72 protein-coding genes, 2 pseudogenes and 1 riboswitch (1 of these 75 cut by a window edge) are annotated in these 83,505 nt (G+C 67.6%); of the genes and pseudogenes, 28 read left to right on the plus strand and 46 right to left on the minus strand.

Translation table 11 applies throughout. The features are described 5' to 3' along the window. Together EDC22_RS14020 and EDC22_RS14025 are read right to left on the minus strand one after the other, a co-directional pair. Positions 1 to 133 carry the start of an ABC transporter ATP-binding protein gene (locus tag EDC22_RS14020; protein WP_132807305.1) on the minus strand. The gene continues 656 nt to the left of window position 1, outside the view, so 133 of the gene's 789 nt are visible here — the first part of the coding sequence; it begins with the start codon at positions 131 to 133; the stop codon falls past the left edge of the window. Positions 134 to 145: 12 nt separating this feature from the next. Further along, a complete protein-coding gene (locus EDC22_RS14025) occupies positions 146 to 1,282 on the minus strand; it encodes an ABC transporter permease (protein ID WP_132807306.1) in 1,137 nt (378 codons plus the stop codon). A 147-nt stretch (positions 1,283 to 1,429) separates the two neighbouring features. Here EDC22_RS14025 and dgcN point away from each other — a divergent pair, with 147 nt between their 5' ends. From dgcN to EDC22_RS14040, 3 genes are all read left to right on the plus strand, one after another. Continuing rightward, positions 1,430 to 2,443: an N-acetyltransferase DgcN gene (dgcN, locus tag EDC22_RS14030; protein ID WP_132807373.1), complete on the plus strand. Its 1,014-nt coding sequence runs from the start codon at positions 1,430 to 1,432 to the stop codon at positions 2,441 to 2,443. Next, positions 2,440 to 3,423 carry an N-acetyl-D-Glu racemase DgcA gene (gene dgcA, locus EDC22_RS14035; RefSeq protein WP_132807307.1) on the plus strand — a complete coding sequence of 328 codons (984 nt, stop codon included), beginning with the start codon at positions 2,440 to 2,442 and terminating at the stop codon, positions 3,421 to 3,423. Before dgcN ends, dgcA begins: the two co-directional genes overlap by 4 nt. Before the next feature lie 152 nt (positions 3,424 to 3,575). Next, the gene (locus EDC22_RS14040; protein WP_132807308.1) at positions 3,576 to 4,571 is read left to right on the plus strand and encodes a hypothetical protein; all 996 of its coding nucleotides are present in this window, start codon (positions 3,576 to 3,578) and stop codon (positions 4,569 to 4,571) included. Here EDC22_RS14040 and EDC22_RS14045 read toward each other — a convergent pair. From EDC22_RS14045 to EDC22_RS14055, 3 genes are all read right to left on the minus strand, one after another. After that, positions 4,564 to 5,583 (minus strand): threonine ammonia-lyase, encoded by a 1,020-nt coding sequence (locus tag EDC22_RS14045; RefSeq protein ID WP_132807309.1) that lies wholly within the window; start codon positions 5,581 to 5,583, stop codon positions 4,564 to 4,566. The genes EDC22_RS14040 and EDC22_RS14045 overlap by 8 nt on opposite strands. A 66-nt stretch (positions 5,584 to 5,649) precedes the next feature. After that, the gene (locus tag EDC22_RS14050) at positions 5,650 to 6,666 is read right to left on the minus strand and encodes a glycosyltransferase family 4 protein (RefSeq protein WP_132807310.1); all 1,017 of its coding nucleotides are present in this window, start codon (positions 6,664 to 6,666) and stop codon (positions 5,650 to 5,652) included. A gap of 10 nt (positions 6,667 to 6,676) precedes the next feature. Then, positions 6,677 to 7,441, minus strand: a complete 765-nt coding sequence (locus EDC22_RS14055; RefSeq protein WP_245499770.1) for a UDP-2,3-diacylglucosamine diphosphatase — start codon at positions 7,439 to 7,441, stop codon at positions 6,677 to 6,679. A gap of 246 nt (positions 7,442 to 7,687) precedes the next feature. On the opposite strand from EDC22_RS14055, the gene EDC22_RS14060 reads away from it, so the two are divergent. Further along, positions 7,688 to 8,467, plus strand: coding sequence for an SDR family oxidoreductase (locus EDC22_RS14060; protein WP_132807312.1), 780 nt, complete (start codon positions 7,688 to 7,690; stop codon positions 8,465 to 8,467). Positions 8,468 to 8,579: 112 nt separating this feature from the next. On the opposite strand, the gene EDC22_RS14065 is transcribed toward EDC22_RS14060, so the two are convergent. After that, a complete protein-coding gene (locus EDC22_RS14065) occupies positions 8,580 to 9,902 on the minus strand; it encodes an OmpP1/FadL family transporter (protein WP_165926910.1) in 1,323 nt (440 codons plus the stop codon). A gap of 284 nt (positions 9,903 to 10,186) precedes the next feature. On the opposite strand from EDC22_RS14065, the gene EDC22_RS14070 reads away from it, so the two are divergent. Next, on the plus strand, positions 10,187 to 11,029 hold the full coding sequence (locus EDC22_RS14070) for a fumarylacetoacetate hydrolase family protein (RefSeq protein WP_132807314.1): 843 nt from the start codon (positions 10,187 to 10,189) through the stop codon (positions 11,027 to 11,029). Positions 11,030 to 11,075: 46 nt separating this feature from the next. Here the strand turns inward: EDC22_RS14070 and EDC22_RS14075 are convergent, their stop codons facing one another. From EDC22_RS14075 to EDC22_RS14090, 4 genes are all read right to left on the minus strand, one after another. After that, entirely contained in the window at positions 11,076 to 12,047 is a 972-nt protein-coding gene (locus EDC22_RS14075) for a TRAP transporter substrate-binding protein (protein ID WP_245499766.1), read from the minus strand. Positions 12,048 to 12,163: 116 nt separating this feature from the next. Then, on the minus strand, positions 12,164 to 13,015 hold the full coding sequence (gene thiD / locus EDC22_RS14080; protein ID WP_132807316.1) for a bifunctional hydroxymethylpyrimidine kinase/phosphomethylpyrimidine kinase: 852 nt from the start codon (positions 13,013 to 13,015) through the stop codon (positions 12,164 to 12,166). Continuing rightward, positions 13,012 to 13,773 (minus strand): hydroxyethylthiazole kinase, encoded by a 762-nt coding sequence (thiM, locus tag EDC22_RS14085; protein WP_132807317.1) that lies wholly within the window; start codon positions 13,771 to 13,773, stop codon positions 13,012 to 13,014. The genes thiD and thiM overlap by 4 nt, the downstream gene beginning before the upstream one ends. 47 nt (positions 13,774 to 13,820) lie before the next feature. Next, positions 13,821 to 13,927: riboswitch (TPP riboswitch) on the minus strand. 31 nt (positions 13,928 to 13,958) lie between these two features. Further along, positions 13,959 to 14,249, minus strand: a complete 291-nt coding sequence (locus tag EDC22_RS14090; protein ID WP_132807318.1) for a hypothetical protein — start codon at positions 14,247 to 14,249, stop codon at positions 13,959 to 13,961. On the opposite strand from EDC22_RS14090, the gene EDC22_RS14095 reads away from it, so the two are divergent. From EDC22_RS14095 to EDC22_RS14105, 3 genes are all read left to right on the plus strand, one after another. Continuing rightward, positions 14,248 to 15,081 carry an alpha/beta hydrolase gene (locus tag EDC22_RS14095; protein ID WP_132807319.1) on the plus strand — a complete coding sequence of 278 codons (834 nt, stop codon included), beginning with the start codon at positions 14,248 to 14,250 and terminating at the stop codon, positions 15,079 to 15,081. The two genes, EDC22_RS14090 and EDC22_RS14095, sit on opposite strands and share 2 nt — an antisense overlap. A 137-nt stretch (positions 15,082 to 15,218) precedes the next feature. Next, on the plus strand, positions 15,219 to 16,013 hold the full coding sequence (locus EDC22_RS14100; RefSeq protein ID WP_132807320.1) for a hypothetical protein: 795 nt from the start codon (positions 15,219 to 15,221) through the stop codon (positions 16,011 to 16,013). Between the two features lie 175 nt (positions 16,014 to 16,188). After that, on the plus strand, positions 16,189 to 16,425 hold the full coding sequence (locus tag EDC22_RS14105; protein ID WP_132807321.1) for an Lrp/AsnC ligand binding domain-containing protein: 237 nt from the start codon (positions 16,189 to 16,191) through the stop codon (positions 16,423 to 16,425). Positions 16,426 to 16,449: 24 nt separating this feature from the next. Here EDC22_RS14105 and EDC22_RS14110 read toward each other — a convergent pair whose 3' ends face one another. Continuing rightward, positions 16,450 to 17,418, minus strand: a complete 969-nt coding sequence (locus EDC22_RS14110) for a DMT family transporter (RefSeq protein WP_245499767.1) — start codon at positions 17,416 to 17,418, stop codon at positions 16,450 to 16,452. Between the two features lie 82 nt (positions 17,419 to 17,500). Between EDC22_RS14110 and EDC22_RS17950 the strand changes: the two genes are divergently transcribed. The 4 genes and pseudogenes from EDC22_RS17950 to EDC22_RS14120 all read left to right on the plus strand — a co-directional run bounded on the left by EDC22_RS17950 (position 17,501) and on the right by EDC22_RS14120 (position 18,916). Next, positions 17,501 to 17,656: a DUF5993 family protein gene (locus tag EDC22_RS17950; protein WP_165926911.1), complete on the plus strand. Its 156-nt coding sequence runs from the start codon at positions 17,501 to 17,503 to the stop codon at positions 17,654 to 17,656. Positions 17,657 to 17,668: 12 nt separating this feature from the next. Beyond that, positions 17,669 to 17,839: pseudogene (locus EDC22_RS18265) on the plus strand (disulfide bond formation protein B); the annotation flags it as partial. Positions 17,840 to 17,888: 49 nt separating this feature from the next. Beyond that, positions 17,889 to 18,239 carry a hypothetical protein gene (locus EDC22_RS18270; RefSeq protein WP_342635148.1) on the plus strand — a complete coding sequence of 117 codons (351 nt, stop codon included), beginning with the start codon at positions 17,889 to 17,891 and terminating at the stop codon, positions 18,237 to 18,239. 92 nt (positions 18,240 to 18,331) lie between these two features. After that, positions 18,332 to 18,916 carry a hemerythrin domain-containing protein gene (locus tag EDC22_RS14120; protein WP_132807323.1) on the plus strand — a complete coding sequence of 195 codons (585 nt, stop codon included), beginning with the start codon at positions 18,332 to 18,334 and terminating at the stop codon, positions 18,914 to 18,916. A gap of 178 nt (positions 18,917 to 19,094) precedes the next feature. Here EDC22_RS14120 and EDC22_RS14125 read toward each other — a convergent pair whose 3' ends face one another. Both EDC22_RS14125 and tam read right to left on the minus strand, forming a co-directional pair. Next, positions 19,095 to 20,609, minus strand: a complete 1,515-nt coding sequence (locus EDC22_RS14125) for a malonate--CoA ligase (RefSeq protein ID WP_132807324.1) — start codon at positions 20,607 to 20,609, stop codon at positions 19,095 to 19,097. A gap of 65 nt (positions 20,610 to 20,674) precedes the next feature. Continuing rightward, positions 20,675 to 21,448 carry a trans-aconitate 2-methyltransferase gene (tam, locus tag EDC22_RS14130; RefSeq protein WP_132807325.1) on the minus strand — a complete coding sequence of 258 codons (774 nt, stop codon included), beginning with the start codon at positions 21,446 to 21,448 and terminating at the stop codon, positions 20,675 to 20,677. A gap of 131 nt (positions 21,449 to 21,579) precedes the next feature. Between tam and EDC22_RS14135 the strand changes: the two genes are divergently transcribed. Beyond that, entirely contained in the window at positions 21,580 to 24,225 is a 2,646-nt protein-coding gene (locus EDC22_RS14135; RefSeq protein WP_165926912.1) for a sensor domain-containing phosphodiesterase, read from the plus strand. 4 nt (positions 24,226 to 24,229) lie between these two features. Here the strand turns inward: EDC22_RS14135 and ettA are convergent, their stop codons facing one another. Then, positions 24,230 to 25,888, minus strand: a complete 1,659-nt coding sequence (ettA, locus tag EDC22_RS14140; RefSeq protein WP_132807327.1) for an energy-dependent translational throttle protein EttA — start codon at positions 25,886 to 25,888, stop codon at positions 24,230 to 24,232. Between the two features lie 181 nt (positions 25,889 to 26,069). On the opposite strand from ettA, the gene EDC22_RS14145 reads away from it, so the two are divergent. From EDC22_RS14145 to arsB, 4 genes are all read left to right on the plus strand, one after another. After that, positions 26,070 to 26,960 carry a nitrogen regulation protein NR(II) gene (locus EDC22_RS14145; RefSeq protein WP_165926913.1) on the plus strand — a complete coding sequence of 297 codons (891 nt, stop codon included), beginning with the start codon at positions 26,070 to 26,072 and terminating at the stop codon, positions 26,958 to 26,960. Positions 26,961 to 27,053: 93 nt separating this feature from the next. Then, positions 27,054 to 27,407, plus strand: coding sequence for an ArsR/SmtB family transcription factor (locus EDC22_RS14150; protein ID WP_132807329.1), 354 nt, complete (start codon positions 27,054 to 27,056; stop codon positions 27,405 to 27,407). Next, positions 27,401 to 27,928: an arsenate reductase ArsC gene (locus EDC22_RS14155; RefSeq protein WP_132807330.1), complete on the plus strand. Its 528-nt coding sequence runs from the start codon at positions 27,401 to 27,403 to the stop codon at positions 27,926 to 27,928. Before EDC22_RS14150 ends, EDC22_RS14155 begins: the two co-directional genes overlap by 7 nt. Positions 27,929 to 27,975: 47 nt before the next feature. After that, positions 27,976 to 29,043, plus strand: coding sequence for an ACR3 family arsenite efflux transporter (gene arsB / locus EDC22_RS14160; protein ID WP_132807331.1), 1,068 nt, complete (start codon positions 27,976 to 27,978; stop codon positions 29,041 to 29,043). A 7-nt stretch (positions 29,044 to 29,050) separates the two neighbouring features. Here arsB and EDC22_RS14165 read toward each other — a convergent pair whose 3' ends face one another. From EDC22_RS14165 to EDC22_RS14190, 6 genes are all read right to left on the minus strand, one after another. After that, positions 29,051 to 30,220 carry a DUF3095 domain-containing protein gene (locus tag EDC22_RS14165; protein WP_165926914.1) on the minus strand — a complete coding sequence of 390 codons (1,170 nt, stop codon included), beginning with the start codon at positions 30,218 to 30,220 and terminating at the stop codon, positions 29,051 to 29,053. A gap of 134 nt (positions 30,221 to 30,354) precedes the next feature. Next, positions 30,355 to 30,600: a DUF6455 family protein gene (locus tag EDC22_RS14170; protein WP_132807333.1), complete on the minus strand. Its 246-nt coding sequence runs from the start codon at positions 30,598 to 30,600 to the stop codon at positions 30,355 to 30,357. A 481-nt stretch (positions 30,601 to 31,081) separates the two neighbouring features. Then, positions 31,082 to 33,598: an ATP-dependent helicase HrpB gene (gene hrpB, locus EDC22_RS14175; RefSeq protein ID WP_132807334.1), complete on the minus strand. Its 2,517-nt coding sequence runs from the start codon at positions 33,596 to 33,598 to the stop codon at positions 31,082 to 31,084. 31 nt (positions 33,599 to 33,629) lie between these two features. Further along, positions 33,630 to 35,162: an adenylate/guanylate cyclase domain-containing protein gene (locus EDC22_RS14180; protein ID WP_165926915.1), complete on the minus strand. Its 1,533-nt coding sequence runs from the start codon at positions 35,160 to 35,162 to the stop codon at positions 33,630 to 33,632. A gap of 94 nt (positions 35,163 to 35,256) precedes the next feature. Continuing rightward, complete coding sequence (locus EDC22_RS14185; RefSeq protein WP_132807336.1) at positions 35,257 to 36,927, minus strand: thiamine pyrophosphate-dependent enzyme; 1,671 nt, start codon at positions 36,925 to 36,927, stop codon at positions 35,257 to 35,259. Positions 36,928 to 37,250: 323 nt separating this feature from the next. Next, positions 37,251 to 38,600 carry an NAD(P)/FAD-dependent oxidoreductase gene (locus tag EDC22_RS14190; RefSeq protein ID WP_132807337.1) on the minus strand — a complete coding sequence of 450 codons (1,350 nt, stop codon included), beginning with the start codon at positions 38,598 to 38,600 and terminating at the stop codon, positions 37,251 to 37,253. 145 nt (positions 38,601 to 38,745) lie between these two features. Between EDC22_RS14190 and EDC22_RS14195 the strand changes: the two genes are divergently transcribed. Continuing rightward, complete coding sequence (locus EDC22_RS14195; protein ID WP_132807338.1) at positions 38,746 to 39,315, plus strand: phosphonate degradation HD-domain oxygenase; 570 nt, start codon at positions 38,746 to 38,748, stop codon at positions 39,313 to 39,315. Here EDC22_RS14195 and EDC22_RS14200 read toward each other — a convergent pair. Further along, entirely contained in the window at positions 39,312 to 41,813 is a 2,502-nt protein-coding gene (locus EDC22_RS14200) for a cation:proton antiporter (protein WP_132807339.1), read from the minus strand. The genes EDC22_RS14195 and EDC22_RS14200 overlap by 4 nt on opposite strands. 432 nt (positions 41,814 to 42,245) lie before the next feature. On the opposite strand from EDC22_RS14200, the gene amaB reads away from it, so the two are divergent. Both amaB and EDC22_RS14210 read left to right on the plus strand, forming a co-directional pair. Next, a complete protein-coding gene (amaB, locus tag EDC22_RS14205; protein ID WP_132807340.1) occupies positions 42,246 to 43,742 on the plus strand; it encodes an L-piperidine-6-carboxylate dehydrogenase in 1,497 nt (498 codons plus the stop codon). Positions 43,743 to 43,863: 121 nt separating this feature from the next. Then, complete coding sequence (locus tag EDC22_RS14210) at positions 43,864 to 45,948, plus strand: ATP-dependent helicase (RefSeq protein WP_245499768.1); 2,085 nt, start codon at positions 43,864 to 43,866, stop codon at positions 45,946 to 45,948. A 150-nt stretch (positions 45,949 to 46,098) separates the two neighbouring features. On the opposite strand, the gene EDC22_RS14215 is transcribed toward EDC22_RS14210, so the two are convergent. The 4 genes from EDC22_RS14215 to EDC22_RS14230 form a co-directional block, all read right to left on the minus strand. After that, positions 46,099 to 47,280, minus strand: coding sequence for an acetyl-CoA C-acyltransferase family protein (locus EDC22_RS14215; protein WP_132807341.1), 1,182 nt, complete (start codon positions 47,278 to 47,280; stop codon positions 46,099 to 46,101). 37 nt (positions 47,281 to 47,317) lie between these two features. Further along, positions 47,318 to 48,208 carry a 3-hydroxyisobutyrate dehydrogenase gene (gene mmsB, locus EDC22_RS14220; RefSeq protein ID WP_132807342.1) on the minus strand — a complete coding sequence of 297 codons (891 nt, stop codon included), beginning with the start codon at positions 48,206 to 48,208 and terminating at the stop codon, positions 47,318 to 47,320. 160 nt (positions 48,209 to 48,368) lie between these two features. Then, a complete protein-coding gene (locus EDC22_RS14225; protein ID WP_132807343.1) occupies positions 48,369 to 49,508 on the minus strand; it encodes an isobutyryl-CoA dehydrogenase in 1,140 nt (379 codons plus the stop codon). Positions 49,509 to 49,720: 212 nt separating this feature from the next. Next, positions 49,721 to 51,217, minus strand: coding sequence for a CoA-acylating methylmalonate-semialdehyde dehydrogenase (locus tag EDC22_RS14230; RefSeq protein ID WP_132807344.1), 1,497 nt, complete (start codon positions 51,215 to 51,217; stop codon positions 49,721 to 49,723). A 95-nt stretch (positions 51,218 to 51,312) separates the two neighbouring features. On the opposite strand from EDC22_RS14230, the gene EDC22_RS14235 reads away from it, so the two are divergent. Next, the gene (locus tag EDC22_RS14235) at positions 51,313 to 52,218 is read left to right on the plus strand and encodes a LysR family transcriptional regulator (protein WP_207903788.1); all 906 of its coding nucleotides are present in this window, start codon (positions 51,313 to 51,315) and stop codon (positions 52,216 to 52,218) included. Positions 52,219 to 52,234: 16 nt separating this feature from the next. On the opposite strand, the gene EDC22_RS14240 is transcribed toward EDC22_RS14235, so the two are convergent. The 11 genes from EDC22_RS14240 to EDC22_RS14290 form a co-directional block, all read right to left on the minus strand. Continuing rightward, positions 52,235 to 53,011, minus strand: a complete 777-nt coding sequence (locus EDC22_RS14240; RefSeq protein WP_165926916.1) for a 2-keto-4-pentenoate hydratase — start codon at positions 53,009 to 53,011, stop codon at positions 52,235 to 52,237. A 100-nt stretch (positions 53,012 to 53,111) separates the two neighbouring features. After that, positions 53,112 to 54,134 (minus strand): NAD(P)H-quinone oxidoreductase, encoded by a 1,023-nt coding sequence (locus tag EDC22_RS14245; protein ID WP_132807346.1) that lies wholly within the window; start codon positions 54,132 to 54,134, stop codon positions 53,112 to 53,114. Continuing rightward, positions 54,131 to 54,958 carry an aspartate/glutamate racemase family protein gene (locus EDC22_RS14250; RefSeq protein ID WP_132807347.1) on the minus strand — a complete coding sequence of 276 codons (828 nt, stop codon included), beginning with the start codon at positions 54,956 to 54,958 and terminating at the stop codon, positions 54,131 to 54,133. The genes EDC22_RS14245 and EDC22_RS14250 overlap by 4 nt, the downstream gene beginning before the upstream one ends. A gap of 52 nt (positions 54,959 to 55,010) precedes the next feature. Beyond that, positions 55,011 to 55,814, minus strand: a complete 804-nt coding sequence (locus EDC22_RS14255) for an enoyl-CoA hydratase/isomerase family protein (RefSeq protein WP_132807348.1) — start codon at positions 55,812 to 55,814, stop codon at positions 55,011 to 55,013. After that, positions 55,811 to 56,866: a LacI family DNA-binding transcriptional regulator gene (locus tag EDC22_RS14260; RefSeq protein ID WP_132807349.1), complete on the minus strand. Its 1,056-nt coding sequence runs from the start codon at positions 56,864 to 56,866 to the stop codon at positions 55,811 to 55,813. Before EDC22_RS14260 ends, EDC22_RS14255 begins: the two co-directional genes overlap by 4 nt. A gap of 33 nt (positions 56,867 to 56,899) precedes the next feature. Continuing rightward, complete coding sequence (locus EDC22_RS14265) at positions 56,900 to 58,243, minus strand: TRAP transporter large permease (protein WP_132807350.1); 1,344 nt, start codon at positions 58,241 to 58,243, stop codon at positions 56,900 to 56,902. Between the two features lie 98 nt (positions 58,244 to 58,341). Further along, positions 58,342 to 59,409, minus strand: a complete 1,068-nt coding sequence (gene dctP, locus EDC22_RS14270) for a TRAP transporter substrate-binding protein DctP (protein WP_165926917.1) — start codon at positions 59,407 to 59,409, stop codon at positions 58,342 to 58,344. Positions 59,410 to 59,426: 17 nt separating this feature from the next. Then, positions 59,427 to 59,966 (minus strand): TRAP transporter small permease, encoded by a 540-nt coding sequence (locus tag EDC22_RS14275; protein WP_132807352.1) that lies wholly within the window; start codon positions 59,964 to 59,966, stop codon positions 59,427 to 59,429. Beyond that, the gene (locus EDC22_RS14280; RefSeq protein ID WP_132807353.1) at positions 59,963 to 61,747 is read right to left on the minus strand and encodes a hydantoinase B/oxoprolinase family protein; all 1,785 of its coding nucleotides are present in this window, start codon (positions 61,745 to 61,747) and stop codon (positions 59,963 to 59,965) included. Before EDC22_RS14280 ends, EDC22_RS14275 begins: the two co-directional genes overlap by 4 nt. Positions 61,748 to 61,752: 5 nt before the next feature. Beyond that, complete coding sequence (locus EDC22_RS14285; RefSeq protein ID WP_132807354.1) at positions 61,753 to 63,810, minus strand: hydantoinase/oxoprolinase family protein; 2,058 nt, start codon at positions 63,808 to 63,810, stop codon at positions 61,753 to 61,755. 147 nt (positions 63,811 to 63,957) lie between these two features. After that, complete coding sequence (locus EDC22_RS14290; protein ID WP_165926918.1) at positions 63,958 to 65,532, minus strand: class I adenylate-forming enzyme family protein; 1,575 nt, start codon at positions 65,530 to 65,532, stop codon at positions 63,958 to 63,960. A gap of 127 nt (positions 65,533 to 65,659) precedes the next feature. Here EDC22_RS14290 and EDC22_RS14295 point away from each other — a divergent pair, with 127 nt between their 5' ends. Genes EDC22_RS14295 through EDC22_RS14320 form a run of 6 tightly spaced genes read left to right on the plus strand, consistent with a single transcriptional unit; the run spans position 65,660 to position 72,093 of the window. Further along, positions 65,660 to 66,817: a CaiB/BaiF CoA transferase family protein gene (locus EDC22_RS14295; protein WP_132807356.1), complete on the plus strand. Its 1,158-nt coding sequence runs from the start codon at positions 65,660 to 65,662 to the stop codon at positions 66,815 to 66,817. Next, positions 66,801 to 67,595 (plus strand): enoyl-CoA hydratase-related protein, encoded by a 795-nt coding sequence (locus tag EDC22_RS14300; protein WP_207903789.1) that lies wholly within the window; start codon positions 66,801 to 66,803, stop codon positions 67,593 to 67,595. Before EDC22_RS14295 ends, EDC22_RS14300 begins: the two co-directional genes overlap by 17 nt. A 13-nt stretch (positions 67,596 to 67,608) precedes the next feature. Further along, positions 67,609 to 68,538, plus strand: coding sequence for a hydroxymethylglutaryl-CoA lyase (locus EDC22_RS14305; protein WP_132807357.1), 930 nt, complete (start codon positions 67,609 to 67,611; stop codon positions 68,536 to 68,538). Positions 68,539 to 68,576: 38 nt separating this feature from the next. Further along, positions 68,577 to 69,776 (plus strand): acyl-CoA dehydrogenase family protein, encoded by a 1,200-nt coding sequence (locus EDC22_RS14310; protein ID WP_132807358.1) that lies wholly within the window; start codon positions 68,577 to 68,579, stop codon positions 69,774 to 69,776. Positions 69,777 to 69,799: 23 nt separating this feature from the next. Further along, positions 69,800 to 71,176, plus strand: a complete 1,377-nt coding sequence (locus EDC22_RS14315; protein ID WP_132807359.1) for an MmgE/PrpD family protein — start codon at positions 69,800 to 69,802, stop codon at positions 71,174 to 71,176. Between the two features lie 41 nt (positions 71,177 to 71,217). Continuing rightward, positions 71,218 to 72,093: an MBL fold metallo-hydrolase gene (locus tag EDC22_RS14320; protein WP_132807360.1), complete on the plus strand. Its 876-nt coding sequence runs from the start codon at positions 71,218 to 71,220 to the stop codon at positions 72,091 to 72,093. Between the two features lie 37 nt (positions 72,094 to 72,130). Here EDC22_RS14320 and EDC22_RS14325 read toward each other — a convergent pair whose 3' ends face one another. The 10 genes from EDC22_RS14325 to EDC22_RS14370 form a co-directional block, all read right to left on the minus strand. Further along, positions 72,131 to 74,413, minus strand: a complete 2,283-nt coding sequence (locus tag EDC22_RS14325) for a nitric oxide reductase activation protein NorD (RefSeq protein WP_165926919.1) — start codon at positions 74,411 to 74,413, stop codon at positions 72,131 to 72,133. 19 nt (positions 74,414 to 74,432) lie between these two features. Beyond that, on the minus strand, positions 74,433 to 75,230 hold the full coding sequence (locus EDC22_RS14330) for a CbbQ/NirQ/NorQ/GpvN family protein (protein WP_132807362.1): 798 nt from the start codon (positions 75,228 to 75,230) through the stop codon (positions 74,433 to 74,435). A 136-nt stretch (positions 75,231 to 75,366) separates the two neighbouring features. Next, positions 75,367 to 76,407, minus strand: a complete 1,041-nt coding sequence (locus EDC22_RS14335) for an aliphatic amidase (protein WP_132807363.1) — start codon at positions 76,405 to 76,407, stop codon at positions 75,367 to 75,369. Positions 76,408 to 76,459: 52 nt separating this feature from the next. Beyond that, the gene (urtE, locus tag EDC22_RS14340; RefSeq protein WP_132807364.1) at positions 76,460 to 77,158 is read right to left on the minus strand and encodes an urea ABC transporter ATP-binding subunit UrtE; all 699 of its coding nucleotides are present in this window, start codon (positions 77,156 to 77,158) and stop codon (positions 76,460 to 76,462) included. Beyond that, positions 77,151 to 77,903, minus strand: coding sequence for an urea ABC transporter ATP-binding protein UrtD (urtD, locus tag EDC22_RS14345; RefSeq protein WP_132807365.1), 753 nt, complete (start codon positions 77,901 to 77,903; stop codon positions 77,151 to 77,153). Before urtD ends, urtE begins: the two co-directional genes overlap by 8 nt. Beyond that, complete coding sequence (urtC, locus tag EDC22_RS14350) at positions 77,900 to 79,051, minus strand: urea ABC transporter permease subunit UrtC (RefSeq protein ID WP_132807366.1); 1,152 nt, start codon at positions 79,049 to 79,051, stop codon at positions 77,900 to 77,902. The genes urtD and urtC overlap by 4 nt, the downstream gene beginning before the upstream one ends. Before the next feature lie 23 nt (positions 79,052 to 79,074). Continuing rightward, on the minus strand, positions 79,075 to 79,944 hold the full coding sequence (gene urtB / locus EDC22_RS14355) for an urea ABC transporter permease subunit UrtB (protein ID WP_132807367.1): 870 nt from the start codon (positions 79,942 to 79,944) through the stop codon (positions 79,075 to 79,077). Between the two features lie 71 nt (positions 79,945 to 80,015). Beyond that, positions 80,016 to 81,266 (minus strand): transporter substrate-binding domain-containing protein, encoded by a 1,251-nt coding sequence (locus EDC22_RS14360; protein ID WP_132807368.1) that lies wholly within the window; start codon positions 81,264 to 81,266, stop codon positions 80,016 to 80,018. 127 nt (positions 81,267 to 81,393) lie between these two features. Beyond that, the gene (locus EDC22_RS14365) at positions 81,394 to 81,972 is read right to left on the minus strand and encodes an ANTAR domain-containing response regulator (RefSeq protein ID WP_132807369.1); all 579 of its coding nucleotides are present in this window, start codon (positions 81,970 to 81,972) and stop codon (positions 81,394 to 81,396) included. 17 nt (positions 81,973 to 81,989) lie between these two features. Then, complete coding sequence (locus EDC22_RS14370; protein WP_132807370.1) at positions 81,990 to 83,135, minus strand: transporter substrate-binding domain-containing protein; 1,146 nt, start codon at positions 83,133 to 83,135, stop codon at positions 81,990 to 81,992. Between the two features lie 275 nt (positions 83,136 to 83,410). Between EDC22_RS14370 and EDC22_RS14375 the strand changes: the two are divergent. Beyond that, positions 83,411 to 83,505, plus strand: a pseudogene (locus EDC22_RS14375) (2-deoxy-D-gluconate 3-dehydrogenase); the annotation flags it as partial.

Consider the following 83,505-nt stretch of genomic DNA (forward strand, 5'->3'; position numbering starts at 1 on the left):
CGCCGACAACCCCCAGAATCTCGCCGCGATAGACGTCGAGGTCGAGATTCTCGAGGATGTTCGTCTCGCCGAAGCCGACGGTCAGACCGCGGGCGCGGATGATCGCCTCTTGCTCGTCGTGCCGGTCTGCCATCTCCCCGCCCCGTCAGTAGTCGATCGCCGCAAAGAACATCGCGAACAGTCCGTCCAGAACGATGACCATGAAGATCGACTTCACCACCGAGGAAGTCGTCTGGCGGCCAAGCGACTCGGCGCTTCCCTTGACCTGCAGCCCTTCGAGGCAGGCGATCATCCCGATGACGATGGCCATGAACGGCGCCTTGATCAGGCCGACCATGAACGTGTTCACGGCGACCGCGTTCTTCAGATAGGGCAGGAAACTGGCCGGCGGCATGTCGATATAGATCCACGCGACGATGCCGGCCCCCGTCAGGGCGGCGATGTCGGCGACGAAGGTCAGCAGCGGCAGCGCCAGGATCAGCGCGATCAACCGCGGCACGATCAGCACCTCGACGGGGTCGAGCGCGAGGGTGCGCAGCGCATCAACTTCCTCGCGCATCTTCATCGAGCCGATCTCGGCGGTGATGGCGCTGCCCGAACGTCCGGCGATCATGATCGCGGTGAGCAGCACGCCGATCTCGCGCAGCACCAGGATGCCGGTCAGGTCGATCGACAGCACCTCCGCTCCGAAGTAGCGGAGCTGGTAAGCACCCTGCTGCAGGATGATGCCGCCGATCAGGAAGCAGATCAGCGCGACGATCGGCACCGCCCTCAGGCACATTTGCTCGAGGTGGAAGGTGACCGAGGTAAGCCGCAGACGCCAGGGCCGCACCAGAAGGCCGAACATGATCGTCATCGCCTGGCCGAGCAGGCCGGTGATCTGAACGAGGTCCGAGCCCGCTTCGATGACCGCCTCGCCGGTATCGCTGACAAGGCGCTTGAGGATCGGCGGCTCCCGGCGCGGCGGAGGCGGCGGCTGGTCGGCCTTCTCCACCTCCTCGAACAGGATCTCGCGGGAGGGCCCGATGCCGGTATAGACGACGTCGATGCCGTGGGCAGCGAGCTCCTTGGCGGTGCGGTGCAGCAGCCATGCACCCGCAGTGTCCAGTCGCTCGATGCCGCTGAGATCGATCGCGGCGCGCCGTGTGCCGGCTGCCGGCGCGGCGAAACGGCGCAGTTCACCGTCGAGGCGCTCGGCTTCGGCAACGGTCCAGACCCCGCTCGCGGCCAGCCTCAGCGTCTCGCCTTCCCCAACGGCGGTAACCGCCGGACGCTGATCCATCGACCTTCCACCCCGTACGTGGCCGCCTCGCCCCGCTTGCACGGCGCCGGCGCGGCCCGATAATACGTCTCGTCCGTCGGGATCGCCGCCATGCCCGGCTGTGCCGGCGCAACCGCGATCCTGCCCTCTCCGAAAGGCCTTGATAGCATGGAAATCGCCCATCCATACCTGCTGTTCCTCGGCGATGTGCCGGACGATCTGGCGGCCAAGACCGCCTACGGCATCGTCGACTGGCGCCGGGACTGGTGTCTCGGTCAGCTGCGATTTCCAGGTTGCGGGGCCGACGCCGAGTTGCCCGACATGGGCGTCGGCGCTGCCGTGGCAGCCGGCGCTCGAACGATGATCGTCGGCGTCGTTAATCCCGGCGGCGTGCTGCCGGAGCACTGGGTCTCGACGATCGTCGAGGCGCTCGACGCGGGGATGGACGTGGCAAGCGGCCTGCACGTGCGCCTGAGCTCCGTGCCGGCCATCGCCGAAGCCGCTGCGAGGAACGGACGCAGGCTGTTCGACGTCCGTCATTCCACCGAGCGATTCACGACCGGCAAGGGCACCCGCCGACCCGGACGTCGCATCCTGACGGTGGGAACGGACTGCTCGGTGGGCAAGAAGTACACCGCGCTGGCGCTGGAGAAGGCGATGCGCGCGCGTGGCCTCGATGCGGACTTCCGTGCCACTGGCCAGACCGGCATCTTCATCTCGGGCCGAGGCGTATCGGTCGATGCCGTCGTCGCCGACTTCATCTCCGGCGCCGCCGAATGGCTGACCCCGGCCGCCGACCCTAACCACTGGGACGTCGTCGAGGGGCAGGGCTCGCTGTTCCACCCCTCCTTCGCGGGCGTGACGCTCGGCTTGCTGCATGGCGCCCAGCCGGACGCCTTCGTGGTCTGCCATGAGCCGACGCGGACCAGCATGCGCAACGTCTCGCACCCGCTGCCTAGCATTCGCGAGGTGATCGAGGCGACGGTCTACATGGGCAGGCTGACGAATCCCGATATCCGCTGCGTCGGGATCTCCATCAACACCGAGAAGCTCGGCGACGCCGAGGCGCGCGCGCTCTGCAAGGACACCGCGATCGAGTACGGCCTGCCGACGACGGACCCGATCCGCTTCGGCGTCGAGGGCATCGTCGAGCGGCTGATCAGGGAGTTTCCCGCAGTATGATCCGCTCGCTGGAGGTGTCGGTCGAGCGCTGGCCGATCGCCGGCGGCTTCACGATCTCCCGCGGCAGCAAGACCGAAGCCGTAGTCGTGGTGGCTTCGATCCGCGAGGCCGGCATCCTCGGACGCGGCGAATGCGTGCCCTATGCCCGCTACGGCGAGACCGTCGACGGCGTCCGCGAGGCGATTGCCGCCATGGCGGATGCGGTTGGCGACGGATTGTCGCGCGCCGACCTCGCGACGCGGATGCCCGCCGGGGCCGCACGCAATGCCATCGACTGCGCGCTGTGGGATCTCGAGGCGAAGCGCGCCGGCGAACGCGCCTGGCGGCTCGCCGGGCTTGCGCCACCGCGTCCGCTGGTCACCGCCTATACGCTGAGCCTGGGCACCCCCGAGGCAATGCACGAGGCTGCACGCAAGGCCGCGCACCGCCCCCTGCTCAAGGTCAAGCTCGGCGGCACTGGCGACGCGGAACGGATTGCCGCGGTGCGTGCGGGCGCGCCGCACGCCCGCCTGATCGTCGATGCCAACGAGGGCTGGTCGACGGCCGACATCGAGCCGCTGCTGGCCGCCTGCGCGGCCGCCGGCGTGGAACTGGTTGAGCAGCCGCTGCCGGCCGATGCCGATGGGGTCCTCGCCGATATCGCCCGGCCCGTCGCCGTCTGCGCCGACGAGAGCGCCCACGACCGTGCGAGTCTTGCGGGGCTGTCGGCGCGCTACGATGCGGTCAACATCAAGCTCGACAAGACCGGCGGGCTCACCGAGGCGCTCGCCATGGCCGACGCGGTGGCGGCAAGCGGACTGAAGCTCATGGTCGGCTGCATGCTTGCCACGTCGCTCGCCATGGCGCCGGCGATGCTGGTTGCCCAGCGCGCCGACTGGGTCGACCTCGACGGACCGCTGTTGCTGGCCAGGGACCGCGATCCCGGCCTGCACTATACCGGCAGCGAGGTCCACCCGCCCGAATCCATGCTGTGGGGATAGGCGCGCGGTCGATTGCGGGCCGCGACATTCGCGAGAATCGGGCTACTGTGTCGCCTTAACGATTCGTGGGGCAGACCCCGGGGGCAGACAGTGCGATATCGCTGCAAACCGGTATGTGGCACTTCGGGCAGCGCAGCAGGCGGGCCCGGTTGATGGCCGGATCGGACAACCTCCCGTCGCCCCCGGGCGGGGGCACCGATCCCGAGGCCTTCGGGCCGAGCGATCCGGACTACGACGCCATCCTGGCGGCGGTCATGGAGACCGCCCGTGGACGCTGGTTCCTGGTCGAATACGCCCGCCGCAACCGCAACGCCGACACCCGTTCGCTGCTCGCCGTCCTCGAGCGGATCGAATCGCTCGTCCGCAGCCGCAAGCTGCCCGATCTCGCGATCATCCGCGACGGCTTTGCGGAGATTGCCGAAGCGCTTGCCGAGGTTCGGCGGGAAATCGCCGCCGGCGGCGAGGATCGCGAGCGCCAGCGCGCCCAGGACGTCGACTTCGCGGCGGAGGCCGAGCGGACGCGAGCCGATCTCCAGACGGTGCTGAGGGCGAGCGAACGAATCCAGGAGATCGCCTGGGGTTTGCGCGAGCGCGAGGTTTCGCCCGACCTGTGCGATGCGCTCGACCGCTACGCTGTCGACATCCTGTCTTCCGCTCGCAGTGCGGCTGCCGGTGTGCGGGGCATGGCCTCGATGGCGCGGGCGCTGCGCCGGATCGAACGCCGCCTCGATGGCCTGGAAGGCACCCTGACGGAACCCGACCAGCCGGAGCCGACGACGAGCGTTGATCCGGCGATCCACAAGGCCGACCCGGCTGCAGGCCGCTTCCTCGAGGATCTCGAGCTCGTGGAGGGGCCCGACGTCCAATGGACCGACGTCGATTCGCCGGCATCCGCGCAGCTCCGTCCCATGTCGGCGCTGCCGTCGCACTACGGTGCTGCGTCGCCAAGCGGCATATCGGCCGCTCCGGAGCCGGCGCCTGCCACCGCGGTATCGGCCGCCCCCGGTCGGACCACCGGCGAAGCCGGTGAGTCGGCCGAACCGCAACCGGCGGCCTCGCAGCCTCACAGGCTCCCCGAGCCGCAACGGCGCCGGCCGAGCGATCTGACCGGGCTGACCTTCGACCAGCGGATGATCCTGTTCAGTTGACGGCCGGGGCTTCCGCTTCCCCGGCAAGCGCCACGGCACGGGCGAAGATGGTCGGATCGGCATTGCCGCCCGACAGCACCACGACCACGGTGCGGCCGGCCACGTCGACCTTGCCGCTCAGAAGGGCCGCCAGTGCCACGGCGCCTCCGGGTTCGACCACCAGCTTGAGGTCACGCCATGCGTAGGCGACTGCTGCCAGCGCCTCCGCATCGCTGACCGACACGCCGCCGGCGACGCGCGAGCGGTTCACCTCGAAGGTCAGCTCGCCGGGCCGCGGCGCCATCAGCGCGTCGCAAACCGATCCGGCCCGCGCTGCATTCTCCTCACGCCTTCCCGACAGGAACGAGCGGACATGGTCGTCGAAGCCATCCGGTTCGACCGTCATCACGCGCGCAGACGGCGCTAGCGCCTGAACCGCCAGCGCAATACCGGCGGTGAGACCACCCCCGCCACACGGAACCAGCACCAGGTCGGGATCGCCGGCGAGCTCCCGCGCCTGCTGCACCAGTTCGACCCCCGCAGTGCCCTGACCGGAGATGACACCCGGATCGTCATAAGGCGAGACGAACACGCCTCCCGTTTCCTCGACGACCTGCGCCGCGACCGCATCCCGGTCTCCGGTCGCCCTGTCATAGGGCACGATCCGCGCACCATAGGACCGCGTGCGATCGCGTTTCAGCGGCGGCGCATCCGACGGCATGACGATGGTGGCCGGCACACCGAAAAGCTGCGCCGCCGCCGCGATACCCTGGGCATGATTACCGGACGAACAGGTGACGATGCCGCGCCGGCGCTCGGCCTCATCGAGCGCGGCAATCGCATTGTAGGCGCCGCGGAACTTGAACGAACCGGTGCGCTGCAGGATCTCGGGCTTGATAAGCACGCGTGCGCCGGTCGCCGCATCGAGCGCCGGCGATGCGAGCAGCGGCGTCCTGATGCATACGCCGGCGAGCCGCGCCGCGGCCGCCTCAATGTCGTCGAAGGACGGGATACGCCGGTCTGGCGTCGCCATGATGAAGCTCCGCGCTGGAGGATCAGCCAACACTACAGGATCGGTCCGGGCAGCAAAATGGCGGCGTCAGGACACCGCGCAGCGATTCGACCGCAGGATGATGTCGACGAAGGTGCGGGCGCTGGTGTCCCAGTTGAACTCGAGCGCCCGCGCCCGGCAAACATCTGGCGGGATGTTGAGCGCCGCCAGCGCGGCAGCACGCAGATCCTCGTCCAGCACACCCGCACCCGAATGGCCTATGACGTCCATCGGCCCCGGCACCGGATAGGCCGCCACCGGCACGCCGCAGGCCAGGGCCTCGATCGAGACCAGGCCAAGTGTGTCGGTGCGGCTTGGAAAGACGAAGACGTCGGCGGCGCGGTAGAGCCGGACCAGATCCTCGCCCCGATGCACGCCGAGGAACCTGGCCTCCGGAAAGCGCCGCTGCAGCTCGGCGCGCTGGGGTCCGTCGCCAACGACGACCTTCGTGCCAGGCAGATCGAGGGCCAGGAACTCGTCCACGCTCTTCTCCACCGCGACCCGGCCGACATAGAGGAAGATGGGCCTCGGAAAGTCGAGCGCCGCCGCCTCGCCGGGCGTGAACGCCGCGGTATCGATGGCCCTCGGCCAGATCACCGGATTGGCGAAACCCCGTGACGCCAGTTCCGCCGCCAGAGTCGGCGTGGAAACCAGTGTCGCCTGCCCGGCATTGTGGAACCGCCGCAGCCAGGCGTAGGACAGCCGTGGCGGAACCGGCAGCCGCCGCGCCAGATACTCCGGAAAGCGGGTATGGAAGCTCGTGGTGAACCATCGCCCGTTGCGCAGGCACCAGCGCCGCGCCGCCATCCCGATCGGCCCTTCGGCCGGGATATGGATGAAGTCGGGCTTCAGTGCCTCGATGCGCCGCCCGACCTGGGCAGGGCCGGCCAGCGCAAGGCGGATCTCGCTGTAGGTCGGCAGCGGAACCGAGCTGAACTCGGCAGGGGAGACCACCTCGATCTCGAGACCGTACGCCGGCGTCTCGCGCCGCAGGCGGTCAAGCACGCTGACGACGCCGTTGATCTGCGGATGCCAGGCGTCCGTGGCCAGCACCAGCCGCTTCATGACGGCGTCATCACGCGGCGACCCGAGCCGTTTCGACGGGCGGGTCCTGCCGCTGGGCTCTGACGACCGGCCAGCGGATGATCTCAAGTGTCCCGTCCGGCCGCTCGCCGACCGCCGTGCAGCTCTCCACCCAGTCGCCGCAGTTCACATAGCGCACACCGTTCATCATCTGATCGGCCGGATGATGGATATGGCCGCAGACGACGCCGTCGACCCGTGCCCGCGCCGCCTCCGCGGCCAGCGCCTGCTCGAACTCGCTGATGAACGCAACGGCATTCTTGACCTTGAGCTTCAACCACGCCGAGAGCGACCAGTAGGGGAAACCGAGCTTGCGCCGGGCGACATTGAAGTAAGTGTTGACGAGCAGCGCGGTCGCATAGGCCCAGTCGCCAAGCAGCGCCAGCCATTTGGCATAACGGACCACCGCATCGAACTCGTCTCCGTGCAGGACGAGGAAGCGCTCGCCGGTCGCCGAGATGTGGATGGCCCGGCGCATCACCTCGATGCCGCCGAAATGCGTGCCGATGTAATCGCGCAGCAATTCGTCGTGATTCCCCGGGATGTAGATGATCCGGGCTCCCTTGCGACCCTTGCGCAGCAGCTTCTGGACGACGTCGTTGTGCTTTTGCGGCCAATACCAGGAACGCTTCAGCCGCCAGAAGTCGATGATATCGCCGACGAGATAGATGGTCTCGGCGTCCGTATGCTTGAGAAAATCGAGAAACAGTTCACTCTGACAGCCCTTGGTGCCAAGATGAACGTCGGACAGGAACAAGGTCCGGTAAACCGTACTGGCAGGATGTTGATGCACGGTTGCCCCCGTCCGCAGCCTCAGTGCAGACGCCAATAACGTGATTTGCTTGGCAGGATTATGACGCCTGTCATCCGAGTGCAACACTGTTGCCGCTGGGGCAGCCATGCGCACAGTGCAAGCGTGATGGACATTGCGCCCCTGCGGGCATTGGATTGATGGTGGGCGGCGCCAGCGCTGCGGCCTATGCCAGACACGAAGGAGCAGGGAATGGATCTGGGTATCCGGGGACGACGGGCGGTCGTCTGCGCATCGAGCCGAGGACTCGGCCGGGCCTGCGCGGAAGCTCTCGCGGCAGCCGGCTGCGAGGTGGTGATCAACGGCGTCGATGTGGAGCGGCTCGCCCGTACCGCCGACGAGATCGCCGCCGCGACCGGCGCCAGGGTGATCCCTGTGCCCGGGGATGTTTCACGAACCGATGTCCAGGATGCGCTCATTGCCGCCAACGGAAGTCCCGATATCCTGGTAAACAACAATGGCGGGCCGCCGTTCCGTGACTTCCGCGACATCGACCGCAGGGCGATGCTCGATGGCCTCATCATGAATATGGTCACGCCGATCGAGCTCATCCAGCGCGTCGTCGACCCGATGATGGAACGGGGCTTCGGGCGCATCGTCAACATCACGTCCTACTCGGTGCTGCAGGCAATTCCCGGACTGGACCTGTCGAGCGCCGCACGCGCCGGCCTCACCGGTTTCCTGTCCGGCGTCGCGCGTCAGGTCGCCAACCGGGGCGTGACCATCAACAGCCTGCTGCCGGGCAACTTCGATACCGATCGTATCAGGGCGATGCTGGCGTCGCGGCACAAGGCTACGGGCCGATCCGAGGAGGACATCGCGTCCGAACTGAAGGCGGCGATTCCGGCCGGCCGGTTCGGCGAACCGTCCGAGTTCGGCAGCACCTGCGCCTTCCTGTGCAGCGTGCATGCGGGCTACATCACCGCTCAGAACATCCTCATCGACGGCGGCAATGTCCGGGCCTCGTTCTGAGGCGAAGAACTCGACACCGGTGGACAGGTATCCGCCGACATGAGACGAGCCGGCCCTGACGGCCGGCCCATTTCGCTCGCACGCTCGAGACCTCCGCCCCTGTCTCCGACAGCTACGGCCTGTAGACCGGTGACACCGGCTCCATCGCATCCCGACCACCGAAGGAATACTTCAGACCGGCAGCGACGATATGCACACTTGCGTCCACGTCCGCGGCAAATGTCACCGGCGGCACATAGACGGGGTTTCCGGGCCCGATATTGATCCGCGTGTCGAAGGTGGTCAGGAAGGAGTAGCCAAGGTCAAGGCGCAAACGCTCCGACCAGTGGTACGACAGGCCTGCCGACAGCCACAGCCGGTCGTCGTCCGGCAGCCGGATCGAGCGAGTGACGTCATCGATCGGTGCGCGCTCCCACGCCGCCCCGGCGCGCAATGTCCAGCGATCGTCCCAGTCGTATTCGGCGCCGAGGGCGAAGAACCATCCGTCCCGGTACTCGAATGGCAGCAGCGACACAGGCAGTCCGTTCAGCGAGTTGACCACGGTGAAGGTCCCGAACCGGCTCCAGTTTGTCCATTCGACCGTGCCGAGCATCGAGAACCTGTCGGTGAATCGGTGGCGCAGGCCAAAGCTGACCATCTCCGGCAGGGTCGGATCGACCTCGATCGGCAGCCGCGCCACGAGCGGGATCGCCAGCATGCCCTCCAGGTCATGCTTGATGGCAGACCGGAAGCCGATGCCGATCTCGGTGTTGGGAGTGGGCGTGATCAGCAGGCCGGCGGTGAAGCCGAAGCCTATGTCATCGCCGTTCAGCACGGCGGACGGGGCGATCGGTGCGATGCCGACGGCCTGGCTGAGGATGACGTCGAAGTATTGGATCTGCAGCCCTGCCGCCACCGCGAAGGCGTCGTTGATCCGGTAGCCGACCACCGGATTGACATTCAGCGAGAAGACCTCGGACTCTCGGCCGTAGATCTGCGCGGCGTGACTGAACCGGGTCTCCGTCTTCAGGCCGTACTGCCCGTTGATGGTGGCGCCGAAATACCACCGGTCATCGAAGTTGTAGGCGACGGTCGTGGCCGGCACGACCGCGGTCTTGCCGATATCGCCCGGATCGCCACCGAAGAACAGCGGACTGCCCGGGCCGAGCAGGCTGGACGGGAACGCCGCCGTCGTGATCTCCGTGGACGGAACGATCAACGACAGCGAGCCTTCGACGTCCAGACCCTGCGCGCAGGTCACCACCGCGGAATTCCAGAACGTCCCAGCGACGGACGTGCCGCAGGTCGCCGCCCCTGCGAAGCTCATGCCCTGTCCGTAGGCGCTCTGCTCGCGTATCGCGAATGCGCCCGCATCGGCGGTGCCGACGAGCGCGTCGCAACCGATCGCCGCCGCAAAGATCCCGGCTGCCGCGGGCAGTCCGCGAAGTCTGCTCATTTCCTCCCCCTCCTCCATGAGGTCGGGTGCCGCAGTCGAGCTCTCTGGAGGAGCCCTTGTCTGTGGAAGTCCACGCTAGAGTTGTCTGCCTGAGGGATGCAATCCATGCTCCGTTGCGGCAGGTCTGGATTAGGAGCTGGCTAAGCAGGAATCTCATCCGGCGTTGCCGATCGGCAACGATGAGCCTGGCATGTTCCGCAGTTGCGCTTGCGGCCGACGGTTCGATGCACGATGATCCGCCGCGCTTCATCCAGACATGGCAACACACTCAGGAGGAACTGCCTATGAAGCTCGTTCGGTTCGGTCCGTCGGGCCGGGAAAAGCCGGGTATCGTCGCCGCCGACGGTTCGATCCGCGACCTTTCCGGAATGATCGCCGATCTGACGGGCGACGTTCTGTCGCCTGCCGGGCTCGATCGCCTGCGCGCCGTGGACACGTCAAGCCTGCCGACCGTTCCTGCCGGCACCCGGCTCGGCCCCTGCGTGCCGATGCCCTACAACTTCGTGGCCATCGGCCTCAACTACGCCGACCACGCCGCCGAAACCGGCGCGCCGATCCCGAAGGAGCCGATCATCTTCAACAAGGCGCCGACCTCGATCTCTGGGCCTGACGACGACATCGTGCTGATCCGCGATTCGGTGAAGACCGACTGGGAGGTCGAGCTCGCCTTCGTCATCGGCACCGAGGCCTTCGAGGTGCCGGCTGACAAGGCCCTCGACCACGTGGCCGGATACTGCCTGTGCAACGACGTGTCCGAGCGATTCTGGCAGACCGAGAGCACCGGCCAGTGGGTCAAGGGCAAGAGCGCCCCCACCTATGGTCCGCTGGGTCCGTGGCTTGTCACCCGTGACGAGATCGCCGATCCGCAGAAGCTCGCCATGAGCCTCGATGTCAACGGCAAGCGGATGCAGACCGGATCGACCGAGACCATGATCTTCGGCATCGTCGAGCTGATCAGCTATGTGACGCGCTTCATGAAGCTCCTGCCCGGCGACGTCGTCACCACCGGGACGCCGCCCGGGGTCGGGATGGGCATGAAGCCGCCGGTCTTCCTGAAGGCGGGCGATGTGGTGACCCTGACGATCGAGGGTCTCGGCACCCAGCGCCAGAAGGTCGTCGCGCGCTGAGGCAGCGGCCGGGCGCCGCCTGGCGGCGGCGCCCGCCACATGTCGATCAGCTCGTGCGGGCGTCCAGGAACGGCCCGATCGACCGGCCGGACCAGCCGCCCAAAGCAGACCGCGCCGCCTCGTAGGACTCCATCACCCGGCGCGCCTGGGCATCGCCGGCGACGAGCTCGGCCAGCACGTCGGATGCCGCAGCGCGCGCCGCCATGACGACATCGCGCGGGAACTCGGACAGCCTGACATCGGTCCCTGCGAGGCGCGCGATCGCAAGGCCGTTCATCCAGTCCGCCTCCGCCAATCCCGCCGCCGCCTCCATCGCGCAAGCCCCGGCGACGATCGCCCGCAGATCCGGGTCAAGCGCCTCGAGGGCCGGAATCGATACCAGCGCCTCACCGGTGCCATTCGGCTTGTTGAAGCTCGGCCATAGATAATGGGGTGCCACCCGGTCGAGACCGAGGGCAATGTCGGAGAACGGGCCAAGGAATTCCACGGCGTCGACGACACCCGACTGCAATGCCTGGAATATCTCGCCCGGAGGAATTGCCACCGCAGTCATCCCGAGCCGTCGGAACACCTCGGCGCCGAGTCCCGCGGACCGGATGCTCACGCCCTTGAGATCGTCCGGCGAGGCAACCGGCCGCTTGAACCAGCCACCCATCTGGAAGCCGGTGTTGCCCGCCATGAACGGCTTGATGCCGAACGGCGCGTAGAGCTCGTCCCACAGCGCCTGGCCGCCCCCGTGTTCCACCCAGGCGACGTGTTCGGGCGGAGTCAGGCCGAACGGCACGGTTGTGAAGAAGACCGCTGCGGGGATCTTGCCCTGCCAGAAGAACGAGGCGGTGTGGCCCATCTCGGCCACTCCTTGCGAGACCGCATCGAAGACCTCGAAGGCGGGCACCAGCTCGCCGGCGGCGAATACCTCCACCGTCAGCCTGCCACCGCTGAGCGCCCCGATCCGCTCGGCAAGCCGTCTGGCGCTGACGCCGGGCCCCGGCAGGTTGTGCGGCCACGAGGTTGCCATCCGCCATCGAACGAGCCCTTGGGAGACGGCGGGGGCCGCCAGAGACGCAGCACCGGCCGCCACGGCCCCGGCGATGACCGTTCGGCGGGAGAGCCCGCCACGTTGCGAGATTGTTTTCATGACCACACCGAATGGAAATGGTGGACCGGGCCGTGGCCATGGCCGACGCCCAGCGTATCGGCCGCGACCAGCGCGGCAGTGAGATAGTCCTTCGCGGCCCTGACCGCCGCCTCGAGCCCAAGTCCCTTCGCCAGCCCGGCAGCGATTGCCGCCGACAGCGTGCAGCCGGTGCCGTGGGTATTGCGGGTCGCCACGCGCGGTGCCTCGAACCGCAGGCAATCCCGGTCGGACACCAGGATATCGACCGAACGATCGCCTTCGGCGTGCCCCCCCTTCATCAGTACCGCCTTCGGTCCTAGCGCCAAGAGCCGCTCGCCTTGCCGGCGCATCGCCGCCTCGCTGTCTGCGACGTCCGCGTCAAGCAGTCGGGCCGCCTCGGGGAGGTTCGGGGTGATCACCAGCGCCAGCGGCAGCAGCGTGTCGCGCAGGACCGCCACCGCCTCCGGACGCAGCAGCGGATCACCGCTCTTGGCCACCATCACGGGATCGATGACGATGTTGGGCGCCCGATGCGCCGCCAGGCGTTCTGCGACCGTCTCGATCACCGCCGGCACGCTCAGCATCCCGACCTTCACCGCGTCGACGGACAGATCGTCGAAGACCGAATCGATCTGCTTCGCCACGAAATCCGGCGCGATGTCGAGCACCGCCTGGACGCCGGTGGTGTTCTGCGCGACGAGCGCTGTGATGACCGTTGCTCCGTAGACGCCCAGCGCCGAGAAGGTCTTCAGATCGGCCTGCATGCCTGCACCGGCGGTCGGATCGGTTCCGGCGATCGAGAGCGCCACGGGCGCGCGCCCGCCGCGAGCGGGGTCGGCGGTGAAGCTGTCTGGTCGCACCTGTTTCATGGGGAGGCAATCCTGTCACCGAAGTCCTGGGGGTCGAGCGCATAGAGTGCGTCGAGATAGGCCGGAACGAAGCTTCCGGGTCCTCGGGCCGTCGCTCCGGCGCGTTCGGCGGCTGCCTTGACGAAGGCGAGGCACGCCGCCGCCGCGAGGAAACGATCCGTCTCCACCGCCAGGAAACCGGCCATCAGCGCGGTGGCCGCGCATCCCGATGCTGTCACCAGCGCCATCAGCGGATGTCCGCCCGCCACCTCGACCTCGCGGGTTCCATCGGTCGCGAAATCCACCTCGCCGGTCCGCACCACCACCGCGCCGCTTTCGCGGGCCAACAGCCGTGCCGCCGCGTCGCCGCCGTCGCTGCCGCTCAACGCCGCGAGTTCCGCGCGATTGGCACGGATCACGGCTGGATGGCGCCGCGCCAGGTCACGGGCAAGCCCGAGCCTCGTCGGTGAGCGCTCGACGAACACGGGATCCAGTGCCCATGGCTTCCCGTCCGTTCGGGCGATACGGATCGCCACGTCGATCGCCTCGGCCCGCAGCGGGTCAAGCGTGCCGAGATTGACGAGCAGCGCCGACGCCCCGTGGATGAAGCCGGGCACCTCCGGCGGATTGACGGTCATCGACGGAATGCAGCCTGCTGCCAGAAGCACGTTCGCCGTGTAGGCTACCGCTGCGGCATTGGTGATGCAGTGCACGCGCGGACGCTCGGCCCGCAGCCGCGCGAGCAGCTCACCCGTCAGATCGCGCGCAGCGCCGCTCAACGGCCCGGGCCGCCGGCAGGATCAACCGCATCGCTTGGGGAAACTGTCCTGCTGTTCATCTCAACTCCCTCCGCCGGCATCATCCGGATCAGGTTCGACGGGTTGACCGCCCTGCGGCCTCTCAGTCCCGTTCGGGACACCCCAATGAGATCGTCTCGCACATCTATCCGACCTGCAGGCCGGTTTCAAGGGCTGTTCGGCAGGTTCCGGCTGCTGGACACCTGCACGGCGTCGGCATGACCTTGCGTGATCCGGCTCCAGTCGCGAGCCTGCACGGGTGGCAGCAATCGATGCTTCCAGCCGACGTCTGCCATCGCTTCCGGCATCGGACCGGCGGCGGCGATCGCAATCCGGAACCACCCGACTGGCAGGGCCTCCCCCAAGTCGCACCATTGCACCTTGGCGTACCGGCTCGGTTTGCCGTAGACCGGCACCCATGCCGGACCATCGCCACGAGGACGCACGGATGCAGCCATGACCGGGATCGACTACGAAGCCGAATACAACAACCGTGCGCGCGTCCCGGAGCATCCGGCCATCATCGAAGGCTGGGCGCGCGACGCAGCCGCGTTCCGCAACACCGCGAGCGCGGAACTGGATCTCGCCTACGGCCCACGCCAGCGCAATCGCGTCGACTTGTTCTTTCCCGCAGCGGACCGAAGGGTCGAACGCCTGGCGATCTTCATCCACGGCGGATACTGGCAGATGCTCGACAAGAGCTACTTCAGCCATCTCGCGCGCGGTCCCCTTGCCCACGGCATCGCCGTCGCCATGCCGACCTACACGCTGTGCCCCGAGGTCGGCATCGGCGAGATCATCGAGGAGATGCGCGCCCTCGTCCGCTTCCTGCATGACCGCTACCGCCTGCCGATGGCCGTCAGCGGCCATTCGGCCGGCGGTCACCTCGCCGCCGCACTGCTTGCAACCGACTGGACCGCACGCGGGCTGCCCGAAGCCGTGGTACCGGCCGCGCAACCGATCTCCGGACTGTTCGATCTGGTGCCGCTCGTCGCAACCACGCTCAACCGCGCGCTGAAGCTGGACTCCGTCGAGGCAGGTCGCGTCAGTCCGCTCAACTGGCCCTCGCCAGCCGGTCTCGCCCTGCACGCCTGGGTCGGCGGCGCGGAGAGCGACGAGTTCCTGCGTCAGAGTCGGGAAATCGTCGATGAATGGATCGAAGGGGGTGTCCGCGCCGAATATTTCGAGGCGACCGGAGCCAACCACTTCACCGTCATTGCCCCACTCGCCGAGCCCGACAGCGACATGACCCGCGATCTCGCCGCGCTGACGCCCGGCCGGGGCGGCTGAGGCGCGGACGCGGCGATCCGCGGCCGCCGACAGGCTGCGTCGTCGATGTAAGGCTTCGGGATGTAAGGCTTCGGGATGTAAGGCTTCGGCAAGCAAACTGCCGGAAGATGACCCATCATTCTCCGGGGACATCATCCATGCCGATTCGCCGCAATGCGCTCGCGCGGTTCGCCGTCGCGCTCCTGCTTGGTCTCGTCGTCACCGCCGCAGCCTCCGCGACCGCGCAGGCCGCTGCGCCCGACGTGCGGCCGTCGGTCTTCCTCCAGTGCCCGACCGCGCCCGGCGATCCAAACACCTATGCGCTGTGCGCCACGGCGCGATGCTGGGTGCTCGACGGCGTCGCCTACTGCAAGTGCGAGATCGAGAACGGCAGGAGCATCTCGCTGCCGTTCCACTATCGCGACCGAGGCCAGCGCCGGAACGTCTGCACGCTGTTGAAGGACGGTGTCGCCAACGGTTTCACGGTCAGCACCTATTCGACCCCGCGCCGGCTCGAACAGGACTACCGCCCGGCGGTGGAGAAGCTCGGTCCGCCGCTGGCGATCTACACCTGCGGCGGTCCGGTCGGAAACCAGCCCCAGGCCGGCTATTCGGCCCAGTGCGACGGCGGCATCTGCTTCAATTCGACGACCGGCAAGGAGTTCCCCGGCCTCGGCCCGATCGGCGAGGGCGAGATCGTGTGTTCCTGCCCGCCGGTGCCCGCGCCCAAGGTCGGCTTCCAGATGGCCGGCCCCTGGCACTGCCGGCCGGGTGCGCGCGACGTCGACGGCCGCTGCTGCGACAGGGAGTTTCACGACCGGTTCTGCAACGTCTCCAGCGTCTCGCAGACCGGTACGGAGATCATGGTCGGCGCCGTCACAGGCATCCCAGCGCTTCTGTCGAGGTTGCTCGACGGCAAGGCTCCGAAGATCAACCGCTGCGTTTTCCAGTAGCCAGGGCAGCGGACGGCGCCTGCGGGCGCCGCCGCACTGGCTGTCGGGCACAGGCGCCGGGATTTGCGGCAGCGCCGGGCTTGCCGGTGCTGCGCGCATCTGGTCACATCGAACCAGCCGCGGCGGGCCGGCAGCCTGCCCGCCGCTCCCCCCCAATGCTGTCGCGGAGGCGTGCATGATCCCCTTCTTCGTCCAGATCAAGTGCCACCTCGGCCGCGCCTACGAGGTGGCCGACCAGATCGCCAATGCCGAGATCGCCTCGGAGATCTATTCGACCGCGGGCGACTATGATCTTCTGGTCAAGTTCTACGTCGACAGCCAGACCGAGATCGGCCATTTCGTCAACGAGCAGGTGCACCGCTTCGAGGGTATCCGCGACACCTACACGATCATCACCTTCAAGGCGTTCTGAGATGCCGACTGGTCAGACCCGGGGTCAGACCGGCGGCGGGCTGGCCTGGCGCTGGCGGGCCCGTTCGATGCCGAGCTGGCGCTCGCGCCAGATCACGAACAGGCCGGCGGCGATGACGATCGACGCCCCGGCCAGGGTGATCGCCACGGGTCGGTCGCCGAACATCAGGTAGCCGAGAACGAGTGACCAGATCATCGCCGTGTAGTCGAACGGCGCGACGACCGAGGCCGGGGCGTAGCGGTAGCTCTGGGTCAGCAGGATCTGGCCGATTCCGCCGATCAGACCGATCGTGACCAGAAGCGCCGCCTCGCGCGGCGTCGGCACGGCCCAGCCGAACGGCAGGGTGCACAGCGCCAGCACCGTGCAGGTGACCGAGAAGTAGAACACGATCGAGCCCGTCGTCTCCGTTCCGGTGAGATGGCGGACCTGGATCATCGCCAGCGACGTCAGCGAGGCCGCCATCACCGCGACCAGCGCGCCGATCGCGCCCGCGTCGGCGGACGACCAGCCTTGACCCAGATAGGGCCACAGGATCATCACGATGCCGATGAAACCGACACCGACGGCGGACCAGCGGAAGATGCCGACCACCTCGCCCAGCAGCACCGTCGCCAGCGCCAGCGTTAGCAGCGGCGCGAGGAACTGGATCGCGGTGACGTCGGGCAGCGGCAGATAGGTGAGTGCGACCAGATAGGAGGCGAGAGCAAGCCCGCCGAAGCCGCCACGCAGCACATGTCCCCTGACGTTGCGGGTCCTGAGCGCTCGCGGAAACTCGCCGCGCCAGGTCAGCCAGACCGACAGCGGCAGCAACGCGAAGAAGCTGCGGGCGAACATCACCTCGCCGACCGGCACGGTCTCCGACAGGAGCTTCATCAGCGCCGCCATGACCATGAGCACGAGGGTCGAGGCGACCTTCAGGCCGATGCCGATGAGATGATGCAGTGACGCCTCCCTTACCTGTTCCGGACAAGCACGAAACGCAGCGATTGACAATTGTTGCTGGCGCATCCGTGATCTGCATTCGGCGTCCGGCGGATTCGCCGCCCCGGGGACGCCCGGTCCGGGAGACCACGCAATGATGGCGCTGCCCTTCCTCACCGCTTTCCTCGCCCTTCTCGGCGGGGCCTTCGCATCGCGGGCGATCGGGATCGCCCTGTGGGCCGTCACGCTCGTGCTGATCCTCGTGCTGTTTCGGCTGCACGCCACCGACCCCCTCGACATCGTGCTCTGAGGCCCGCTCCCGATGTCGCCGGAATTCGCGCGCAGCCTCAATGCCCTCGGACTGCTCGGCCTCTGCGTCGTCCTCGGTTACGCCTTCGCCGACCAGTTCCTGAAGCACGACCTGCCATGCCCGCTGTGCCTGCTGCAGCGGATGGGATTCGTCGCAGCCGGTGTCGGCATCGCCTTCAACCTCTGCTTCGGACCGCGCCCGGCCCATTACTCCATCGCCATCCTGTCGGCAGTTGTCGGGGGGCACCGCCGCGCTGCGCCAGATCGCGCTGCACGTCGTCCCGGGGACGGGCACCTACGGCGATACATTTCTGGGACTGCACTTCTACTCCTGGGCCTTCATCGTGTTCGGGCTGATCATTGCCGGCTCGGCGCTGATGCTGCTGTTCGAGCGTCAGTTTGAGGTCGCGCCCGGTCCGCGCCCCCGGCTGACCGGGCTCGCGCTCGTCTCGTTCTGGCTATTCGCGCTTCGGGCGCTCGGCAATGGACTCTCGACCTTGGCCGAGTGCGAACTCGGCCTGTGCCCGGACAATCCGACCGAGTACCAACTCTTCGCGCCAACTCCTGCCCCGGCATCCGATTGAGCGGGGTTGGCACGGACGCCCCGAAGCGCCATATCGCGCGGGAGTCCGCCCCACGCCTGGCCGCCATTGCACGCGGACGGAATCCGCATCACATGACCGACAACCACGAGGCCTCACTTGCACTCGACCGGCGTGCCGGCTGGCCAGCCGAGATGCGCCGGCTGCTCGACAAGTATCCGCGTCCCTGGACCGATCGGCCCGACCTCGGCCAGCTTTCGCGATTCTGGCTCGGCCGTCATGACATGTTCCGGGAGCTGAACACGGCAATGCTGCAGGCGTCGCAGGCGCTGAAGGCCGGCACCGTGCCCCCGGAAGCGTTCCGAACCTGGTTCCAGCCGCGCATCCGCTTCTTCCTCGGCGAACTGCACGGGCACCACATGATCGAGGATCAGCACTATTTTCCGGTGCTGATGCGAATCGAGGCCGACCTCGCCCGCGGCTTCACGGTACTGGAGGCCGACCACGAGGCGATCCACGAGGGCTTGGCAACGCTGCAGAGCGCCAGCAACGATCTGCTCAACGCGCTCGCCGGACCGCCCGACAGGCGCCGCTTCGCAGCAGACGCGATGTCCGAGCGGCTCGACGGCTTCCTGAAGTCGCTCGTGCGCCATCTCGACGACGAAGAGGATCTGATCATCCCGATCCTGCTCGACCGCGGCGAGAACCTGCTCGGGTAGCCCGCGGCAGGATCGCCTTCCGGCAATCGGCAGCGAGTCAGTCATCCCTGCCGCGGCGACGGCCGGGTGCCGGGATCGGCAGGGCAGGATGTCCGGCGTGGAGGCGCTCCGATCGGAGATGTTCGCCAAGGCCCATCCGGAACGACGCGCACGGGCTTTGGCTGCCGATGGCAGCCTCTCAGCCGTAGGTCCCTGCGTATGTGTCCCGCAGCACGTTCTTCTGCACCTTGCCCATGGCATTGCGCGGCAGTTCATCCACGAAGAACACCCGCTTCGGCAGCTTGTAGGCAGCGAGGCGCTGCTTCAGCGCGCCGATCACGGACGCCTCGTCGAGGCTGGCGCCCTTCTCCAGCACTACCACCGCCGTGACCCCCTCGCCGAAATCCTTGTGCGGCAGACCGATCACCGCCGATTCGACCACCCCCTCCATCGCGTCGATCTCGCCCTCGACCTCCTTCGGGTAGACGTTGAAGCCGCCGGAGATGATGAGGTCCTTGGCACGTCCGACGATGGTGACATAGCCATCCGCGTCGATGGTGGCGACGTCGCCGGTGATGAAGAAGCCGTCCGGGCGGAACTCGGCCGCCGTCTTCTCCGGCATCCGCCAGTATCCCTTGAAAACATTGGGGCCCTTCACCTCGATCACCCCGATTTCGCCACGCGGAAGCTCCCGGCCCGTTTCCGGATCGGCGATGCGGACGGAAATGCCGGGCAGTGGAAACCCGACCGTTCCCGCCCGCCGTTCGCCGTCATAGGGATTGGAGGTGTTCATGTTGGTCTCGGTCATGCCGTAGCGCTCGAGGATGCGGTGGCCGGTCCGCGCCTCGAAGGCGCGATGTGTCTCGGCGAGCAGCGGCGCCGAACCCGACACGAACAGCCGCATCGTCCGCGTCGCCTCGCGGTCGAGCTCCGGCATTTCGAGCAGCCGGGTATAGAAGGTCGGAACGCCCATCATGCTGGTCGCACGCGGCATCAGCGACAGGACCTCGCGGGCATCGAACTTCGGCAGGAAGATCATGGACGCGCCAGCCGCCAGGATCGTGTTCGTCGCAACGAACAGGCCGTGCGTATGGTAGACCGGCAGCGCGTGGATCAGCACGTCGTCACCGGTGAAGCGCCAGTAGTCGACCAGAACCTCGGCATTCGACCACAGGTTCTCATGGGTCAGCATCGCTCCCTTGGACCGTCCGGTCGTTCCGGACGTGTAAAGGATCGCGGCCAGATCGTCGGCAGCGCGCGGCACGTCGGCGAATGCCGCGGACTCGGCGGCCGCCCTGTCGGCAAGCGAGCCGCTGCCGTCCGCATCGAGCGTCTCGACAGCGCGTACGCCGGCCGCCTCCGGCAGGGCGGCAACCGCCTCGCGTACCGACGGCCGGCAGACGACGACGGACGGCTCGGCGTCGCCGATGAAATAGGCGAGTTCAGCGAGCGTGTAGGCGGTGTTGAGGGGCAGATAGACGGCTCCGGCCCGGACGCAGGCCAGGTAGAGAAACAGGGCTCGCGGCGATTTGTCGACCTGTACCGCCACCCGATCGCCCGGTTCCACCCCGAGTCCGACCAGCGCATTGGCAAGCTTCGCCGTCTCGCGCTCCAGATCGCCATAGGTCGTGACGGCTCCATCCGCCGTCTCGAGGAAGCGTGTCGCAGCTGCCGGAAAGCGGCCGGCGAGCCGGCGATAGAGCGCTGTCGTCATGTCGGGGATTCCGTCGATCGTCGTTGTCAGGTCTCTTCGGTGCGGCATCGCTCCGCGGTGTGTCGTCAGCAGCGAACGGCTACCACAAACAGGCGAGGAAAGCGCAACAGCACCTTGCCGTCACTGCGGGGCGGATAGGCGGTGGCGACGCGGCGGGTGTAGGCAGTCAGATAGTCCGCGCGGGCGGCGGCATCGAGCGGCTCCAGGAACGGTCGCAGGCCGGCTCCCTCCATCCAGGCCACCACTGCTTCGGCTCCGTCGAGGGGAATATTGTAGACGGTGTGCCAGATATCGACCATGGCCGAGAGGGGGGCCAGCGCGTCATAATACGCCTCGGGCGGCGGCAGCAGCTGCCGCGCCGCTGCCGCATCCCGCAGCAGGTCCCGCCAGGGGCCGTCCGCGGCCGTCTCGACCATCGCCCGATGGCTGGGCTCGGCAAGATTGTCCGGCATCTGCACGGCGAGCACGGCGCCCGGCCGCAGCGCCGCGAGCAGACGGACCATCACGCCGAGATGATTCGGCACCCAGTGCAGCACCGCATTGGCGAACAGCAGGTCCTCGGCGCCGCTCGGCATCCAGACCCCCACATCTTCCGCCAGGAAGGCGAGACCCGGCAGCCGCTTGCGCGCCGCGGCCAGCATGTCGGGCGAAGCGTCGAGGCCTGCGACCTCGGCGGAAGGCCAGCGGCCGACGAGCAGTTCCGTCGAATTGCCGGGTCCGCAGCCCAGATCGACCACCAACCGGGGCGCGACCAGCGGAACCCGCGCCAGCAGCTCGGCGGCGGCACGGCCGCGCTCGTCCTCGAAGCGGACATACTGGCTGGCGGACCAGGTAATCATGGGCACAGCGATACACTGCGCCCGCATTCTCCGCCAGCCTGCGCCTGACGGCAGCTCAGCATGCACTAACCAACCCCGTTATGCGGGCGTTAACGCGCATCCGGACAAGCTTGCCCGCAAAGGATGTCCCGATGGCAAAGGCGAAGCATACCGGAGCGGACGCGCCGCGGATGGAGGCAGACGAAGTCGCGCGGATGCGTCGGCTCGAGGAGTACGACATCATCGGGACATCGCCGGAACGCGAATACGACGATATCGCCCGCCTCGCCGCCGACGCCCTGAACGCCCCGATCGCCCTTCTCTGTCTGACCGAACGCGACCGGCACTGGTTCAAGGCGCATATCGGAACCGATCTGGTCGAGGTGCCGCGCAGCGAGAGCTTCTGCGACCATGCGATGCGCGACGATCGCGTCTTCGTGGTGCCGGATGCGTCTGCGGATCCGCGCTTCCGGGACTATCCCCTCGTCGCTGGCCCTCCAGGCCTGCGCTTCTACGCAGGAAAGACGATCGTCGCGGCGGATGGACACCAGATCGGCACGCTGTGCGTCTGCGACACCGAACCGCGCAGCGGCATCGACGCGCGTCAGAGGCGGGCGATCGAGAGTCTCGCGCGCCTCGCCGCAGACCGGCTGGAACTGCGCCGTCACCAGTTGCGGATGCAACTGGAGCGCCGTCGCGCCGCCGAGGCGGAGGCGGAGGCACGGCGCGCGCACGAACGGCTGCGCGATGCCATCGAGATGGTTCCCCAGGCGCTCGTCTTCCGCGACGCCGACGACCGGTACGTGCTGTGGAACCGGCGCTATGCCGAGCTCTACAGCGATATCGCCGACCTTCTGAAACCCGGGATCTCCTATGAGGAGATACTGCGCGCGAGCCTCGACCGCGGCAACCATGTCGAGGCGATCGACGACAAGGAGGCCTGGCTGGCCAACCGGCTGGTCAAGCGCAACGGGGTGGCGCCGATCCGCGAACAGAAGCTGCGGGACGGACGCTGGTTGCGGATCGAGGAGCGCCAGACGGCCGATGGCGGCGTCGTCGGCGTCCATATCGACATCACCGAGCTGAAGACGCGCGAGGCACATTTCCGCCTTCTCTTCGAGGGCAATCCGCTGCCGATGTTCGTCTTCGACCGCAGCTCGCTGGTCTTGCTGGCGGTGAACCAGGCGATGATCGATCAGCTGGGCTACGATCGCGATGCCCTGATCGGCATGAATGTCCTCGCATTGCACGCGCAGGACGAACGGGACACCGTCCGGACGGTGATAGGTTCCGACCGTCTGGAAATGTCACCGGTTGTGGTCCGCCGCTATATCACGGCAGGTGGCAGCATCATCCATGCCCTGCCCTATCGCCAGGTGATCGACTATCATGGCACCTCGGCGGTGCTGGTTGCGCTGGTGGACGTGACGGAACGGATCGCCGCCGAGGAGCGCGTCAGCTATCTGGCTCACCACGACACCCTGACCGGGCTGCCGAACCGTGCGGCTTTCGAAGCCCGCCTCGACCGGGCCGTTTCGGAGGCCCGCAGGACGAGGACCAATGTCGGCCTCTGCCTTATCGACATCGACCATTTCAAGGACATCAACGACACGCTCGGCCACGGCGCCGGCGATGCCGTGCTGCGGTTCGTCGCCGATCATCTGCGCCAGGCCGTGCGCACCAGCGATTTCATCGCCAGGCTCGGCGGTGACGAGTTCGCGGTGATCCTTCCCGACATCTCGGGCGATCGCGCCCTCGAGGTGGTCAGCAAGCGACTGCTCGGCCTCGACGCCGTGCGGTTGAAGGAGGTGGCGTTGCCCGCGGGATTGAGCGCAAGCATCGGCATCGCCCGATTTCCGGCAGACGCTTGGACCGCCGAGCAGCTCATCCAGAATGCCGACATTGCCCTGTACCGCTCGAAGACGTCCGGCCGGGCGCGGCTGACGGTCTTCGACAGCGAGCTGCGCCGGCGGATCCACGAGCGCATCAACCTGAAGAACCGGTTCCGGCAGGCAATTCGCGCCGGCGAGATCATGCCCTATTACCAGGCGATCATCGACCTCGACAGCGGTCGCGTCTGCGGGCTGGAAGCGCTCGCCCGCTGGCGGCATCCGGACCGCGGCGTGATCGCCGCCGCGGCCTTCGCCGACGTCTTCGAGGACGCCGAACTGTCGGCCGAACTCGGCCTCGCCATGCTCGAGCGCTCAACCGACGACATGCAGGACTGGGAGAGGCTCCGGCTTCCCTATTGCCGTATCGGGCTCAACGTCACGGCCGGTGATCTGCGACTGCCGGGATTCGTCGACGAGGTCCTCGCGACCCTCTCGGCAAAGCGACTCGATCCGACGCGGCTGCTGGTCGAGGTGACCGAGAACGTCGTCATTGACCGCGAGGACGGACTCGTCATAACCGCTTTGAACGAGCTTGCCCGGCACGGCCTGCGTATCGCGCTCGACGACTTCGGAACCGGTCACGCCTCGCTCACCCACCTCAAGAAGGTCGATGTGTTCAGCCTCAAGATCGACCAGTCCTTCGTGCGCAACCTTGTCGGCAACCGCGAGGACCGGGCGATCGTCAATGCCGTGATCGGGCTCGGGGCGAGCCTTGGCATCCGCACCGTCGCCGAGGGCATAGAGACGATCGAGCAGGCCGCGATGCTGCGCGCCGCAGGCTGCACCGCCGGCCAGGGTTACCTGTTCAGCCGGCCGATTCCGGCCGGCGAGGTGCCGCGTCTCGTCACCGCCTACGCGGACACGCCGTGGTCTCCGGCGGCGAATGCCGCGACGCGGGTTGCCTGACGGATCAGCTGCGCGTCAGTCGCTTGTACTTGATCCGCTTCGGCATCACCGCGTCCGATCCGAGGCGGCGCTTCTTGTCTTCCTCGTAGGCCTGGAAGTTGCCCTCGAACCATTCGACATGGCTGTCGCCCTCGAAGGCGAGGATGTGCGTGGCGAGCCGATCGAGAAACATGCGTTCGTGGCTGATCACCACCACGCAGCCGGCGAACTCCTCAAGCGCGTCCTCGAGCGCGCCCAGTGTCTCGGTGTCGAGATCGTTGGTGGGTTCGTCGAGCAGGAGCACGTTGGCGCCGGACTTGAGCACCTTGGCCAGATGCACCCGATTGCGCTGGCCGCCTGACAGCGAGCCGACCTTCTGCTGCTGGTCGCCGCCCTTGAAGTTGAAGGCCGCGGTGTAGGCGCGGGAGTTGACCTCGCGCTTGCCGAGCGTGATCACATCGTTGCCGCCGGAGATCTCCTCCCACACGGTCTTGTTGGGATCGAGTGCGTCGCGGCTCTGGTCGACATAGCCGAGCTGGACCGTCTCTCCCAGCCGGATGATGCCGGAATCCGGCGTCTCCTGCCCGGTGATCATCCGGAACAGCGTGGTCTTGCCGGCACCATTGGGGCCGATCACGCCGACGATGCCGCCAGGTGGCAACCTGAACGAGAGATCGTCGATCAGCAGCCGGTCGCCATAGCCCTTTGACAGATGTTCGACCTCGATCACGACATCGCCCAGGCGCGGTCCCGGCGGAATGACGATCTCGACATTGCCGGCGCGCATGCGCTCCTCGTTCTGGCGCAGAAGGTCGTCATAGGCCTGGATGCGGGCCTTGGACTTCGCCTGCCGCGCGCGCGGGCTCGCGGCGATCCATTCGCGCTCCCGCGCCAGCGCCCGTTCGCGCGCGGCATCCTCGCGGCCTTCCTGCTCGAGACGCTTGGCCTTCTTCTCGAGGTAGATCGAATAGTTGCCCTCGTAGGGAATGCCGCGCCCGCGATCGAGCTCGAGGATCCAGCCCGTCACGTTGTCAAGGAAGTAGCGGTCGTGGGTGACGATCAGGATCGCGCCGGGATACTCGCGCAGATGATTCTCCAGCCAGTGCACCGTCTCCGCATCGAGGTGGTTCGTCGGCTCGTCGAGCAGCAGCAGATCGGGCTGTTCGAGCAGCAGCCGGCACAGCGCCACGCGGCGCCTCTCGCCACCCGACAGCGCCGAAACGTCCGCGTCCGGCGGTGGGCAGCGCAACGCATCCATCGCCTGCTCGACCTGGCTGTCGAGGTCCCACAGATTGAGACGGTCGATCTCGTCCTGCAGCCTGCCGGCCTCTTCTGCCGTCTCGTCGGAATAGTTCATCATCAGGTCGTTGTAGCGATCGAGGATCGCCTGCTTGGCCGCCACGCCGTCCATGACGTTGCCGCGCACGTCCTTGGACGGATCAAGCTGCGGTTCCTGGGGCAGGTATCCGCAGCGCGCGCCATCGGCGAGCCAGGCCTCGCCCGTGAACTCCCTGTCGAGACCGGCCATGATCCTGAGCAGCGTCGACTTGCCGGAGCCGTTGGGGCCGAGCACGCCGATCTTGGCATCCGGATAGAAGCTCAGGTTGATGTTTTCCAGGACCTTCTTGCCACCCGTATAGGTCTTTGTCAGGCCCTGCATGTGATAGATGAACTGGCGCGCCATCGTCGGCCTCGAACCCGTTGTCACGACTGTCGGGGAATATCGGCTGCCCTTCTAGGGCATGGCCGGAGGGTACGCAACGGGGCGGGATCCGCCCCCATCTCCCACAACCGGCGGCGCCGGCCATTGGCAACCGAATGTCAATTTTTGCACAGAACACTTGGATCTGCGGATCAGAGCCTGGATGAGAAAGATCATGCCGCTCTTCGCCGAAGCGTATCACGAGTTTTCGGACGAACAGATTCATTCACCCAGCCTCAAACGGCTTCGCTCCATCTGGCAGACCTGCGCACGGGGCGGACTGCCACAGCTCGCCGACATGATGCAGCACGGCCTCGGCGATCTCGACGACCGCTATTCGCTGAAGGTGCCCGAAGGCAGCGGCCACTTCATCTACACCCATTACGGCCACACGCTGGCGCGCTTCTCCCGCCAGAACCTGCTCGGACTGACGACGCGCCGGCTTCCCGCCGACATCCGCAACTTCCTGGTGCGCGAATACAACAAGGTCATCCTGACCGGCCAGCCGGTGTTCCTGATCAGTTCCGGTTACGAGGACAGCCTCGACATCTGGGAATGGCTCATCGTGCCAGCACGCATGGAAGGTGGTCTGACGGTGCTGGTCGGCATGGGCGAGCCACGCAACATGCGCGACACCCTGTCCGACACGATCCTCGAGGCCTCGCCCGATGCCATCATCGCCATCCAGGCAATCCAGGACGATTTCGGCACGGTCTATGACGGCCGGATCATCGCGCTCAACGAGAGCGCCTGCCGGGCCATGGGCAAGACCCGCGGGCAGCTGATCCACCAGCCCCTGCTCGCAATCTTTCCGCAGCTGCAGGACAACGGCATCTGGGATCTCTGCCTCGAGGTCCTCGCAGCCCGAACGGCCATCCGTTTCGACATCGATGCCCAGCCGCTGAGCTTCGGACTGCAGAGGATGACGCTGTTCCCCATGACCGGCGGACTCGCCATCATGATGCAGGATATCTCCGACCTGTCCGGCGAGGCCGTGCCGCTCATCGGCTGCCGTCCATCCAACATCTCGCGCTTCGCGGCCGCCGCGGCCTGATCGCCGGCGCCGCCGGCATCCCCGTCCGCCCGATACGTCGCGGCGGACGCAAGGCGCGGCTTGACATTTCAACATTTCTTGTATCATTGAACCATGGACGATGACCTCGCCGTCACCCGCCTCGCCGCGCTCGGGCAGATCCACAGGCTTGCCCTGTTCCGGCGGCTCGTGCGCGCCGGCCCTTCCGGGCTGGCGGCGGGTGTGCTTGCAGCGGACTGCGCTCTCCAGCCCTCGGCTCTGAGCTTCCACATCGGCCATCTCGAGCGCTCCGGCCTCGTGACCAGCCGCCGCGAAGGGCGCCACGTCTACTATGCCGTCGCCGTCGAGGAGATGAGGCGGCTGCTCGTGCACCTCACCGCGGACTGTTGCGATGGCCATCCCGAGATCTGCGGCGGCCTTGCCGTTGCCATCGCCAACCCGCCAGCCTGCGAGACGGAATCATGCTGAAGGACTCCGCGCACTACAATGTGCTGTTCCTGTGCACCGGCAACTCGGCCCGCTCGATCATCGCCGAGGCGATCATGAACCGGCTCGGTGCGCCGCGCTTCAAGGCCTGGTCGGCGGGTAGTCAGCCGAAGGGCGAGGTGCATCCCTACACACTCGATCTGCTGCGCTCGCTCAATCACGACGTCACCGGCTTGCGCTCGAAGTCGTGGGACGAGTTCGCCCGCCCCGACGCGCCGCCGCTCGATTTCGTCTTCACCGTCTGCGACAACGCGGCCAACGAAGTCTGCCCGATCTGGCCGGGACAGCCGATGTCAGCGCATTGGGGTGTGCCTGATCCCGCGGCCGTCGAGGGCAGCGAAGCGTTGAAGCGCGCGGCCTTCGCCGACACCTACCGGATGATGCACCAGCGCATCTCCATCTTCACCAGCCTGCCGATCGCCTCGCTCGACAAGCTCTCCCTGCAGAAGCGGCTCGACGAGATCGGCCGCAACCGCGACAAGGCCGGAGAGACCGCGGCCTGATCACTGCCAGCTGCCATCCACGACACCGAAGCGACGAGGTCCGCGGCGTGACGCTGTTCGAGAGATACCTGACCCTGTGGGTCGGCCTGTGCATCGTGGTCGGCGTTGCCCTCGGCCACTTCCTGCCCGACCTGTTTCAGGCGATCGGAGCTGCAGAGATTGCCAGGGTAAACCTGCCGGTGGCCGTGCTGATCTGGCTGATGATCATCCCGATGCTGGCCAGGATCGACTTTGCCGCCCTCGCCAGCGTCCGCGCGCACTGGCGCGGCATCGGCGTGACTCTGTTCGTGAACTGGGCGGTGAAGCCATTCTCGATGGCACTGCTCGGCTGGCTGTTCATCGGATGGCTGTTCCGCCGATGGCTGCCCGCCGACCAGATTGACGGCTACATAGCCGGCCTGATCCTGCTGGCGGCCGCGCCCTGCACGGCGATGGTGTTCGTGTGGAGCAACCTGTCCGACGGCGAACCGCACTTCACCCTGTCGCAGGTGGCGCTGAACGACGTCATCATGGTGTTTGCCTTCGCGCCGATCGTGGGCCTGCTGCTGGGGCTGTCTGCGATCGTCGTGCCGTGGGACACGCTGATCCTGTCGGTTGCGCTCTACATCGTCGTTCCGGTGATCATTGCCCAGCTGCTGCGTCGGCGCCGGCTGGCGTCCGGTGGCGAGCCCGCACTGCGGCGCCTGCTCGCCGTCATGCAGCCGGTGTCGCTCCTGGCCCTGCTGATGACGCTCGTCCTGCTGTTCGGCTTCCAGGGAGAGCAGATCATCGCCCAGCCGCTCATCATCGCCATGCTGGCAGTGCCGATCCTGATCCAGGTCTACTTCAATTCGGGGCTCGCCTATCTGCTCAATCGGGTGACCGGCGAGGCTCATTGCGTGGCCGCGCCATCGGCGCTGATCGGCGCGTCGAACTTCTTCGAGCTCGCCGTCGCCGCCGCGATCAGCCTGTTCGGGTTCCACTCCGGCGCCGCCCTCGCCACGGTCGTCGGCGTCCTCATCGAGGTCCCGGTGATGTTGTCCGTCGTCAGGATCGTCAACGCGACCAAACCCTGGTACGAGCGCGGTCTGCGCCGCGCGCCGGATCCGGCGACCGGGCCTGCGGGTCAAGGCTGAGGCAGACTCACGCAGCCGCCGGCGGCATCGATGCCTGCTGCTTGAGCATCGCCGCCGCCCGCGCATAGCCGCCTGCTGCCCCGTCGATGAAGTGGATGTGGTCATCGCGCGTCAGCGACGGCACCAGACAGGTCATCAGCGCCGCATCCTGCGCATGCAGGCCGTACTGGGCGATTCCCCGCGCGGCTGCCTCCTCCAGTTCGGCGCGCAACCGTGCCTCGACCCCGGCGTCAGCATCGACCGTCATGCGCAGCCCGTCGTCGAACTTGCGGAAGTCGGAGTTGCGCGCGGTAACGGTCTTGTAGCGTTCCGGATCGAAATCGCCCAGCTTGCGGCCGGCGAGGAACACGACAGCCGCCATCAGCGATAGCGCCAGCAGCCGCACATAGGCGATCGCGACACCAAGCCGCCCCTTGCCGCTGCGCGCCTCGATCCCCAGCCCGCCGGGCGGGAACCGCCAGCGCAGCGTCGTCGGGCTGACCGGATTGCCTCGGTCCGGCGCGGCCTCGACGATCGCGGATATGCGACTGACCAGGGCTGCGAAGGCATCGGCGGGGGCGCCCGGCGCCGGACGTACCAGGATCGACAGGATCCGCCCGTTGCGCGCGGCAATCGGCTCCCATCGACACGACAGACCGGCAAGGTCCGGCCAAGCGCCGGGAGCGGCTTCGGGAAGCGTGATCAGTCCGGCCTTGAGCTGCTCCTCCGCCCAGTTCAGCCCGTTGCCGGAAAACAGCGCAAAGGCAACGTCGGGCGACACCCCGAACCGGGCAATGCGCACGTCGTGGCCCGCTGCGCGAATGGCGTCGACGCCGATGGTGCCCACCCGCAGATCCAGATCGAGTGCTTCGGCCGCATACCGCCGCACCGAGGCCATCGCCGCGCCCGCTGCCGCGCCCATCGTCCCGGGCAATGCAACGGCGGCGCCATCCCCGCCGAAGACGAACGGGAAATCCCGCGTCGCAAGCGCGTTCATGAGCGCCGCGATGACCGACGCCCCCACCATGTTGACGGCCTTGTAGCGGCCCTCGGCGATCGCTTGGGTGGAGTTTCGGACATCCGCCACACCGATGATCCAGCCCGGCGGCAGAGGCGTGTAGCGCTGCCCATCGCCGACATCCTCGAAGCGTTCAAGGATCGGAATGCTCCGGTAGAAGTCGAGATCGTTCGTCGTCATGGCGCATCCGGCAACAGCGTCGCCGGTTCCGCCGGCGCGTGCTCTCAGCATACGCTCAGGGCCGCCGGATCGGATGCCCCGCCGGCGTCACGATCGCGTGCCTTCGCCGAAATCTGCTGTGCCGGCAGGCCGGATCAGAGCGAGGCGAACAGCTTGGCGTTCGGACAGAACCGTTCGGCACCGTCCGTGCCCTCGGTCTGCTCCATCCACCGGGCGCAGACCTCGACCGAGCCGCAATCCATGCAGCGGCGTGCCGCGCGCTCCAACGACATCGCCTCGCAGATCGTGATGGTGTCGCCCTGCAGCGTACCGTACCGCCGCATCATCTCGCCCATCAGCCGGGCATGACGCTCCCGGTTCGCCATCAGTCGCTCGAACATCGGTGATCCTCCCTGGCATCAGCACGACGACCGCCGCCGCGCATGACGCCCCTGTGTCGTCTCGTCCCTGTGTCGTCTCGTCCCTGTGTCGTCTCGTCCCTGTGTCGTCTCGTCCCTGTGTCGTCTCGTCCCTGTGTCGTCTCGTTACTGTGTCGCGTCAGGAGCGTAGCGCACCCGCCGCCGTAGTTGCATCCGCAACACTACGGACCTCCGCCGGACGGCCACAGCGGCGCCGGTGCACCACGATCCGGTCAGCCCGCTGCACCTCGATCCGCATCGGCGGCTCAACAACATGCCGCTAGGGAGCTGCTCCACGGCTTCGTCTATGGGGTGTTCCTGCATGCCGGACTGATGGCGGCGACGCTGCTCACCCATGTCGTGCCGGTGATCCCGCTGTGGCTGTATCCGGCCATCCTATTCGCGACCGCCTCGGTACCACTGGCAATCCGCCTGCGGGCAAGCCGGTCGGCGGTCCCGTCCGTCACCCGCCCCGACTCGCCAGCACCCGCTTCGTCCGGGCGGTAGGCGCCGCAGTCAGCGGATCGTCGGGCCAGGGATGCTTCGGGTAGCGCCCCTTCATCTCTGCCTTCACCTGGCGATATCCGTCGCGCCAGAAGGTGGCGAGATCGGAGGTGATCTGCACCGGCCGGCCGGCCGGCGACAGCAGATGGACCAGCACCGGCACCCGCCCTCCGGCGATGCGCGGCGTCTCGGTCGCCCCGAACATCTCCTGCAATTTCACCGCCAGCACCGGTATCTCGCCCGCGCAATAGTCGAGCCGGAGGCGGGAGCCGCTGGGGACTTCCAGATGCGTCGGGGCAAGGTCGTCGAGCCGCCGGCGCGCCTCCCAGTCGAGCCCACTTGCCAGAATGGTGGCGAGATCGAGTCGGGACAGGTCGGCGAGCCGGGTCACGCCGACGAGATGCGGAGCCAGCCAGTCGCCGATCGTCGCGGCAAGTGCCTCGTCAGACAGGTCTGGCCAGTCCATCCCGTCCGATATCCGCCGCAGAAGGGCGACGCGGGCGCGCAGCTGGCGGGCTTCCTCGCTCCACGGCAGACGGCCGATCCCGCGCGCCGCCACCGCTGCCGATAGCGCCCGCGCCACCGCGTCCTGGTCGGGCCGCTCGATCGGCCGCTCGTCGAGCACGATCGCCATGAATCGGCGCAGCCGGTGCGCCGTCACCCGGTCGGCCCGTGCGTCATAGGCGATCTCATCGGCCTCGATGATGCGGTCTGCGAAGGCGGACTCGATCTCCTGGCGCACGATCGGCACGGCGAGCCGGATCCGCGCATCCGCTTCGCCGCCGCCGACGGTCGCAACCGCAAGAAGCGCCTCCCCGGCCAACGGATCCTCGGGCGGAAGACTGGCGCCCCGTCCGCCGGCGAGCCGGAACCGTCCGATTCCGCCGCGCTGCTGGGCGATGCGGTCGGGATAGGCGAGCATCGAGATGCGCCCTGCCGCGCCGGCCGGATCGGCGCTGGCCTCCACGCCGAGCCGCCGGCGCCACGCGCGTGCCGCGAGCAACGCCCGGCGCCGCGCGCCCTCGTCCAGGCGCGCCCCGGCTGGAAGGCCGCCCCTCGCACCATGCCGCAAGATCTCGATCCGGGTCCTGAGGTCGGCATCACATGCGCAGCCCGACCCGACCAGGATGTCGCGCTCCTCGATCAGGGCTGCGATCTCGCAGGCGATCGCGGCCTCGCCGTGCTCCTGCGCGGCGAGCAGCATGTGGGCGAGACGGGGATGCGCGCCAAGTCGCGCCATCGCCCTGCCATGCGCCGTGATGCCGCCATCGCTGTCGACTGCACCGAGCAGCCTCAACAGGTCCCGCGCCTGCGCCAGCGCCGCCTCGGGCGGTGGATCAAGCCAGGCCAGCGTCGAGGCGTCGCGCACGCCCCACTGGGCGAGCTCGAGCGCCAGCGGGGCGAGGTCGGCGTCGAGAATTTCCGGGCGGTCGTAGGCGACGAGACCGCGTTCCTCGGCCAGGCTCCACAACCGGTAGCAGACGCCCGGCGCGGTGCGCCCGGCCCGTCCGCGCCGCTGCTCGGCCGCCGCCCTCGACACCGGCACCGTTTCCAGCCGACTCATCGCGCTCACAGGATCGAACCGCGCGCGCCGCGACAGGCCGCCATCGATGACGACCCGCACCCCGTCGATGGTCAGGCTGGTCTCGGCGATCGACGTCGCCAGTACCACCTTGCGGCGTCCCCCTGCCGATGGCCGGATCGCCGCGTCCTGTGCCGCCCTGTCCAGCGCGCCATAGAGCGGCATCACGTCGGCGGACTCAGGAAGCCCGGCTTCGGCGATCAGTGCCGCGAGGCGACGGATCTCGCCCTCCCCCGGCAGGAAGACGAGCATGTCCCCGTCGGTATCGGCGAGCGCACGCCGTACGGCCTCGGCCATTGCCGGAACGAAGCGGTCACGCGGCGGCCGGCGCAGATGGCGCGTCTCGACCGGAAAGCTGCGCCCCTGGGTGCGAATCACCGGCGCCCCGCCAAGCAGGGCGGCGACCGCCGATCCGTCGAGCGTCGCGGACATCACCAACAGCTTCAGATCATCCCGAAGGCTCGTCACCTCCAGCGTCAGCGCCAGCCCCAGATCGGCCTGCAGGCTGCGCTCGTGGAACTCGTCGAAGATGACGAGTCCGACACCCTCGAGCCCCGGATCGGACTGAAGCCGCCGCGTCAGGATACCCTCCGTGACCACCTCAATGCGGGTGGTGCGGCCGACGACGGAATCGAGGCGTGTGCGGTAGCCGACCGTCTCGCCGACCGCCTCGCCGAGCATGTCGGCCATGCGCTGGGCGGCGGCACGGGCGGCAAGGCGCCTCGGCTCGAGCATCACGATCCGCCGTCCCGCGAGCCAGGGTGCTTCGAGCAGCGCCAGTGGCACACGCGTCGTCTTGCCGGCACCGGGCGGCGCCTCGAGCACGGCGGCAGAATGGTCGGCGAGTGCTGCCTCCAGCTCCGGCAGCACGGCTTCGATGGGAAGATCCGTCATCGGACAGTCGGGTCCGCTGTGCTCGCGTGTCTCATGGTCTGGCGGCAACCCGGAAGGTGTTGATCGCCAGGATCCGGCAATCCGGAGCCGTGCGGCGGCACTCCGCCATGGCCGACTCCGTCGCCTCGCGCTGGCTGCCGCGCCCGACGGTGACACCGATGTCGCCCGCCCCGACCGCCACCGCGCGCCAGTCCGGTCCGGCGTAGACCGCCATCACCCGCTCGCGCTGGGCAGGGCTCAACGCCATATCGCTCTCCGGCCGGAACAGGCCCTCGATCTCGACACCTTCAGGAAACGGAAAGGCGAACCGATCGTCTACCGCCGCCAGCAGGCACGGCACGCCGGCGCGGTCGCCGCAGAATTCGAGCGACCGGCGCACCGGATCGAGCCGTCCCGTCCCGCCCCAGCTCATGCCGATCAGCCCGTCGTCATTGATCGCCAGCGCGCGTGGCAACGGCCGCTCGCTGAAGCTTTCGATCAGCGCACGGTCAGACGCGCGGGCAAACGGGACCCGGTCCGGGTCGAACGGCTCGCCGCCGCCGGCAACCTCTCGCAGCCAGGGCTGTGGCGGCATGGCAGGCAGCGGATGCGGCCACACCATCGTGTCGCCCACGGCGTAGATCTCGCAGGCCTCGTTGGTCGCGCTCGTGCACGCGGCCAGCGCCTTGTCGCGGGCGACCGCCTCCGAGGGTTCCGCAACCGCAAAGCCGTAGCCGTAGCGGTTGATCGCCAGCGCCTTGTGGTCGCGGGCCGGCACGTAGGAATCCTTGATGTCGTTGCGGTTGTCCTCGCGCAGGAACGGCACCCGCTCGGCTATGAAGGTACCTGCGACGGCCCCTTCGGACGTTGCCGCCGTTGCGGCCGGTGCCGCCAGCGGTGCCGCAGGTCTGTCGGACGGCGGCGTCACATCGGCGGTATGGTCCATGGTCCAGAACGCGACGCCGCCGGCTGCGATCGCAACCACTGTCGCCAGCACGGCCGCCGTGCTCCAGGCTCGCCGAGTCCCGGCTGCGGCCTTGGCGGGCGCAGCGCCGGCAGGCTCGAGCTCGGCCCCCCCTGCCATCACCGCATAGACATGCACCGGCTGCGGAATGTTCTTGACCGGATGGGCGCCGAGATCGCGGAAGTGCAACGACATCTTTCCCGCCACCTGCTCGTGCACCGTGCGCGACACCCAGATGCCCCCAGGTGCCGCGAGTCCCTGCAGACGGGCAGCGACGTTCACGGCATCGCCGAGCAGATCACCATCCCGCTCCACCACGTCGCCGATGGTGATGCCGATGCGGAACAGCATCTGACGCGACTGGGGGTAGCCGTAGTTGCGCGTCCTCAGCGTCTCCTGGATGTCGATCGCCGCCCGCACAGCATCGACGGACGAGCGGAACTCGGCCAGCACCGCATCGCCCGCGGTGTTGAAGATGCGGCCGTTATACTGGCCGACGAAATCCTCGAACACCTTGCGGTAGTTCACCAGCCGGCGGAGCGTCTCCTCCTCGTCCTCGGCCATCAGCCGCGCGTAACCGACCACATCGGCACACAGGATGACGGTGATCTTGCGCTGCATCGAAATCTGCCGGCTCGGGACCCCGCGGATGTGCGGCCTCATTCAACCAGAAGCGCGTCCGCCGCGGAAGCGCGGGGCGGACTGACGGTCGGCGTCATCTGCTTCGCTGCTCTCCCGGCACCGGCGGGTGGATGAACTCCCACGGGCTTACCTCGCTGTCGGGATCGACGACGACCTCGATCAGCGCCGGCGCATCGTCGGCCAGCGCCAGTTCGAGCACCGGGCGCAGCGCGTCCGGGCTGTGGACGCGATGGCCTGCCACGCCGAAACTCTCGGCGAGCTTGAGGAAATCCGGATTGGCGAGTTCGGAGGCGATGATCCGGCCGTCGAACAGCGTCTTCTGATCACGCCGCACGTTGCCGAACGCCCCGTTGTTGAACAGCACGGTGACGAGGCTGATCCGTTCGGCGACAGCGGTCGCAAGATCCTGCACGCCGAACATGAAGCCGCCGTCGCCGGTGATCGAGATGACCGCCCGGTCCGGATTCGCCACCTTGACGCCGAGCGCGGTCGGAAAGCCGAAGCCGAGCGTACCCTGGTAGCCGGAACTGACATAGGTGCGCGGCTCGTAGACCGGGAAGCCATAGTAGGAGACGAAGCCCGCCTGGCACAGCTCCTCGACCAGAAAGCCGTCGCGCGGCAGCACGTCGCGGATCACCTTCAGGTAAGAGATGTGCGGCTCGACACGGGCGATCTTGCGCGCCGCGGCGGCCTTCGCTCCGGCGATCCAGTCGGCCGTGTCCGGCTCGGGCGCACGCACCCGGCCGATCGCCTCGGCGAGCAGCCGCGCCCCTTCGGCAGCGTCCGCCACGATCCCGGCATGCGGCTTCAGACGGACCATCTCGGTCGGGTCGATGTCGATGCGGATCAGCCAGGGTGGCGGCGCCGGCCGGTCGACGAGGCGCATCATGCCGCCGCCCCAGCGCATGTACTGCATTTCGCAGCGGCTGCCGATGCCGATCAGCGCATCCGTCTCCGGCCACAGCTCATGGGCCGCCGCGCTGGACAGGCCGAGCGGGTCGTCCTCGGCCACTACCCCACGTCCCGAGCGGAACGCGGTGACAGGCGCGCCCAGCACCTCAGCCAGGGCGCGGACCTCGGCGCGCGCGTGCTGCGCCCCGCCGCCGACCATGATCACCGGCCGCCGGCAGTCCTTCAGGATGGCCACGGCGCGAGCGATCTCGTCCGGATCGACGGCGGGTGGCGGCGGGATCTCGGCGGCGACGGCACGCTCCACCGGCGCCTGCGCGGCCAGCCTGTCCATGCACATTTCGAGATAGCCCGGCCCCGGTCGGCCTGACAGCATCGCCGCCAGCGCCCGGTTGACCGCCGCAGGAACGTCCTGCGGCCGCTCCACGTGGGCAGCATGCTTGTTGAGCCGCGCCATGATGCCCAGCTGGTCGGGAATCTCGTGCAGCGCACCGCGCCCGCGCCCGAGGAAGTCGCTGGGCACCTGACCGGTCAGGCAGAGCACCGGCGCATCGTTGGCATACGCCGTCGCCAGCGCTGCCGAGGCATTGAGCACGCCCGGGCCGGGTACCACCGAATAGGCGCCGACCCTGCCTGTCGACGCAGCGTAGCCATAGGCCATGTAGGCGGTCGCCTGCTCGTGGCGCGGCGTCACCGTGCGGATCGCATCGGCCTGCCTGGCGAGGCCGTCGAAGATCGGGTAGGTCTGGACGCCCGGAATCGCGAACACAGTGTCGATCCCGTTCGCGACGAGAGCCCTTGCAAAGGCCTCGCCCGCCGATATCCGCTCTACCATCGCCGTACCTCCGTCCTGTTTCCGGAATGCTGTCATAGGTGTTCGTGACCGCGGGGGAAACACGGCAGAGTCGCCATGCACGGGGCGCCCCGATCCCACCCCGTCCTCATGACCGGATTCGGAGCGGGAGCCGGCGAGTCGGCCTCTGGGCGCCCGTGCGGTCTGCCGTCCGGCCCGTCCGATCCCGGATGGGACTCGCGGCCGTCGCGGATGACGCCGAGGGGCGTTGGAAATGACTCAGTGGCCGGATGCGGCCGGCCGTGCCGTCGGGAGCGGGGGGCAGGTGACACCGATCGCGAATCGACCGACGGAGGCACCGTCGTCTACAGGATCTCGTCCTTCACCCAGAAGCCTGCATAGGCCGCCCTCAGATACAGCGGCCTGAGCCCGGGCAGCGGAAACCGCCTCAGCGGCGCGCCCATCACCGCCGGCACGATCTCGCGATCCGGCCGCCGCCCGACCGCAAGTTCAGCCGCTGCCCGGCCCGACCACGTGCCCATCGACACGCCGTTGCCGTGATAGGCGAAGGCGTGGATGACGGACGGGTCGTCCGGCAGGCGCCCGACATGGGGCACCAGATCGCGGGCGAGGCAGACGAAACCGCGCCAGAAATGGGTGATCTCGACCCCTTGCCAGGCCGGAAACATGCGGTGGAATTGCCGCGTCAGATTGGCCCGCATGGCGGCCAGGGAGTCGGGCGAGGCATCAACCCCGCCGCGCGCGCCGAACAGGAAGCTGCCGTCCGGCAGCAGCCGGAAATAGTGGAGCAGGTTGCGGCTGTCATAGGCCATGGTGCTGGTCGTCCAGCCCTGCACCGCCAGCTCCTGCGGACGCAACGGCCGCGTGGTCAGGACATTCGAAAGCGCAGGCAGCAGCCGCCCCGCCAAGCCCGGATGCAGGTCTTCCGGCGTGTAGCCGTTGGTCGCAACGACCACCCGTCGCGCCCTGAGCGTGCCGCCCGGCGTCGACAGCCGATGCAGCCCGTCCGCCGTCTGCCACGCCTCGACCGGACTGTGGCCATGCAGCCGGGCGCCATGCCGTGCAGCGGCCGCCGCGAGCCCACGCGCAAATTTCAGGGGATGGAGCCCAAAGCCAAACGGCAGTTCCAGCGCAGCTTCCGCTTCCGCGTTGGAGCAACCATTGGCGGCCAGATCCGGCTTGGCGATGAGCCGGCAGGAGACGCCGAACGTCTCGCGCATGAAGTCGCGATGCGCCTCGAGGTCGCGGATCCGGTTCGCACGATGCGCGATTTCCAGGTCGCCGCTTCCGGTCCGGTCGATGTCGAGCCCTTCCGCATCGGCAATCTCGCCGACCAGCTCCACGGCCGCGCGCTGCGCGGCGAAGAAGCGGCGCACCTCGTCGAGACCGTGGCGGCCGATCAGGACCCGGTAGGATACCTTGGCGCCGCCGATGCAGCAGAAGCCGCCGTTGCGGCCGGAGGCGCCCCAGCCCGGCTCGGCGCGCTCGAGCACGCGCACGTCGATGCCATGGTCGCGGGCGAGGTGCAGTGCCGCCGACAGGCCCGTGTAGCCGCCGCCGATGATCGCGACGTCACAACTCTCGTCGCTCTCCAGAGGCGCCGCCGCAATCGTCAGGGGCGGGGCAGTCGCCGCCCAGTAGCTGTCCACGGGCGTCGCAGGGTCGCTGGCTGCAGGATGGTAGAGATGTCTCATGGCGCCATCCTATCGCGCGGGCCTGCCGAACGACACTGCCCGCAATGCGCGCCTCCTGTCCGAAAACCGACATCGCCGGTCCCTATCATGCCGAAATGGCCGCGACCGGCCCGGCCGACGCGTGCCGGCGCGACGGGAGGACAAGATGGATGCGATCATCGATGACCTATTCACCACGATGCTGACCCGCGGCCACGAGATGTATGGCGGCGAGGCAGTGACGCAGCTTCAGCATGCCCTGCAATGTGCCGTGCTCGCCCGCCAGGCCGGTGCCTCGGCCGGGCTGGTGACTGCGGCACTGCTGCACGACTTCGGCCACCTCGTCGCCGACAACCAAGACATGGCCGAGCACGGCATCGACATGATGCACGAGGAGGTCGCCGCGGACCATCTCGCGCGCTGGTTCGGTCCCGAGGTGACCGAGCCGATCCGGATGCACGTGGCGGCGAAGCGCTATCTGTGCGCAGTCGATCCGCGCTACCTGGCCGGCCTGTCGCCGGCATCGGTCGCCTCGCTCAAGGTCCAGGGTGGCCCCTTCTCCGACGCCGAGGCGGCTCGCTTCATCGACCGGCCATACGCCTCGGATGCGGTTCGGCTTCGCATCTGGGATGATCTCGCCAAGGACGTCGAGGCGGTGACACCACCCATCGAGGATTTCCGGCCGGAGGTGGAAGCCTCGCGCGCCACCCCGCGGGCCGGTTCGGCCGGCGGCTAGGACTCCGGTTGCAGGTTCATCCGCTGGCGTTCCTCCGCCACGGCGTCGATGCGCGCCTTGATCGAGGGATTCTGCACGAGGAGCCGCCTGAAGTCGGGCTCCTCAAGCAGCAGCAGCTGGCAATAGCCGAGCGCCCGGACATCGGCCTGACGGCGCTGGCCGGTGATCAGCGCCATTTCGCCGAAGAAGTCGCCGCGGCCAAGCCGTATGCGGGTACGGCCGGTGTCGACCTCAATGGCTCCCGAGGAGATGAAGAACACCGAAGCCCCGCGGTCGCCACGACGGATCAGCAGTTCGTCCGGCAGGGCAAGCCGCGGGCGCAGCAGCGCACAGATCTTCTCCCGCTCCTCCTCGGCAAGCGTGGAGAACATCGGAAACCCCTCCACGAGAGCCCGCGTGTTGAGACCAAGATCGAGCCGCGGCCGCTGCGCCATCGATCTGCGGACGGCCGCCAGCTCGCGCTTCAGCGCCCCGTGCAGCTCCGGGCCGATCAGCGCCGCCTCGCGCAACCCGTCCACTTCGGCGGTTTCCAGCCGCACGGCAAGCTGGGTCAGGAACCGCCGTTCGATCTCGGCTGCATATTCCGGATACTGCAGCCGCAGGGCATCGAGCGCGGCGACGACCCCATCGGATCGCTCGGCAAGCACCTCGCGCAGCTTCTGGGCAATCCGCCGCCCGAAGAGGGGCGACAGCTTGCTGCCGACGAAGTGCTCCAGTTCCTCGAGCACGATGCGCGTGACCATCAGCGTCTCGAAACGGTCCGCGACCCGTCGTTCCAGCGGCCCGTCCATGGCGAACACCCGGTGCAGGAGGTGCGCGACCCGGAACGTCCACGCGAATCCGACCCGCCGGGCCGCGGCGCGCAGATAGCCCTCGCGTCCGGCTGACCGGGTCTGGTCGATCGCCAGTTCGGTCTCGGCCAGCAGACGCGAGGCGATGCCGCGGGCGATCGCTCCGCCGGCGGCATGCTCGGCAACAAGCTCGCGCTCGCGCTGGGCCAGCGCCACCAGCCCCATGGTCAGCCTGTCCGCCTCGGGGATCTCGGTCGCTCCCTCCTCGTCCGCGCCCTCGCCGCGGGCGACATCGCCGAGATTGCGCGCCAGCGGCTCGAGCACGTCGTCGACGGAGACGGATCCGATCCGGTATTGCCGGGCGATCTGCAGAACGGCATCGCGCGCGGAATCGAGCGAGAGCGTCAGGATCTGTGTCCGTAGCGCCTGATCGAGAGGGCTCAGCCGGTCGATGCCGAGAAGCCGGATCACCGGCCGCAGCGTCGTCCCGCCGACCAGCAGGGTGAACAGGACGAAGCCGGTCGCCAGGATCGCGACGAAGCGCTGCACCTCCGGCACGATCAGCGGGTTCTCGGTGATCGACAGCGCCAGCGCCAGCGTCACCGCGCCGCGCAGACCGCCCCAGACGATGACGAACTTGAACGGCGTGCTGATCTTCTGCCCGAAGCCGGCAAGTCCGAGCAGCGGCAAGAGGCCGAACAGGACCAGCGCACGCGCGCCGAGCGAGGCGACGACAACGAGCCCGATCAGCCCCACGTCCAGCCAGTTGACGCCGATCAGCAGCCGTGGCACGCGCAGCGCCGCCAGGACGAACACCAGCGATCCCGCCAGGAAGGCGAACTGTTCCCAGACTTCCTCGAGAAACTTCCAGTTGGCTGGCGCCAGCCGGTTGCGGCCGAGCACGCCGATCACGAGACCCGCCATCACCACGGCGACAACGCCGGAGACCGCAAGGAAGCGCTCGCTGATGACGAAAGCCAGATACGGCACTGCGATCGACAGCGTCAGCTCCGCGCCACGCGACTCGCGCAGGGCGAGCACCAGTTCCATCGCCAGCCGCGCGATCACGTATCCAACCGCAGCACCGCCGAACAGCGAGATCAGGAACATGCCGACGGTGCGGCCCAGAGCGGGTTGATCGCCGGTCAGCAGGATGCCGAGGAGCACCGTGAACAGGACAATCGCGGTTGCATCGTTGAGCAGGCTCTCGCCCTCGACCAGCCGCGTCAGTCGCCCCGGCGCGCCGAGATCGCGGAAGATGGCAACCACCGCGGCGGGATCCGTGGTTGCAACGATCGAGCCGAGCAGCAGGCAGACGACCAGCGACACTCCGGCGAACGGCCACAGCACCAGTCCGATCACCGCCGTCGCGACCACCACCGCAACGACCGCCAGCACGAAGATCGGCACCGCATCGTCGATCATCCGCCGCACGTCGATACCGAGAGCGGCCTGGAACAGCAGGATCGGCAGGAAGATGTAGAGGAAGCCTGCGGAGGTGATCGGCACCCCGAGCAGTGCTTCGGACATCCCCTCGAAGGCAAGCCCGAACTGCGCCAGATGCGTGGCGCCCAGCGCCACGACGATCCCGACGACGGCGAGGAGCACGGTGTTCGGCAGGTTCAGCCGCGCCGCCATCGGTTGCAACGTGCTGATCAGCACCATCAGGCCGGCGAGGATGAGGATCGTGTTGGTGAGGCTCAGCATCGGGATGGCCGCGGGAAGCCGCGCCGGATCCGTCCCGGTGCGCTCCAACGAAGCGTCTGTCGCATCGCGGCAGTCCTACATGTGCGGCCAGGACGGCTCAAGGATGCCGTGCATCGAGACCGGCCAAATGCTTCCGGGACATTGCCCGGACGCCTCCCCCCCAGTCCCGTCCTGACCGACCCTCCAACAGACTCTGCCAACGGCTCGATTCATCCAGGATGACCCATCAAAGTACATATTTGGTTCCAAATATGTTCTGGAGTTCGCTTCGCCGACCTCGTATATCAGCTCTACCTTTACGTCACCTGCGACCGCGCGATCCGCGACAGCCGCGCATGGCTGCCGCCGACGGCGGGTGGTTGACACGCAGCCGACGATCGCCGAAGCCCCTGTGCGACAGCGCCACGGCATATCCGAACTCGGGGACCCGTCATGAACTACGCGACCATATTGCAGGATGTCGATCTTTCCGGAGCGGCCATTTCCGGAGGCACGCTGGCCGTGCATACACCGGTCGACGGTTCGAAGATCGCTGCTGTCGCCGAGACGCCGCTGAGCGAGATTCCCGCGATGATTGCCGCAGCGCGCGATGCCTTCCGGCAGTGGCGGACGGTGCCGGCGCCGGTGCGCGGCGAATTGGTCCGCCTGCTCGGCGAAGAGCTGCGCGCGGCGAAGGAGCCGCTCGGCCGCCTGGTGTCGCTCGAGGCCGGCAAGATCCTCTCCGAGGGACAGGGCGAGGTCCAGGAAATGATCGACATCTGCGATTTCGCCGTAGGCCTGTCGCGCCAGCTCTACGGGCTGACCATCGCATCCGAGCGGCCGGGCCATCGAATGATGGAGACCTGGCATCCGATGGGAGTGACCGCCGTCATCACCGCGTTCAACTTTCCCGTCGCCGTCTGGTCGTGGAACGCCGCGATCGCGCTGGTCTGCGGCAATCCGGTCATCTGGAAGCCATCGGAGAAGACGCCGTTGACTGCGCTTGCCTGTCAGAAGATCCTCGAGAAGGCGATGGCCCGCTTCGGCAGGGCACCTCGGGGATTGAGCCAGGTGGTGATCGGCCGGGCCGATGCCGGCGAGGCGCTGGTTGCCTCCCGTGACGTGGCGATCGTTTCGGCGACCGGCTCGACGCGCATGGGCCGCGCGGTGGCGCCCAAGGTCGCGGAGCGTTTCGGGCGAGTGATCCTAGAACTTGGCGGCAACAACGCGATGATCGTCGCGCCGTCGGCCGATCTCGATCTGGCGGTGCGGGCGATCACCTTTTCGGCGATCGGCACCTGCGGCCAGCGCTGCACATCGCTGCGACGCCTGATCGTGCACGAGAGCATCAAGGACACGCTCGTCGAGCGACTGCGCAAGGCCTACGCGTCGGCGCCGATCGGCAACCCGCTCGACTCCGGCACCCTGGTCGGGCCGCTGATCGACCGGCAGGCGCTCGAGCGGATGCAGGCGGCGTTGAGGCAGGCAAGAGCCGACGGCGGCATCGTCCATGGCGGCGAGCCGGTGACGGAGGGCGTGCCTGCGGGCGCCTATGTCCGCCCGGCCATCGTCGAGATGCCGTCGCAGACCGCGATCGTGGCCGAAGAGACCTTCGCGCCGATTCTCTACGTGATGACCTATTCGGACTTCGCCGACGCGATCGCAATGCACAACGACGTACCGCAGGGCCTGTCCTCATGCATCTTCACCAACGACATCCGCGAGGCGGAGTTCTTCATGTCGGCGGCCGGCTCTGACTGCGGCATCGCCAACGTCAATATCGGTCCTTCGGGGGCGGAGATCGGCGGCGCCTTCGGCGGCGAAAAGGAGACCGGCGGCGGGCGCGAGTCCGGCTCGGACGCCTGGAAGTCCTACATGCGCCGGGCCACGAACACGATCAACTACTCGCGCGAACTGCCGCTGGCGCAGGGCGTGAGGTTCGAGATCTGACGGACGCGCCGATCCGGGGCGAGCTCGGCCGACGCGTCGCGGGACGCCCGGCGCCGGACCGATTGCGAACAAAACGGGAAACGTGCTTGCTGGCGGCGTGAACCTGCAACGCTGATTCGCCGTGACCACGACCGCCGACCCCCTGTCCGCGCTCAATCCGGACCAGCGCCGCGCCGTGGAATACGGGGTGGGTGCCGCCGCCGGCGCGGATGGCGCGTGCGGGCCGCTGCTCGTGATCGCCGGCGCGGGATCGGGCAAGACCAACACGCTTGCCCACCGGGTTGCGCATCTGATCCTCAACGGCACCGATCCGCGCCGGATCCTGCTGCTCACCTTTTCGCGCCGTGCCGCCGCCGAAATGGCTCGGCGCGTCGACCGGATCGTGCGCCGCGTGCTCGGCAACCGAGCCGATGCCGTGGCACAGGCTCTCACCTGGACGGGCACCTTCCATGCCATCGGCGCCCGCATCCTGCGCGAGCATGCCGCCGAGATCGGGCTCGATCCGGCCTTCACGATCCACGACCGGTCGGATTCCGCCGACCTGATGAACCTCGTGCGGCACGAACTCGGCCTCTCAAGGACCGAGAGCCGCTTCCCGGCAAAGGCGACCTGCCTGTCGATCTATTCGCGCGCGGTCAATGCCCGGGCACCGCTCGACGAGATCCTGCTGCGGCATTTCCCCTGGTGCGCCGGCTGGGACGCGGAGCTGCGCCGTCTGTTCGCGGCCTATGTCGAGGCCAAGCAGGCGCAGAACGTGCTCGATTACGACGACCTGTTGCTCTACTGGGCGCAGATGCTCGCCGAACCGGCCCATGCCGCAGCGCTCGGGGCGCGGTTCGACCACGTTCTGGTCGACGAATACCAGGACACCAACACCCTGCAGGCCGATGTGCTGATGGCGTTGAAACCGGATGGACGGGGCGTCACCGTCGTCGGCGACGACGCCCAGTCGATCTATTCGTTCCGCGCCGCCACCGTGCGCAACATCCTCGACTTTCCCGGCCGCTTCGACCCGCCGGCGCGGATCGTGACGCTCGAGCGGAACTATCGTTCGACAGTGCCGATCCTCGAGGCCGCCAACGCGGTGATCGCGCTCGCCGACGAGCGGTTCACCAAGAACCTTTGGTCGGACCGGCATTCGGCGGAGAAGCCGCAGATCGTTACCGTGCGCGACGAGACCGATCAGGCGGCCTATGTCGCCGGGCGGGTTCTCGACTACCGCGAGGCCGGCATCGCCTTGAAGTCGCAGGCGGTGCTGTTCCGCGCTTCGCACCATTCCGGGCCGCTCGAGATCGAGCTTGCCCGTCGCAACATCCCGTTCGTGAAGTTCGGCGGGCTGAAGTTTCTTGAGGCTGCCCATGTCAAGGATGTGCTCGCGGTCCTGCGGTTCGCCGAGAACCCGCGCGATCGCGTGGCGGGCTTCCGCGTGGCGCAGCTCCTGCCCGGTATCGGCCCCTCGACGGCGGGGCGGCTGGTGGACCGGATCGTCGAGACAGGGGGGCGAGCCGACGCACTCGATCGGTTCGAGCCGCCGCCCCGTGCAGCCGCCGACTGGCAGGCCTTCGTCGCGCTCTTTGCAGACCTCGTTGCCAGCCGCTCGGGCTGGCCGGCTGAGCTGGAGGCGGTCCGGCTATGGTATGAGCCGCATCTGCAGCGCCTGCATGACGATTGCGCGGTGCGCCGGGCGGACCTGATCCAGCTCGAGCAGATCGCGGCCGGATATCCGGACCGCCAGCGATTCCTCACGGACCTCACCCTCGATCCGCCTGAGGCGACCAGCGCCGAGGCCGGACCGCCGCATCTCGACGAGGACTACCTGATCCTGTCGACCATCCACTCCGCCAAGGGGCAGGAATGGTCGTCGGTATTCGTTCTGAACGCGGTCGACGGCTGCATCCCCTCGGACATGGCGACGGGCTCGACGGCCGAGATAGAGGAGGAACGCCGCCTGCTCTATGTCGCGATGACACGGGCCAGGGACGCCCTGCACATCGTGACGCCGCAGCGCTTCTTCACTCATGGCCAGCAGGCGCGCGGCGACCGCCATGTCTATGCCTGCCGCACCCGCTTCATTCCCGACGCACTGCTCGATCGATTCACGCTGCTCTCATGGCCGCCAGCGGCCGCAGACCTGCCCGCCCCGGAGGCCGCACCGCTGCCCCGCATCGACCTGAAGCAGCGCATGCGTGGCATGTGGGGCTCGTGAACCGGCAGTCGCGGCTGCCTGGAGAAGCACCTGCAGCCGAACCCCTCTGCCCTTGCGGCAGAGGCTCGGCGCGAAGCGTCGGGGTGAGGGAAAATCGCGCCCGGCGCCCGCGCCAACCGATTTCAGACGCGGATGGTGTCCCGCCTGTCCCTACAGCCGCTCGATGGCGAGCGCGATGCCCTGCCCGCCGCCGATGCACATGGTGATGAGGCCGTAGCGGCCGCCCGTGCGCATCAGCTCGTAGAGCGCCTTGACGGTGATGATCGCCCCCGTTGCGCCGACCGGATGGCCGAGCGCGATGGCGCCGCCATTGGGATTGACCTTCTCCGGATCGAGCCCGAGTTCGCGGCTGACCGCCAGCGCCTGGGCGGCGAAGGCCTCGTTGGATTCGATCACGTCGAAATCGGAAATCGCCAGACCGGTGCGCTTCACAAGCGCCTGCACTGCCGGCACCGGGCCGATGCCCATCTCGGAGGGCTCGACGCCGGCATGGGCATAGCCGACGATGCGCGCAAGCGGCTTCAGGCCGTCACGGGACGCCCGGCTCTCGCTCGTCAGCACCAGCGCGGCGGCGCCGTCATTGATGCCCGAGGCATTGCCCGCCGTCACGGTGCCGTCCTTCTTGAAGACGGCGCGCAAACCGGCGAGCGTCTCGAGCGTCGTGTCCGGTCTGGGATGCTCGTCGGTGTCGAACATGACCGTTTCGCGCCCCTTCTTCACCTCGATCGGCAGGATCTGGTCACGGAAGCGGCCCTCGGCGATGGCGCGCGCCGCGCGCTTCTGGCTCTCGACCGCGAACCCGTCCTGATCGGCGCGCGAGACCTGCCACTTCGCTGCGACGTTCTCCGCCGTGATGCCCATGTGTCCTGCGCCGAACGGATCGTTGAGCGCGCCGGTGAGCCCATCCACCACCGTGGTATCGCCCATCTTCTGGCCGAAACGGGCCGCCGCCAGCAGGTAGGGCGCCCGGCTCATCGATTCGGCGCCACCGGCGACTGCCGTATCCGCGTCACCGAGCAGGATCGCCTGAGCCGCCGAGACAATCGCCTGCGCGCCGGATCCGCACAGGCGGTTGACCGTCATTGCCGGCACCTCCTTCGGGACGCCGCCCTCGATCGCCGCGACACGGGCGAGATAGGCGTCGCGCGGCTCGGTCTGGATGACGCTGCCGAATACGACGTGGCCGACCGTCTCCGGGGCGACATTTGCCCGCTTCAGCGCCTCGGTCACACAGGCCGCGCCCAGCGCGGTCGGCGGCAGCCCCGCCAGCGACCCGCCGAATGTGCCGATGGCGGTGCGCACTCCGCCGACGATGACGACGCTCTCGGTCATTTGTTAACTCCGTTGGTGGTCCCGAAGGGCTGGCCTGTCAGCCCTGGCCTCGCAGGAAGCGGATTATTCCGGAAAAGTCCACCTCGCCGTGTCCGGCTCCCGCAAACAGCGAATAGATCTGCGCAGCTTCGGCGCCGAGCGGGGTGGTCGCACCCGACGCATTGGCCGCCTCCTGCGCAAGCTTCAGATCCTTGAGCATCATTGCGGCGGTGAAGCCCGGCTGGTAGTCGCGGTTCGCCGGCGAGCTCGGCACCGGCCCGGGCACCGGGCAATAGGTGGTCAGCGACCAGCACTGGCCCGAGGCCGTGGATGCAATGTCGAACAGCTTCTGATGATCGAGGCCAAGCTTCTCGGCGAGCACGAACGCCTCCGAGACGCCGATCATCGAGATGCCGAGGATCAAGTTGTTGCAGATCTTGGCGGCCTGGCCGTTGCCCGGCCCGCCGGCATGGACGATGGTCCTGCCCATCTTCTCCAGATAGGGCTTTGCCGCCGCGAAGGCTGCTTCGGGTCCCCCGACCATGAAGGTCAGCGTGCCCGCCGTCGCCCCCCCGACCCCGCCCGACACGGGCGCGTCGATCATCGTCATGCCCGCCGCTTCGGCGGCAGCAGCCACCTTGCGCGCGGTGGCGACATCGATCGTCGAGGAGTCGATCAGCAGCGTTTCCGGCGCGGCGGAGGAAAGGATGCCGCCCTCCCCCGCATAGACCGCCTCCACATGCCGGCCGGCCGGCAGCATGGTCACCACGACCTCGGCGCCGGACACCGCCTCGGCGATCGTGCCGCAGACCGTGCCGCCCGCGTCCTGAAACCTTGCCGTCGCGACCTCCGACAGATCGAAGCCCCTCACCCTGTGCCCCGCCTTCAGAAGGTTTGCTGCCATCGGCCCGCCCATGTTGCCGAGCCCGATGAAGCCAATTGTCGCCATCTGTGTCCTCCCGTCGTTGCTGTGCCCGAGCCGTCTCGCGACCGACCGCCCTCAACCGCACATCATCCCGCCCGCAACGCAGCGCGGGGCTGGATCGGGACGCCGCCATCATCTGCGCTCCCGATATCGCTGTACGGGGATGGGGGGACGGCCGTCCTCCTCACCGGCCGAAGATCTCCCGCGCCACGATGAGCCGCATGATCTCGTTGGTCCCTTCGAGTATCTGATGCACCCTGAGGTCGCGGACGATCTTCTCGATCCCGTACTCGCTGAGATAGCCATAGCCGCCGTGCAGCTGCAGCGCCTGATTGGCAACCTCGAAGCCCGTATCGGTGACGAAGCGCTTGGCCATCGCGCAGAGCCGCGTCGCGTCGGGCGCCTTCGCATCGAGCGCCGACGCCGCCCGCCACAGGAAGGTGCGCGCCGCCTCCAGTTCGATCGCCATGTCGGCGACGCGGAACTGAAGCGCCTGGAACTCCGCCAGCCGCCTGCCGAAGGCACGTCGGTCGCCCATGTAGGTCACGGCCCTGTCGAGCGCCGCCTGCGCCCCACCGAGCGAGCAGGCGGCAATGTTGAGGCGCCCGCCGTCAAGTCCCGCCATGGCGATCCGGAAACCTTCGCCCTCCGCGCCGAGCCGGTTTGCGACCGGCACCCGAGCTGCCTCGAAGATCACGGCCCGCGTCGGCTGGGCGTTCCAACCCATCTTGCGCTCGTTGGCGCCGAGCTTGAGGCCCGGCGTGTCGCCGGGAACGACCAGGGTCGAGATGCCCTTCGGGCCGTCCTCGCCGGTGCGCACCATCACCACGTAGACGTCGCTGGAACCGGCGCCGGAGATGAACTGCTTCTGGCCGTCGAGGACGTAATGGTCGCCGTCGCGCACCGCCCGCGTCCGCAGCGCCGCCGCGTCCGAGCCCGAGCCCGGCTCGGTCAGGCAGTAGCTGGCGAGCGTCCGCATCGCGCACAGGTCGGGCAGCCACTTCGCCCGCTGCTCGTCCGAGCCGAAATGGTCGATCATCCACGCGCACATGTTGTGGATCGAGATGTAGGCCGCGATCGACGGGCATCCGGTGGCAAGCCCCTCGAAGATCAGCGCCGCGTCGAGGCGGGTGAGGCCCGATCCGCCGACATCGTCGCGGACATAGACGCCCCCCATGCCGAGCGCGGCGGCGGCCCGCAGCGTGTCCACCGGAAAATGCTTGGCTTCGTCCCACGCGACCGCATGCGGCGCCAGCTCACGTGCCGCGAATTCGCGCGCCATGTCGCGGATCGCGGCCTGCTCCTCCGACAGCGTGAAGTCCATGCGGTGCCTCCCTTGGCCGCGCGAGGCGGCTCCATGTCACCAGGGCAGGGAGTCCGTCCCGCCCTCCTGCGCCATCCCGGACGCAGCGAAGCGGAACGCCGGGATCGGGTCGCTGCAGGCGGTTGGCGTCCCGTCGTCAACGCCCTGCCCGGCCGATCCCGAATGGCCGCTCTCCCGGCGTCCGGGATGACGAGGGAGTGGCAAGCGGCCCCCTACCGCATCGTCGGAATGACGAACTCCGCGCCATCCTTGATGCCCGACGGCCAGCGCGACGTGACCGTCTTGGTCTTGGTGTAGAATCGGATCGAGTCCGGCCCGTGCTGGTTGAGATCGCCGAAGCCCGAGCGCTTCCAGCCGCCGAAGGTGTAGTAGGCGAGCGGCACCGGGATCGGCACGTTGATGCCGACCATGCCGACCTGCACCCTGGTGGCGAAGTCCCGGGCGGCGTCGCCGTCGCGGGTGAAGATCGCGACGCCATTGCCGTATTCGTGCTTCGTGGGCAATGCCAGCGCCTCGTCATAGTCCCTGGCGCGGACGACCGACAGCACAGGTCCGAAGATCTCCTCCTTGTAGATTGTCATCTCCGGCGTCACCCGGTCGAACAGGCAGCCGCCCATGAAGAAACCGTTCTCGTAGCCCTGCATGGTGAAGCCGCGACCATCGACGACGAGTTCGGCGCCTTCCTTGACCCCTTGATCGACATAGCCGCGGACGCGCTCCAGCGCTGCCCTGGTCACCAGTGGACCATAGTCGGCGTCGGGATCGGTCGACAGGCCGACCTTCAGCTTCTCGACGCGCGGGATCAGCTTGCCCATCAGCGCGTCGGCGGTCTTCTCGCCGACCGGCACCGCCACCGAGATCGCCATGCAGCGCTCCCCGGCCGAGCCGTAGCCGGCGCCGATAAGGGCATCGACGGCCTGGTCCATGTCGGCATCCGGCATGATGATCATGTGGTTCTTGGCGCCGCCGAAGCACTGCACGCGCTTGCCGTGCGCACAACCGGTTGCATAGACATATTCGGCGATCTGCGAGGAGCCGACGAAGCCGATCGCCATGATCCGCGGATCGGTGAGGATGGTGTCGACGGCTTCCTTGTCGCCGTTGACGACATTGAACACGCCGTCCGGCAGCCCTGCCTGCTTGAACAGCTCGGCGATGCGGATCGGCACGGAGGGATCGCGCTCCGACGGCTTCAGGATGAAGGCATTGCCGCAGGCGATCGCCGGCGCGGCCTTCCACAGCGGGATCATCGCCGGGAAGTTGAACGGCGTGATGCCGGCCACCACGCCGAGCGGCTGGCGCATCGAGTACATGTCGATGCCGGGACCGGCACCCTCGGTGAATTCACCCTTCAGAAGATGCGGGATGCCGCAGGCGAATTCGACAACCTCAAGACCGCGCTGGATGTCGCCCTTCGCATCCGGAATGGTCTTGCCATGCTCGGAGGACAGCAGCTTGGCGAGGCTGTCCATCTCGGCCTGCGCGAGCTGCAGGAACTTCATCAGCACGCGGGCGCGCTTCTGCGGGTTTTCTGCCGCCCAGGCCGGCTGGGCGGCGGCGGCGTTGGCGATCGCCGCCTCGACCTCGCCCTTCGACGCCAGCGCGACCTTCGCCTGCACCTCGCCGGTATTGGGATCGAAGACGTCGGCGGTCCGTCCGGAACTGCCGGGGACCACCCGTCCCCCGATGAAATGACCGATCGATCTCATGCTCAAGTCCTCCCGGAGGATTGTTGCCCGCACGATATACGGTTGTTTCCGCACGGCCAGTCGCTTGTGTGCCAGGCGGTTGTGCGGAAATATGCATGCCCATGCCGCTCGACTGGAACGACCTGCGCTATTTCCTCGCCGTCGCCCGGACCGGACGGCTGACCCAAGCGTCACGCAGCCTCGGCACGGACCATGCAACCGTCAGCCGGCGTGTCAAGGCCATCGAGCGGGCTCTCGACGCGCGCCTGTTCGAACGGTCGCCACGCGGCTATGCGCTTACCGAGGCCGGCGAGCGGCTCCTGGTCCACGCCGAGCGCATGGAGAGCGCCGCTGCGCAGGCCCAGAACGAGATTGCCGGCGAGAACATGGCGCTCGGCGGCGCGGTCAGGATCGGCGCGCCCGACGGCTTCGGAAGCTGGTTCCTCGCAGCGCGGATCGATGCACTCTGCCGCCGCTATCCCGACCTCGAACTGCAGATCGTCGCCATGCCGCGCGTCTTCAGCCTGTCGAAGCGCGAGGCCGACATCGCCATCAGCCTCGCCCGACCGACCGAGGGGCGGCTGGTCAGCCGCAAGCTCACCGACTACCGGCTCGGCCTCTACGCGGCCCCCGACTATCTGCGGCGCTCAGGCCCGATCGACAGCCCCGGCGATCTCGCCCGCCACGCAATGATCGGGTACATCCCCGACCTCATCTTCACACCTGAGCTCGACTACCTGCCGCAGATCCTGCCGCAGCTGCGGCCACGACTGGCCAGTTCCAACCTCGTCGCCCAGTTCAATGCCTGCCGGGCCGGCGCCGGCCTGTGCATCCTGCCGGAGTTCATGGCCGCCGGCAATGATGGCCTTGTGCGCGTCCTGCCCGATGCTATCGCGCTCACGCGCAGCTTCTGGCTGATCCTGCACGCCGACCTGCGCGACACCGCCCGGGTCCGCGCCGTTGCCTCCTTCATCGTCGAGGAGGTCGAGGCCAACCGCGAGCTGTTCCTGCCGGAGGGGTGAGACGAATTGACAGATCCTAGGCGAACCGCGCCTCGACCACCCCGAACGGCGTGAATTCGGCGCGCACGACATCGCCGCGCGCAATCGCATACTGCCTGGTGAACGATCCGGACATGATCCGCGCACCGGCCTCGATGTGGCGGCCGAAGGATGCGAGCCGGTTGGCGAGCCACTGCACGGACAACAAGGCGCCGGCGTCCATGACCGCCGCACCGGAGGCGCGCTCGGCGAGGCGATCGTTGACGTAGACGGCGACTTCGGCCCGCGCCAGATCGCCGTTGTCGTCATCGAGCCGCACCGGCTTGCCCACCACGAACGCCTTCTGCTGGGCATTGTCAGCCATCGCCATCGGCAGATCCGCCGCGAAGGCGCCACGCTTCTCGATGATCTCCAGCGCCGGCGCGGCATGGGTCACGGCGGCGCGCACCTCGTCGAGGCCGACGTCCGGCCCGCGCAGCGCCGTGCCCACCGTCAGGCACAGCTCGTTCTCGAAGCCCGGCGCGATCAGATCGTCGAAGGCGAAGATGTGGCCGCTCGCGACCTCGCCACTCTCCAGCAGATAGCCGAAACAGGGTTCGAACACGCCCTGCTGGGCACGCATCGCCGCTGCCGTCAGTCCGACCTTCCAGCCTGCCTGCCGCTCGCCGGCCGCGACTTGACGGTCGAGCATCGCCAACTGCACCGCATAGGCCTCCTCCATCGACAGCCGACCCCGCCACAGGGGCGGACAGTGCCGGCCGGCTTGGTGTTCGGCCCAGAAATCCCGTACCGCCGCTTCGATGTCCATTGCCATTGCCATTCCCTCCCCGCCCATCTGCCGCCAGCCTATCCGAACTGCAGCCTCGCGCCGAGCGCGACGATCCCGCCGCGGATTGCTGCCCTGCAAAGCAGCATCACGACAGGGTCAAGACGATCTTGCCGAAATTCTCGTTGGCCTCGAGCATCCGGTGCGCCTCCTGCGCTGCGGCGAACGGCAGCACCGCATGGATCACCGGTCTCAACGTTCCCGCTGCGAGGAGCGGCAGCCAGCGGCGCCGGAAACGCTCGACGATCGCCGCCTTGGCGGCAATGCCCTGCGGACGAAGCGCGAATCCGGAAATCGTCAGGCGCTTGGTGATGACTGGCACGGTGTTTACCGGAGACGGCGCTGCCGCGAGCAGTCCCACCATCACGATGCGTCCTTCGGTCCTCAGGATGTCGAGATGGCGCTGAAGACAGGTCGAGCCGATGAAATCCTCGATCACGTCGATGCCGTCGGGAAAGCAGCGCAGCACCTCCGCGGCGAAATCTGTCGTCTTGTAGTCGATCACATGGCTTGCCCCGAGCTTCAGCGCCCCGGCGATCTTGGCCTGCGAGCCCGCCGTACCGATGACCGTCGCCCCGGCATGGACCGCCATCTGGATGGCCGACGTGCCGACAGCGCTGCCCGCCGCATGCACCAGCAGCCGCTCTCCGGCCGCCAGCCGGCCGAGCTCGAAGATCGTCTCGTGCGCCGTGCAGACTGTCTCGATGACGGCGGCCGCCGTGGCGTCGTCCCAGTGCGCCGGCGTGCGGACGACGTGCCGATGGTCGACCGCCACGTACTCTGCATAGGCGCCGTCACCGACGAGCCCGAACACCCGGTCTCCCGCCGTGAAGCCCTCGACATGCGCGCCGGTCGCCACGACCTCGCCCGCAAATTCGACGCCCAGCACCGGCCCCGCGCCGGGCGGCGGTGGATAGGTGCCGGCGCGTTGCATTGCATCGACGCGATTGACGCCGACTGCCGTCACCCGAACGAGCAGCTCGTCCGCCCCGTGCCGCGGTCGCCGCATCCTCCTCACCGTGATGACCTCGGGACCGCCGAACGGCGGTGCGGTGATCGCCGTCATCGTCGCGCCGGTTGCGGCGCCGCGCCCGCGCAACTGCGTCCTCATCGAGGCGTCGGCCCCTCGTTCGCCGACATGATGTCTGCGACGATCCCACGCAGGCCGTTGACGATATCCGCCGGCGGTCTGGCGAACTCGCCGACGCGCGAAACGGTCAGACCGGAGGTCCTGCGCAGGCGGACCATCGCTTCGGCGAGCGTCAGCAGCGCGCCGTAGGAATCGAGCACTGGTGCCCCGGCGATCGTGGTCACGCGGTTGCGGACCAGCGCGACGTTCAACACCCCCTCGGCCGGGATGATGATGTCGGCGCCTGCCGCGATCAGGTTCCCGGCCTGGGCGGAGAACCGGTCAACGAACGCCGCCGAGCCGGCAAAAGCCTGGTCGAGCTCGAATTCGTCGAGCGGCGGATCGAGCGGGGCGACCACGGCGACGCGCCCGGCGAAGCCGTAGCGGGCGATCAGATGGCGCAGATGGGCAGCCATCGCCGCATCCAGCGTCAGCAAGCCGAAGGATCTCGCCACGGTCGAGGCAATCAGCAGCGCCGTCTCGCACGAGCTGAGCACCGGGATGTCGACCAGGCTGCGGGCTTCCTCCAGTCCCGGATCGAGGAAACAGCTGATCGCCACAGCGTCGTACCCCAGCCGCTCGGCCGTCATCACGTTCTCGACGACCTGCAGGTCGGCGAGCCTGCGCGCATAGGGGTAGCCGGCGATGGCGACCGGCGGTACCCCGTCGGGGTAGGTGCCGGGCCTGAGCCCGTGCAGCTCGACCTCGGTCTGCGGGCCGCAAACCGCCCGCGCGTGCCGGGCGAGCATCGCCGCATAGCCGGGCAGCCGGTTGAGGTCGGTGTAGCTCTGGTGCCAGATGCGCATTGCCGGCCTCCTGGTTGGCCTGCGGCGGCCGCGCGCCGCGATCGTGTGGCGTTCAGCGGCCCCTGTAGACCGGCGTCCGCTTCTCGTTGAAGGCGTTGATGCCCTCGCGACGATCCTCGGTGTGGACCAGCTGGTTGTAGGCGTCGATCTCGAAGAACATGCCGGTCCTGAGGTCCATGTTCGCGCCGAGCAGCATCGACCGCTTCGCTTGCCTGACCGACAGCGGCGCATTGCGGGCGATCGCCTCGGCAGTGTCGAGCGCCTCGCGGATCAACGCGTCAGGTTCGCACAGCCGGTTGACGAGCCCCCAGTCGAAGGCGTCCTGGGCGCTGAACGGCCGGCCGGTGAGGATGACCTCGGCGGCGCGGCCATACCCGATCCGCCGCTGCAGCGTCTGCGTGCCGCCGCCGCCCGGCATGATGCCGATGGTCACCTCCGTCAGCGCGAACCGTGCCGTCGGGACCGCATAGGCGAAATCGCACAGCAGCACGAACTCGCAGCCGCCCGCAAAGGCGGCGCCGTTGACGGCGGCAATGACCGGCAGCGGGCAGTCCAGGATCGACAGCATCATCCGCTCGAACAGCCGATGCTGGCGGTGCCAGGCCTCGTCCGACATGCCGCGCCGCTCCTTGAGGTCGACGCCGGCGCAGAAGGCGCGGTCGCCCGCACCGGTCATGACCACGCAGCGCCACGGCCCGGGGTCGGCGACGAGCCCCGAAAATACCGCCAGCACGTCGCGGCCCATCTGGGTGCTGATGGCGTTGCGAACCTCCGGTCGGTTGAGCCTGACGAGCAGGATGCCCGGTCGCGGCTCCTCCAGCTCCAGGGTCTCATAGGTGGCGCGTGCGCTGGTCATGCCTCTCCCGTCCTCGATCTGGTGCGGTTCGCCCGCGGCGGTGCAATTGAGCCGCGCTGGATGAACTCGGCCGGCAGCAGAACGTGCTGCGGCGGGTCGCTGGTGCGCCGGACCATGCGGTTGATCAGCAGTTCGGCGGCGGTGCGGCCGATCTCGGCCTGGTCCCAGCGTTCGACGCTGATCGCCGGCGCATAGAGTTCGGCGAGCTCGGAATCGCCGGCAGCCACCACCGAGATGTCGTCCGGGACCTTCAGGCCGCGCACCCGGATCGCCTTCAGCACGCCCGCGAGCATGTCGATGCCGCCGGCGATGATCGCGGTCGGCGGATCGTCGCCAGCCAGCAGCGAAGAGGTCTGTCGCAGACTCTCGGTGGCAAAGAAGCTCTGCGCGCGCACGAGCCTTTCCTCCGGCTTCAGGCCACGCGCGGCAAATGCATCGAGATAGCCCTTGAGGCGTGCGCGGGCCGGGTAGAGGACCGGCTCGCCGGTCAGCAGGACGATGCGCCTGTGGCCGAGATCGAGCAGCCGCGAGGTCGCCTCGAAGGTCGCCCCGGCATGGTCGGCCATCACGCAGTCGGCCCATTTCGGCTCATCGCGATCGACGAGCACGATCGGAGTGTCGAGTGACCGCAGGAACGTGTCGAACGTGTCGTCGATCGGGGTGTAGGGGCCGAGCATGATGCCGTCGGTCTGTTGACGGCTCAGCCGGTCGAGCAGTTCGCGCTCTCGGTCGATGCGTCCTTCCGAATTCGAGATCAGGAACGAGAAGCCGGCCTTGTCGAGCACGTCGTGGGCGGCGCGCACGAAGGCGGCGAGCGAGGGGATGTTGATCTCCCGGATGATGCAGCCGACCATGTGCGTGGAGCGGCGACGCATGCTCTGCGCCACGGCATTCGGCCGGTAGCCGAGTTCCTCGATCGCCTGCTGCACGCGCGCCCGGATTTCGGGACGGACCGACTGCTTGCCGTTGAGCACGCGCGAGGCGGTGCCGATCGACACGCCGGCCGCCCGTGCCACTTCGCGGATGGTTATGTTCCCTTCCCGCTTGACCATCGCGGCCCCGGCCAGCCTCGCTGCCCCGGCGTCCTAGCTGTACATCAGGTTCGGCAGCCACAGGATCAGCCCGGGCAGTGCGATCATGATCGCAATCGTGACGATGTCCATCAGCAGGAATGGACCGATGCCGCGGAACACATCCTCGAGCTTGACGCTGTCGCCGACCGCCGCCTTCAGCACGAACACGTTGAGGCCCACTGGAGGGGTGATCATGCCGACCTCGAGCAGCTTGACCAGAAGGATGCCGAACCAGATCAGGTTGTAGCCGAGAGCATCGACGATCGGCACCACCACCGGCAGCGTCAGCAGCAGGATTCCGATCGGGTCCATGAACATCCCCAGAAGGACATAGAGCGCGCAGATGCCGAGCAGCACCCAGATCCGCCTGCCCTCGATGTCGCCCGCCCAGGCGGCGAGCTGCGCGCTCACTCCGGTGAAGGCGACGAACGAGACGAGCACCTTGGAGGCAATCGCTATCGCGAAGATCATCGCGGTCTGGGTCACCGTCTCGCGCACCGCGCCCCAGATCCCCGCCCGGTCGAGCCGGCGCCGCATCAGCCCGAGCACCAGTACCGCGAAGGCGCCGACGGCAGCCGCCTCGGTCGGCGTTGCGACGCCGGTGTAGATGACCGCGATGATGACCGAGAAGATCAGCAGGATCTGCCATGTCCCGCCGAGCGCGCGAACCTTCTCGCCCCAGCCGAACGACGACTCGATGCGTGGCGCAAGCTCCGGGAACATCCGTACGCGCACGACGATGATCACGGCATAGCTCAAGCCGGTCAGGATTCCGGGAACGATGCCCCCGATCAGAAGCTGGCCGATCGATTGCTCGGCGAAGATGCCGAAGATGACCATCAGGATCGAAGGCGGGATCAGCGCGCCGAGCGTACCGCCGGCAGCCACCGCGCCGGATGCCAGGCGCTTGTCGTAGCCGGCGCGCAGCATCTCCGGCACGGCAATCCGCCCCATTGCCGCGGCGGTCGCGAGCGACGAGCCCGAGATCGCCGCAAACAGCCCGCAGGCCGCCACGCTGGCGAGCGCAAGCCCGCCCGGCAGCGCGCTGAGCCAGACCCGGGCGGTGGCGTAGGCGTCCCGCGTCGCCCCCGAGCGGAAGGCGAAGTTCCCCATCAACAGGAACATCGGGATCGCCATCAGCGTGAACGACGCGACGAAGGAATACGGGTCGCGAGACAGCATCGACATGGTGCTGCGCCAGCCCATGTCGAGGTTGAACCCGCCGAAACGAGAAGCCCCGAGCACGAACAGCCCGATGATGCCGACGGCGAGCAGGCCGAAGGCGATCGGCACCCGCATCGCGAGCAGCACGAGCACCGCCACGCCGGCGATCAGGGCGAGAAGGGAACCGTCCAAGGGCGCGCTCCAGCGCGAAGTCGTGTCAGCGGATCAAATGAACACCGAACGGCGTGCGGGACGGCAGCACCTGCCGTCCCGCGCCTGGCTACCCGGCATCACCACATGTCGACGAGGCCGAGCTCCTTGCCCTTCTCCGTATATTTCGCCTCAAGCGCCTTGTACGTCTCGACGATCGCCGCCGTGTCAGCCGCGCCGGCATTGGCCGCGGCCCATTCGGCAAAGAAGTCCGGCGACGCCTCGATCCACTTCTGCCGCTCCTCGGCAGGAAACGCGATGTACTCCATCCTGCCCGGGCCGGCCTCCCTGGCAAGCGCCTCGCGTTCCTCGATCGCCAGCTTGGAGGCGCGCTCTGCATAGCGCTGCTCGGCCTCGGCCATCGTCTCGGTCATGATCGACTTGATGTCGTCCGGCAGGGCGTTCCAGAAGTCGCGGTTGACAAGCTCGAGCTGGATCGCCTGTCCGAGCCCGGCGGCGATATAGTAGTCTGAAACCTCGTTGTGGCGGATCGGTCGGGTGGTGATGATGTAGTTGGTGGAGCCGTCGACGACGCCCTTAGACAGCGCCTCGTAGACATCGTTCCACGGAATCGACACCGGCGCCGCGCCGACCGCCGAGAACGCAGCCGCCTGCACGCCGCGCGCGCGCACCTTGAAGCCGTTGAGTTCGGCGACGGTCTTGATCGGCTGCTTCGCAACGATGCCGGTGCCGCCGGTGGCGATCACGCCGAGAGCACGCACGTTGAGCTTGGCGAGTTCCTCGTCGAAGGCCTGGAACTGATCGACCAGCTCGTGGATGGTGTTCATCGCCACATAGGGCGACGGGCTCGTGAACGGCAGGTTGAACATGTTCCACAGCGGCAGCTGACCGGGATAGGACACCGTGTAGATCTTGCCCATCTCCACCAGTCCGTCACCGATGGCAACCATCACGTCCTGGTCGCGAACCAGCGAATTGCCGAGATACATCTCGAACTTGACCCGGCCGTCGGTGCGCTTGGTCACCTCCTCGGTGAACCAGATCGTCGCCTCCTGGGTCGGATCGCTCGCTGCCGACGGCGAGGCATAGCGGACCAGGATGTCCTGGGCGGCAACCGGACCGGCAAGGACGGCGGCGACCGTCGCTGCCGCGATGCCGGCGGTCAGGGTGCGCAGGGTACATTTCATCTTCATTCCTCCCATTATCATTCGTAGGTCTGGGGCTTGTCGGTCGGCGAGACGACCTCTTCATGCGCCCGGTAGCGGGCGATCGTGAGATCCAGCACGAGCCGGACGATCAGAGCGGCGATGCCGACGACCGCGATGGCACGTGCCGGCCAGGTGACGATCTTGTTGACGCCGAGATAGGCATCGCCCGTCGCATAGGCCCGGTGCGCGCCAACCCCCATGGCATAGGCGAGCACGCCGAACCCGATCAGCCCGACCAGACAGCCGAACCAGACGAAGCGGCGGATCACGCGGGCCGGCAGCCGGTCGGTGAATAGCGTCACCTCGACGTGCTGGCGGGTCGCCTGGGTATAGGCGAAGCCGAGAAACACCACGGCGACCAGCAGCATCTCGGCGATCGCCTCCATGTCGGGGATCGGCAGGGAAAAGAGGAAGCGTCCCGCGCTGGAAACGACCGTGAGCAGCATCATCCCGAACAGCGCCACGCCGGCGATATCGGCGAGCAGCCTGTCGAAGGCGATGAAGGGCTCGCGATGCGGGCGGGTCGGTTCGCTCATGCCGGCGCCATTGCCTGCCGTGTCGCCGCGATCGCGCGCCTGCGCGCCGCCGTGGCCGCCTCGTCGACCCGCCACGTCGCCTCGTCGATGACGACGCCGTAGAGCTGCTCGGCGCTGGCGCGACTGACATATCCGTCGCGCACGTCAGCCAGCACCCGTTCTGGTTCGCGATCAGTGGGATCGCCGTATCCGCCGCCGCCCGCGGGCCGGATCTCGACCCGATCACCGGCATTGACCACGACATACGCCCCCTTGCTCGGCACCTCCTCGCGGCGGCCGTCCGGCCGCGTCACGGACGCCTTGAACAGTGCGCCGTCCAACCCGCCGAACAGACCCTTGGGCGCCACCAGGCCGCGCTCGGCCATCACCGTCAGCGTCGCCTCCTCGAAGCCGACCCGGTAGCGCCGCTCCGAGGTGAGCCCGCCTCGCCACCGCCCGGCACCGCCGGAGTCCGGGACGAGGTGCCAGCTCTCGACGGTCAGCGGCGTGAGGTTCTCGATCTGCTCCACCGAAGTGATGCCGGCATTGCCGACCAGCACGCGGATCGCGTTTACCCCGTCGCGCATCGGCCGCGCGCCGTAGCCGCCGCCATGCGGATCGATGTGCTGGACGTGCTTGCGCCTCAGCGAACGGCAACGCGCCTGGTCCGGATCGGCGCCACTGAAGATGCCGGAGCAGGCCGCATCGTTCGACTGGCCGACGACCCGGTCCGGCACGGCCGCGGACAGCGTCCGCAGCAGCATGTCGATGATGCGCGGCGAGGTCTCGGTGACACCGCTGACCACCGAGGCCGGATAGGTGCAGTTGAGCAGCGTCCCCTCCGGACAGACGATCTCGATCGGCCGGTAGCAGCCCTGGTTGATCGGGATCAGATGGTCGGTGATTGCCTTGACCGTGAACCAGGTCGAATTGCAGGTCACCGAGAACGGGCAGTTGATGCCGCCGCGCACCTGCTTCGCCGTTCCGGTGTAGTCGAACAGCATGCGGTCGCCGTCGACGGTGATCTTCACCTTCACCGGGATCAGATCGGTCGGCCAGTTCGGCGCCTGCACCGGCTCGATGAAGTCGGATCCCTCGTATACCCCGTCCGGGATCTTCTCGATCTCGGCGCGCATCAGCCGCTCGGAATAGTCCAGCGTCTCGGCCATGGCATCGGCCAGCGCCTTGGCGCCGAACTTGGCCGCCAGTTCGACGATGCGCTGGTCGCCGACATAGGTGCCGGCATACTGCGCGTTGATGTCGAGCATCCGGTTGTCGACGTCGCGGGTGTTCTGGACGATCAGCCGGAACAGATCCTCGACCGGCTCGTCATTGCGGTAGAGCAGCACCGGCGGAATGCGGATACCCTCGGCATGGATGTCCCACGTCACCGCCGTGAAGCTGCCGGGGGCGGTGCCGCCGATATCCACCCAGTGGCCGCGGGTCATTGTGTAGGCGATGATCTCACCCTCGAAGAACACCGGGCGGGTGAGCTGCACGTCGGGCTGATGGTTGCCGCCACCGAGATAGACGTCGTTGGAGATGATGACATCGCCCGGCTTCAGGTTCTCCACACCGATCGCCTCGACCGAGGCCTTGGTCGAGATCACCGCCGAGCCCATCATCGTCGGAATGTCGTTGCCCTGCGCAACGAGCTGCATCTTCGCATCGAAGATCGCCGCCGATGCATCCCCGCCCGAATGGATGATCGGACTGCCGGCGGTGCGCATCATCGCGACCTTCATCTCGCGCGCGATCGCGTAGAGCCCGCTGCGGATGATCTCGAACGTAACGCGATCCATGCCCTTCATGCCCTCCCGATGGAGACGACGATCGCCGCATCGTCACGCATCTCGAGACTGTCGCCGGCATCGATGGCGATGCGCGAGCTGAGCTCCTCCACCACCAGCGGCCCCTCAATCCGGTCGCCTGCCCGCAGGTCCTCGCGCCGATACCGCGGCATCTCCACCCAGCCCCGGGGAAGGCGGATGCGGGCGGTCCCGACCGGCTCGAGCGCCTCGCCGTTGCGCTTGCGGGGGCCGGCTGCGCCGAACCGGCCGACCTTGCCGATTGCCCGGATTCGCAGGTTGACCAGCCGGACAGGACGCCCCTTGACGTCGAAGTTCCAGTGGCGGCGGTGCTCGCGGATGAAGTTCTGCCCGATGGCATCGACCGCCGCCCGATCCATCTGCCCGTCGGGGATTTCCACCAGCATCGTGTCGCCCTGACCGAGATAACAGCAATCGGCGCGCCGCTCGATCACGACGTCCTGCTCGGCGATACCCGCCTCGCGCAGCCGCGCCCGGCCGAGCCGCTCGAGATCGGCAATGCGGGCGGCGAGCATCTCGGGCTCCACCTCCTCGACGTTCTGCACGATGGACGCCTGGAAATCGTGGATAACGTCGGAGACCAGCATTCCGAAGGCGCTGAATACCCCCGGCATCGGCGGCAGCACCACGGTCGGGATTTCCAGCTCGCGCGCCAGATCGACCGCATGCACCGGTCCGGCACCGCCATAGGGGATGTAGACGAAGTCGCGCGGATCGTAGCCGCGCTCTACCGAGACGAGGCGCATCGCCTGCGCCATCAGGGCGTTGGCGACCTGGCGGACCGACAGTGCAGCGTCCTCGACGCTGACGCCGAGCGGCCCGGACAGATGGGTTTCGATCGCCGTGCGGGCGGCCGCGACGTCGAGCTTGAATTCGCCGCCCATGAAGCTGCCAGGATCTACATGGCCGAGGACGAGATTGCAGTCGGTGACGGTCGGTCGGGTGCCGCCACGGCCATAGCATGCCGGCCCGGGTTCGGCGCCTGCACTCTCTGGCCCGATGCGGATGCCCCCTGCCCCGTCGATCCACGCGATCGAGCCGCCGCCGGCGCCGATCGAGATGATGTCGATGTTGGGGCAGCGGATCGTGTAGGTGTTCAGCATGGTCGAGTTGCGCATCTCCGGACGCGCGTCACGGACCAGGGAAACGTCGAAGCTCGTCCCGCCCATGTCGCCGGCGATCGCATTGGCGATCCCCATGCGTTCACACAGCCTGGCAACCGCCGTCACGCCCCCAGCCGGACCCGAGGCGAGCAGCGTCACCGGCCGTTCGTTGATCGCCTCCGGCGGCGTCAGACCACCATTCGACTGCATGAAGAAGATGTCGGCCGCAATGCCGAGCTCGCGCGCCTTGCGGGTGAAGGTGGTCGCGTACTGGCCGCAGCGCGGCCCGAGCATCGCGTTGACCACCGTCGTGCAGGTGCGCTCGTACTCCATGATCTCCGGATTGACCTCGATCGAGCCGGTCACGAAGATATCGTTTACCTGCGCGCGGATGCGGTTCAGCGCCTGACGCTCGTGGCATTCGTTCACCGGTGAATTGATGAAGCACACCGCCAGCGCCTCGACACCGTCGCGCTTCAGGCCCTCGAGGCAGTCGTCGAGCTCGGCCTCGTCGAGTGCCGTCTCGACCGACCCGTCATAGGCGATGCGCTCGCTCACCTCGCGACGCAGGTAGCGGGGGACGAGCTCGCGCGGCGCCTCGAAGAACAGGTCGTAGAGATCGGCGCGATCATGCCGCCAGCCGCGGCGCAGCTCCAGGATGTCGCGGAAGCCGCGCGTGGTGATCAGGCCGGTCCTGGCGCCCTTGCCCTCGATGACCATGTTGGTGGCGATCGTCGTGCCGTGTCCGACGAAATCCACCGCGCCCGGTGTCGACTTGCTCAGCGCGATGATCGCCTTGAGACCGTTCAACGCGCCGACCGTCGGATCCTGCGGAGTCGTCGGCACCTTGGTCGACCACACGGCACCACTGGCATCGTCGAACATGACGACGTCCGTGAACGTTCCGCCCACATCGATGCCGACCCGCCGCATGCGCTCTCCCGCCCGCTTCCCGGTGTTTGCCACCAACCGGAAACAGTCGGCGGCAGCCCTGCCATCGCACAGCCCTGCGCGGGCTCTTCAATGAAACGTTTCATACCGTATCGCCAGCTCGGACCCGCTGTCAACAGTCCGGGCGGCTCAGTCGGTCGAATCTTCGACCTCACGCGCCTCCAGCCGCGGATATCGTCCATCGATCAGGCGATAGCGGTCGAGGATCGCATCGCGAACACGCGACCGCGCGATCTTGCCCATCGGATTGCGCGGGATTGCCGGGACAGCTGCGAGGATCCGGGGGCGCTTGAACCTGGTCATGGCCTCGATGGCCGGCGCAAGCGCCTCCTCCCAGCCGGCCGGGGCCCCGGCCACGGCCGCCGCGATCACCTCTCCCCAGTAGCTCGACGGCAGCCCGACGACGACGATCTCGCCACCTGGCAGCGCCGGGCGCAGCTGCGCCTCGATCTCCTCGGGCGTGACCCGGTAGCCGCCCGTCTTGATCACATCCGCCTCGCGCCCGACGAGATGCAGTCGCCCCTCGGCGTCGACGAAGCCGAGGTCGCCGGTTCGGTGAAATTCCCCGGGCGCCTGCTCGCGCACGCCCTCCTCGGTGAGCGTGGCGATGAGCATGTGCTGGGCGCGGATCAGCACCGGCCCGACTCGCGGCTGGTCGGGCGGAGCTTCGCCCGTCGGGGACTCCGGCACAGGCGCCTCCTCAATCCCGATGGCCACCTCGACACCGCTCGCCGGCCAGCCCACGCAGATGCTCGACCGCGACCGCGGATCATCGTACCAGCGGTCGGTCTCGGCTGGCGTCAGCACGGTGATCGGATTGAACACCTCGGTCTTGCCGAAGGTGACGCGGACCACCGGACCGAAGATCGCCCGCGCCCTTGCATAGAGTTCCGTCGACAGCGGCGCCGTACCGGTGAAGATCGTGGCGATCCCGGCAATTTCCTCGCCTTCCACGATCTCGACGAGTCTCGACAGCACGGTCGGCGGCGCAAAGATCTGGTCGACATCACCGGCGCGCAGCACGCGGCCGACAGTATCGGGCTCGACCCCGCCCAGCAGCAGCACCGACCCACCGCCATCCAGGAATGCCTGGGTCAGCAGACTCGCGCCATGCGCATAGGGCGTCATCAGCAGGATGCGTCGGCCCGGCGCCGCCGCCACCGGCATGGTGGCGCGCTGCAGGATGTTGGCGATCCAGCGGCCGCCATGCGAATGCACGATCCCCTTTGGCCTGCCAGTCGTGCCGGAGGTGAACATGATCCGCCCCCATGTGCCGGGATCGACGCGGATGTCCGGCAGGCTTTCGAAGGCCGCCGGCGCAATGTCCTCGACGATGATCGTCTCGGTCCCGGCACCGGCGAATCCGGTGTCCAGCGCGGACGACGTCAACAGCAGCCGGGCGCCGACCAGCGTCAGGCAATGCCGTGCCTCGGCTGCGGCGAAGGCCGGATTGATTGGCGCCTCCGCCGCCCCCACGAGCGCGGCAGCAAGGCTGGCGGCGACCGCCTCGCGGCCGTTCGGCAGCATCGTCGCCACCGGTTCGCCCGGCGCGACGTCGCACGCCAGAAGCCGGGCCGCCATGCCCGCAGCGGCAGCGTAGAGATCCGCATATGTCACATCGCCACGCGCGTCGGACACCGCCACCCGGCCGGCGTGCTGGCGGACAAGGGGTAGCCACTCGGATTTCCACGATATCGGCTTCATGGTCCTCCCGGCGGGTGGCTGGCGCGGCTCGCGCCACCGGCAGATGCCGGCGTGACTTGATGAAACGTTATATTGACGAGACGGACGTTGCCACATTACCGTCTTCACGACAAGCAAGAGGTGGATGATGACTCATCGCAGACCCCTCGACGGCATCGTCGTCGTCGAGCTCGGCCACAGCGTCGCGGCGCCCTATGCCGGACTGATCCTGGCCGATCTCGGGGCGCGCGTCATCAAGGTCGAGAATCCGGATGGCGGCGACTACGCCCGCGGCTGGGGGCCACCGTTCTGGGGCGATACCTCGTCGTCCTTCGCAGCGCTCAATCGCGGCAAGGAAGGGATCACCGTCAACTATGCAGACCCCGGGGACGCCGCCTTCCTTCGTGGTCTGATCGTCGACGAGGCCGATGCGGTCATCCAGAACCTGCGCCCCGGCATCCTCGAGCGGTTCGGCCTCACGGCGGAGTCCCTGCGCGCCGAGAAGCCGTCGCTGATCTGGTGCGACATCGGCGCCTTCGGCGCGACCGGTCCGCTCGCCCGCAAGCCTGGCTACGACCCGCTTGTGCAGGCCTCCACCGGCATCATGAGCGTGACCGGCGAGGGCGATCGCCCGCCGGTGCGGGTCGGCGTGTCACTGGTCGACATGGGATCGGGCATGTGGGCCGTGATCGGGCTGCTGTCGAGCCTGATCGCCCGTGCCCAGACCGGCGAGGGAACCCAAGTCTCGACGTCGCTCTACGAGACCGGGCTAGCCTGGATGACGATTCCGCTCGCCGGCTACGAGGCGGCGGGCGACGTGCGCAAGCCCTACGGGTCCGGCGTCGCCGAGATCGTGCCGTACCAGGCCTATCGCACCGCCGACGGCTGGCTGATGATCGCGGCCGGCAACGACAATCTGTTCCGCAAGCTCTGCGCGGCGCTCGGCCTCGAACATCTCGCCACCGATCCCGCCTTTGCCACCAACGCCGCCCGCGTCACCAACCGGAACCGACTGCTGCCAATCATCGAGGAGGCGGTTTCGCACTGGCAACCTGACGAGCTCGCCGCCCGCCTCGACGAGCTCGGCGTGCCGAATTCGCCACTGCTCACCGTGGATCAGGTCGCCCGCCATCCGCAGACAGCCGCGCTCGGGATGTCGGTCGACAGCGGCGGCCTCAAGCTCATGGGCGTGCCGCTCGCCTTTGACGGCGTGCGTCCGCGCATCGCATCGCCCGCCCCGAAGCTCGGCGAGCACGATGCCCACCTGAAGAAGATGCCGAGGAAGCGCCTTGCAGACCAGCTTTGAGACGATTTCGACCGAGCGGTTGTCGCCGCATGTGATGGTCATCACACTTGACCGGCCGCACGCTGCCAATGCCATGAACACGCAGATGGGCCTCGATCTGATGGCGCTGTTCGAGACGTTCCTGATCGACCATCAGGATCTGCGCTGCCTCGTCCTCACCGGACGTGGCGACAAGGCGTTCTGCGCCGGCGGCGACCTGAAGGAGCGCCGCGGCATGTCGGACGAGACATGGGCCGCCCAGCACGCGATCTTCGAGCGCATGGTGCGCGCCGTCATCGGCTGTCCGCTGCCCGTCATCTGCGCCGTCAACGGGGCGGCTTATGGCGGCGGCTGCGAGATCGCGGCGGCCTGCGATTTCGTCTATGCCTCGACCAACGCCCGTTTCGCCCTGACCGAGGTGACGCTCGGCATCATGCCGGGCGCCGGCGGCACCCAGAACCTTGCCCGCGCCGTCGGTGCCCGCCGCGCCAAGGAGATCATTCTGACCGGCCTGCCGTTCACGGCGGCAGAGGCCGAGGCCTGGGGGCTGGTCAACCGGGTGTGCGAGCCGGCCGAGCTGCTGCCCGCAGCGCTCGCGACCGCAGACCGCATCGCCGCCAACGCGCCGATCTCGGTACGCCAGGCAAAGCAGGCAATCCAGCGCGGCCTCGACATGTCGATCTGGGACGGCCTCGCCTTCGAGATCGAGGCCTACAACCGGATGGTCCCGACCGAGGACCGCCGCGAGGGCGTCAACGCGTTCAACGAGAAGCGCAAGCCGGCCTTCAGGGGCCGCTAGGAGGATCGCCGCCATGACCGAGAAGGCCCACCTGCGCGAGGTCGGCCTGCGCGACGGGCTGCAGATGGTCAAGACCATCCTGACGCCGCAGCAGAAGCTTGAATGGTGCCGTCGCGAAGCCGCTGCCGGCGTCGGCGAGATCGAAGTCACGTCCTTCGTTCCGGCCAAGGTCGTGCCGCAGTTCGCCGACGCTGCCGAGGTCGCCGCCGGCGCGCTGCAGCTGGGCGGCTTCACGGTCTCCGCTCTGGTGCCGAACCTCAAGGGCGCCGAGCGCGCCTTCGCGATCGGCGTCAGCAAGATCAATTACGTCCTGTCGGCAAGTGAGGAGCACAATCTGGCGAATGTCCGCCGCTCCACTGCGGAATCGATCGAGGATTTCCGGCGGATCGTCGCGCTCAGGAACGAGCGGGCACCGGACGCACGGGTTGGCTGCGGCATCGCCACCGCCTTCGGCTGCACGATCGCGGGCGCGGTGCCGGAAAGGCGCGTCGTGGAAATCGCCGCCACGCTGGCCGAACTCGGTGCCGACGAGATCGTCATTCCCGACACCGTGGGCTACGGCCACCCCGGCCAGGTACGCAGCCTGATGCGCGCGGTCATGACAGCGGTGGGAGATGTGCCGGTCGCGTGTCACTTCCACGACACGCGCGGGCTCGGCCTTGCCAATGTGACGGCGGCGCTCGAGGTCGGTGTGCGCGCCTTCGACGCCTCGCTTGGCGGACTGGGCGGCTGCCCCTTCGCACCGGGCGCCACCGGCAATATCGACAGCGAGGACACCGTGTTCCTGCTCGAATCGCTCGGCTTCGACACCGGCATCGATATCGAGGCGCTGGTCGACCTGCGCCGCACGGTGGAATCCTGGCTGCCGGGCGAGCGCTTCTGTGGAGCCGTGGCGCGCGCCGGCCTGCCCAGAACGTACCGACCTGCCGCCGAGGTGACCTGATACGGTTCGGCCGGCCGATACCCTTCGGAAGGATGAGAATGGATCAGATCAACGACGCCGCGGCAGGCGCTGCCGTCCATGTCGAGCTCGGCGAGGATTTTCCCGAACTGCGCGAGGCCGTGCGCCGAATCGCCAGCGGCTTTCCACCGGCATACTGGCGCCGGCTCGATGAGGAGCAGGCCTATCCGAGCGAATTCGTCAAGGCGCTGACCGCCTCAGGCTTCCTCGGCGCGCTGATCCCGGAAGAATATGGCGGGTCGGGTCTGCCGCTGCGCGCCGCCGCCGTCATCCTCGAGGAGATCAACGCCAGCGGTTGCACGGCAAGCCCCGCTCATGCCCAGATGTACATCATGGGCACGCTGCTGCGACATGGCAGCGAGGCGCAGAAGCGCCGCTATCTGCCCGCCATCGCATCGGGCGAACTGCGCCTTCAGGCCTTCGGTGTCACCGAGCCGACCACAGGCTCGGACACGACCCAGCTCAAGACCCGGGCTGTGCGTCAGGGCGACCGCTATATCGTGAACGGCCAGAAGGTCTGGACTTCGCGGGCACTCCATTCCGACCTGATGCTGCTGCTCGCCCGCACCACGCCGGCCGACCAGGTGCAGAAGCGTACCGACGGCCTGTCGGTGTTCCTCGTCGATCTGCGCGAGGCGCGCGGCAACGGTGTCGAGATCAAGCCGATCAGGGCGCTTATCAATCACAACACCACCGAGGTGTTCATCGACAATCTGGAGGTGCCGGCCGAGAATCTGATCGGCGAGGAAGGCAAGGGGTTCCGCTACATCCTCGATGGCCTGAATGCCGAACGTATCCTGGTCGCCACCGAATGCGTCGGGGACGGCCGCTGGCTCCTGAAGAAGGGGGTCGAATACGCCAAGGAGCGCGTCGTCTTCGGCAAGCCGATCGGCGCCAATCAGGGCGTGCAATTTCCGCTCGCCCGCGCCTATGCCGAGCTCGAGGCGGCCGATCTGATGTGCCGCAAGGCGGCCGCGCTGTTCGACGCCGGGAGGCCCTGCGGCGAGGAGGCCAACATTGCCAAGTTGCTTGCCTCTGAGGCGACCTGGCACGCTGCCGAGGCCTGTCTGCAGACCCATGGCGGCTTCGGCTTCGCCCGCGAATACGACGTCGAGCGGAAGTGGCGCGAAGTCAGGCTGTACCAGACCGCGCCGATCTCCACCAACCTGATTCTCGCCTATATCGGCCAGCACGTGCTCGGCATGCCGCGCTCGTACTGATGCTGCAACCGGAGTCGAACGCCATGACCGGGTTGACGCGACAGGCCGCCGAATTCCTCGCCGGGCTGCATCCGGACGCAGTTCCCGACATCTGCCTCGATACCGCAGCCCTCGGCACGACCGATTGCGTCGCCGTGATGATCGCCGGCAGCGAGGAGGATGCCTCGCGGCTGGTACGCGAACTGATCTCACCCGCCTCCGGCCCCGACACCGCGCCGCTGATCCCTTCCGGCGTGATGCTGGCATCGGCCGACGCGGCGCTGGTCAACGGCGTCGCCGCCCACGCGCTCGACTATGACGATGTCGGTATCGACGGCCATCCGAGCACGGTGCTCGTCCCGGCGATCCTCGCCGAGGGCCATGCACTCGGCATCTCCGGCGCCCGTGCACTCGCCGCCTACGTGGCGGGCTATGAGCTCTGGGCGCTGCTGGACTCGCTCGAGCCCGGCAAGCTGCACGACCGAGGCTTTCATCCCACCGCCGTTCAGGGCACCGTGGCGACGGCGGCCGCCTGCGCGGTGCTGCACGGCCTCGATGCTGACCGGGCCGCCAACACGATCGCCATAGGTGCCTCGCTGGGGGCAGGCCTTGTCGCCAATTTCGGCACCATGACGAAGCCCCTGCACGCCGGCCGCGCCGCCCAGTCGGGCATCCTTGCCGCCCGCCTCGCCGCGCGCGGCTTCACCGCCTCGCCAGACGTGCTGGAGCATCGTACGGGCTACCTGCGTGCGCACTCGCCGTCCGGTACGCCGGATCTGGACAAGCGCGACCATGGTCTTGGCCGAATCTGGCGGATGGCGCAACTCGGCCTCAACATCAAGCGGTATCCGCTCTGCTACTCGACGCACCGCGCGATCGACGCGATGCTCGACCTTGTCGAGGCGCATGACCTGACGCCTGACGAGGTGCGCGAGATCCGCGTCGGCGCCGGCGGGCCCGAACTGCTGATGCTGCGCAACCACGCCCCGAGGACGGGCCTCGAGGCAAAATTCTCGATGGAGTTCGCGATGGCGAGCGCGCTCGTCGCCCGCCGGGTCGGACTTGCCGAGCTGAGCGACGGCTTCGTGCGCCGCCCTGATGTCATCGCGGCGATGCGCAAGGTCGCCTGCACCGCGGTTCATGACGGCATCGCCGGCATGCCCGATTCCCCGCCCGACACGGTGGAGGTAGAACTCGTGACCGGCGAGGTGCTGCGCCACGAGCCCGTGCAGTTTGCACAGGGCAGCTGGCAGAATCCCCTGAGTCGCGACGGGCTGCGCGGGAAGTTTCTCGACTGTGTGACCGGACACCTCGCCGACGGACGGGCCGAGCGCCTGTTCGAGCAGCTGGTCGGACTCCGCCGGATCGACAACCTGCGCGATCTCGACTTCGCAACCGCCAACCTGCCTCACCGCCACTGAGCCTGATCCGCCCGTTTCGCGCGCCTTGAGAGGAACGCCCGATGCCCGCCCTGCCCACTGCCCAGATCCCCGGCGTCTATCATCGCCGCGTCGGCGACATCCTCGTCACCGCGCTCTGTGACGGCTACATGGACGGGTCCTACGACATCTTTCGCAACGTCGATGCCGCCGAGGTGGACGAAATGCTCGGGGCCGCGTTCCGGCCCTCGCCGCCGCGCATCTCGATCAACTGCTTCCTCATTCGCACGAAGGACCGGGTTGCGCTGGTCGATGCTGGCTCAGGGGATTCGATGGGGCCGACTCTGGGAAGGCTCCCGGCCTCGATGGCGGCGGCCGGGGTCGCGTTCGCGGACATCGACACCGTGCTGCTGACCCACGTTCACCCCGACCACTCCAACGGGCTGACCGCCGCCGACGGCAGCCGCAACTTCGAGAACGCCGAACTGGTCGTCTCGGAGGCCGATGTCCGCCACTGGCATGACGATGCCGAGATGGCCCGGGCCAGCGAGCGTCAGAAGCTGCGCTACTTCGAGTGGGGCCGATTCCAGTTGCAGCCCTATGCCGACCGGCGCAGACACGCCGAGGGCGAGGTGTTCCCGGGCATCACCGCCCTCCCGATCGCCGGTCACACACCGGGCCACACCGCCTATGTCGTCGCTTCAGGTGGCGAAACGATGATGATCTGGGGCGACGTCTGCCACGTCCCGGAGATCCAGCTGCCCCGGCCGAGCGCGACGATGATCTTCGACAGCGATCCCGAAGCGGCTGCCGCCTCGCGACGCCGCGTGCTCGACATGGTGGCGACCGACAGGCTGCTGGTCGCCGGCATGCATCTGCACTTTCCCGGCTTCGCCCACATCGTGCGCGACGGTAATGGCTACGCGGCGATCCCCGAGGCCTGGGCGTTCACGGTGTAGCGGCCTCGCTGGGGCGCGGGCGGGCGCGACGGCGCGGTCAGTGGGTGAGGCGGAAGTAGAGCATCGGCAGCTTCTCCGGCAGTGCTGCCACGCGGTCGATCAGCATGACGTTGCGGCGACCGAAGATTCGGCTGAGATAGCCGGTGCCGTTGCCATCGAGCCCGACGCAAAACACGTCGATGCCCTCTTGCGACAGCAGCTGTACCGCCCGGCGGGCATCCTCGACCAGATAGGTGCGGTCGAGCACGTCAACGTCGGACGGCTCGCCGTCGGTGACGATCAGCAGCAGCCGGCGATGGGTGAGGCAGCCCCTGAGCTCGGCGCCGGCGTGGCGGATCGCCGCGCCGATCCGGGTCGAGTAACCGCCACGCAGCCCGGCCAGGCGGGCCTTCACGGCGTCGCCGTAGGGCTCGCCGAACTCCTTGATCCGGTAGTAGCGAACCTCATGCCGCGTGTCCGAACAGAAGGCCCGCACGGCATAGGGGTCGCCCACTTCGGCCATGGCGGTGGACAGCAGTGCGGTAGCCGCCCGCTCCAGCGCAAAGACGCTCGTCGTCGTGCCGCGCACGATGTCCTTGGTCGATTCCGAAATGTCGAGCAGCACGAGGATCGACAGATCGCGGTTGCGCAGCACCGAGGTCTCGTAGACACGCGGATCCGGCGTCAGCCCGCTGCGTCGGTCGACCGTGGCCTGGATTGCGGCATCGAGGTCGAGACGGTCGCCGTCGGGCTGGCGCCTGACCCTGACCGGCCGGCTCACTCGCGCGGACCGGATAAGCCGCGAGATCCGCGCTGTGACCTCCGGGTAGTCCGCCATGATCCGGTCGATGATCTCCGGCCGCGCCGTCCTCGGCGAGAAATCCATGATGGTCGTCCATTCCACCCGATCGTGGCCGATGGCGTAGTCCCACTCCGGATAGCGTGCGACAGGCAGGCCGACATCGTCCTCCACCGCTGACAGCCGCGCCGCAATGCTCGCCTCGTCGCGGGCCTGCTCGGCCCGCTCACGCTGGTGTGGCTGGTCCTCGTTCTCCGTCTGCTGGATCTTGATCGAGTCCGTCATGATCTCGGCCTGCTCGTCGGCAGATGTCGAGGGCTCGCCGAAATCCCACAATCCCAGGTTGTCGTCGCGATAGGGCGGCTGGACGACGTAGGTCCTGGCGTTGAACTGGACGCGCATCTGGCCGAGATCGTTGCCGAGCAGCGAGCCCATCTCGCGGCTCATCTCGGAATCGTCCCAGCGACCACGCTGATCGTGGAACATCTCCCTGCCCTTGCGCACCCACGGATCGTGATCGCGAAAGGCGGGATCGATCAGCGCCCGCGCCAGGCGCGCGAGCAGGACCGGCGCGACCTGCGAGCCATTCGCCTCCGCGACATGGAAGCTCCTCCAGAGCCGGCCGAGCCCGGGGAACTCGCGCATCGCCAGCGCCTCGACGCGGGCGTCCTCGATCAGCGACACCAGCGCGACCTGGATCGGCTTCAGTTCGCGCACCGGAAACCGTTCCGGCGTGAACATCAGGTGAGCGCCGACATGGGCGAGGGATGCCCGGTAGAGCCGTTCCGACTGTGCGGCGCTGTAGCCGGGGAAACTCTCCGGCATGCGGATCATGTAGCGGTCGAACGTGGTGCGGCGCACCGGCTTGACGGCCGGGCCGCGCGGCGCCGCGCGGATCACCGGCCGCATGCCCCACAGGGCAGCAAGGTAGAGTCTCAGATGCCGTTCAACGTGGTGGAAGGTGGTGTCGCCCGCGCCATCCCGAAACAGCCGCAGTGCCGCGCCGTCGGCAAGCGACAGATAGGCGAGGCGCCGGCCGGGATCGTCGCCCGCCGCCCTGAGCCCGGCCAGCAGCCACCGGCGGAACCCTGCAGCATCGACGTTCGACAGGATGAACTCGGTCTGCCGCGCCACCGCCTGAAGGGACTCTGGCGCTGCCGCCGCCAGTTCCTCCATCGCGGCAAGCCAGGAGCTGAACGCGTCGCGCCCCCCGAGCAGGCGTGCCGCGTGGTCCGAGGCGACCAGCAGCTCGATCGCCGGTCCCTCGCCGGCACGCCGCGCCGCCTGCTGGACCACCGGCACAAGCCTGAGCGTCGCCTCGGCCCCGACCAGCCGTGCGCAGGCCGGGGTCACCTTGGCGAACAGCGCCACCGCCCGTCCGCCGAGTCCGGACGACACCAGCGCATCCAGGCCCTCGCTCCATTGGTCGAAGGCTGGCCCCGGAAACATCTCGCGCACCGCCCGCCAGCCGGCCTCGCCGACCAGTTCGACGAGGCGCGCACGGTTCATCAGATCGTCGATCGGGTTGGGGTTGCGTGCCATCGGCGGGCTTGAGCAGTGTTCAGGAGAGTGCGGCGACGGCCTCGCGCAGTGCGCTGCGGATGTCGGGATCGTCGGTGATCGGCAGGATGACGGCCATTTCGAATGCCTCGTCGGCGGACACGCCGCGGGCGATCAGCCGGCCCGCGTGGATGAGCATGCGCGTCGAGGCACCCTCTTCGAGCCCGTGGCCCCTCAGATTGCGCGACCGCTGGCCGGCGCGAACCAGCCGCTCGGCCACGGCCATGTCGACACCGGATTCGTGGGCGACGATCTCGGCCTCCACCTCGGCAGCCGGATAGTTGAAGTCGATCGCCCCGAACCGCTGCTTGGTCGATTCCTTCAGATCCTTCAGGACGCTCTGATAGCCGGGATTGTAGGAGATCACGAGGTGGAAGTCGGGATGGGCCCGCACCAGTTCGTTTCGCTTCTCGATCGGCAGCACCCGCCGGTCGTCGGCCAGCGGATGGATCACCACGGTGGTGTCCTGTCGTGCCTCGACGATCTCGTCGAGATAGCAGATCGCGCCATGACGCACGGCGACCGCCAGAGGCCCATCGTGCCAGGCCGTACCGGCGGAATCGAGCAGGTAGCGGCCGACGAGGTCGGACGCGGTCATGTCCTCGTGGCAGGCGACCGTGACCAGCGGCCGCTTCAGCCGCCAGGCCATGTGTTCGATGAAGCGCGTCTTGCCGACGCCGGTCGGCCCCTTGAGCATCACCGGCATGCGGGCGGCATAGGCCACCTCGTAGAGATGCACCTCGTTGCCGACCGGCCGGTAGAACGGCTCGTCGTGGAGCAGGTAGTCCGCGAGTTCCATGGGGTCTCCCGAGTGGTCGCAGGCCCCTCCTGCCTGCCGCCCGACGGAGGCGGCAGATGCATGGTCGGGGCCGCCATCATTTCGGCCGCACCGGGCCGCCCATGCCGGGACGGCCCGGCCCGCTGCGTCAAGCAGCTCAGCGGTGTGCCACCGTCTTGGGGTTCGGAATGCCCTCGATCGGACATTCGTCGGTGCCGGGCGAGGCGCGGGTGATGGCCTCGACCATCTCCCTTGTTCCCTCCGGATCGGTCACCCACTTGCTGTAGAAGTCGTACGGACAGGCTGCCAGACCCTTCGCCGTCTCGCCGGAGTTGATCATGCCGGTGTAGCCGCGGTGCAGCAGCTTGTAGAGATGGTTCTGCGACTGCATGTTGCGGCGCGCGTCGCGCAGCAGCGATTTCGACAGCTGGGCGTACTGGATGCCCATCTCCTCCTCGCCGCATTCGCCGAGCGTGCGGCCGTCGAAGCCGATGATCGCCGAATGGCCGAAATAGGAGTAGACGCCGTCGAAGCCGGCGGCATTGGCGACGGCAACATAGACGTTGTTCGCCCAGGCCATCGCCTTGGCCATGATGACCTGCTGGTCCTTGGCCGGATACATGTAGCCCTGGCAGCGGACGATCAGTTCGGCGCCCTTCATCGCACAGTCCCGCCAGATCTCGGGATAGTTGCCGTCATCGCAGATGATCAGGCTGATCTTGAGGCCCTTGGGACCCTCCGAGACGTAAGTGCAGTTGCCCGGATACCAGCCCTCGATCGGAACCCAGGGCATGATCTTGCGGTATTTCTGAACGATCTCCCCCTTGTCGTTCATCAGGATCAGCGTGTTGTAGGGCGCCTTGTTGGGATGCTCCTCGTGCCGCTCGCCGGTCAGCGAGAACACGCCCCACACCCCGGCCTTGCGGCACGCCTGCGCGAAGATCTCGGTCTCCTCGCCCGGGCAGGTCGAGGCCGTTTCATACATTTCCTTGGAATCATACATGATTCCGTGGGTCGAATACTCGGGGAAGATGACGAGATCCATGCCCGGGAGGCCGACCTTCATGCCGACCAGCATGTCGGCGATCTTTCGGGCATTCTCAAGAACCTCGGCCTTGGTATGCAGCCGTGGCATCTTGTAGTTGACGACCGCCACGCCGACCGTGTCGTTACTCGAAGAAATGTCACCATGAAGCATTTGGTACCTCCCACTTGCATGATCTGGGTTCGAAACGCCCGCCCGAGAGCCCTCACACGGCCATGTGGCGGTTGACGAGGTCGTCGGTCAGGTCACTGACCGGCCCGCCGGCGACCACGCGTCCCTTGTCGATGATGGCGAAACTGTCCGAGGCGGAGCGCGCGAACGCGATGTCCTGATCGACGAGGACGATGGTGATGCCGAGCTCCTTGTTGAGGCGCCGGATCACCGTCTCGATCTGTTCGACGACATTCGGCTGGATCCCCTCGGTCGGCTCGTCGAGCAGGATGATCCTGGGGCTGCTCAGCAGCGCCCGGGCGATCGCGAGCTGCTGTTGCTGGCCGCCCGACAGATTGCCGCCGCGCACCCCGAGACGCTCCTTCAGGACGGGGAACAGCGAGAAGATGAACGCCTCGTCGACCGGGGGGCGCGTCTCGTCGCGCGCGAAGGTGCCCATCCTCAGGTTTTCAGCGACCGTGAAACGGGGCAGGATGCCGCGGCCTTGCGGCACGTAGCCGATGCCCGCCCGCGCGCGCCGGTAGGTCGGCATGCCCGAAATCTCGACACCATCGAGCCGGATGCTGCCGCGGGTGCGGTCCATGAGCCCCAGGATCGCGCGCAGCAGCGTCGTCTTGCCGACGCCGTTACGCCCGATGATCGACAGGAAACCGCCGTCCGGAACCCGGATGTCGACGTTCTGCAGCGCCCGGGAATTGCCGTAGTAGGCATCGAGCCGGCTGATCTCAAGCATGACCGATCCCCATCGACCCGAGATAGACTTCCCGCACCTTCTCGTTGCGCTCGATCTCGGCGACGGTGCCCTGCGCCAGCAGACGGCCCTGGTGCATCACCGAGATCACATCGCCGATCTCCTTGACGAAGCCCATGTCGTGCTCGACCACGATGATGGTGTGCCGTCCCTTCAGCCGGTTGCAGATTTCCGCGGTCTTGTGCGTTTCCTGGACGGTCATGCCGGCGGTCGGCTCGTCGAGCAGGATCAGCTCACTGTCCTGTGCGAGCAGCAGGGCGATCTCCAGCCACTGCGTCTGTCCGTGCGAGAGGTAGCCAGCCTGCCGGTCGAGCACTTCACCAAGGCCGACGAACTCGGCGAGCGCCTCCAGTTCCCGTCGCCCGGAGATGCCCGGTCGGAACAGGTTTGCAAACACGCCGGTCTGCTTGCAGTTGGCGACCTCGAGGTTCTCCCGCACCGTCAGCTGGCGCAAGACGCTCGGAACCTGGAACTTGCGACCGACTCCGGCCCGGGCGATCTGATACTCGTCGAGATTGGAGATCACCTTTCCCGCGTAGCGGATTTCGCCCGAACTCGGCCGGATCTTGCCGCAGATCAGGTCGAGTGCCGTGGTCTTGCCGGCCCCGTTCGGCCCGATCAGACAGCGCAACTCGCCCTTGCTGACGGACAGATTCAGGCCCTCGATCGCCTTGAAGCCGTTGAAGCTCATGACGATGTCGACGAGCTCGAGATGGCTCTCGTTCATTGTGCCGCTCCCGCCGTCTTCGCCGCTGCGCCGTCGCCGGCGGACTCCTCGTCGTCGACCGGACGCCCGCGGGCGCCGGCGATCCGATCGCGGACGATGTCGACAAGCCCGGCCAGTCCCTTAGGCAGGAACAGCACGACGAGGACGAACATCGCGCCCATGATCAACGTCCACGTGTCGAGGAAGGTCTCGGACTCCGAGAGCGCGCCCTGCATGCCGGCCACCAGGATGGCGCCGAGCATCGCGCCGAGCAGGCTCTGCCGTCCGCCGACCGCGACCCAGATCACCACGGCGAGGCTGAGCGGCACGCCGAGGAACGTCGGCGAAGCGAACTCCATGACCACCGTGTAGAGCATGCCGGCCAGGCCGGCGATCGCCGCCGAGACCGAGAAGGCGAAGTTCTGGTAGGCGGCGACGTCGTAGCCGAAGAACCGGACGCGGTTCTCCTGATCCCGGATCGCCTGGAGGATCAGCCCCGTCTTGCTGCGGGTGATCGCCAGCGCCGTCAGAAGGCTGATGGAAAGGCCGCTGGCGACCAGATAGTAGGTCGAGCTCGAATAGGCATCGAATTCGAAGCCGAACAGCTCCAGCTGGGCAAGATCGGTGATCCCGTTGAAGCCGCCGGTATAGGGCTGCTGGTCGATGATCAGCAGGTTGCCAACAACGAGGGCCGCGAGCGTGATGATCGCGACATAGACGCCGGTGATCCGGCCACGGAACATGAACCAGCCCAGCACCGCCGCGCAAAGCGCCGGCACCAGCAGTCCGGCGATGATGGCGAATGTCAGCGAATAGAACGGTTGCCAGAACAGCGGCAGCGTCTCGATGTTGTTCCACACCATGAAGTCCGGCAGCCCCTCGGCACCGGTATGAACCGGCACCGTCCGAAGCTTGAGCGCCATCGCCATGCAGTAGGAGCCGAGACCGAAGCTGAGCGCCTGACCGAGGTTGAGAATTCCCGCGTAACCCCAGGACAGGGCGAGCGCCATCGCCAGGATGCTGAGCACCAGATAGCGCGCGATGCGGTTGAGCAGGAAATCGTTGTCGATGAAGCTGGGCAGCAGGAACACGGCGATGCAGACCGTCACATAGACGAGGACCTGGATGTGGGCCCTGCCGATGCGTATGGAGCGCGGCTTCGCGGCCATGGACTGAGTTCCCCCGATCGTTGTCATGACCGCACGCGCACCGCGAACAGGCCCTGCGGGCGGAACCGGATGAGGACGACGATCGCCAATAGCACCAGCGCCTTGGCGATGGTGTCGTTGCGGATGTAGGCGATCACCCCGGTCAGTTCGCCGAGCAGGAAGGCGCTGCCGACCGTACCGAACAGGCTCTGCACTCCGCCGAGCACGACGACGAAGAAGGCATCCACCACGTAGCCGGTGCCCATCTCCGGCGACACGCTCTTAAGCGGTGCGACGAGCGCGCCGGCGAGCCCCGCCAGCCCGGCACCGTAGGCGAAGGTGAGCCCGAACACGCGGCCCGAATTGATGCCGAAGCAGTTTGCGATGCTGCGGTCCTGCACGATCGCGCGCAGCTTCATGCCAAGCGTCGTGCGGTACATCAGCAGCCAGGTGACGGCGAACAGAACAACGACCGTCAGGAAGATAAAGACGCGGTAGGCGGAGACGTCGACCCCGAGAATCGTCGTCGAGTGGCCGAGCGCAGCCGGCATCTGCACGTAGCGCAGTTCGCCGCCGGCGGTCAGCCGGACGATCTGCTGCAGCATGACGCCGATCCCCCAGGTGGCCAGGATCGTGTCGAGCGGGCGTTCGTAGAGATGGCGGATGACGCCCTTCTCGACGAGCCAGCCCAGTATCGCAACGCCGAGAAAGACCAGCGGCAGACTAGCCAGCAATCCCAGTCCGAAATAGGCGTTGAGAACCCATGCGCCGTAAGCGCCGAGCATCACGAACTCACCGTGCGCCAGGTTGATGACGCCCATCGTGCCGTAGATGATCGCCAGCCCCAGCGCGACGAGCAGCAGCACCGCGGCGATGCCGAGCCCGGTAATCAATTGCTGAAGAACGATGTCCATCGTGCCCCTCTCCGAATTCGTCGCCACGACCGCGGCAGCGCTTCTGCCGCCGCGGCCGACCGAGCCGTGGCTCAGCTCTCGACGAGTCCGGATGCCGTGCACTGCTGGTTGGGATAGGCGGCATAAGGGTCCGGGGCGATCCACTCGGAGGACTCCACCAGCACCTCGAACTGGCCGTCCGACTTGGCCACCGCGATCTTCGGCCACAGCCATGTGTGCAGGTTCTCCGGCTCGATGCGGACCCGGCCCTGCGGCGCGATCATCTCCTCGCCCTTGACGGCCTCGCGGATGTTCTCGGGCGTGATATCGCTCGGGGCGAGCTTCTCGACCGCCTGCTTGAACAGATAGACCTGGAAGTAGGACGGCTCGGAGACGAAGTGCGTCACCTTGTCGGCGCCCCAGCGCTTCCGGTAGGCCTCGACGAACTTCTCGTTCTCCGGCGACTGGTGGACCATGAAGTAGGGAGCCGAGGTGAAGTGGCCCGCGGCCGCATCACCGCCCATCGCCGCCACCTCGTTCTCCGACGTCGTCAGGCTCGCCATCGGCATCTTCTCAGGATCGAGGCCGGCAGAGCGGTATTGCCGGTGCAGCGCGACCACCGAGTCGCCGACGACGGTCGAGAAGATCACGTTCGGTTGGGTCGAGCGGATCTTGTTGATGACCGAGCTGAATTCGGAATGACCGAGCGGCACGTATTCTTCCTCGACCACCTCGCCGCCGAGCTCGGCCAGCAGCTTCTTGCAGTAGTTGTTTTCCTCGCGCGGATAGATGTAGTTCGAGCCGATCAGATAGAATTTCGGCCCGAAGTTCTTGAACAGCCAGGGGATGAATTCGTCCTGCTGCTGGTTCGGCACGGCGCCCGTGTAGATGACATTCTTCGAGCACTCGCGGCCTTCGTAGAGGGTCGGATACCAGTAGAGATTGTTCCGACGCTCGAACACCGGCAGCACCGCCTTGCGGCTGGCCGAGGTGTAGGAGCCGAACACGCTGACGCACTGGTCGCTCACCACGAGCTTGCGCGCCTTGTCGGCGAATGTCGCGGGATCCGAAGCCGGATCCTCGACAATCGGCACGATCTTCATGCCGTTGATGCCGCCCGCGTTATTGATCTCCTCGATGGCAAGGATCGTCGCCTTGTTGAGCGACTCCTCGATGATCGCGGTCGTTCCGGTCAGCGAGAACAGCACACCGACCTTGATCTCGCCGTTCGCGGCCCGCGCCAGCCCGTAGTCCTTGATCCAGATGTGCGGGAAACCCGCCGCTGCCGCGACCGCACCGGTCGCTGCCGTAGCCTTCAGGAAGTCGCGTCGTTTGATGGCCATGTCCGAACCCCTCTCGTGAACGCAAAAAACCCAGCGACAGACCGGAAAGTCTGTTGCGGGGCAATGTCGCCCGTATCTGATTTTGGCGGCGCTGTTGCCGCTTGCTGGTCACCCAAGCGTGGGAACGTTATTTCAGCAGTTCATGGCTGTCAACAATTGCGCGCGCCAATGTGACGATCGTCACGCGGCGTTCCATCGCCTGGTTGCGGATGAAGGAATAGGCACCGTCCTCGTCCATCCCGCGCTGGGTCATGAGGATGATCTTGGCGCGCTCTATGTCCCTGATTCCCTTGACGTTTTCGTCAAGCCGCGCGATCCGGGTGCGCAGTCGGCGGATATAGCCGTGCTGGCTGCGGGCCACCGCGAGGGTGGTGGCGAACTCTGCCGCGCCGAACGGTCGGAACAGCACTGCATCAGGCGAGCAATCAAGCAGCTGCTTGCGGTCGAACCCGCCACGCTCCGGCAGCAGCACCATAAGGGTCGCCGTCGACTCGCCGGGCATCCAGGGCAGACGTTCGCCCAGCCCGTCGATCATGTCCGTCACGATCACATCGACGTCATAAGGAAACCTGTCGGGCGGTGGCCACACATGGGTGACGATGCCGCGGCGCGACTGGAGTTCCCGCAGCAAGGCCTCACCCGTCGCATCGCGCTCGCAGGCGACGAAGGCCGAAAGTCGGGGCTGCAGGGAAGAATCGTGTCGCATGGCAGGCGTGCGGTCGTTCAGGTCTCCACGCCCGGCGACCTGACGAGGCACTGCAGGAAGGGATCCGCATCGACCGACGAATTGGACTCCCAGAGCAGGTCGAACTGGCCGCGGTCGTTGGCGCGACCAATGCGGGCCCAGACATTGGCGTGGCTGCAGCCCGGATTGATGGCAATCGGCCCCTGCGGGGCGTCGAACGTGGTGCCGAGCACAGTTGAACGCAGCACATCGGTGTCGAGCGTGTCGGTCAGCTCGAGGGCGCGGGCGAACATGTGTACCTGAAAATAGGCAGCCTCCACGCACATGTTGGTCGGCTCGTCCTCGCCGAACCGCTGCTTGTAGCGCGAGACGAAACTCTCGTTACGCGAACCCGGCAGCCCCTGGAAGTAGGGTGCAGCGGTGATGTGACCAAGACCGACGTCGAAGCCCATCGCCTTGATCTCGGCCTCGGTGGTGGTCAGGCTCGCGATCGGCATGGTACGCGGATCAAAGCCGAAATCGGCATAGGTCTGATACAGCGCAACGGTCGAGTCGCCGACCACGGTCGAGAAGATCACGTCGGGCTGGGTGCGCCTGATCTCCTGCATGATCGGCAGGAAATCGGTCCGGTCGGCACGCAGGCTGACATAGCGCTCGCCGACCATCTCGCCGCCGCGCCGCGACAGCAGCTCGCGCATGATGCGGTTCGATTCCCTTGGATAGACATAGTCGGACCCGACGAAGAAGAACCGCGTGCCGTAGCGCTCGGTGAGAAAATCGCACAGGGCGAAGCTGTTCTGGTTTGGCGCGGCACCCGTATAGATGATATTCGGCGAATATTCGAACCCCTCGTAGAGGGTCGGGTACCATAGCAGTCCGTTGAGCCGCTCGACGATTGGCAGCACTGCCTTGCGGCTGCTCGAGGTATAGCAGCCGAAGATCGTGCTGACGCCATCCGCCACCAGCATCCTGCGCGCATAGCTGCGGAACAGCGCATTCTCCGAGGCCGGATCGTAGATCACCGGAACGATCTCGCGTCCATTGACGCCGCCGGCGGCGTTGATCTCCTCTATGGCGATCAGCGTGCCGCGCAGCTGCGTCTCCTCGATCACCGCCATGTAGCCGGTTCGCGAGAACAGCACGCCGACACGCCACGGTTCGGACGTCTGGGTGCTCGAATACATCTCCGGGGCCCCCTCATCGGTCGGCCGGAAGCTCCGCCGTCCTCGCGACGACGCTTCACACTTCGGGAAAGCCCTTCATTGGCGTTTTCGTTTTATTTGGAATAGTGCAACGTGACTTGAAGGCTTGTCAACGAAATGCAGGGCTGATCATTGGGGCGCAACACGCAGGGCGCGAATCGTCGCATCCGTCATTGTCAGCACGCCTGTCGGCGGGGGTGGCTGTCCCGCGTTCCTTGCGGTAAGGCACGGCATCGTCGGGGGAGAATGCAACACCTATGTCGGTCCTGTCGCTGTTCGACCTGTCAGGGCGTCGCGCCCTTGTCACCGGAGCCAGCCGCGGCATCGGCAGCACCATCGCGGTGGCGCTGGC

This window comes from Tepidamorphus gemmatus (genome assembly GCF_004346195.1).
Taxonomy (GTDB): Bacteria; Pseudomonadota; Alphaproteobacteria; order Rhizobiales; family Tepidamorphaceae; genus Tepidamorphus; species Tepidamorphus gemmatus.

Coding starts and splice junctions, on each gene's coding strand:
- EDC22_RS14185 (WP_132807336.1), bottom strand. CDS start 36,927: ATGGTAGAGCGGATATCGGCGGGCGAGGCCTTTGCAAGGGCTCTCGTC.
- EDC22_RS14260 (WP_132807349.1), bottom strand. CDS start 56,866: ATGGTCAAGCGGGAAGGGAACATAACCATCCGCGAAGTGGCACGGGCG.
- EDC22_RS14225 (WP_132807343.1), bottom strand. CDS start 49,508: ATGGACTTCACGCTGTCGGAGGAGCAGGCCGCGATCCGCGACATGGCG.
- EDC22_RS14215 (WP_132807341.1), bottom strand. CDS start 47,280: ATGACCGAGAGCGTCGTCATCGTCGGCGGAGTGCGCACCGCCATCGGC.
- dgcA (WP_132807307.1), top strand. CDS start 2,440: ATGATCCGCTCGCTGGAGGTGTCGGTCGAGCGCTGGCCGATCGCCGGC.
- EDC22_RS14050 (WP_132807310.1), bottom strand. CDS start 6,666: ATGAAGCGGCTGGTGCTGGCCACGGACGCCTGGCATCCGCAGATCAAC.
- EDC22_RS14295 (WP_132807356.1), top strand. CDS start 65,660: ATGACTCATCGCAGACCCCTCGACGGCATCGTCGTCGTCGAGCTCGGC.
- EDC22_RS14365 (WP_132807369.1), bottom strand. CDS start 81,972: ATGCGACACGATTCTTCCCTGCAGCCCCGACTTTCGGCCTTCGTCGCC.
- EDC22_RS14325 (WP_165926919.1), bottom strand. CDS start 74,413: ATGGCACGCAACCCCAACCCGATCGACGATCTGATGAACCGTGCGCGC.
- EDC22_RS14135 (WP_165926912.1), top strand. CDS start 21,580: ATGGCAAAGGCGAAGCATACCGGAGCGGACGCGCCGCGGATGGAGGCA.
- EDC22_RS14165 (WP_165926914.1), bottom strand. CDS start 30,220: ATGACGACGAACGATCTCGACTTCTACCGGAGCATTCCGATCCTTGAA.
- EDC22_RS14310 (WP_132807358.1), top strand. CDS start 68,577: ATGGATCAGATCAACGACGCCGCGGCAGGCGCTGCCGTCCATGTCGAG.
- EDC22_RS14230 (WP_132807344.1), bottom strand. CDS start 51,217: ATGAGATCGATCGGTCATTTCATCGGGGGACGGGTGGTCCCCGGCAGT.
- EDC22_RS14120 (WP_132807323.1), top strand. CDS start 18,332: ATGACCGACAACCACGAGGCCTCACTTGCACTCGACCGGCGTGCCGGC.
- EDC22_RS14125 (WP_132807324.1), bottom strand. CDS start 20,609: ATGACGACAGCGCTCTATCGCCGGCTCGCCGGCCGCTTTCCGGCAGCT.
- EDC22_RS14045 (WP_132807309.1), bottom strand. CDS start 5,583: ATGGCGACGCCAGACCGGCGTATCCCGTCCTTCGACGACATTGAGGCG.
- mmsB (WP_132807342.1), bottom strand. CDS start 48,208: ATGGCGACAATTGGCTTCATCGGGCTCGGCAACATGGGCGGGCCGATG.
- EDC22_RS14240 (WP_165926916.1), bottom strand. CDS start 53,011: ATGGCAATGGACATCGAAGCGGCGGTACGGGATTTCTGGGCCGAACAC.
- EDC22_RS14305 (WP_132807357.1), top strand. CDS start 67,609: ATGACCGAGAAGGCCCACCTGCGCGAGGTCGGCCTGCGCGACGGGCTG.
- tam (WP_132807325.1), bottom strand. CDS start 21,448: ATGATTACCTGGTCCGCCAGCCAGTATGTCCGCTTCGAGGACGAGCGC.
- urtE (WP_132807364.1), bottom strand. CDS start 77,158: ATGCTTGAGATCAGCCGGCTCGATGCCTACTACGGCAATTCCCGGGCG.
- EDC22_RS14275 (WP_132807352.1), bottom strand. CDS start 59,966: ATGAGCGAACCGACCCGCCCGCATCGCGAGCCCTTCATCGCCTTCGAC.
- EDC22_RS14150 (WP_132807329.1), top strand. CDS start 27,054: ATGGACGATGACCTCGCCGTCACCCGCCTCGCCGCGCTCGGGCAGATC.
- EDC22_RS14235 (WP_207903788.1), top strand. CDS start 51,313: ATGCCCATGCCGCTCGACTGGAACGACCTGCGCTATTTCCTCGCCGTC.
- EDC22_RS14330 (WP_132807362.1), bottom strand. CDS start 75,230: ATGGAACTCGCGGACTACCTGCTCCACGACGAGCCGTTCTACCGGCCG.
- EDC22_RS14145 (WP_165926913.1), top strand. CDS start 26,070: ATGAGAAAGATCATGCCGCTCTTCGCCGAAGCGTATCACGAGTTTTCG.
- EDC22_RS17950 (WP_165926911.1), top strand. CDS start 17,501: ATGATGGCGCTGCCCTTCCTCACCGCTTTCCTCGCCCTTCTCGGCGGG.
- EDC22_RS14095 (WP_132807319.1), top strand. CDS start 14,248: ATGACCGGGATCGACTACGAAGCCGAATACAACAACCGTGCGCGCGTC.
- amaB (WP_132807340.1), top strand. CDS start 42,246: ATGAACTACGCGACCATATTGCAGGATGTCGATCTTTCCGGAGCGGCC.
- EDC22_RS14250 (WP_132807347.1), bottom strand. CDS start 54,958: ATGCGCATCTGGCACCAGAGCTACACCGACCTCAACCGGCTGCCCGGC.
- ettA (WP_132807327.1), bottom strand. CDS start 25,888: ATGGCGCGCCAGTTCATCTATCACATGCAGGGCCTGACAAAGACCTAT.
- EDC22_RS14290 (WP_165926918.1), bottom strand. CDS start 65,532: ATGAAGCCGATATCGTGGAAATCCGAGTGGCTACCCCTTGTCCGCCAG.
- thiD (WP_132807316.1), bottom strand. CDS start 13,015: ATGAAACAGGTGCGACCAGACAGCTTCACCGCCGACCCCGCTCGCGGC.
- EDC22_RS14025 (WP_132807306.1), bottom strand. CDS start 1,282: ATGGATCAGCGTCCGGCGGTTACCGCCGTTGGGGAAGGCGAGACGCTG.
- EDC22_RS14065 (WP_165926910.1), bottom strand. CDS start 9,902: ATGAGCAGACTTCGCGGACTGCCCGCGGCAGCCGGGATCTTTGCGGCG.
- dgcN (WP_132807373.1), top strand. CDS start 1,430: ATGGAAATCGCCCATCCATACCTGCTGTTCCTCGGCGATGTGCCGGAC.
- EDC22_RS14040 (WP_132807308.1), top strand. CDS start 3,576: ATGGCCGGATCGGACAACCTCCCGTCGCCCCCGGGCGGGGGCACCGAT.
- EDC22_RS14105 (WP_132807321.1), top strand. CDS start 16,189: ATGATCCCCTTCTTCGTCCAGATCAAGTGCCACCTCGGCCGCGCCTAC.
- urtB (WP_132807367.1), bottom strand. CDS start 79,944: ATGGACATCGTTCTTCAGCAATTGATTACCGGGCTCGGCATCGCCGCG.
- EDC22_RS14180 (WP_165926915.1), bottom strand. CDS start 35,162: ATGCAGCGCAAGATCACCGTCATCCTGTGTGCCGATGTGGTCGGTTAC.
- dctP (WP_165926917.1), bottom strand. CDS start 59,409: ATGAAATGTACCCTGCGCACCCTGACCGCCGGCATCGCGGCAGCGACG.
- EDC22_RS14060 (WP_132807312.1), top strand. CDS start 7,688: ATGGATCTGGGTATCCGGGGACGACGGGCGGTCGTCTGCGCATCGAGC.
- EDC22_RS14100 (WP_132807320.1), top strand. CDS start 15,219: ATGCCGATTCGCCGCAATGCGCTCGCGCGGTTCGCCGTCGCGCTCCTG.
- EDC22_RS14370 (WP_132807370.1), bottom strand. CDS start 83,135: ATGTATTCGAGCACCCAGACGTCCGAACCGTGGCGTGTCGGCGTGCTG.
- EDC22_RS14245 (WP_132807346.1), bottom strand. CDS start 54,134: ATGAGGACGCAGTTGCGCGGGCGCGGCGCCGCAACCGGCGCGACGATG.
- EDC22_RS14155 (WP_132807330.1), top strand. CDS start 27,401: ATGCTGAAGGACTCCGCGCACTACAATGTGCTGTTCCTGTGCACCGGC.
- EDC22_RS14200 (WP_132807339.1), bottom strand. CDS start 41,813: ATGCTGAGCCTCACCAACACGATCCTCATCCTCGCCGGCCTGATGGTG.
- EDC22_RS14190 (WP_132807337.1), bottom strand. CDS start 38,600: ATGAGACATCTCTACCATCCTGCAGCCAGCGACCCTGCGACGCCCGTG.
- EDC22_RS14335 (WP_132807363.1), bottom strand. CDS start 76,407: ATGCTTCATGGTGACATTTCTTCGAGTAACGACACGGTCGGCGTGGCG.
- EDC22_RS14315 (WP_132807359.1), top strand. CDS start 69,800: ATGACCGGGTTGACGCGACAGGCCGCCGAATTCCTCGCCGGGCTGCAT.
- EDC22_RS14075 (WP_245499766.1), bottom strand. CDS start 12,047: ATGGCAACCTCGTGGCCGCACAACCTGCCGGGGCCCGGCGTCAGCGCC.
- hrpB (WP_132807334.1), bottom strand. CDS start 33,598: ATGACGGATCTTCCCATCGAAGCCGTGCTGCCGGAGCTGGAGGCAGCA.
- EDC22_RS14255 (WP_132807348.1), bottom strand. CDS start 55,814: ATGACCAGCGCACGCGCCACCTATGAGACCCTGGAGCTGGAGGAGCCG.
- EDC22_RS14285 (WP_132807354.1), bottom strand. CDS start 63,810: ATGCGGCGGGTCGGCATCGATGTGGGCGGAACGTTCACGGACGTCGTC.
- EDC22_RS14360 (WP_132807368.1), bottom strand. CDS start 81,266: ATGGCCATCAAACGACGCGACTTCCTGAAGGCTACGGCAGCGACCGGT.
- EDC22_RS14090 (WP_132807318.1), bottom strand. CDS start 14,249: ATGGCTGCATCCGTGCGTCCTCGTGGCGATGGTCCGGCATGGGTGCCG.
- EDC22_RS14320 (WP_132807360.1), top strand. CDS start 71,218: ATGCCCGCCCTGCCCACTGCCCAGATCCCCGGCGTCTATCATCGCCGC.
- EDC22_RS14195 (WP_132807338.1), top strand. CDS start 38,746: ATGGATGCGATCATCGATGACCTATTCACCACGATGCTGACCCGCGGC.
- urtC (WP_132807366.1), bottom strand. CDS start 79,051: ATGGCCGCGAAGCCGCGCTCCATACGCATCGGCAGGGCCCACATCCAG.
- EDC22_RS14070 (WP_132807314.1), top strand. CDS start 10,187: ATGAAGCTCGTTCGGTTCGGTCCGTCGGGCCGGGAAAAGCCGGGTATC.
- urtD (WP_132807365.1), bottom strand. CDS start 77,903: ATGAACGAGAGCCATCTCGAGCTCGTCGACATCGTCATGAGCTTCAAC.
- EDC22_RS14280 (WP_132807353.1), bottom strand. CDS start 61,747: ATGGATCGCGTTACGTTCGAGATCATCCGCAGCGGGCTCTACGCGATC.
- EDC22_RS14170 (WP_132807333.1), bottom strand. CDS start 30,600: ATGTTCGAGCGACTGATGGCGAACCGGGAGCGTCATGCCCGGCTGATG.